Annotated in this window: 127 protein-coding genes, 5 tRNA genes, 1 other RNA gene and 1 riboswitch (1 of these 134 only partly in view); of the genes, 82 read left to right on the top strand and 51 right to left on the bottom strand. The window is 62.2% G+C overall.

The window, feature by feature from the left end:
- The 4 genes from rpmA to FQP90_RS14045 all read right to left on the bottom strand — a co-directional run.
- Positions 1-165, bottom strand: partial view of a 50S ribosomal protein L27 gene (gene rpmA, locus FQP90_RS14060; RefSeq protein ID WP_003803426.1) — the 5' portion only. It extends 99 nt beyond the left edge of the window; 165 of the gene's 264 nt are visible here — the first part of the coding sequence; its start codon is at positions 163-165; its stop codon lies beyond the left edge, outside the window.
- Positions 166-227: 62 nt separating this feature from the next.
- Positions 228-536 carry a 50S ribosomal protein L21 gene (rplU, locus tag FQP90_RS14055; RefSeq protein ID WP_018777818.1) on the bottom strand — a complete coding sequence of 103 codons (309 nt, stop codon included), beginning with the start codon at positions 534-536 and terminating at the stop codon, positions 228-230.
- A 375-nt stretch (positions 537-911) separates the two neighbouring features.
- The gene (gene thiD / locus FQP90_RS14050) at positions 912-2,429 is read right to left on the bottom strand and encodes a bifunctional hydroxymethylpyrimidine kinase/phosphomethylpyrimidine kinase (protein WP_144651508.1); all 1,518 of its coding nucleotides are present in this window, start codon (positions 2,427-2,429) and stop codon (positions 912-914) included.
- Positions 2,420-2,518: riboswitch (TPP riboswitch) on the bottom strand. Its footprint overlaps the gene before it by 10 nt.
- A gap of 151 nt (positions 2,519-2,669) precedes the next feature.
- Complete coding sequence (locus FQP90_RS14045) at positions 2,670-5,837, bottom strand: ribonuclease E/G (RefSeq protein WP_244296776.1); 3,168 nt, start codon at positions 5,835-5,837, stop codon at positions 2,670-2,672.
- Between the two features lie 472 nt (positions 5,838-6,309).
- On the opposite strand from FQP90_RS14045, the gene FQP90_RS14040 reads away from it, so the two are divergent.
- Positions 6,310-6,981 carry a vitamin K epoxide reductase family protein gene (locus tag FQP90_RS14040; protein WP_144651504.1) on the top strand — a complete coding sequence of 224 codons (672 nt, stop codon included), beginning with the start codon at positions 6,310-6,312 and terminating at the stop codon, positions 6,979-6,981.
- A 78-nt stretch (positions 6,982-7,059) separates the two neighbouring features.
- Here the strand turns inward: FQP90_RS14040 and ndk are convergent, their stop codons facing one another.
- The 4 genes from ndk to ileS are packed head-to-tail and all read right to left on the bottom strand — an operon-like array spanning position 7,060 to position 12,628.
- Positions 7,060-7,479, bottom strand: a complete 420-nt coding sequence (gene ndk, locus FQP90_RS14035; protein ID WP_144651502.1) for a nucleoside-diphosphate kinase — start codon at positions 7,477-7,479, stop codon at positions 7,060-7,062.
- A gap of 42 nt (positions 7,480-7,521) precedes the next feature.
- Positions 7,522-7,974, bottom strand: a complete 453-nt coding sequence (locus FQP90_RS14030) for a DUF4233 domain-containing protein (protein WP_144651500.1) — start codon at positions 7,972-7,974, stop codon at positions 7,522-7,524.
- Position 7,975: 1 nt separating this feature from the next.
- Positions 7,976-9,337, bottom strand: a complete 1,362-nt coding sequence (locus tag FQP90_RS14025; RefSeq protein WP_144651498.1) for a bifunctional folylpolyglutamate synthase/dihydrofolate synthase — start codon at positions 9,335-9,337, stop codon at positions 7,976-7,978.
- Between the two features lie 3 nt (positions 9,338-9,340).
- A complete protein-coding gene (gene ileS / locus FQP90_RS14020; RefSeq protein WP_144651496.1) occupies positions 9,341-12,628 on the bottom strand; it encodes an isoleucine--tRNA ligase in 3,288 nt (1,095 codons plus the stop codon).
- 331 nt (positions 12,629-12,959) lie between these two features.
- On the opposite strand from ileS, the gene FQP90_RS14015 reads away from it, so the two are divergent.
- Entirely contained in the window at positions 12,960-14,009 is a 1,050-nt protein-coding gene (locus FQP90_RS14015) for an endonuclease/exonuclease/phosphatase family protein (RefSeq protein ID WP_144651494.1), read from the top strand.
- 60 nt (positions 14,010-14,069) lie between these two features.
- Here FQP90_RS14015 and FQP90_RS14010 read toward each other — a convergent pair whose 3' ends face one another.
- The gene (locus tag FQP90_RS14010) at positions 14,070-14,849 is read right to left on the bottom strand and encodes an SDR family oxidoreductase (protein ID WP_144651492.1); all 780 of its coding nucleotides are present in this window, start codon (positions 14,847-14,849) and stop codon (positions 14,070-14,072) included.
- A 72-nt stretch (positions 14,850-14,921) separates the two neighbouring features.
- Here FQP90_RS14010 and valS point away from each other — a divergent pair, with 72 nt between their 5' ends.
- Positions 14,922-17,540 carry a valine--tRNA ligase gene (gene valS / locus FQP90_RS14005; protein ID WP_144651490.1) on the top strand — a complete coding sequence of 873 codons (2,619 nt, stop codon included), beginning with the start codon at positions 14,922-14,924 and terminating at the stop codon, positions 17,538-17,540.
- Positions 17,541-17,885: 345 nt separating this feature from the next.
- Positions 17,886-18,761, top strand: coding sequence for an Fpg/Nei family DNA glycosylase (locus FQP90_RS14000; RefSeq protein ID WP_144651488.1), 876 nt, complete (start codon positions 17,886-17,888; stop codon positions 18,759-18,761).
- 18 nt (positions 18,762-18,779) lie between these two features.
- Here FQP90_RS14000 and FQP90_RS13995 read toward each other — a convergent pair whose 3' ends face one another.
- From FQP90_RS13995 to FQP90_RS13970, 6 genes are all read right to left on the bottom strand, one after another.
- Positions 18,780-19,424, bottom strand: a complete 645-nt coding sequence (locus FQP90_RS13995; protein ID WP_144651486.1) for a mycothiol-dependent nitroreductase Rv2466c family protein — start codon at positions 19,422-19,424, stop codon at positions 18,780-18,782.
- Between the two features lie 83 nt (positions 19,425-19,507).
- Positions 19,508-20,797: an ATP-dependent Clp protease ATP-binding subunit ClpX gene (gene clpX, locus FQP90_RS13990; protein WP_144651484.1), complete on the bottom strand. Its 1,290-nt coding sequence runs from the start codon at positions 20,795-20,797 to the stop codon at positions 19,508-19,510.
- Between the two features lie 182 nt (positions 20,798-20,979).
- The gene (locus FQP90_RS13985; protein WP_011775058.1) at positions 20,980-21,639 is read right to left on the bottom strand and encodes an ATP-dependent Clp protease proteolytic subunit; all 660 of its coding nucleotides are present in this window, start codon (positions 21,637-21,639) and stop codon (positions 20,980-20,982) included.
- Between the two features lie 40 nt (positions 21,640-21,679).
- Positions 21,680-22,291, bottom strand: a complete 612-nt coding sequence (locus tag FQP90_RS13980) for an ATP-dependent Clp protease proteolytic subunit (protein ID WP_014922040.1) — start codon at positions 22,289-22,291, stop codon at positions 21,680-21,682.
- A gap of 220 nt (positions 22,292-22,511) precedes the next feature.
- Positions 22,512-23,894: a trigger factor gene (gene tig, locus FQP90_RS13975; protein ID WP_144651482.1), complete on the bottom strand. Its 1,383-nt coding sequence runs from the start codon at positions 23,892-23,894 to the stop codon at positions 22,512-22,514.
- 69 nt (positions 23,895-23,963) lie between these two features.
- A tRNA-Pro gene (locus FQP90_RS13970) sits at positions 23,964-24,038 on the bottom strand.
- 128 nt (positions 24,039-24,166) lie between these two features.
- On the opposite strand from FQP90_RS13970, the gene FQP90_RS13965 reads away from it, so the two are divergent.
- Positions 24,167-24,240: transfer RNA gene (locus FQP90_RS13965), tRNA-Gly, on the top strand.
- An 81-nt stretch (positions 24,241-24,321) separates the two neighbouring features.
- Here the strand turns inward: FQP90_RS13965 and FQP90_RS13960 are convergent.
- From FQP90_RS13960 to FQP90_RS13950, 3 genes are all read right to left on the bottom strand, one after another.
- Positions 24,322-25,209 carry an Fpg/Nei family DNA glycosylase gene (locus FQP90_RS13960; RefSeq protein ID WP_144651480.1) on the bottom strand — a complete coding sequence of 296 codons (888 nt, stop codon included), beginning with the start codon at positions 25,207-25,209 and terminating at the stop codon, positions 24,322-24,324.
- A complete protein-coding gene (locus FQP90_RS13955) occupies positions 25,209-25,691 on the bottom strand; it encodes a ribose-5-phosphate isomerase (protein WP_144651478.1) in 483 nt (160 codons plus the stop codon). The genes FQP90_RS13960 and FQP90_RS13955 overlap by 1 nt, the downstream gene beginning before the upstream one ends.
- A 97-nt stretch (positions 25,692-25,788) precedes the next feature.
- Positions 25,789-26,793 carry a hypothetical protein gene (locus tag FQP90_RS13950; RefSeq protein ID WP_144651476.1) on the bottom strand — a complete coding sequence of 335 codons (1,005 nt, stop codon included), beginning with the start codon at positions 26,791-26,793 and terminating at the stop codon, positions 25,789-25,791.
- Positions 26,794-26,923: 130 nt separating this feature from the next.
- Here FQP90_RS13950 and pepN point away from each other — a divergent pair, with 130 nt between their 5' ends.
- Entirely contained in the window at positions 26,924-29,491 is a 2,568-nt protein-coding gene (pepN, locus tag FQP90_RS13945; RefSeq protein ID WP_144651474.1) for an aminopeptidase N, read from the top strand.
- Positions 29,492-29,543: 52 nt separating this feature from the next.
- Positions 29,544-30,023: an OsmC family protein gene (locus FQP90_RS13940; protein WP_144651471.1), complete on the top strand. Its 480-nt coding sequence runs from the start codon at positions 29,544-29,546 to the stop codon at positions 30,021-30,023.
- Here FQP90_RS13940 and FQP90_RS13935 read toward each other — a convergent pair.
- Positions 30,020-31,018, bottom strand: a complete 999-nt coding sequence (locus FQP90_RS13935; RefSeq protein WP_144651469.1) for an NAD-dependent epimerase/dehydratase family protein — start codon at positions 31,016-31,018, stop codon at positions 30,020-30,022. The two genes, FQP90_RS13940 and FQP90_RS13935, sit on opposite strands and share 4 nt — an antisense overlap.
- An 87-nt stretch (positions 31,019-31,105) precedes the next feature.
- Here FQP90_RS13935 and FQP90_RS13930 point away from each other — a divergent pair, with 87 nt between their 5' ends.
- Positions 31,106-31,804 carry a mechanosensitive ion channel family protein gene (locus FQP90_RS13930; RefSeq protein WP_144651467.1) on the top strand — a complete coding sequence of 233 codons (699 nt, stop codon included), beginning with the start codon at positions 31,106-31,108 and terminating at the stop codon, positions 31,802-31,804.
- Entirely contained in the window at positions 31,797-32,279 is a 483-nt protein-coding gene (locus FQP90_RS13925) for a globin (RefSeq protein ID WP_144651465.1), read from the top strand. Before FQP90_RS13930 ends, FQP90_RS13925 begins: the two co-directional genes overlap by 8 nt.
- Before the next feature lie 3 nt (positions 32,280-32,282).
- On the opposite strand, the gene FQP90_RS13920 is transcribed toward FQP90_RS13925, so the two are convergent.
- Positions 32,283-32,954 carry a hypothetical protein gene (locus FQP90_RS13920; protein ID WP_144651463.1) on the bottom strand — a complete coding sequence of 224 codons (672 nt, stop codon included), beginning with the start codon at positions 32,952-32,954 and terminating at the stop codon, positions 32,283-32,285.
- A gap of 63 nt (positions 32,955-33,017) precedes the next feature.
- Between FQP90_RS13920 and FQP90_RS13915 the strand changes: the two genes are divergently transcribed.
- Positions 33,018-33,923 carry an acyl-CoA thioesterase gene (locus FQP90_RS13915; protein ID WP_144651461.1) on the top strand — a complete coding sequence of 302 codons (906 nt, stop codon included), beginning with the start codon at positions 33,018-33,020 and terminating at the stop codon, positions 33,921-33,923.
- Between the two features lie 92 nt (positions 33,924-34,015).
- Here FQP90_RS13915 and ettA read toward each other — a convergent pair whose 3' ends face one another.
- Positions 34,016-35,698 carry an energy-dependent translational throttle protein EttA gene (gene ettA, locus FQP90_RS13910; RefSeq protein ID WP_144651453.1) on the bottom strand — a complete coding sequence of 561 codons (1,683 nt, stop codon included), beginning with the start codon at positions 35,696-35,698 and terminating at the stop codon, positions 34,016-34,018.
- A 56-nt stretch (positions 35,699-35,754) separates the two neighbouring features.
- On the bottom strand, positions 35,755-36,243 hold the full coding sequence (locus tag FQP90_RS23665; protein ID WP_244296775.1) for a DUF6993 domain-containing protein: 489 nt from the start codon (positions 36,241-36,243) through the stop codon (positions 35,755-35,757).
- A gap of 90 nt (positions 36,244-36,333) precedes the next feature.
- On the opposite strand from FQP90_RS23665, the gene FQP90_RS13900 reads away from it, so the two are divergent.
- Positions 36,334-36,771, top strand: coding sequence for an SRPBCC domain-containing protein (locus tag FQP90_RS13900; protein ID WP_144651451.1), 438 nt, complete (start codon positions 36,334-36,336; stop codon positions 36,769-36,771).
- Between the two features lie 40 nt (positions 36,772-36,811).
- Here the strand turns inward: FQP90_RS13900 and FQP90_RS13895 are convergent.
- Positions 36,812-36,884: transfer RNA gene (locus FQP90_RS13895), tRNA-Arg, on the bottom strand.
- Between the two features lie 222 nt (positions 36,885-37,106).
- On the opposite strand from FQP90_RS13895, the gene FQP90_RS13890 reads away from it, so the two are divergent.
- Positions 37,107-37,661, top strand: a complete 555-nt coding sequence (locus FQP90_RS13890) for a single-stranded DNA-binding protein (RefSeq protein ID WP_144651449.1) — start codon at positions 37,107-37,109, stop codon at positions 37,659-37,661.
- A 62-nt stretch (positions 37,662-37,723) separates the two neighbouring features.
- A complete protein-coding gene (locus tag FQP90_RS13885) occupies positions 37,724-38,362 on the top strand; it encodes a GNAT family N-acetyltransferase (RefSeq protein WP_144651447.1) in 639 nt (212 codons plus the stop codon).
- On the opposite strand, the gene map is transcribed toward FQP90_RS13885, so the two are convergent.
- The gene (gene map / locus FQP90_RS13880) at positions 38,325-39,092 is read right to left on the bottom strand and encodes a type I methionyl aminopeptidase (RefSeq protein ID WP_144651445.1); all 768 of its coding nucleotides are present in this window, start codon (positions 39,090-39,092) and stop codon (positions 38,325-38,327) included. The two genes, FQP90_RS13885 and map, sit on opposite strands and share 38 nt — an antisense overlap.
- A gap of 162 nt (positions 39,093-39,254) precedes the next feature.
- On the opposite strand from map, the gene FQP90_RS13875 reads away from it, so the two are divergent.
- Entirely contained in the window at positions 39,255-39,941 is a 687-nt protein-coding gene (locus tag FQP90_RS13875) for a DNA alkylation repair protein (RefSeq protein ID WP_144651443.1), read from the top strand.
- A 15-nt stretch (positions 39,942-39,956) separates the two neighbouring features.
- On the opposite strand, the gene mptB is transcribed toward FQP90_RS13875, so the two are convergent.
- Entirely contained in the window at positions 39,957-41,513 is a 1,557-nt protein-coding gene (gene mptB, locus FQP90_RS13870) for a polyprenol phosphomannose-dependent alpha 1,6 mannosyltransferase MptB (protein ID WP_208760009.1), read from the bottom strand.
- A 148-nt stretch (positions 41,514-41,661) separates the two neighbouring features.
- Between mptB and orn the strand changes: the two genes are divergently transcribed.
- The 4 genes from orn to FQP90_RS13850 all read left to right on the top strand — a co-directional run bounded on the left by orn (position 41,662) and on the right by FQP90_RS13850 (position 44,042).
- Entirely contained in the window at positions 41,662-42,297 is a 636-nt protein-coding gene (gene orn, locus FQP90_RS13865; RefSeq protein ID WP_144651441.1) for an oligoribonuclease, read from the top strand.
- Positions 42,298-42,429: 132 nt separating this feature from the next.
- A tRNA-His gene (locus FQP90_RS13860) sits at positions 42,430-42,505 on the top strand.
- 127 nt (positions 42,506-42,632) lie between these two features.
- A complete protein-coding gene (gene def / locus FQP90_RS13855; RefSeq protein ID WP_144651439.1) occupies positions 42,633-43,205 on the top strand; it encodes a peptide deformylase in 573 nt (190 codons plus the stop codon).
- Between the two features lie 3 nt (positions 43,206-43,208).
- Positions 43,209-44,042 carry an acyltransferase domain-containing protein gene (locus tag FQP90_RS13850; RefSeq protein WP_144651437.1) on the top strand — a complete coding sequence of 278 codons (834 nt, stop codon included), beginning with the start codon at positions 43,209-43,211 and terminating at the stop codon, positions 44,040-44,042.
- On the opposite strand, the gene FQP90_RS13845 is transcribed toward FQP90_RS13850, so the two are convergent.
- From FQP90_RS13845 to FQP90_RS13815, 7 genes are all read right to left on the bottom strand, one after another.
- Positions 44,027-44,827, bottom strand: coding sequence for an HNH endonuclease family protein (locus FQP90_RS13845; RefSeq protein ID WP_144651435.1), 801 nt, complete (start codon positions 44,825-44,827; stop codon positions 44,027-44,029). The two genes, FQP90_RS13850 and FQP90_RS13845, sit on opposite strands and share 16 nt — an antisense overlap.
- A gap of 121 nt (positions 44,828-44,948) precedes the next feature.
- Positions 44,949-45,158, bottom strand: a complete 210-nt coding sequence (locus FQP90_RS13840) for a hypothetical protein (RefSeq protein ID WP_017200613.1) — start codon at positions 45,156-45,158, stop codon at positions 44,949-44,951.
- 72 nt (positions 45,159-45,230) lie between these two features.
- Positions 45,231-46,718, bottom strand: coding sequence for a glyceraldehyde-3-phosphate dehydrogenase (locus FQP90_RS13835; RefSeq protein WP_144651434.1), 1,488 nt, complete (start codon positions 46,716-46,718; stop codon positions 45,231-45,233).
- Between the two features lie 311 nt (positions 46,719-47,029).
- Positions 47,030-48,169, bottom strand: coding sequence for a tyrosine-type recombinase/integrase (locus FQP90_RS13830; protein WP_144651432.1), 1,140 nt, complete (start codon positions 48,167-48,169; stop codon positions 47,030-47,032).
- Positions 48,169-48,405, bottom strand: coding sequence for a DUF3263 domain-containing protein (locus FQP90_RS13825; protein ID WP_167510495.1), 237 nt, complete (start codon positions 48,403-48,405; stop codon positions 48,169-48,171). The genes FQP90_RS13830 and FQP90_RS13825 overlap by 1 nt, the downstream gene beginning before the upstream one ends.
- The gene (locus FQP90_RS13820) at positions 48,402-48,803 is read right to left on the bottom strand and encodes an ImmA/IrrE family metallo-endopeptidase (RefSeq protein WP_144651429.1); all 402 of its coding nucleotides are present in this window, start codon (positions 48,801-48,803) and stop codon (positions 48,402-48,404) included. The genes FQP90_RS13825 and FQP90_RS13820 overlap by 4 nt, the downstream gene beginning before the upstream one ends.
- A gap of 34 nt (positions 48,804-48,837) precedes the next feature.
- Positions 48,838-49,332, bottom strand: a complete 495-nt coding sequence (locus FQP90_RS13815; protein WP_144651427.1) for a hypothetical protein — start codon at positions 49,330-49,332, stop codon at positions 48,838-48,840.
- A 289-nt stretch (positions 49,333-49,621) separates the two neighbouring features.
- Between FQP90_RS13815 and FQP90_RS13810 the strand changes: the two genes are divergently transcribed.
- The 26 genes from FQP90_RS13810 to FQP90_RS13695 all read left to right on the top strand — a co-directional run bounded on the left by FQP90_RS13810 (position 49,622) and on the right by FQP90_RS13695 (position 62,110).
- Entirely contained in the window at positions 49,622-49,915 is a 294-nt protein-coding gene (locus FQP90_RS13810; protein WP_144651426.1) for a helix-turn-helix domain-containing protein, read from the top strand.
- A 28-nt stretch (positions 49,916-49,943) separates the two neighbouring features.
- Positions 49,944-50,219, top strand: coding sequence for a hypothetical protein (locus tag FQP90_RS13805; RefSeq protein WP_144651424.1), 276 nt, complete (start codon positions 49,944-49,946; stop codon positions 50,217-50,219).
- The gene (locus FQP90_RS13800) at positions 50,216-50,422 is read left to right on the top strand and encodes a helix-turn-helix domain-containing protein (protein ID WP_144651422.1); all 207 of its coding nucleotides are present in this window, start codon (positions 50,216-50,218) and stop codon (positions 50,420-50,422) included. The genes FQP90_RS13805 and FQP90_RS13800 overlap by 4 nt, the downstream gene beginning before the upstream one ends.
- Positions 50,423-50,433: 11 nt before the next feature.
- Positions 50,434-50,649, top strand: a complete 216-nt coding sequence (locus tag FQP90_RS13795; RefSeq protein ID WP_144651420.1) for a helix-turn-helix domain-containing protein — start codon at positions 50,434-50,436, stop codon at positions 50,647-50,649.
- A gap of 139 nt (positions 50,650-50,788) precedes the next feature.
- Complete coding sequence (locus tag FQP90_RS13790; RefSeq protein ID WP_144651418.1) at positions 50,789-51,151, top strand: hypothetical protein; 363 nt, start codon at positions 50,789-50,791, stop codon at positions 51,149-51,151.
- A complete protein-coding gene (locus FQP90_RS23330) occupies positions 51,148-51,306 on the top strand; it encodes a hypothetical protein (protein WP_167510494.1) in 159 nt (52 codons plus the stop codon). Before FQP90_RS13790 ends, FQP90_RS23330 begins: the two co-directional genes overlap by 4 nt.
- Positions 51,303-51,494, top strand: a complete 192-nt coding sequence (locus tag FQP90_RS13785; protein ID WP_144651416.1) for a hypothetical protein — start codon at positions 51,303-51,305, stop codon at positions 51,492-51,494. Before FQP90_RS23330 ends, FQP90_RS13785 begins: the two co-directional genes overlap by 4 nt.
- On the top strand, positions 51,491-52,342 hold the full coding sequence (locus tag FQP90_RS13780; protein WP_144651415.1) for a hypothetical protein: 852 nt from the start codon (positions 51,491-51,493) through the stop codon (positions 52,340-52,342). Before FQP90_RS13785 ends, FQP90_RS13780 begins: the two co-directional genes overlap by 4 nt.
- Positions 52,339-53,310, top strand: a complete 972-nt coding sequence (locus FQP90_RS13775) for a hypothetical protein (RefSeq protein ID WP_144651413.1) — start codon at positions 52,339-52,341, stop codon at positions 53,308-53,310. Before FQP90_RS13780 ends, FQP90_RS13775 begins: the two co-directional genes overlap by 4 nt.
- Positions 53,310-53,807, top strand: coding sequence for a single-stranded DNA-binding protein (locus tag FQP90_RS13770; protein WP_144651411.1), 498 nt, complete (start codon positions 53,310-53,312; stop codon positions 53,805-53,807). The genes FQP90_RS13775 and FQP90_RS13770 overlap by 1 nt, the downstream gene beginning before the upstream one ends.
- Before the next feature lie 116 nt (positions 53,808-53,923).
- Entirely contained in the window at positions 53,924-54,208 is a 285-nt protein-coding gene (locus tag FQP90_RS13765) for a glutaredoxin domain-containing protein (protein WP_244296780.1), read from the top strand.
- Between the two features lie 124 nt (positions 54,209-54,332).
- Entirely contained in the window at positions 54,333-54,539 is a 207-nt protein-coding gene (locus FQP90_RS13760; RefSeq protein WP_144651407.1) for a hypothetical protein, read from the top strand.
- A 57-nt stretch (positions 54,540-54,596) separates the two neighbouring features.
- Positions 54,597-56,351 carry a DNA cytosine methyltransferase gene (locus FQP90_RS13755; protein ID WP_244296774.1) on the top strand — a complete coding sequence of 585 codons (1,755 nt, stop codon included), beginning with the start codon at positions 54,597-54,599 and terminating at the stop codon, positions 56,349-56,351.
- Positions 56,348-56,665: a hypothetical protein gene (locus FQP90_RS13750; protein ID WP_144651405.1), complete on the top strand. Its 318-nt coding sequence runs from the start codon at positions 56,348-56,350 to the stop codon at positions 56,663-56,665. Before FQP90_RS13755 ends, FQP90_RS13750 begins: the two co-directional genes overlap by 4 nt.
- Before the next feature lie 332 nt (positions 56,666-56,997).
- Complete coding sequence (locus FQP90_RS13745) at positions 56,998-57,489, top strand: hypothetical protein (RefSeq protein WP_144651403.1); 492 nt, start codon at positions 56,998-57,000, stop codon at positions 57,487-57,489.
- A 257-nt stretch (positions 57,490-57,746) separates the two neighbouring features.
- A complete protein-coding gene (locus tag FQP90_RS13740) occupies positions 57,747-58,355 on the top strand; it encodes a hypothetical protein (RefSeq protein ID WP_144651401.1) in 609 nt (202 codons plus the stop codon).
- A 365-nt stretch (positions 58,356-58,720) separates the two neighbouring features.
- Positions 58,721-59,086 (top strand): putative PDDEXK endonuclease, encoded by a 366-nt coding sequence (locus tag FQP90_RS13735; RefSeq protein WP_144651399.1) that lies wholly within the window; start codon positions 58,721-58,723, stop codon positions 59,084-59,086.
- Positions 59,087-59,207: 121 nt separating this feature from the next.
- The gene (locus tag FQP90_RS13730) at positions 59,208-59,504 is read left to right on the top strand and encodes a hypothetical protein (RefSeq protein WP_144651397.1); all 297 of its coding nucleotides are present in this window, start codon (positions 59,208-59,210) and stop codon (positions 59,502-59,504) included.
- Positions 59,501-59,773, top strand: coding sequence for a hypothetical protein (locus FQP90_RS13725; RefSeq protein WP_144651396.1), 273 nt, complete (start codon positions 59,501-59,503; stop codon positions 59,771-59,773). Before FQP90_RS13730 ends, FQP90_RS13725 begins: the two co-directional genes overlap by 4 nt.
- Positions 59,770-59,988: a hypothetical protein gene (locus FQP90_RS13720; RefSeq protein ID WP_144651394.1), complete on the top strand. Its 219-nt coding sequence runs from the start codon at positions 59,770-59,772 to the stop codon at positions 59,986-59,988. Before FQP90_RS13725 ends, FQP90_RS13720 begins: the two co-directional genes overlap by 4 nt.
- A complete protein-coding gene (locus FQP90_RS23785) occupies positions 59,985-60,110 on the top strand; it encodes a hypothetical protein (protein WP_280115981.1) in 126 nt (41 codons plus the stop codon). The genes FQP90_RS13720 and FQP90_RS23785 overlap by 4 nt, the downstream gene beginning before the upstream one ends.
- The gene (locus tag FQP90_RS13715; protein ID WP_144651392.1) at positions 60,107-60,610 is read left to right on the top strand and encodes a hypothetical protein; all 504 of its coding nucleotides are present in this window, start codon (positions 60,107-60,109) and stop codon (positions 60,608-60,610) included. The genes FQP90_RS23785 and FQP90_RS13715 overlap by 4 nt, the downstream gene beginning before the upstream one ends.
- On the top strand, positions 60,607-60,987 hold the full coding sequence (locus FQP90_RS13710; RefSeq protein WP_144651390.1) for a hypothetical protein: 381 nt from the start codon (positions 60,607-60,609) through the stop codon (positions 60,985-60,987). The genes FQP90_RS13715 and FQP90_RS13710 overlap by 4 nt, the downstream gene beginning before the upstream one ends.
- 103 nt (positions 60,988-61,090) lie before the next feature.
- Positions 61,091-61,342 (top strand): hypothetical protein, encoded by a 252-nt coding sequence (locus FQP90_RS13705; protein ID WP_144651389.1) that lies wholly within the window; start codon positions 61,091-61,093, stop codon positions 61,340-61,342.
- A complete protein-coding gene (locus FQP90_RS13700) occupies positions 61,339-61,641 on the top strand; it encodes a hypothetical protein (protein ID WP_144651387.1) in 303 nt (100 codons plus the stop codon). The genes FQP90_RS13705 and FQP90_RS13700 overlap by 4 nt, the downstream gene beginning before the upstream one ends.
- Before the next feature lie 163 nt (positions 61,642-61,804).
- Complete coding sequence (locus FQP90_RS13695) at positions 61,805-62,110, top strand: hypothetical protein (protein ID WP_144651385.1); 306 nt, start codon at positions 61,805-61,807, stop codon at positions 62,108-62,110.
- Between the two features lie 671 nt (positions 62,111-62,781).
- Here the strand turns inward: FQP90_RS13695 and FQP90_RS23780 are convergent.
- Entirely contained in the window at positions 62,782-62,910 is a 129-nt protein-coding gene (locus FQP90_RS23780; protein WP_280115980.1) for a hypothetical protein, read from the bottom strand.
- Between the two features lie 430 nt (positions 62,911-63,340).
- Between FQP90_RS23780 and FQP90_RS13690 the strand changes: the two genes are divergently transcribed.
- Positions 63,341-64,096 (top strand): hypothetical protein, encoded by a 756-nt coding sequence (locus FQP90_RS13690; protein ID WP_144651384.1) that lies wholly within the window; start codon positions 63,341-63,343, stop codon positions 64,094-64,096.
- Between the two features lie 58 nt (positions 64,097-64,154).
- A complete protein-coding gene (locus tag FQP90_RS13685) occupies positions 64,155-65,003 on the top strand; it encodes a hypothetical protein (protein WP_144651381.1) in 849 nt (282 codons plus the stop codon).
- Positions 65,004-65,389: 386 nt separating this feature from the next.
- Here FQP90_RS13685 and FQP90_RS13680 read toward each other — a convergent pair whose 3' ends face one another.
- Complete coding sequence (locus tag FQP90_RS13680) at positions 65,390-65,974, bottom strand: hypothetical protein (protein ID WP_144651380.1); 585 nt, start codon at positions 65,972-65,974, stop codon at positions 65,390-65,392.
- A 25-nt stretch (positions 65,975-65,999) separates the two neighbouring features.
- Here FQP90_RS13680 and terL point away from each other — a divergent pair, with 25 nt between their 5' ends.
- From terL to FQP90_RS13590, 18 genes are all read left to right on the top strand, one after another.
- The gene (terL, locus tag FQP90_RS13675; protein WP_144651378.1) at positions 66,000-67,559 is read left to right on the top strand and encodes a phage terminase large subunit; all 1,560 of its coding nucleotides are present in this window, start codon (positions 66,000-66,002) and stop codon (positions 67,557-67,559) included.
- 12 nt (positions 67,560-67,571) lie between these two features.
- The gene (locus FQP90_RS13670; protein ID WP_144651376.1) at positions 67,572-69,140 is read left to right on the top strand and encodes a hypothetical protein; all 1,569 of its coding nucleotides are present in this window, start codon (positions 67,572-67,574) and stop codon (positions 69,138-69,140) included.
- A 93-nt stretch (positions 69,141-69,233) separates the two neighbouring features.
- A complete protein-coding gene (locus FQP90_RS13665) occupies positions 69,234-70,280 on the top strand; it encodes a phage minor head protein (RefSeq protein ID WP_144651374.1) in 1,047 nt (348 codons plus the stop codon).
- 174 nt (positions 70,281-70,454) lie between these two features.
- The gene (locus tag FQP90_RS13660; RefSeq protein ID WP_144651372.1) at positions 70,455-71,702 is read left to right on the top strand and encodes a hypothetical protein; all 1,248 of its coding nucleotides are present in this window, start codon (positions 70,455-70,457) and stop codon (positions 71,700-71,702) included.
- A gap of 3 nt (positions 71,703-71,705) precedes the next feature.
- A complete protein-coding gene (locus FQP90_RS13655) occupies positions 71,706-72,053 on the top strand; it encodes a DUF2190 family protein (RefSeq protein WP_144651370.1) in 348 nt (115 codons plus the stop codon).
- A gap of 11 nt (positions 72,054-72,064) precedes the next feature.
- Positions 72,065-73,150 carry a phage major capsid protein gene (locus FQP90_RS13650; protein ID WP_144651368.1) on the top strand — a complete coding sequence of 362 codons (1,086 nt, stop codon included), beginning with the start codon at positions 72,065-72,067 and terminating at the stop codon, positions 73,148-73,150.
- Positions 73,151-73,233: 83 nt separating this feature from the next.
- A complete protein-coding gene (locus FQP90_RS13645; protein ID WP_144651366.1) occupies positions 73,234-73,593 on the top strand; it encodes a hypothetical protein in 360 nt (119 codons plus the stop codon).
- Complete coding sequence (locus tag FQP90_RS13640) at positions 73,590-74,021, top strand: DUF6093 family protein (RefSeq protein WP_144651364.1); 432 nt, start codon at positions 73,590-73,592, stop codon at positions 74,019-74,021. The genes FQP90_RS13645 and FQP90_RS13640 overlap by 4 nt, the downstream gene beginning before the upstream one ends.
- A 9-nt stretch (positions 74,022-74,030) precedes the next feature.
- Positions 74,031-74,399, top strand: coding sequence for an HK97-gp10 family putative phage morphogenesis protein (locus tag FQP90_RS13635; protein WP_144651362.1), 369 nt, complete (start codon positions 74,031-74,033; stop codon positions 74,397-74,399).
- Complete coding sequence (locus FQP90_RS13630; RefSeq protein WP_144651360.1) at positions 74,392-74,808, top strand: hypothetical protein; 417 nt, start codon at positions 74,392-74,394, stop codon at positions 74,806-74,808. Before FQP90_RS13635 ends, FQP90_RS13630 begins: the two co-directional genes overlap by 8 nt.
- 8 nt (positions 74,809-74,816) lie before the next feature.
- Positions 74,817-75,011 (top strand): hypothetical protein, encoded by a 195-nt coding sequence (locus FQP90_RS13625; RefSeq protein ID WP_144651358.1) that lies wholly within the window; start codon positions 74,817-74,819, stop codon positions 75,009-75,011.
- Positions 75,008-75,526 (top strand): hypothetical protein, encoded by a 519-nt coding sequence (locus FQP90_RS13620; RefSeq protein ID WP_144651356.1) that lies wholly within the window; start codon positions 75,008-75,010, stop codon positions 75,524-75,526. Before FQP90_RS13625 ends, FQP90_RS13620 begins: the two co-directional genes overlap by 4 nt.
- Positions 75,527-75,626: 100 nt before the next feature.
- A complete protein-coding gene (locus FQP90_RS13615; protein WP_144651354.1) occupies positions 75,627-76,208 on the top strand; it encodes a hypothetical protein in 582 nt (193 codons plus the stop codon).
- 80 nt (positions 76,209-76,288) lie between these two features.
- Positions 76,289-76,555 carry a hypothetical protein gene (locus FQP90_RS13610; RefSeq protein ID WP_144651353.1) on the top strand — a complete coding sequence of 89 codons (267 nt, stop codon included), beginning with the start codon at positions 76,289-76,291 and terminating at the stop codon, positions 76,553-76,555.
- A gap of 9 nt (positions 76,556-76,564) precedes the next feature.
- The gene (locus FQP90_RS13605) at positions 76,565-79,693 is read left to right on the top strand and encodes a phage tail tape measure protein (RefSeq protein WP_144651350.1); all 3,129 of its coding nucleotides are present in this window, start codon (positions 76,565-76,567) and stop codon (positions 79,691-79,693) included.
- Positions 79,686-80,441, top strand: coding sequence for a hypothetical protein (locus tag FQP90_RS13600; RefSeq protein WP_144651348.1), 756 nt, complete (start codon positions 79,686-79,688; stop codon positions 80,439-80,441). The genes FQP90_RS13605 and FQP90_RS13600 overlap by 8 nt, the downstream gene beginning before the upstream one ends.
- A 10-nt stretch (positions 80,442-80,451) precedes the next feature.
- Complete coding sequence (locus FQP90_RS13595) at positions 80,452-81,522, top strand: hypothetical protein (protein ID WP_144651347.1); 1,071 nt, start codon at positions 80,452-80,454, stop codon at positions 81,520-81,522.
- Between the two features lie 3 nt (positions 81,523-81,525).
- The gene (locus FQP90_RS13590; protein ID WP_144651345.1) at positions 81,526-82,398 is read left to right on the top strand and encodes a hypothetical protein; all 873 of its coding nucleotides are present in this window, start codon (positions 81,526-81,528) and stop codon (positions 82,396-82,398) included.
- Here the strand turns inward: FQP90_RS13590 and FQP90_RS13585 are convergent.
- On the bottom strand, positions 82,395-82,691 hold the full coding sequence (locus FQP90_RS13585) for a hypothetical protein (protein ID WP_144651343.1): 297 nt from the start codon (positions 82,689-82,691) through the stop codon (positions 82,395-82,397). The two genes, FQP90_RS13590 and FQP90_RS13585, sit on opposite strands and share 4 nt — an antisense overlap.
- Positions 82,692-82,743: 52 nt before the next feature.
- Between FQP90_RS13585 and FQP90_RS13580 the strand changes: the two genes are divergently transcribed.
- The 10 genes from FQP90_RS13580 (at position 82,744) to FQP90_RS13535 (ending at position 90,583) form a co-directional block, all read left to right on the top strand.
- The gene (locus tag FQP90_RS13580) at positions 82,744-82,935 is read left to right on the top strand and encodes a hypothetical protein (protein ID WP_144651341.1); all 192 of its coding nucleotides are present in this window, start codon (positions 82,744-82,746) and stop codon (positions 82,933-82,935) included.
- A gap of 63 nt (positions 82,936-82,998) precedes the next feature.
- Positions 82,999-83,469: a hypothetical protein gene (locus tag FQP90_RS13575; RefSeq protein WP_144651339.1), complete on the top strand. Its 471-nt coding sequence runs from the start codon at positions 82,999-83,001 to the stop codon at positions 83,467-83,469.
- On the top strand, positions 83,469-84,935 hold the full coding sequence (locus FQP90_RS13570; RefSeq protein WP_167510493.1) for a polysaccharide deacetylase family protein: 1,467 nt from the start codon (positions 83,469-83,471) through the stop codon (positions 84,933-84,935). The genes FQP90_RS13575 and FQP90_RS13570 overlap by 1 nt, the downstream gene beginning before the upstream one ends.
- A gap of 72 nt (positions 84,936-85,007) precedes the next feature.
- Positions 85,008-86,435 carry a hypothetical protein gene (locus FQP90_RS13565; RefSeq protein ID WP_144651336.1) on the top strand — a complete coding sequence of 476 codons (1,428 nt, stop codon included), beginning with the start codon at positions 85,008-85,010 and terminating at the stop codon, positions 86,433-86,435.
- 11 nt (positions 86,436-86,446) lie between these two features.
- Positions 86,447-87,169 (top strand): LamG domain-containing protein, encoded by a 723-nt coding sequence (locus FQP90_RS13560; protein ID WP_144651334.1) that lies wholly within the window; start codon positions 86,447-86,449, stop codon positions 87,167-87,169.
- A gap of 39 nt (positions 87,170-87,208) precedes the next feature.
- Positions 87,209-87,496, top strand: coding sequence for a hypothetical protein (locus FQP90_RS13555; protein WP_144651332.1), 288 nt, complete (start codon positions 87,209-87,211; stop codon positions 87,494-87,496).
- Complete coding sequence (locus tag FQP90_RS13550; RefSeq protein WP_167510492.1) at positions 87,480-88,205, top strand: collagen-like protein; 726 nt, start codon at positions 87,480-87,482, stop codon at positions 88,203-88,205. Before FQP90_RS13555 ends, FQP90_RS13550 begins: the two co-directional genes overlap by 17 nt.
- Entirely contained in the window at positions 88,202-89,116 is a 915-nt protein-coding gene (locus FQP90_RS13545; RefSeq protein ID WP_144651328.1) for a hypothetical protein, read from the top strand. Before FQP90_RS13550 ends, FQP90_RS13545 begins: the two co-directional genes overlap by 4 nt.
- A gap of 3 nt (positions 89,117-89,119) precedes the next feature.
- Positions 89,120-89,455 (top strand): hypothetical protein, encoded by a 336-nt coding sequence (locus FQP90_RS13540; protein WP_144651327.1) that lies wholly within the window; start codon positions 89,120-89,122, stop codon positions 89,453-89,455.
- Between the two features lie 90 nt (positions 89,456-89,545).
- Positions 89,546-90,583, top strand: a complete 1,038-nt coding sequence (locus tag FQP90_RS13535; RefSeq protein WP_208760008.1) for a hypothetical protein — start codon at positions 89,546-89,548, stop codon at positions 90,581-90,583.
- 463 nt (positions 90,584-91,046) lie between these two features.
- Here the strand turns inward: FQP90_RS13535 and FQP90_RS13530 are convergent, their stop codons facing one another.
- Positions 91,047-91,652 carry a hypothetical protein gene (locus tag FQP90_RS13530; protein WP_144651323.1) on the bottom strand — a complete coding sequence of 202 codons (606 nt, stop codon included), beginning with the start codon at positions 91,650-91,652 and terminating at the stop codon, positions 91,047-91,049.
- Between the two features lie 72 nt (positions 91,653-91,724).
- Between FQP90_RS13530 and FQP90_RS13525 the strand changes: the two genes are divergently transcribed.
- Positions 91,725-92,090 carry a hypothetical protein gene (locus FQP90_RS13525; RefSeq protein WP_144651321.1) on the top strand — a complete coding sequence of 122 codons (366 nt, stop codon included), beginning with the start codon at positions 91,725-91,727 and terminating at the stop codon, positions 92,088-92,090.
- A 145-nt stretch (positions 92,091-92,235) separates the two neighbouring features.
- Here the strand turns inward: FQP90_RS13525 and rnpB are convergent.
- An RNA gene (rnpB, locus tag FQP90_RS13520) (RNase P RNA component class A) lies at positions 92,236-92,625 on the bottom strand.
- A 57-nt stretch (positions 92,626-92,682) separates the two neighbouring features.
- On the opposite strand from rnpB, the gene FQP90_RS13515 reads away from it, so the two are divergent.
- The gene (locus FQP90_RS13515) at positions 92,683-93,447 is read left to right on the top strand and encodes a YaaA family protein (RefSeq protein ID WP_144651320.1); all 765 of its coding nucleotides are present in this window, start codon (positions 92,683-92,685) and stop codon (positions 93,445-93,447) included.
- A 46-nt stretch (positions 93,448-93,493) separates the two neighbouring features.
- On the opposite strand, the gene FQP90_RS13510 is transcribed toward FQP90_RS13515, so the two are convergent.
- Together FQP90_RS13510 and FQP90_RS13505 are read right to left on the bottom strand one after the other, a co-directional pair.
- Positions 93,494-94,231, bottom strand: a complete 738-nt coding sequence (locus FQP90_RS13510; protein ID WP_144651318.1) for a zinc ribbon domain-containing protein — start codon at positions 94,229-94,231, stop codon at positions 93,494-93,496.
- Between the two features lie 89 nt (positions 94,232-94,320).
- Positions 94,321-95,247 carry a Nif3-like dinuclear metal center hexameric protein gene (locus FQP90_RS13505; RefSeq protein ID WP_144651316.1) on the bottom strand — a complete coding sequence of 309 codons (927 nt, stop codon included), beginning with the start codon at positions 95,245-95,247 and terminating at the stop codon, positions 94,321-94,323.
- 125 nt (positions 95,248-95,372) lie between these two features.
- Between FQP90_RS13505 and msrA the strand changes: the two genes are divergently transcribed.
- From msrA to epsC, 3 genes are all read left to right on the top strand, one after another.
- A complete protein-coding gene (gene msrA, locus FQP90_RS13500; protein ID WP_144651314.1) occupies positions 95,373-95,897 on the top strand; it encodes a peptide-methionine (S)-S-oxide reductase MsrA in 525 nt (174 codons plus the stop codon).
- A gap of 67 nt (positions 95,898-95,964) precedes the next feature.
- Positions 95,965-96,900 carry a cysteine synthase A gene (gene cysK / locus FQP90_RS13495; protein WP_144651312.1) on the top strand — a complete coding sequence of 312 codons (936 nt, stop codon included), beginning with the start codon at positions 95,965-95,967 and terminating at the stop codon, positions 96,898-96,900.
- A gap of 41 nt (positions 96,901-96,941) precedes the next feature.
- Positions 96,942-97,526, top strand: coding sequence for a serine O-acetyltransferase EpsC (epsC, locus tag FQP90_RS13490; RefSeq protein ID WP_144651310.1), 585 nt, complete (start codon positions 96,942-96,944; stop codon positions 97,524-97,526).
- Here epsC and FQP90_RS13485 read toward each other — a convergent pair.
- A complete protein-coding gene (locus tag FQP90_RS13485; protein ID WP_144651308.1) occupies positions 97,523-98,362 on the bottom strand; it encodes an oxidoreductase in 840 nt (279 codons plus the stop codon). The genes epsC and FQP90_RS13485 overlap by 4 nt on opposite strands.
- A 102-nt stretch (positions 98,363-98,464) precedes the next feature.
- Positions 98,465-99,901 carry an NADP-dependent phosphogluconate dehydrogenase gene (gene gndA, locus FQP90_RS13480; protein ID WP_014922062.1) on the bottom strand — a complete coding sequence of 479 codons (1,437 nt, stop codon included), beginning with the start codon at positions 99,899-99,901 and terminating at the stop codon, positions 98,465-98,467.
- A gap of 241 nt (positions 99,902-100,142) precedes the next feature.
- Here gndA and FQP90_RS13475 point away from each other — a divergent pair, with 241 nt between their 5' ends.
- On the top strand, positions 100,143-100,871 hold the full coding sequence (locus tag FQP90_RS13475) for a FadR/GntR family transcriptional regulator (RefSeq protein ID WP_144651306.1): 729 nt from the start codon (positions 100,143-100,145) through the stop codon (positions 100,869-100,871).
- A 10-nt stretch (positions 100,872-100,881) separates the two neighbouring features.
- On the opposite strand, the gene FQP90_RS13470 is transcribed toward FQP90_RS13475, so the two are convergent.
- From FQP90_RS13470 to FQP90_RS13460, 3 genes are read right to left on the bottom strand one after another with little or no spacing between them, the layout of a single operon-like run.
- On the bottom strand, positions 100,882-101,931 hold the full coding sequence (locus FQP90_RS13470; RefSeq protein WP_144651304.1) for an L-idonate 5-dehydrogenase: 1,050 nt from the start codon (positions 101,929-101,931) through the stop codon (positions 100,882-100,884).
- On the bottom strand, positions 101,931-102,701 hold the full coding sequence (locus FQP90_RS13465) for an SDR family oxidoreductase (RefSeq protein WP_144651302.1): 771 nt from the start codon (positions 102,699-102,701) through the stop codon (positions 101,931-101,933). The genes FQP90_RS13470 and FQP90_RS13465 overlap by 1 nt, the downstream gene beginning before the upstream one ends.
- 35 nt (positions 102,702-102,736) lie before the next feature.
- Positions 102,737-103,648, bottom strand: coding sequence for an NAD(P)-dependent oxidoreductase (locus FQP90_RS13460; RefSeq protein WP_144651300.1), 912 nt, complete (start codon positions 103,646-103,648; stop codon positions 102,737-102,739).
- Positions 103,649-103,729: 81 nt separating this feature from the next.
- On the opposite strand from FQP90_RS13460, the gene FQP90_RS13455 reads away from it, so the two are divergent.
- Positions 103,730-104,797, top strand: a complete 1,068-nt coding sequence (locus FQP90_RS13455; RefSeq protein WP_144651298.1) for a D-2-hydroxyacid dehydrogenase — start codon at positions 103,730-103,732, stop codon at positions 104,795-104,797.
- A gap of 123 nt (positions 104,798-104,920) precedes the next feature.
- A complete protein-coding gene (locus FQP90_RS13450; RefSeq protein ID WP_144651296.1) occupies positions 104,921-105,409 on the top strand; it encodes a hypothetical protein in 489 nt (162 codons plus the stop codon).
- A gap of 90 nt (positions 105,410-105,499) precedes the next feature.
- On the opposite strand, the gene FQP90_RS13445 is transcribed toward FQP90_RS13450, so the two are convergent.
- From FQP90_RS13445 to FQP90_RS13415, 7 genes are all read right to left on the bottom strand, one after another.
- Positions 105,500-106,858 (bottom strand): MFS transporter, encoded by a 1,359-nt coding sequence (locus FQP90_RS13445; RefSeq protein WP_144651294.1) that lies wholly within the window; start codon positions 106,856-106,858, stop codon positions 105,500-105,502.
- Between the two features lie 128 nt (positions 106,859-106,986).
- On the bottom strand, positions 106,987-107,781 hold the full coding sequence (locus tag FQP90_RS13440) for an IclR family transcriptional regulator (RefSeq protein WP_144651292.1): 795 nt from the start codon (positions 107,779-107,781) through the stop codon (positions 106,987-106,989).
- A gap of 255 nt (positions 107,782-108,036) precedes the next feature.
- Complete coding sequence (locus tag FQP90_RS13435) at positions 108,037-108,327, bottom strand: hypothetical protein (protein ID WP_144651290.1); 291 nt, start codon at positions 108,325-108,327, stop codon at positions 108,037-108,039.
- Positions 108,328-108,441: 114 nt separating this feature from the next.
- Positions 108,442-108,517 (bottom strand) — tRNA-Val (locus tag FQP90_RS13430).
- A 77-nt stretch (positions 108,518-108,594) separates the two neighbouring features.
- On the bottom strand, positions 108,595-109,551 hold the full coding sequence (locus tag FQP90_RS13425) for an NAD-dependent protein deacetylase (RefSeq protein WP_144651288.1): 957 nt from the start codon (positions 109,549-109,551) through the stop codon (positions 108,595-108,597).
- Positions 109,548-110,051, bottom strand: coding sequence for a peroxiredoxin (locus tag FQP90_RS13420; RefSeq protein ID WP_144651285.1), 504 nt, complete (start codon positions 110,049-110,051; stop codon positions 109,548-109,550). The genes FQP90_RS13425 and FQP90_RS13420 overlap by 4 nt, the downstream gene beginning before the upstream one ends.
- A complete protein-coding gene (locus FQP90_RS13415) occupies positions 110,048-110,467 on the bottom strand; it encodes a DUF3052 domain-containing protein (protein WP_026542347.1) in 420 nt (139 codons plus the stop codon). The genes FQP90_RS13420 and FQP90_RS13415 overlap by 4 nt, the downstream gene beginning before the upstream one ends.
- Positions 110,468-110,943: the final 476 nt, after the last annotated feature.

Here is a 110,943-nt window from a genome sequence, read left to right as displayed (position 1 = left end):
GCCACCGCGACCGACGCCTGCACCGGGGTGGAAGTGCGTTCCACGCTGGCGAACGATGATTTCGCCGGCGGAAACTACCTGACCGCCGAAGCGCTTGACGCCCAGGTACTGTGCGTTGGAGTCACGACCGTTGCGAGTGGAACTCGCGCCTTTTTTGTGTGCCATGTGAAATGCCTGCCTCTAAATTTCTGGGGAAACTGAAAAACCTGAACAGCGGGTAACGAAAGCTACGCGATGCTGGTGATCTTGATCTTGGTCAGTTCCTGACGGTGACCCTGACGCTTCCGGTAGCCGGTCTTGTTCTTGAACTTCTGGATGACGATCTTCGGACCACGGAGGTCCTCGAGGATCTCAGCCGTAACCTTGACGTTGGCCAGTTCCGCAGCTGCGGAGGTGACCTTATCGCCGTCTACCAGGAGCAAGGCGGGCAGCTCAAGCGTGCTGCCGGCTCCACCGGGGACGCGGTTAAGCGTTACGTAGTCTCCAACGGAAACTTTTTCTTGGCGGCCGCCTGCGCGGACAATCGCGTACACCACTTGGGTACTCACTTCTCTCGACGTTTATAACTAAATTTGCGTGCGGAACCTTGAACCGGAATCAGGCTTGGTTCGCGCTGTGCCTCAACGCCGTGGACTTCTGATCGAAGTCCGCGAGTCATCCCATGAACAATTCCAAGGGGCATAACCCAAGTGTTGGCGTAAGCACCGAAGATCAAGATTACGCTAGTTTGACCTTCAGCTGCAAATGAGGCCGGGTCCGGAGGCTACCACGTGACTTGCGTCACCAGTTGTAACGGACTCTCCCGGCACCGTGCCCATACAGCCTACAGGGTTTGGGCGCGATTAACGCGATTTCGCTCGCGACGCGCGGTGGCGGCCTCGAAAACGCGCTTCAGAAAGTTCCGGCGGACCTTACGCGAACAACCGCGGAGCGTCGAAAAACGCAGTTTCATAGCGGCAGGACTGCACGAACGCCTCCACCATGGCGTCCCGCTCACCGTCAGATGCTCCCACAGCGGCGCTATCCGTGAAGTTGATCGCTTTTCTGGTGGCCTCCGCAAAATCCTCGTCCGAGTACGTCCTCAACCAGTCCGCGTAGGCATGGTCGGCAGGGGCCCCGGCATCGACGTAGGCGGTGTGGAGCTGTTGGCCGACTTCCGCATACAGCCAGTAGCAAGGCAGAATCGCCGCCAGAACCACCGCGTAACTGCCGGAGGCCGAGGACGCCAGCAGGTGGTCCACATAGGACTTGGTGACGGGGCCCGTGACCGTGGACGTCTCACGGGAGCCCAGCCAGTTCCTGTGCAGTTCCGATTCAACTTCGAGGCATTGCTGGGAGGCCTTTGCCCAGAACAACTGCTCCTCCTCCGTGGGTGCGAGGGCTCCGGCGCGTGCCAGTACCCGGGAGTACCCATTGAGGTAGATGGCGTCCTGGGCGAGGTAGTAGTTGAACCACGGCTCGGGCAGCGACCCTGACTGCAACTCCTGAATGAACCTGAGGGAGTAGATCGCCTCGAGCTCCGGTGTGGCGTGGTTCCACAATGCGGCGGCGAAGGCGCCGGGCTTGAGTCCTTGCTGGTGGTGGAAGTGATGGACCGGCCCGCTCCCCTGCCCCACCTCGAGGGCGTCAGAGCTCATCAGGGCCTGGAGCAGCCACGGCTTCACCTCCCTAAGGGAGGCCTCCCAGTCACCAGTTCGGGCCTGGACAGTGGCCAGGGCCGAGGACAGGGAGCAGCCGGTGCCGTGGCTGTTCTGTGTCTCGACCCGGGGCCCAGCAATCTCGACCACATCCCGCCTCAACAGCCCGCTCGTATTCACCAGCGCGTCGGGGCATTCCGAACCCGCCAGGTGGCCGCCCTTCACCAGCACGGTGTTTCCGCACTCGGCGGCCAGTCGCTTGCCTTGGTCCAGCGCCGAGGACCAATCGGGTGCCTCGGGCTCCCCCAGCAGCATGGCCAGTTCAGGAAGGTTGGGTGTGATGAGGTCCGCCAGCGGCAAGAGCGAACGCAGGGCTTTCTCAGCAGACTCACGCAGGAGGCGGTCGCCACTGGTGGCCACCATCACCGGGTCAAGGACCACGACGGCGGGACGTACCTCTTCGAGCCACCGGCGGACCTCATCGATCACCGCCGCGTCCCCAAGCATTCCGATCTTGACGGCATCGATATCGATGTCGCTGCTGATGGCATCCAACTGCTGGCGCAGGAACTCAACCGGAGGTACGTGAACGGCATGGACCCCCATCGTGTTCTGCGCAGTCAGGGCGGTAATGGCAGCCATCCCGTACCCGCCGTGGGCTGCGATGCTCTTCAGGTCGGCCTGGATGCCGGCCCCGCCCGAGGGATCGGAGCCGGCGATGCTCAACACCCGGGGCGTTGCCCTGCTCGAGGTCACCAGAGGGTACACAGGGGAGGACAATGATGCAGTCATGAGGACATCCCTTCGCCGGTGCTAACCGGACAGGTTCAACGGGTTTGGATCTCAGCCCGGCCCTTCGCCCGGCACCCCGTGTCAGTTCCCCAGCCTAGCCGGGAAGCACCAAAGCCCGGGAACCCTGCCACTGTGAGGACTGGATATGACTGCGGTTTGCTCAGCGTGCGGACAGCAAAGGGCCCCGCACCAACCGTCTCTTGGACGGTCAGCGCAGGGCCCTCGGAGTGCTTCAGGAGGTTAGAGCTCGGAAGCCGGCACCCCGACGCCAAGGATGATGGGCTCATCCGATGGTGCCTTCTTGGCCGGTTCCACGAACGCCTTAGCCTCGTGGGCCGCTCCACCAGCCGCCGAGGCAGTCACCTCGTGGTGCTCCACGCTCGTCTCATTGGCAGCGCCCTGTGCCCTGCTGGCACTGCGGTTACGGCGGCCACGACGACCCCGTGGCGCCGAATCACCATGGGCATCCTCAGCGCCGGACGCCGGAGCAACGGCCGGCGCCTGGACGACAACCGGCGCTGTTTCTTCCTCGGGTGCCGAGGCTGCTCCAAGGTGGGAGAAAGCCTCGGCCAAGAGATCCAGGCTCATGGCAGGTTTGGCGGCTTGCGGTTCCTCGTGGTGTTCCACGAACGGAAGGGCAACCTCTTCCCCGCCAAAGCGGAGAACCGGGGTGGACCGCGCTTCACGGACAGCTGCTTCGTGGGCGGCGGCATCCTCTGCTGATCCGGTGGCACCGGACGGGGCAGCTTGTTCGTGGTGTCCGGCTGACTTGGCCTGCTCTTCAGCGCGGTGGAGTTCGTCGTCGTGCAGGTGGGCCGCATGCGCCGCAGCGGCAATCGTGGCCAGCGCCGCCCTGGTTGCCTCGGCTTTGGCCTTATGCGCCGGATCCTGGGTTTCCGTATGCGTGGAAGGTGCTGCCGGGGTGGACGCCGTCGTATGGACCGGAGCGGGTGCTTCGGCGGTGGCCTGTCCCCCGCCCTTACCGCGGCGGCGCTTGCGTTCCGTGCGGGCAGCAGGCTGCTGGGCCTCGGGGTGCGGCCGGTGGTGCTCGGCGGCCACCACGTTGGCGCGGCGGTGCTCCACGGGCTCGTCGTGCGTTACGACGCCACGGCCGGCACAGTGCTCGCACTGCTCACCGAAGACCTCCAGGAGGCCTGTGCCCATGCGCTTACGTGTCATCTGGACGAGGCCCAGCGATGTCACTTCAGCTACCTGGTGCTTGGTACGGTCGCGGCCAAGGCACTCCACCATGCGCCGAAGAACGAGGTCACGGTTGGATTCCAGGACCATGTCGATGAAGTCGATGACGATGATGCCGCCGATGTCGCGCAGGCGAAGCTGGCGAACCACTTCCTCGGCCGCTTCAAGGTTGTTCTTGGTGACCGTTTCTTCGAGGTTTCCACCGCTGCCGGTGAACTTGCCCGTGTTCACGTCCACCACAGTCATGGCTTCGGTACGGTCGATGACCAACGAACCACCGGAAGGCAGGAAGACCTTGCGATCCAACGCTTTGTGAATCTGCTCATCGATGCGCCATGCCGAGAAGATGTCTTGGTCCTTGGTCCACTTCTCAAGGCGACCCACCAGGTCAGGGGCAACGTACGTCACGTAAGCCTCGATGGTGTCCCAGGCGTCGTCACCGGAGACGATCAGCTTGGAGAAGTCCTCGTTGAAGACGTCGCGGACCACCTTGATGGTGAGGTCCGGCTCGCCGTACAACAGCTCAGGTGCCAGGACCTTGGTGGACGAGGCCTGGCCTTCGATGCCTTCCCACTGTGCGCGCAATCGGTTGATGTCGTGCGTCAGTTCTTCTTCCGACGCACCTTCAGCGGCCGTGCGGACAATGACGCCGGCGTTCTCCGGCAAACGGTCCTTCAGGATGCGCTTGAGGCGGTTACGTTCAACGTCGGGCAGCTTGCGGGAGATACCGGTCATGGACCCACCCGGTACGTATACCAGGTAGCGGCCCGGCAGGGAGATCTGGCTGGTCAGGCGGGCGCCCTTGTGACCCACGGGATCCTTGGTCACCTGCACCAGGACGGAATCGCCGGACTTCAGCGCGTTCTCGATCCGGCGCGGCTGGCCTTCAAGGTTGACGGCGTCCCAGTTCACTTCGCCGGCATACAGAACGGCGTTGCGACCACGTCCGATGTCAACAAAGGCAGCCTCCATGGACGGCAGCACGTTCTGGACCTTGCCCAGGTAGACGTTGCCGATCAGGGAGTCCTGCTGGGTCTTGGACACGAAGTGCTCTGCAAGCACACCGTCTTCCAGGACGCCGATCTGGATTCTGTCGTCGCGCTGGCGGACGATCATCTGGCGGTCCACGGACTCGCGGCGCGCCAGGAACTCGGCCTCGGTGATCACCTGGCGGCGGCGTCCGGTTTCGCGGGATTCGCGCCGACGCTGCTTCTTGGCTTCAAGCCGGGTGGAACCCTTGACGCTGGCAACCCGGTTGGAGGGTGCGGTCTCGGTAATAGGCCGGGGTGCGCGGACACGGGTAACCGTGTTGGGCGGATCATCGTCCGAGCCGCCGGTAAGTTCAAGATCCTGGTCTCCACGGCGACGACGACGCCGGCGCCGGGAGGTAACGCCTTCTTCGAGGGCTTCGGCGGCGGGGGCTTCCTCGTCCTCCGGCTCGCTTCCGTCCTCGGCTTCGTTCTCTTCACGCTCGGTTCCACGGCGGCCACGGCGGCCACGGCTCCGGCGACGACGGCGGCTGCCAGCATCCTCCAGCTCGCCGTCAGCGCCGGTTTCGGCTTCGTCTTCAGGCTCTTCGGCCTTCTCTTCCACGGGCGCAACGCGCGGAACCGTGGTGAGGTCCGGGGCTTGGAAGATCATGGACGTAATGGAGACCGGCTCAAGGAACAGGGACGTCGATCCCGCGGGCGCAGCTTCCTCGGCCGGTGTCTCTTCAGAGGCGGGCTCTTCGGCCACTACCTCAGCGGCAATGGCTTCAGGCTGGGAGGCTTCAGGCTGGGAGGGCGCATCCGGCGTCGTGGTTTCTTCCACGGTTTCCACTGCGGCGGGTGCCTCGGCAACGTCAGCCTTGGGCTTGGCAGTACGACGACGGCGGACCGGCTTTTCAGGGGCAGCGTCGGCGGCAGTTTCGGGCTGGGCCTCCCCTGCCGCGGCAACCGGACCAGCGGCGGCCTCATCACCCAGGCCTGGCAGCGGCTCGGCAGGCTCTGCCTTCTTCCGGGAACGAGTGCGACGCGCGGGAGCGACTGCGGGCTCCGAGGCTTCAGCGGCCGGGGTCTCGGACGCCGGAGATTCGACGTCCGTCACTGCAGCGGCTTCTGCCTTGGGCGCAGCCTTGCGCCGGGTCCGGGTGGTTTTCTTTGGCGCTTCCGCGGTTTCCGCGGGAGCTGCCTCGTCATTAACGGCTACAACCTGGTCATTATCCATATGTGGCAACACTCCTGCCCCAGCGACGCCGCCACATCCGGCGCCCAGTGGGGCAAATATTGTCAAAACCCGCGGGCGTTGACAGAAGTCGGTAGTATGCCTTCCGGTTCGCACCATCATTGGGGTGCGGCAGCCCTGGAAGGCCGGCGCCTTTATTCTGAAACCCGTTGTTCTGCTGCCACAACCAGGTGCCGTCCATTGTTATGGCGGGCCTACCGAAGATCTACATGATCCTGGCATGCCCAGCTCATACTGGCGGTCTTGGGAACAAGTCACCGGACTGGATTCCGAATGTGGATCGGCTTCCAGCCATGTTCATTCTCTCACACCCCCACACATTCCCAAGGCAGGCCGCTGTGTCGCGCAGTGCCAAGCAACAAGCTGGGGGCCACGTCCAGCCTCCGGCGTTACAATCCTCCCAAGAGCCCTTCCCGGCCAGCCGGGCCACTTGTCGAAAAGGATCAGATCCACGATGCCGAGCACCGCCAGGGAAAACCTGGCCAACCAACCCTCCGCCCCTGTAGAGGACGCCGTCACTCAGCCCAGTTCCCTGCCCAAGACAGTCCGTGACAAGCCTTTCGCTTGGCTGCTGCTGGTCACCGGGGTCATCGGTTGGCTGGCCTCGGGTGCTCTGGTCCTGGAAAAGCTGGAAGTGCTCAAGGACCCCAACCACATCACCGTGTGCGACGTGAACCCCTGGGTCTCCTGCGGAACTGTGATGCAGACCGCGCAAAGCTCCGTTTTCGGCTTCCCCAACATGTTCATCGGCATCGTTGCTTTCGCCGTCATCATCACCACGGCCATGGGCATCCTGGCGGGAGCGAGGTTCTCGCGCGGCTACTGGCTGGGCCTGCAGGCCGGTGTAACCCTCGGTTTCGCCTTCGTGGTGTGGCTCTGGTCCCAAGCCCTGTACGTCATCAACGTGCTCTGCCCGTTCTGCATGGTGGTATGGGCGGTCATGATCCCCATGTTCGTTTGGGTGACTATCCGCAACATCACCCACGGCGTTATCAAGGCGCCGCCGGCGCTTGCCAAGCTGCTGGGCGATTCCGGCTGGATCATCGTGGCACTGCTGTACGTCGCGGTCATCGCCACCATCTTCTTCGCCTTCATCCACGTCTTCGCGGGGACGTCCGGCTACTGAACACTCCTCGCGAGATGACAGATAAGGCCAATGTTCGTCGTGAACATTGGCCTTATCTGTAGTCTCGGTGCGGACAGATCAGCTCGCGAACCAGATCTTGATCTCACGCTCAGCCGAATCAACGGAATCTGAGCCGTGCACCAGGTTCTGCTGGACTGCCAGGCCCCAGTCGCGGCCAAAGTCGCCGCGAATGGTGCCCGGTGCGGCAGTCGTCGGATCGGTGGTTCCGGCCAGTGAACGGAAGCCCTCGATCACGCGGTGGCCTTCGAAGACGGCAGCGATGACCGGTCCGCTCAGCATGAACTCAACCAACGGCTCGTAGAACGGCTTGCCTACGTGTTCTTCGTAGTGCTGCTCCAGCAGCTCGCGGGTTGCGTTGACCTTCTTCAGCTCGGCCAGGGTGTAGCCCTTGGCTTCGATCCGGGCGAGGATGCTGCCGCTCAGGTTGCGGGCGACGCCGTCGGGCTTGACCAGGACAAGGGTCCGTTCAATGCTCACAGTTGCTCCAATGTGGTGTGGTCGGTGGTTTTCCCAGCCAGTTTACGGGGTTTGCGGGCCAGCTTGGTCACCATGGGCTGCGTCCCATTCCGCCTGCTCACGGTCACGCTGGGCAACTTCGCGGTCAATCCGCATGCCCGCCCTGATCCCGTACCACCAGCAGATGGCAAACAGGATGCCCACAACGAACATCGTCGGTTCGACCAAGCCCGTCAGGATCAACACCAGTTGCAAGGCCCAGCCAACTGCGATGCCCCACGGCTTGGACAAGACAGCGCACGCCAGCACGAGCACCACCGTCAGCGCGATGCCGACCCCCAGGATGATGGCAGGGTCCACTTGGCCACGCTTCAAACCGAAAACTGCGAGGGTGGCGAAGAAGGCCACGAAGGCTTCGAGCAGGAGCACGGTGGATGCGAACATCACCTTGGTAGAGCGGCGCTTCTTGGGCATGCCCGGACGCCATTCGCGCTGCGCCTTGGTCATTTTCGCCATGCTAGGCACTCGCCTTTCCGAGCAGGATCCGTGCCTCGGCCACCACCGTGATGGAACCCGTGACCAAGACTCCACCTGCGAGGTCGTCGTTGGATTCCGCACGCTCAACAGCCCACTCGAGGGCGTCGTCCAGCTTCTCGGCGATGTGCACGTTGTCCTCGCCAAAGCCAAGGTCGACGGCGAGTTCGGCAAGTTCCGCTGCCGGAACGGCACGGGCTGAGTTGGACTGCGTGAAACAGAACTCCTCGGCGAGTCCGCCCAGGGATTCCTTAAGGGTCTTCAGTATCTCCTCGGCGTCCTTCTCGCGCAGGACTCCAACCACCACTACCAGCTTGCTGAAGGTGAATGCCTCCTGGATTGCTTCTGCCGTGACACGAATGCCGTCCGGGTTGTGGGCTGCGTCAACCACCACTGTGGGTGCGGTCCTCACGACTTCCAGTCGGCCGGGCGACGTCACCGTGCCAAAGGCTTCCTTGAGCACCTCAGCATCCAGTTCTTTCTCTCCCCCGCCGAAGAATGCCTCAAGGGCAGCCACGGCAACGGCGGCATTCTCGGCCTGGTGGGCACCATGCAAAGGCAGCAGGAGGTCTTCGTAGCGTCCGGCGAGTCCCTGGATGGTCAGGACCTGGCCGCCCACGGCGACGCTGCGGGATTCCACGCCGAATTCCACACCCTCGAAACGGAACGGCACGTCCACTTCCCGGGCCTTTTCCAGCAGGACCTGAGCAGCGTCCACCGGCTGTGCGGCGCTTACCAGGAAGCCGCCCGGCTTAATGATGCCGGCCTTCTCGTAGGCAATGTCCTCGGTGGTGTCGCCCAGGAGGTCAGTATGGTCCAGTGAAATGGGTGTGATGACGGAGACTTGGCCGTCGCCAACGTTGGTGGCGTCGGTAATGCCACCCAAGCCAACTTCCATGACCGCAACATCAACGGGCTGGTCGGCGAACACCGCGAAGCCCAGGATGGTCAGGCACTCGAAATATGTCAGCCGTGGCTGGTTGTCGGCCACGAGTTCGTTGTCCACGATCTCCAGGTAGGGGCGGATCTCGTCCCAGATCCGCACGAAGGTCGCGTCCGGCACGGGCTCACCGTCGATGCTGATGCGCTCTGTCACCTTGGACAGGTGCGGGCTGGTGTAGCGGCCCGTGCTGAGTCCGTGGGCACGCAGGCCGGCCTCGATCATGCGGGCGGTGGACGTCTTTCCGTTGGTTCCCGTGATGTGGATGATCGGGAAGGCCTTGTTCGGCTCCCCCAGCACGTCCATGGCACGGAACAGCGGTGCCAGGCGGGGTTCCATCTTGTTTTCCGGCGCGCGGCCGAGGAGTTCGGCGTAGACGCTTTCAACCGAGAATTCATCAGTCATGGGTCAGGCCCCTGCCTTTGCAACGGTAACCTGCGGTTCATCGACGCTGGCCAGAAGAACCTCCAGTTCCAGGGTCAGTGTTTCGGTCTTGACGAGTTCAGCGTTGGCTTCCAGCGCGTCCACCACATCCTGGGCAGCCTCCACCGAAGTCCGGATGCGGTCACTTACGTTGAGTCCGGCGTCCTTGCGTGCCTGCTGGATGGCGCGGACCATGTCGCGGGCCAGGCCCTCCGCGGCGAGTTCCGGAGTAACCTCCGTGTTCAGGACCACGAATCCGCCACCCGGAAGCACCGCAACCGATGCTGAACCGCCGTCGGCCGTTTCCGCCACCACGGTTTCCAGCGTGTATTCCTGCGGCTCGAGTTCCAGGCCACCGGCCACTACCACCCCTGCGTCACTAACGGACCAATCGCCCGACTTGGAGCCCTTGATGGCCTGCTGAACATTCTTGCCCAAGCGTGGACCAGCTGCCCGGGCATTGACCACGAGCTTCTGCTCGATGCCGAATTCCTCGGGCGAGGCCGTAGCGGCGTCCAGCAGACGGACGGAACGAAGGTTAAGTTCATCCGCGACGACGGCGGCAAAGCCGTCCAAGGCATCTGCGCCGGGTGCCACGACCGTCAGCTCCTGCAACGGCAGGCGAACGCGCAAGTTCGCGGCTTTGCGCAGGCTGGAACCGGTGGAGCAGATTTGCTGGACACGGTCCATGGCCCCCACCAGGGCCGGGTTGGACGGGAACAGCGAAGCATCCGGCCAGTCAGCCAGGTGAACGGAACGGCCACCCGTCAGTCCACGCCAGATCTCTTCCGAGACGAGCGGAAGCAAGGACGCTGAAACACGGCACACGGCTTCAAGCGCCGTGTACAGGGCGTCGAAGGCGTCAACGTTCTCGTCGAAGAAGCGCTGGCGACTGCGGCGGACGTACCAGTTGGTGAGCATATCCAGGTAGCTGCGCAGTTCATCGCAGGCGCCGGAGATGTCATAGGCGTCCAGGCTGGTGGTGACGTTGCGGACCAAGTCACCGGTGTTTGCCAGGAGGTACTGGTCCAACGTGTCGGTGTAGCCGTCATAGCGCAGCGTCGCTTCATAGCCCGAGCCGCCATTGGCGGCGTTGGTGTACAGCGTGAAGAAGCTGTACACGTTCCACAGCGGCAGGATGACCTGGCGGACACCGTCCCGGATGCCTTGTTCGGTCACCACCAGGTTGCCGCCGCGGAGGATGGGGCTGGACATGAGGAACCAGCGCATGGCGTCCGAACCGTCGCGGTCCAAAACTTCGGAGACGTCCGGGTAGTTGCGCAGGCTCTTGGACATCTTCTGTCCGTCGGAGCCCAGGACGATGCCATGGCTGATGACGTTGCGGAACGCCGGACGGTCGAACAACGCCGTGGACAGGATGTGCAGCATGTAGAACCAGCCACGAGTCTGGCCGATGTACTCCACGATGAAGTCAGCGGGGTTGTGGGTGTCGAACCATTCCTGGTTTTGGAACGGGTAGTGCACCTGCCCGTAGGGCATTGAACCGGAGTCGAACCACACGTCCAACACGTCTTCAACGCGGCGCATGGTGGACTTGCCCGTGGGGTCGTCAGGGTTGGGCCGGGTCAGTTCGTCGATGAACGGACGGTGGAGATCAACCTGTCCTTCGTTGTTGACCGGCAGGCGACCGAAGTCCGCTTCCAAGTCGGCCAGCGAACCATAGACGTCCGTACGTGGGTACTCGGGATCGTCGGACTGCCACACCGGGATGGGCGAACCCCAGTAACGGTTGCGGCTGATGGACCAGTCGCGGGCGTTGTCCAGCCACTTGCCGAACTGGCCGTCCTTGACGTTGCCCGGGATCCAGTTGATCTCCTGGTTCAGCTCGGACATGCGGTCCTTGAACTTGGTGACCTCGACATACCAGGAGGACACAGCGCGGTAGATCAGCGGGTTCCGGCAGCGCCAGCAGTGCGGGTAGCTGTGCTCGTAGCTGGCTTGGCGCACCAGCCGACCGTCGGCGCGGAGTACCTGCGTGATGGGCTTGTTGGCGTCGAACACCTGCAAGCCGACGATCGATGCCAGCTCGCCGTGGGCAAAGAGCGGCAGGAACTTGGCGCCCTCGTCCACGGACAGGACCACGGGGATACCGGCCTCTTCACAGACCTTCTGGTCATCTTCACCGTAGGCAGGAGCCTGGTGGACGATGCCCGTACCGTCGGTGGTGGTCACGTAGTCGGCCACCAGGAAGCGCCAGGCGTTTTGGGTGCCGTACTTCTCGGCCTCGGCAAAGTCGTTCCACAGCGGCTCGTACTCAAGTCCTGCGAGCCCGGCCCCCGTATGGGTGGCTGTGACGGCGGCAGTCGCGGCAGCGGCGTCGTCGTAGCCCAGGTCCTTGGCATACGACCCCACCAGGTCGGCAGCCAGCAGGAAGCTGCCGCTGACAGGCGCCTCCGCGGAGGCTGCCTTGACGCCGTTGGGTCCGGCAGGCAGGACGGCGTAGGTGATGTCAGGTCCGACGGCGAGCGCCAGGTTGGTGGGCAGCGTCCAGGGCGTGGTGGTCCAGGCGAGCGCCTGCACACCTTCAAGAGCCTTGGAGAGCTCGGAGTCCCCGGGCTTGATGGGGAACGTTACCGTGACCGTCTGGTCCTGGCGGTTCTTGTAGACGTCGTCGTCCATGCGGAGTTCGTGGTTGGACAGTGGGGTCTCGTCCTTCCAGCAGTACGGGAGGACGCGGTAGCCGTTGTAGGTCAGGCCTTTTTCATGCAGCTGCTTGAAGGCCCAGAGGACCGACTCCATGTACTCGACGTTGAGGGTCTTGTAGTCGTTCTCGAAGTCCACCCAGCGGGCCTGGCGGGTGACGTAGGCCTTCCACTCGTTGGCGTACTTCATCACGGAGGCCCGGCAGGCGTCGTTGAACTTGTCGATGCCCATGGCTTCGATCTGGGTCTTGTCGGTCATGCCCAGTTGCTTCATGGCTTCGAGTTCAGCGGGCAGGCCGTGCGTGTCCCAACCGAAGCGGCGCTCCACGCGCTTGCCTCGCTGGGTTTGGTAGCGACCGACGAGGTCCTTGGCGTAGCCGGTCAGCAGGTGGCCGTAGTGCGGCAGGCCGTTGGCGAAGGGAGGGCCGTCGTAGAAGACGAATTCATTGCTGCCGTCCGTGCCCGCATCCCGCTGGTCGATGCTGGCTTGGAAGGTGCCGTCTTCGTCCCAGTATTTGAGGATGCGCTCTTCGATTTCCGGGAACTTCACGGAAGCAGACACGCCGTGCGTGCCGGACGAAGACGCTGAGGCCTTGGGGTAGTGGGTCATCTCATATCCTGTGATAGCTGGTTGACTGTCAGGATGCGAGGACGGCTACGGTTTTGACCTGCGCCAACACCGGTACCGCGGTACCACCTCACTTACCGGAATACGGGACCCCGGCCTCTCATTACTGCTGTGACGGGCTTACCCGTCCGGTTCTACTGTGCGTTGTCCGCTGGCAAAAAGCGTCCAATGCCGTTCTTCCGGAAGCTCGCCGGTGATGGCCGGGTCAAAGCTGATAACCCAAGTCTACCGGCAGCCAAGGCCCTTGCTCTACTTGGGAAGTTCATCCCTTGGATGGACTCCGGCGCTTGGTGCCATGAATAGACTCGAACCCATGGATCATCCTGCTCCCGCCCTTCCGGCAACCCGTCCGGTGCGACGCCGCGCGTCCGTGGCATGGTCAGTGCTGGCTTTGCTGGTTGCATTGCCGGTGGCGGGGATTTCGCTGTTCCGCGCTGTCCCTGCGGAGTGGCCTTTGGTGGTGGTCCAAATCCTGTCCTTCACGCCCTGGGTGGTGCTGCCGGCCGCTTTGGCGCTGCTGCTTGCCTTGGTGGGGCGCCGCCTGTGGGTCGTCATATCGACGGCGGTCCTGCTGGCCGTCCAGCTGTTCTGGCTCTTTCCGTTGGACGCCGGCACAGCCGAAGCCCTGCCTGCCGAGGCTGCGACGGTCCCCCTGAAGGTCATGAGCCTTAACTCCGAATACGGGGAGGCGGATGCCGCCAGCATCGTGAGGCTGGTCCGTGACAACGGCGTCCAACTGCTGACTCTCCAGGAACATACACAGAGGCTGGAAGACCAGCTGCGCTCCGAGGGCTTGGAAAAACTACTGCCCAACCTTGTGAGCGAACCCAATGACGACGCTTCCGGTGGTGCCGTATATTCGGCGTTCCCCCTCGAAGCCGCCGGGCTTCTGCCTGATACGCCCTTCCGCATGGACGTCACTCGGGTCCTCCTGACGGACTCCGCGTCCGGCGCCAAGTCCACGCTGCACCTCACCAACGTGCACGCACTGCCGCCGGTGGATGACCGGATTGCCCAGTGGCGGAGCGACCTCGGCAAGGTTGCACGCCAGGCCGCCCGGCCGGGGAACCACTTGCTGATGGGCGACTACAACTCCACCTACGATCACTCCGAGTTCAGGGAATTGCTGGACTCGGGGCTCAGCGGCACCTCGACGGGCGGCAGGAAGCTGGTGGATGTGGGAACGGTCTCGGGTGGCCGGTTCTCCCCCACTTGGCCGATGGAGGGCTTGCCGCTGCCGGGAATCGTCATCGACCATATGGTGACAACGCCGCGGATCAGCAGCGGGGACTACTCGGTCCATCAGGTTCCCGGTTCGGATCACGCAGCAATTGTGGCCAGCCTCGTCATCCCTGCCGGCTAAGACGTTCATTCGCCGCTAAACCGTCGAGTGCCAGCAACGGTTTAGCGGGTCGGCAACGGGTTAGCCTTCCTTGCGGATCAACTTGTGGTTGGCCGCCTGTGCGACAGGGCGAACCACAATCTGGTCCAGGTTGATGTGGTGCGGCAAGGAGACGGCGTACTTCACGACGTCGGCCACGTCCGCGGCAGTCAGGGGCTTCTCCACCCCTGCGTAGACCTTGGCGGCGGCATCCTTGTCACCCAAGCGGTTGAGGGCAAACTCCTCCGTGTGGACCAGACCCGGAGCCACTTCAATGACCCGGACGTTGTTGCCCACCTCTTCCAGGCGAAGGGCATTGGTCATGGCGTGCTGGGCAAACTTGGCGGCGTTGTAGCCGGCACCGCCCTCGTAGGCGGACAGTCCGGCCGTTGACGTGAGGTTGAGGACCGTCCCTTCGCCGTGCTGGCGCAGCATGGGCAGGAAAGCCCGGGTGATCTTCATGGTGCCCAGGACGTTCACCTGGTACATCCAGTCCCAGTCACCCGTGTCGGCATTTGCGATGGTGTCTGCGCCCCGCGCACCGCCGGCGATGTTGATAAGCGTGTCAGCACCTCCGGCTTTGGCGACCTCCGCGAGCAAGGCGGCAACGTCGTCGTCGTTGGTGATGTCTGCCGGGAACGGCACGGCGCCGGTTTCGGCCCCCAGGGCACCGAGCCTGTCGGCCCTGCGCGCCACAGCAAAAACCTTCCAGCCAGTGGAGACCAAAGCCCTCACGGTGGCCTCACCGATGCCGGTGCTGGCCCCGGTTACCACGGCCGTCTTGTTCTGTCCTGCGGGGATATTGTGCGCTGCCAAAGTCATGGCACTACCCTATCCGGGGTGCGGGGTCCCGCGGCGGCGGGTTGTAACGCCGGGCCATGAAACAATTGGTCCATGGCTGAATCAACGCAGGGTACAGACACGCCCGCCACCGCCCCCATTAACGTTCCCGACAAGCCGGCCCTTGAAGGCCTCGAGGCTGCCTTGACGCAGCGCTGGCTGGAAGAGGGAACCTACAAGTTCAATCCGGACACCACCCGGGAGCAGGTCTACTCGATCGACACTCCCCCGCCCACGGCATCCGGCTCGCTCCACGTGGGCCATATGTTCTCCTTCACGCAGACCGACGTCCAAGCACGCTACATGCGCATGACGGGCAAGAACGTCTTCTACCCCATGGGCTGGGACGACAACGGGCTGCCGACCGAGCGTCGCGTCCAGAACTACTACGGTGTGCGTTGCGATCCCGCCATCCCCTATAAGGCTGACTACACACCGCCGGCCCAGCCGGCCAAGAACCAGCGCGATTTCGACGTCGTTTCGCGCCAGAACTTCATCGAACTGTGCGAGGAACTCGCCGTTGAGGACGAGAAGGTCTTCGAGAACCTGTTCCAGACCCTGGGCCTGTCCGTGGACTGGGACCTGACCTACCGCACCATTGACGACACCTCGCGAGCAGTGTCCCAGCGCGCCTTCCTGGCCAACCTTGCTGCGGGCGACGCCTACATGGCCGAGGCACCCACCCTGTGGGACGTGACCTTCCGTACCGCTGTGGCTCAGGCCGAGCTTGAGGACCGCGAAGTCGCGGGCGCCTACTACCGCTATCCCTTCTTCACCGAAGACGGCGAAAAGATCTTCATCGAGACCACCCGCCCGGAACTGCTCGCCGCTTGCGCCGCCCTGGTAGCAAACCCCGACGACGAGCGGTACCAGCCGCTGTTCGGCAAGACCGTCAAATCCCCGCTCTTCGACGTCGAGCTTGAAGTCAAAGCCCACCCGCTCGCCAAGGCGGATAAGGGCTCCGGCATCGCCATGGTGTGTACGTTCGGTGACCTGACGGATGTCACCTGGTGGCGCGAACTGCAGCTTCCTACACGTGCCATCATGGGCCGCGACGGCCGCATCATTGCCGACACCCCGGACTGGATCACCACCGACGCCGGCAAGGAGGCCTACGCCGCGATCGCGGGCAAAACCGCCTTCTCCGCCAAGGAAGCAGTGGTTGAACTGCTCAGGGCAGCGGACCTGCTCGATGGCGAGCCGAAGAAGATCACCCACCCGGTGAACTTCTTCGAAAAGGGCGACAAGCCCCTCGAGGTTGTCACCTCCCGCCAGTGGTACATCCGTAACGGTGGCCGGGACGAGGAACGCCGCGAACGCCTGATCGGACGAGGCCAGGAAATCACCTTCCACCCTGCGTTCATGCGCTCCCGCTACGAGAACTGGATCGCCGGCCTGAATGGTGACTGGCTTGTATCCCGCCAGCGCTTCTTCGGCGTGCCGATCCCTGTCTGGTACCCGCTGGACGCCCAAGGCAACCCGGACTACGACAACCCGATCCTGCCCTCGGACGAGATGCTCCCCGTGGACCCTGCAGCAGACGCCGCTCCCGGTTTCGAGGAGTCGCAGCGTGACCAGGCCAACGGCTTTACCGGCGATGCGGACGTTCTGGACACCTGGGCCACGTCATCGCTGACACCGCAGATCGTGGGCGGCTGGAGCCGTGACGAGGACCTGTTCTCCAAGGTCTACCCGTTCGACCTCCGTCCCCAGGGCCACGACATCATCCGCACCTGGCTGTTCTCCTCAGCAGTGCGTGCCGACGCCCTGCAGAAAAGTGCACCGTGGAAGCACGCAGCCATCTCCGGCTGGATCCTGGACCCGGACAGGAAGAAAATGTCCAAGTCCAAGGGCAACGTGGTTGTCCCCACGGACGTGCTGAACGAGTACGGTTCGGATGCCGTGCGCTACTGGGCCGCTTCGGCCAAGCTCGGCGCCGACACGGCCTATGAGATCGCCCAGATGAAGATTGGTCGCCGCCTGGCCATCAAGCTGCTGAACGCCTCCAAGTTCGTCCTGAACCTCGGCGCCACGGAAAACTCGGTGGTGGCTTCCGACCTCTCGGTGCTGACCAACCCGTTGGACCGCGCGCTGCTGGCGCAACTGTCCGACGTCGTCACCCAGTCCACCAAGGCCTTCGACAACTACGACTACGCCCGGGCACTCCAGATCACGGAATCGTTCTTCTGGCAGTTCACGGACGACTACGTGGAGCTCATCAAGGACCGGGCCTACGGTGCCGCTGGAGAAACCGAGCAGGCCTCCGTCCTGGCTGCCTTGGCGACGACGCTGGATTCCCTCCTCCGCCTTTTCGCACCGTTCCTGCCGTTCGCCACTGAAGAGGTCTGGGGTTGGTGGCGCACCGGATCCGTTCACCGTGCCGAATGGCCGGCTGCTTTGGACATCACCGACGGCGACACCACCATGCTGGGTACTGTGGGCATCGCTCTCAGCGGTATCCGCAAGGCGAAGTCAGAGGCCAAGGTCAAGCAGCGCACAGAGGTGCTGTCCGCGTCCATCACAGCCTCGGAGGTCTTGGTGGCACAGTTGAAGGCCGGCCTCGGTGACTTGAAGGCTGCCGCCAACGCCCAGGAGATCACACTCCAGTCCGGCGAAGGTGAACTGACGGTCAGCGATGTTGTCCTGGCACCTGCCGAGGAGAATCCAGCCTGATCAGGCTACGGTGAGCCCGGCAGTATCCGGGCAAAGGGGAAGCCCCATCAGCGTTTTGCCGTTGGTGGGGCTTCGACTTTTCGGCTGTCTGGTGACGTCTTGACAGTCTGGCGGAATCCTTGGAATTTCAGGTCTTCCTACCTCGTCACTGGTAGCTTGCTTCCAACTTTGCCAAAGGCTGCGTTGGTTGCATATCACTGAATCTTTGGTTTCCGTGTCCCTCTTCTTTCGAAGTGGGTAAGAACCATTGTTGTCCCGCCGACAGGGATGCACAAGGCCTTGGAACGAACTACAATCCTGTAGTTTTCCTGCGCCCTTGGACCTACCTGTGGCAAAGTATTGTCCATGCCGGAACTCCCCGAAGTGCACGGCCTGTGCATGTACTTGGACACCCAACTCCATGGAGCTGTGCTGACCGAAGTCCGCATCAACTCCATCTCCGCGCTCAAGACCGCGGACCCTCCCTACACCGCCCTGGAAGGCCGGACCGTCCAAGGCGTGCAACGCATTGGGAAGTTCGTCTGCATTGACGTCGACGGCCTGTTCTTCGTGTTCCACCTGGCCAAGGCCGGCTGGGTCCGCTACACGGAGCATCCGTCATCGGCCGGCTTGCGCATGGGAAAAAGCAACATCTCAGCACGGCTCCTGCTCCACCGGCCCGCGGATGATGCCCACATCGGGGTGGACCTGACAGAGGCGGGAACCAAGAAGAGCCTGGCCATCTATGTCGTCAGGGACGCCCAGGACGTCCCGGGCATTGCTACCCTGGGGCCCGAGCCCCTCAGCCCCGACTTCGATCTTGACGCACTGGCAGTAATCCTTGGCTCCAGTTCCCAGCAGATTAAGGGATTACTCCGCAGCCAAAGCGTGATCGCCGGGATCGGGAACGCCTACAGCGATGAGATCCTCCACGCAGCGAAGATTTCACCCTTTGCCAGTGCAAAATCATTGGACAGGGAGACGGTGGCCCGGTTGTACGAGTCCATGCAGGAGGTATTGGTGGGCGCCGTCAACGCGGCCGCCGGGAAACCTTCCAGCGAGCTCAAGGACACCAAACGCAGCAACTTCCGGGTGCATGCGCGGACCGGCCAGCCATGCCCGGCGTGTGGTGACACGGTCCGTGAGGTGTCCTTCGCGGACACCTCACTTCAGTACTGCGCAACATGCCAGACCAACGGGAAGATCCTTGCTGACCGGCGGACCTCACGGTTCCTTAAGTAGCGTTTCCCTTCACGTGTGTTAGTTGAATTCAGGGCTTTCGGTGCGGCTGCGCTTCAACTCGAAGAAGTGCGGGTAGCCAGCCAGGGTGACGGTAGCGTCCCAGATACGGCCTGCTTCCTCGCCGCGCGGAATGCGGGTCAGCACAGGACCGAAGAACGCGGTTCCATTGACGGCTACAACCGGAGTACCTACGTCCTGGCCCACCAGCGAAATGCCGGCCTCATGGCTAACACGCAACTGGGCATCGTACTCATCCGAGTCCGCAAAGCGGGCCAGATCAGCCGGAAGTCCGGTCTCCGCGAGGGCCTTCTGAATCACCGAAGCGCGGTCCTTGTTGCCCTCGTGGTGAATCTGCTCCCCCATGGCGTCATAGAGAGGCTTGACGTAGCTGCTCCCGTGCAGCTCCTGGGCAGCAATGATCACACGGACGGGACCCCAGCTGTCGTCCATCATGGCCCGGTAGTCGGCGGGGAGGTCGCGGCCCTCATTGAGGACAGAGAGGCTCATGACGTGCCACTCAGTTTCGATGCCCCGCACCTGCTCCACTTCACCGATCCAGCGCGACGTGATCCAAGCGAACGGGCAGACGGGGTCAAACCAGAAATCGGCTCGGTTGGTTGTCTGTTCTGGGGCAATCGCTTCGGACACAGTCTGTTCAGGCACAGTGAACTCCTCGAAAAGGGTGGGAAGGTGGCATGAGGCTCGCGATCCCGGAGGAACCGCTCCTTGTTTAGGCCAACAGGCGGCTAGGCCGACTTATTCCGGCGCTTCGCCACGACGTCGTGGGCGATCATGGTGGGCTGGGCCTTTTTGGCTACCACGTCAGCTGTGATGACTACCGTAGCGATGTCGTCCCTGCTGGGGAGATCGAACATGACGGGAAGCAGCACTTCTTCCATGATTGCCCTGAGGCCACGTGCACCAGTGCCGCGTTCCAGGGCCTGGTCAGCGATGGAATCCAAGGCGTCGTCATCGAATTGCAGGTCCACACCGTCCAACTGGAACATCTTCTGGTACTGCTTGACCAGCGCATTCTTTGGAGTGGACAAAATCTGAATCAGGGCAGGGCGGTCGAGGTTGGACACCGTGGTGATGACCGGGAGCCGGCCAATGAATTCCGGGATAAGGCCGAACTTGAGCAGATCCTCGGGCATGACTTCGCCGTAGGTATCTACGTTGTCCCGGGCCTCGTTGAGGGGTGCACCGAACCCGATGCCCTTGCGCCCCGAACGCGACCCAATGATGTCTTCCAGGCCCGCGAATGCTCCGGCAACGATAAAGAGAACGTTGGTGGTATCGATCTGGATGAATTCCTGGTGCGGGTGCTTGCGCCCACCCTGCGGGGGCACGGAGGCCACTGTTCCCTCGAGAATCTTCAACAGCGCCTGCTGCACGCCCTCGCCGGAGACATCGCGGGTGATCGACGGGTTTTCGCTCTTACGCGAGATTTTGTCGATCTCGTCGATGTAGATGATTCCTTGCTCAGCCTTCTTGACGTCGTAGTCGGCGGCCTGGATGAGCTTGAGCAGGATGTTCTCGACATCCTCGCCTACATAGCCGGCCTCCGTCAGGGCCGTGGCATCAGCAACCGCGAAGGGAACATTGAGCCGCCGGGCCAGCGTTTGTGCCAAGTACGTCTTGCCACAACCAGTGGGCCCGATCAGGAGGATGTTGGATTTGGCGATCTCCACGTCTTCGTGGTGTGATCCCTCACCAAGGCTTCCGGTCTTGGGAGCATGCCCTGCCTGAATGCGCTTGTAATGGTTGTAGACGGCCACAGCCAGCGACCGCTTGGCGGGTTCCTGGCCGATGACGTATTCCTGCAGGAAATCGAAGATCTCACGGGGCTTGGGCAGTTCAAAACTACCCAGATCCGAGACTTCCGCGAGCTCTTCTTCGATGATCTCGTTGCAAAGCTCGATGCACTCGTCGCAGATGTACACACCGGGCCCGGCAATCAGCTTCCGCACCTGCTTTTGGCTCTTTCCGCAGAAAGAACACTTCAGCAGATCCGTGCTCTCGCCAATCCGAGCCATGTGGGAATCCCTTCGTTGCATGCGGGTGATGCGGCTCCGCGCCGTACTCAAGTGTGCGGCCAAGCCGCGGATGGCACCACCGTGACAACATCCACTCTAGGTCACAATGGGCTGCTTGCGTGGAAACAGAACGCCGGTGCGGTCCATATTTCTTGAACCGCACCGGCGTCGATTTCCGTGTGCTACCGGGCGATTGCCTGCGGCTTGATCTTCCGGGAGTCCAGAACCTGGTCGATCAGACCGTAGCTCAGGGCGTCCGCAGCAGTGAGGATCTTGTCTCGCTCGATGTCGTTGTTGACCTGCTCGGAGGTACGACCCGAGTGGTGTGCCAGCGTGTCCTCAAGCCAGGTGCGCATGCGCATGACTTCCGCTGCCTGGATCTCGAGGTCGGATGCCTGTCCGCCTTGGCCGCCGGACAGGGCGGGCTGATGGATCAGGACGCGGGCGTTCGGCAGTGCCAGGCGCTTGCCGGGTGTACCGGCGGCCAGCAGGACGGCAGCAGCACTGGCTGCCTGGCCCAGGCATACCGTCTGGATCTCCGGGCGGATGTACTGCATGGTGTCGTAAATCGCCGTCATGGCGGTAAACGAGCCACCCGGCGAGTTGATGTACAGGGTGATGTCGCGGTCCGGATCCGTCGACTCGAGCACCAGCAACTGGGCCATGATGTCGTCGGCGGATGCGTCGTCAACCTGGACGCCGAGGAAGATGATGCGGTCCTCGAACAGCTTGGTGTACGGGTCCTGGCGCTTGAAGCCATACGGCGTGCGTTCCTCGAACTGGGGCAGGACGTAACGGCTGGACGGGAGATTACCGGCAGACCATCCGAAGTTGTAGTTCATGTTCTTTACTCCTGGGGTTTCAGTGGCTTTTTGGTGCCGGTTAGTTTTCGGAGTTCGACTGGTTGGCCGTACCGCCGCCACCGGCAACGGAACCGGCGTGGGCGGAGATCTTGTCGAAGAAGCCGTACTCCAGGGCCTCGGTGGCCGTGAACCACTTGTCGCGGTCGTTGTCCTTGAGGATGGTTTCCACGCTCTGGCCAGTCTGCTCGGCCGTAAGTTCAGCCATGACCTTCTTCATGTGCAGGATCAGTTCCGCCTGGATCTTGATGTCCGACGCCGTGCCGCCGATACCGCCGGAGGGCTGGTGCATCAGGATGCGGGCGTTGGGGGTTGCGTAGCGCTTGCCCTTGGTGCCCGAGGACAAAAGGAACTGACCCATGGACGCTGCCAGGCCGGTTGCCACCGTGACTACGTCATTGGGGATGAACTGCATGGTGTCGTAAATAGCCATGCCGGCCGTGACGGATCCACCTGGCGAGTTGATGTAGAGGTAAATGTCCTTCTCAGGGTCTTCGGCCGAGAGGAGCAGGAGCTGGGAGCAGATGGCGTTGGCGTTCTCGTCACGCACCTCAGAGCCGAGCCAGATAATGCGCTCTTTCAGCAGGCGGTTGTAGATGTAGTTGTCCTGGGCTGCGGGATCGACAGTTGCCATCCGGGGAGCCTCTGATTGCTGTGACATAAGTACTTACCTCTCGCTGGTGCCAGTGACCTCACTGAACTTCACTACTTGGACACTAACCGTTTTCAAGGACGATTTGTTCGCCGAAATCGCACTGTTCGCTGACGGCGCACGTCTGCGTCCGGCACCTATGTTCAGGCTTAAAGCAAACCGACCCCGGATCCAGAGATCCGGGGTCGGTTGAAGTCGTTGACTAGAACTTCACTGCTGCGGGGTCGTCGCTGGCGACGGTCTCCGCTTCCTCCGTGGCTTCAACGGCTGCAGCCTCTTCGGCTGCTGCTTCGCCTGCAGGACGGACGAAGTCGGTGAGGTCAACCTTGTTGCCCTCGGTGTCGACAACCTCGGCCTGGCCAAGCACAACTGCCAATGCCTTGCGACGACGAACCTCGGACACCATCATGGGAACCTGGCCGCTCTGATCAATGATCTGGGCGAACTGGTTGGGGTCCATGCCGTACTGGCTTGCGGTGGTGACGATGTAGTCGATCAGCTCGTTCTGGCTGACATCAACTTCTTCCTTGTCCGCAATGGCGTCAAGGATGATTTCGTTCTGGAAAGCACGCTCGGTGTTGGCCTTGACCTCGGCGCGGTGCTCCTCGGTGTCGTGGTCACCTTCGCCGTGGGCGTTCTCCGGGTTGAAGTGTGCCTCGATCTGCTCTTCGACGACGGAGTCCGGAACCGGAACCTCAACGAGCTCAACGAGCTTGTCCAGGACCTTGTCGCGCGCCTCTACGCCCTGCTCAACAACCTTTGAGTCGGCGGCCTGCTTGGCGAGGTCCTCACGGAGCTCAGCCAAGGTGTCGAACTCGGAGGCGAGCTGAGCAAAGTCATCGTTGGCTTCAGGGAGTTCGCGCTCCTTGACGGCCTTGACCACAACCTTGACCTGGGCGGCTTCGCCGGCGTGGTCGCCACCGACCAGAGTGGTGTCGAAGATCGCTTCTTCATCGGCAGACAGGCCGGTGACGGCTTCGTCGAGGCCTTCAAGCATGGTGCCAGCGCCCACCTGGTAGGACAGGCCGGACGCGGAATCGATCTCGGCGTCATCGATCGTGGCGGTGATGTCGATGGTCAGGAAGTCATCGTTCTTCGCCGGGCGCTCAACGGACTTCAGCGTGCCGAAACGGCCGCGCAGTTCGTCCAGTGCCTTGTCGACGTCAGCTTCGGAGGACTCAGCAGCAGCAACCTCGACCTTGATGCCGGCGTACTCCGGCAGCTCGATCTCGGGGCGGACGTCGATTTCCACCTGGAACTTGAGCTCGCCGTCGGTTGCGGACGGGTCCGGAACCTCGGTGATTTCAACCTCGGGGCGGCTCAGGGGGCGAACACCGGTTTCCTGAACTGCAGCCTGGTACCAGCCATTGAGGCCATCGTTGATGGCCGTCTCCAGAACGTAGCCACGGCCAACGCGCTGGTCGATGAGCTTGGAGGGAACTTTGCCCTTGCGGAATCCGGGAACCTGGATCTGCGAAGCAACGGTCTTGTACGCGGCATCGATGCTCGGCTTCAGTTCCTCAAAGGGAACCTCAACGTTGAGCTTGACCCGCGTTGCGGTGAGGTTCTCGACAGCGCTCTTCACAGTCTAAGTACTCCTGATTTTGTGGGTATGGGGTTCTGTTGCGTCCCAGAAGCGGACACAAACACAGAGTCGGGGTGACAGGATTTGAACCTGCGACTTCCTGCTCCCAAAGCAGGCGCTCTAGCCAAGCTGAGCTACACCCCGAATGCACAGGACAGTCTACGGGTAAGCGAGCCAGGAATGCACATTTGACACTGCCGCCGGAATTAGGTTTAGTTGTACCCGGCTTCAACAGCCACCGGGAAGTTGTCCTGAAAGTGGATATTCCTCCTGGGGACGTAGCTTAATGGTAAAGCCTCAGTCTTCCAAACTGATTACGCGGGTTCGATTCCCGTCGTCCCCTCCATGTGAAACGCCCCGATCCGCGGATCGGGGCGTTTTTGTTTCGGCGAGTTTCTGCTTGGCTCGGGAGCAGAACCCGGAGGGCTCACACTTGGCAGCCCGGGCACCAATACAGTTTCCGGGCACCGATTTCCGTTACACCCACGAGCGTCCCGCAGGCCCGGCAGGGCAGGCCGTTGCGCTTGTAGACAAAGTGGGCATCGACGTCGGGCGCTGTTGCACTGCCCGAAGTCCACAGCGCGGCGGGCGTCGTAACAATCCGTCCGTCCCGGACGCCGTCGGACATGGTGTTCACGGTGTCGTCCCAGAGTCGGCCGGCGGTCTCGTGGTCAATGCTGCTGCCCGGCGTCCAGGGATCCACTGCCTGCCGGAACAGGACTTCGGCGCGGTAGATATTCCCGACGCCGGCCAGCACCGACTGGTCCATCATCAGCAGCGCCACAGCCGTTTTGCGGCGACGGAGACGACGGATGAATTCGTCGCGATCCCCTGCCCTGTTGTGCAGCGGGTCAGGACCCACGCGATCCAGCACGGTTTGCGCCTCAGCCGCGGTGATGGCTGCGCAGGTGGTGGCCCCCCGAAGATCCGCCCAGCCGTGGCGGGAGACCAACCGGACCCGTACGGCGCCGACCGGAGCGGGCGGGCCGGCATACTCGCCGTCTTCGCCGGCAGAGCCCCTTTCCCGTTCGCCAATGCGCCGAGGGGCGCCGATGCTGGAGGCACCCGTGAAGGAGCTGTCGCCGCCAAAACTCCACGCGCCGTACAGACCCAGGTGAACGTGCAGGTACAACCCATGATCGAACCTGAGGAAGAACTGCTTTCCATGTGCCGTGGCTTCCACCATGGTGTGCCCGGTCAGCAGCTCCGCACCGGAGGCAAACCGCCCCTGGGGGCTGGAGACGTCCAAGGGCTGGCCGCCAAAAACGTCCTGGAATTGGCGCGCCAGCCTATGGACCGAATGCCCTTCAGGCACTACTCGACGATTTCGCCGGTTGTTTCGTACACCGCGATCTTGCCGATGCGGCGGACGTGGCGTTCGTCATTGCTGAACGGTTCCTGCAGGAACGCTTCGATGAGTTCGGTGGCTTCCTCAACACTGTGCTGGCGGCCTCCGACGGCCACGACGTTGGCGTCGTTGTGTTCGCGGGCCAGCTTGGCGGTGGAGAGGTTCCAAGCCAGCGCAGCGCGGACGCCCTTGACTTTGTTGGCAGCAATTTGCTCGCCATTGCCGGAGCCACCCAGGACGATGCCCAGCGCGTGCACGCCGGCCTCCTGGTCCGCCACGACGGCAACGCCGGCGTTGATGCAGAAGGACGGGTAGTCATCCAGGGCGTCGTATTCCTTGGGCCCGTGATCCACCACTTCGTAGCCCTTGGCGGCGAGGTGGCTGACCAGGTGGGCACTCAGTTCCATGCCGGCGTGGTCCGTAGCGATGTGGACGCGGGGTGTAGTCACAGGAAGTCCGTTTCTTTGTGGCGCGCCGGTACGGCACTGGGCAGCGGCACAGCGCATGCCGGGCGCGGCGATAAGGGATGCGCTACCTAGGGTACCGCTACCCGGGTTGTTGGGCCTGACCTTCGTCCTGGGCCCGGTGGGCGGCCCTGTTGAGGATTCCGGCGAGTTTGTCAGCCGAGGCAAGAGTGCCGGCGCTGAGCGCCACACGCCCACCGTTAAGTTTCCTTACGACGACGGCAGGACCGCTGCTGACCAGCATCGCCGTGGCGTCATCATGGTGTCGCCAGCCCCACCCGCCGTAGTCGGCGGCCCTGACTTCTGCGGGGGCCGCCGCTGCGATCTCGACGGCGGGAACGGCCAGGACGCGCACGATGCCACCGGCGAACACCTGGAGTCCTCCCCTGTCGGCGCGCACCCTGGCAAACAGGAACCCGGCGCCGACCAGCGCTGCCGCTGCCACCAAGGCACCCAGCCACGGGACCGCCACAGCTATCAACGCAGCGGGAAACAAGGCCGAGACAATGATCATGATGAAAACCGAGCTCCGGGCGTGCACCCACAGCCTGATGGTGTCGCTGGCGAGATCGGGGTCCTCGAGCAGCTGAAGCTCAGCCTGGAGCGCCGCGTCGTCCTCGTGCGTCCAGCGAGGATCCGGTTTGAAGGCAAACATCATGACCACGCCCAGGGCCAAAGCCGCACCACTGCCCATGGCCAAAACGATCGGGTCCACATGGGATTCCCGGGCGTCAGCAGCACCGGACTGCCCCACCAGGCCAGCGGCCAGCACTGTGGTGATGAAGAGACTCACCATGAGCCCCAGGCCCATCATGACGCGCCTCATGATCACGGGCCGGGACAACGGCACCGACTGGAGGAAGGCCGCCCACCCGCAGCAGACGATGAGGGCTGCGCCGCCGGCCACATAGGCGCCAAACGGGGCGAAGGAGGTACCGCCGTCGGAATTCCACATCACCGCCACCGGGTTGGGGAGGTCGTTGCGCAGCATCTGCGCGCACACTACGAAGCCAAGGGCGAGCAGCAGAGGAAAGGCCACCGCGAACCTCAGTGCGCGGAAGTCGAGAGTGTCCCGGAACTGTCCCATGGTTCAACGCTACTCCGTGGGGGCGACACTGTGGTGATGGCTCCTTGCCTTACGGGCGCGGAGTGAAAGAATGGCTTCACACCAGCGACCGGCCTGTCCGGTCGGCCATGCCAATCCCCGGAGGCACCACTTGCCAGGCCTGAACCTCACGCGCGACGAAGCCGCGAACCGCGCCGCCCTGCTCAACGTCGAGTCCTATGACGTCGCCTTGGATCTCACCAAGGGTCCGGAATTTTTCGGATCCACCACTGTGGTGAAGTTCTCAGCTGTGCCGGGAACGTCCACGTTCATCGATGCGATCACCGAAAGGGTCCACAGCGTTACGCTCAACGGCACCGACCTGGACCCCGCCGAAATCTCCGATGGCATCCGCATCCAGCTGCCTGGGCTGGCGGAAGAGAACGAACTCACAGTCGTAGCTGACGCGCCCTACATGAATACCGGCGAAGGCCTGCACCGCTTCGTAGACCCCGTGGATGGCGAGGTGTACCTCTACACCCAGTTCGAAGTTCCGGACTCCCGGCGCATGTTCGCCGTCTTCGAGCAGCCCGACCTGAAGGCAAGCTTCACGTTCACGGTCACTGCGCCGTCGCACTGGGACGTCATCTCCAACTCCCCCACTCCGGTTCCGTCCGCAACCGCGCCCGGTGAGGACGGCGGCGCCCGCTCCGTGTGGGAATTCGCGCCCACCCCGCGTTTGTCTTCCTACGTCACGGCCTTGATCGCCGGCCCCTACCAGTCCGTTCGCTCCGAGGTTACGAGTTCCGACGGCCGGGTCATCCCACTCGGAGTCTTCGCCCGCAAGTCGCTCATGCAGTACCTCGACGCGGACAACATCTTTGAACTGACGCGCCAGGGATTCGAGTTCTTCGAGGCCCAGTTCGGCTGCGCGTACCCGTTCGAGAAGTACGACCAACTGTTTGTACCGGAATTCAATGCCGGCGCCATGGAAAATGCAGGCGCCGTCACCATCCTGGAAGGCTACGTCTTCCGCGGCAAGGTCACCGGTGCCCAGATTGAGCGCCGCGCCATCACCGTCCTGCACGAACTGGCGCACATGTGGTTCGGAGACCTCGTCACCATGCGCTGGTGGAACGACCTCTGGCTTAACGAGTCCTTCGCCGAATACATGTCGCACCTGGCTGCCGTGGAGAACACTGAGTTTGACCGGGCCTGGACCACGTTTGCTTCGGTGGAAAAGTCCTGGGCCTACAAGCAGGACCAGCTGCCCACCACACACCCGATCTTCGCCGAGATCAACAACCTTGAAGACGTGGAGGTCAACTTCGACGGCATCACCTACGCCAAGGGTGCATCCGTGCTGCGGCAATTGGTGGCCTGGGTGGGCCCGGAGCAGTTCATGGCCGGTGTCCGTACATACTTCGCCAAGCACGCCTGGAAGAACACCGAGCTCGCTGATCTCATGGTGGAACTCGAAGCCGCGTCCGGACGCGATTTGGACGCCTGGGGCAAACTCTGGCTCGAAACCGCCGGTGTGAACACCCTCGCCCCCGACCTGGAGGTGGCAGACGACGGCACCATCACCGGTTTCGCGATCCTGCAGACCGCGATCGACGAACAGCCCACCCTCCGGCCGCACCGCCTCGCCGTCGGCTTCTACTCGCTCTCCGGTGACGGCAAGCTGGAACGCACCCACCGCGAGGAACTCGACGTCGACGGACCCCGCACCGAAGTCCCCGCCTTGGTGGGCAAAGTACGCCCGGACCTGATCCTGCTCAACGACGACGACCTCGCTTACGCCAAGGTCCGCCTCGATGAACACTCCCTCGCCACTGCCAAAGCCCACCTGAAGGACTTCGCGGCCAGCCTGCCCCGCACCCTGGTCTGGGGCTCGGCATGGGACGCTGCGCGCGACGGCGAAACCCCGGCCCGCGGCTACGTGGACCTGATCCTGGCCAACATCGCCCACGAAACGGATTCTTCGGTCATCCTGGTCCAACTCCGCCAACTCGCCACAACCCTGACGTACTACGTTGCCGCGGACCACAAAGCCGACACCACCATCGCGGCCGCGGACAAGCTCTGGGAACTCGCTTCCTCCGTGGAGGCCGGCTCCGATGCCCAACTCCAATTCGCCAAGTCCTACGCGCAGCTGTCCCGCAGCAGCGACCAGTTGGACCGCATCCAAGCCCTCCTGGACGGGACAGAAACCCTCGAAGGCCTCACCGTGGACCAGGACATGCGCTGGGAGCTCCTGACCGCACTGGTGGCCGGCGGGCGCCAAGGCCAGGAACGCATCGACGCCGAACTCGCCCGCGACAACACCTCCAACGGCCAGAACGCGGCCGCCCAAGCCACAGCAGCCATCCCCACCCCGGAAGCCAAAGCAACAGCCTGGGACTCGATCGTGGTCACCGGAGAGCTGTCCAACGCATTGCAGTCCTCGGCCGTGGCCGGCTTCATGCGGGTCCCGGACACCTCCCTGCTGGAGCCCTACGCGGAAAAGTACTTCGAAGCGGTCCCTGGAATCGTCAAGGAACGCACCCACGCCTTGGCACAACAGATCGTGGTGGGTCTCTACCCCGCCCAACTCACCACCCAGGCGACGGTGGACCGTACTGATGAGTTCCTGGCCGGGCTCCCCGAAGAAAGCGCGGCCCTGCGCCGCATGATGCTCGAAAACCGCGACGCCGTAGCCCGCGCCCTGCGCGCACGGGCAGCGGACATCAACGAGTAGCACCCTGTGAGGCCCGTGCGGACAGTCGATGGTGCTTGGCTAGACTGTCCGCATGGGCCTCAACGAACATCACTACGCGCTGACCGTCCGCTGGACCGGAAACCTCGGCGAAGGCACCGCAAGCTACCGGGGATACTCGCGCGACCACGACGTCGAGATCAGCGGACTGCCAACGTTGAAGGGATCGGCCGATCCCACGTTCCATGGAGATCGGACACGCTACAACCCTGAACAACTGCTCCTGGCCGCACTCTCGCAGTGCCACATGCTGTCCTTCCTGCATGTGGCGGTCAAGCATGGCGTGGTGGTGACCGGCTACGAGGACAACGCTGAAGGGCTCATGAAACTCAACCGCGACGGCAGCGGACAATTCGAGAGCGTAACGCTCAAACCGAACGTCACCATCGCCGATCCCGCCCACACCGCCTTGATGCCGCAGCTTCACCACGAAGCGAACCAGGTGTGCTTCATTGCGCGCAGCGTCAACTTTCCGGTGCTGCACGAGCCGATGACGACGGCGGAAGCGGCCTAGGGCTGACGTTCCCGCCAAAGTGCCACGAGCTTCTGCTCGGTGTCACGGCCTAGGCCGGCTTTACGGTCCCGGTCCAAACCTCGTCGTTTTTCATCCTCAAGCGTCGCCGCGAGCGTTTCCTGCCACGGCCGCAGAACCATCCCGCGCTCCCGCGCGGCCCGATTGGACCGGGCTTGGAAACCGTCGTGTCCCGGCGGCAGCCATAAGGGCAATGAATCAGGCCCGGCCCAGTAGTCCACACCCTGCTCCACGAGCCAGGCTTCGCTGGGCCGGACGACGTCCTCCTCCACAGTTCCAGCCACCTGCTGGGATCCGTCGATGTAGTCGCCAAACCTCACCACATCCCCCAAGGCGTTGTAAGTACCCACTAGCCCTTGTTCTGCGGATCGCAGGACCCACGCGGCGAGGTCCCGGACGTCGATGATCTGAGTCGCGGCATCGGGAATGTCCGGCACCAACACCGTGACAGTGTTCGCGGCGAACCGGGCGGGCCAGTAGCCATACCTGTCAGTGCCGTCCCCTGGACCTCCGATAAGCCCTGCCCGGACGATGTGCGCTTTCTCCCCCACCAGGGCCAGCGTCATCTGCTCGATCGCTGATTTGGACTCTCCGTAGGTTTCCGGGCTGCCTGGCTGGCCCTCGGGCAACGGCTCCAGGAGAGCAGCACTTTCATCCGCGCCAGGTACGGAGTGGTCCGCGTACACCGAACAGCTGGAGACAAAAGTCCAGTGCTGCGTGCCCGGCCCCAGCACGTCCAATGCAACGCGCGCCTGCACGGGATCCCGCGACACGTCCACCACGGCGTCCCAGCGGCCAGCCACGTCCGCGAAGGCTGCGGCACCCAACGTCCGGTCGCCCCTTACCCAGGTGACGCCGTCGGGCGGGTCCGCTGAAGTACCCCGCGCGAAACACGTGACACTATGGCCGGAAGCAACGGCCTGCCGAGCGATTTCAGCCGACAGGAAGGCGGTACCGCCCAAGACCAGGATGCGCATACCGTCACGCTACGGCGCTAGGGTTGTAGGTGGACAGAGTGTTCCGCGCCCGGCGAACACGGGCCGACGACAAGGAGTTATTCAACCTTGACCTCCATCCCCCTGGCGGAAGCAATCAACATCGAACCCGAGAAGATCGACCTCATGTCAATCCTCATCACAGTAGGCGTGGGCCTGGCCGTGTGGATCGTGGCACGCTTCATCATCCTGCGCATCACCCGACGGGTCTCCGCAGGCAGCTCTTTCTTTAAGAAGCCGCATTTCAAGTGGGTACAACCTGCCATCCGCGCACTGGACCACGAACGCCGATCACAACGTGCCGAGACCATCGGTTCGCTGTTGACGAGCCTGGTGAGCGTCGTAGTGGTGGTAATCGTGATCATTTACGTCCTCAAATACATGAACGTGGATGTCGCACCGCTGTTGACGAGCGTGGGTATTTTGGGTGTCGCCATCGGTTTCGGCGCCCAGCAGTTGATCCGCGATTTCCTCGCGGGAATCTTCATTACCATTGAAGACCAATACGGGATTGGCGATGTGATCGTCACCAGCGAAGTCATTGGTACCGTTGAATCGGTAGGCCTGCGCATTACCCGTGTCCGTGCCGAAGATGGAGCCATCTGGTACCTGCGGAACGGTGAAATCCTGAGGGTCGGAAACCGTTCCCAGGGAGACTACGTGCCGCTGGAGACACCTGACACCAGCGACGAACCCGGCGCAGCAGCAGCGCCGGTGACAGCAGGCGCCCCGCGCGTCACCAAGGCCGAGGAGAAGTCCAATGAGTAGTACCGCAGGCGGGCAACCCCCGGCACCCCAAGCGGGCCCCCGACGCCAGCTGATGCAGAACGACCCGTTCAGCCAGCCGGCTTACACGGACAGCTTCTACGCAGCCGTCGGCGGGCACCAGACGTTCGTCAAGCTCATCGATGTCTTCTACGACGGAGTAGCAACTGATCCCCTCCTGCGCCCCATGTACCCGGAGGAGGACCTTGAGCCGGCAAAGCGCCGTTTCCTCATGTTCCTGGAGCAGTACTGGGGCGGCCCCACCACCTACGGCGAGGAACGCGGCCATCCGCGCCTTCGGATGCGTCACATGCCCTTCCGGGTCACCCCCGAGGCCAAGGATCGCTGGCTTTTCCACATGCGGAGCGCCGTCGATTCCCTTGAGCTGTCCCCGCTGCACGAGGGCACCCTGTGGGACTACATGGAACGAGCGGCGCTGACCATGGTCAACAGCCCATCAGCCGGACCGGACGCCTAGGGCCTAAAAACCGAGGCCCAACCCCGCGCCCGTGCGAACAAGCACGTGGCCGCGGGGACCACTCAAGCGGAACCAGCGTCCGTTGCGGAAGACCTGCTGCTCTGCGTCGCCCAGGAAACCCAGGGCAAAGGCGGCGAACGCGGCTCCTGCGGGCAGTTCACCCGCACCGGGGAGAGCCCGGCCCCAGACAGCGGCCCTGGCGCTGTTGACGACGGCGGCACCCGCCAAAGTGGGTATCACGCCAGCCACCTCCGCAATGCCGGCCTCGGCCGCGGACTTGAGGTCGGCGTCGAGCATGACGCCCTGGGCCTCCCAACCGCTGCGGGGTGCGCCGACACCGGCCCATGACTCGGAAACTGTCGACGGCGGAATGGGTAGTTCCACGTCCTCGGCACCGGAGCGGGCCAAACGGTCCATCACGGACGCGAGCGTCACCGTGACGTCCGCGTGGGCTGGCTCCGCCAAGGCCATGGTTCGCAGGCCAAGGATCGTGGGCGTGGACTCCCCCAGAATGCGGGGCCTGAGGACACACACATAGGCAGCCAGGACATTGCCTGCGGCCTGGAGGCGGATGGCGCCGTCGTCGATGCTTTTTGCCCGGGTGACGAAGGTTTTCAGGTCAGCAAGGTCACGGGGATCGGCGAAACGGAAGGACTGGGTCAAGACGTCTGTCACATGATCGACTCTACCGGCATGTCCTCGGTTGAGAGGGGTCGGGGCGGCGTCTAAAGTCGAACCATGACTGAGACGAACGCTGGCCTTGACGTGGAAGCACCCGCAGAAGACCCCATGGAAGTGCTGATAGGCCTGCTGGACCTTGGTGACTTCGATGGTGCCCGGACCAACGAGGACATCTTCCTGGGCCCGTCCCAGAAGCAACCCCGCCACCGCGTTTTTGGTGGCCAGGTTTTGGCCCAGTCGATGATGGCCGGCATGCGGACCGTAGAGCCGGACAGGGTGGCGCACTCGATGCACGGCTACTTCCTGCGGCCTGGCGACGCCAACAAGCCCATCACTTTTGGTGTTGAACGGCTGCGCGATGGCCGGTCGTTTTCCGCCCGACGCGTGCACGCCTACCAGGACGGCGTCCCGATTCTTTCCATGATCGCCTCATTCCAGGTGGAAGACACCGGACTGGACCATCAGGCCACCATGCCGCAAGGCATCCCTGATCCCGAATCTCTGCCCAGCACGGCCGAGTTGTTGTCCCACTTCGACCACCCGATGGCCCGGCATATGTCATCCGAGCGACCGTTCGATGTTCGCCACATTGACCCCGCCCTGTACGTATCGCCTCCCGCCCAGCAGGTGGCTACCAACGCAGTGTGGATGAAGACCATGGGCCCCTTGCCCGACGACCCCAACCTCCACCGGGCAGCGCTTGCCTATGCCAGCGACTACACGCTCCTGGAGCCAATCCTGCGTGCGCACGGCCTTGCCTGGATGACGCCGGGAATGAGCGTCGCCAGCCTTGACCACGCCATGTGGTGGCACCGCCCTGTACGCGTGGACGAATGGATGCTGTACGTCCAGGAGTCGCCCAGTGCACAAGGCGCGCGTGGGCTCGCCACTGGCCGGATCTTCAACCGCGACGGTGTGCATGTTGCCACGGTGGCGCAAGAGGGCATGGTCAGGATTCCGTAAGCTTCGCAAGCGTAAGCTTCGGAAGCAAACGCAGAAAGGCCGGCCCCCCAAGGGACCGGCCTTTCTACATTTGTACCCGCCGGCGACGGTAATTAGTCGCGGGTCAGGCGGCGGTGCGTAACGCGGTGCGGCTTGGCAGCATCGGGGCCAAGGCGCTCCACCTTGTTCTCCTCATAGGAGTCGAAGTTACCCTCGAACCAGTACCACTTGGACGGGTTCTCGTCGTCACCTTCGTAGGCGAGGATGTGGGTGGCCACCCGGTCGAGGAACCAGCGATCGTGCGATACCACTACGGCGCAACCCGGGAATTCGAGAAGGGCGTTCTCAAGGCTGCTCAGGGTTTCGACGTCGAGGTCGTTAGTGGGTTCGTCAAGGAGCAGGAGGTTGCCACCCTGCTTGAGCGTCAGTGCCAGGTTGAGGCGGTTGCGCTCACCACCTGAGAGGACACCGGCCTTTTTCTGCTGGTCCGGACCCTTGAAGCCAAACGCCGATACGTATGCGCGGGACGGCATCTCGACCTGGCCCACCTGGATGAAGTCGTGGCCTTCGGAGACAACCTCCCACAGCGACTTGTTGGGATCGATGCCGCCACGGGACTGGTCAACGTAGGAGATCTTCACGGACTCGCCGATCTTGAGCTCACCGTCGTCCAACGGCTCCATGCCGACGATCGTCTTGAACAGTGTGGACTTACCCACACCGTTCGGCCCGATGACGCCGACGATGCCGTTGCGCGGCAGCGAGAAAGAAAGGTCCTCGATCAGTACGCGATCGTCGAAGCCCTTCTTCAGGTTCTTGGCTTCGATGACCAAGGAGCCCAGGCGCGGTCCCGGCGGAATCTGGATCTCTTCGAAGTCCAGCTTGCGGGTGCGCTCGGCCTCCGCAGCCATTTCTTCATAGCGGGCCAGACGGGCTTTCGACTTGGTCTGGCGGCCCTTGGCGTTGGAGCGCACCCACTCAAGCTCTTCCGTCAGGCGCTTGGACAGCTTTGCGTCCTTCTTGCCCTGGACCTCGAGACGGGCTTTCTTCTTCTCCAAGTACGTGGAGTAGTTGCCTTCGTACGGGTAGAGGTGACCGCGGTCGACTTCTGCAATCCACTCAGCCACGTGGTCCAGGAAGTAACGGTCGTGGGTTACGGCAAGAACGGCACCGGGGTACTGGGAAAGGTGCTGTTCCAACCAAAGAACGCTCTCTGCGTCCAAGTGGTTGGTGGGCTCGTCAAGGAGCAGGAGGTCCGGCTTCTGGAGAAGGAGCTTGCATAGCGCAACGCGGCGGCGCTCACCACCTGACAGGACGGTGACATCCGAATCTGCCGGCGGGCAACGCAACGCGTCCATGGCCTGCTCGAGCTGGGAGTCGATGTCCCAGGCGTCGGCAGCGTCAATGGCTTCCTGCAGCTTGCCCATCTCATCCAGGAGCGTTTCGTAGTCCGCGTCCGGGTTGGCCATTTCCTCGGAGATCTCGTTGAAGCGCTGGATCTTGCCGTAGATCTCGCCCACGCCTTCCTGGACGTTGCCCAGGACGGTCTTTTCCTCGTTCAGCGGCGGTTCCTGCAGGAGGATGCCCACGGTGTAGCCGGGGCTCAGGCGGGCCTCGCCGTTGGAAGGAGTGTCCAGTCCGGCCATGATCTTCAGGATGGTGGACTTACCAGCACCGTTCGGTCCCACGACGCCGATCTTCGCGCCAGGGTAGAACGACATGCTGACATCGTCCAGAATAAGTTTGTCGCCAACGGCCTTGCGAGCCTTGGTCATCGTGTAAATGAATTCCGCCATACCCTTAAATCTAGTGGCTAGGCGTACTTAACTCACATTCGGGTGCTGGAGTGAAGCTAGCGGGCATCTCCCACGAAGCATTTTCCGGTGGCCAGCACGGGCAGCACTGTCACCACCACTCCACCATCACGGATCTGCCCCATGACACAGCTTTCACCCGTGAGGGCGGCGGCTTCCATGGCGTCGACATCGAGCCCGGTTGGTGTGCGGCTGACAGAGACTTCAAGGCTGGCTTGCGGGATGCCGGCGGCCGCCAAAGCCGCACGTACTGCTTCGCGGTCCGGTTTGGGGCTACTGGCCACAAGCTTTTTGAGGGCCGATTCCACAGCGGCGGTGGTTGCAGCGACGGCGGGGGCCACGCTTGGTGCGGTTTGGGACGTGGTGGAAGGTGCTGGCGTAACAGCAGCTTGGCCCACCGGCGAAGCCGAAGTTGCCGTGCAGGCTGTCATCGCCAAGGCCCCAGCGACAAACAGCGACAACCCTGCCAGGCGGATCCCCGCCGCTGCTTGCCAGCCATGTTCCGGTGTGCTTTCCCTGCATATCACCTAGCTATTGTGCCATTCACACATGACGCTGACCGGCGTAGCGTTGCCACCGGGAGTTTCGCAGGGACGCATGGGAGATGGAGCAATCACATGAATCAACGAGCCGCTGACGCCGTGGTCTCCTGCACCATCGCGGTGCCGCCCGAAAATGTCTGGGAGGCTCTGACTGATCCGGCCCTCATCAAGCAGTACTTCCTGGGTACCAACGTCACCACCTCCTGGCAGGTGGGCGAGCCCATCACCTACTCCGGCGAATTCAACGGCAAGTCTTATGAAGACCGGGGCACGATCCTTGTTTTCGATCCCCCCGTAGTGCTGAAAACAACTCACTTTAGTCCGGCTTCCGGGCGACCGGACGCTCCGGAGAATTACCACACCGTCGAATACAGCCTTGCGGCGGCCCCCGAAGGAACCACCGTGACTATCACGCAGGGCAACAATTCGAGTGAGGAAGAAGTTGAACAATCCACCGCGACCTGGCGGTTGGTGCTCCAGAACCTCAGGCGGTTCCTTGAGTTGAGGCCTTAACGGCGCATCCCCCTTGGACGGTTCCAAGGGGGATTAACTGTGCCCCAGGAGGGAATCGAACCCCCGACCGGCGGATTAGAAGGCCGCTGCTCTATCCCCTGAGCTACTGGGGCGCACTTGGCGCCATCACCATCGCAGGCCGCTGGCGCCACAAAGAGTTTACAGTGCGATCAGCCAGCGGTCCGCCATCCCACACCGGCTGTGTCCGCTCCTCCACAGCGAGTCGGTAGGGCTGCGTTATCCACATAGCCGGATTCATCGCTCCCTTCCCCGACTTCGTTGGACGAAGCTGAAGGAGCCGGACAGGCACTTCCCTACACCGAGAAGGACCACCCATGAACGACATGATCACCGTCCGGGGCTTCGTGGCCTCGGAGGTCAAGAGCTCCACAACTACGCGCGGCACGTCCACCGCTTCATTCCGTTTGGGCACTACCGAACGCCGCTACGACCGCGCCAGCAATACCTGGGTGGATGGGAACACAAACTGGTACACAGTGCAATCATTTCGCTACCTGGCCGGGCACGTTGGGTGCAGCGTCAAGAAGGGGCAACGGGTCATCGTCGTTGGCAAACTCCGCCTCCGGCAATGGGAGCATGAAGGCCGCGTTTACCACGTGGCGGAAATCGACGCAGAGTCCGTTGGGCACGATCTTATGTGCGGCTCCGCTAACTTCACGCGTATGAACGGCACATCAGCTCCAGCCGGGTCCGCACCACCCGTCGAGACAGTCAGCGCCCATGAGGACAGCCCGGGGTGGGAGTCGGATGACGAAGACGAACAGGTTCCCCCGGAACACGAATCCGTGACGACCGGGCTGGAAGAGGACGGCACCGGTACCCTCATGGTCGACACCACCACGGGTGAACTCGTGGGTGCCGGCGCTTGAACAGCCAGCCGGGCCGCCACCAGCTTCAAAACCAACCCCGGGGATGAGCCTATTCTGGGTTCATGGCACACCACGATGCAACGTCGAGTGTTGAGACTGCTCCCGCCTCTTGGGCAGCTGTTGAAGAATTGTTCGGAACCAAGGGCGAACCCTCCCGGTGCTGGTGCCGGTGGTTCGCCCTTTCCGGCAAAGACTGGTCCTCCACATCTCCGGATGATCGTAAACAGCTACTGAAGACAGCCTTCACAACTGGTCCGGCACCAGGAGTTCTCGCATTCCGGGACGGCCATCCAATTGGTTGGTGTGCAGTAGAACCACGGATCAATTACCCCCGGCTCAAGAGATCCCAAGTCCTGAGGGCCGAATATCCCAGGCCCGAGGATAGCGTCAACCTTTGGGCCGTGAGTTGCTTCGTGGTCGCCCCAAGCCAGAGGCGCAGAGGTGTGTCCGCCGCTTTGCTTGCTGCGGCGGTGGACCATGCTTTCGACAACGGCGCGCAGGTCATTGAGGCTTACCCGGTCGACACAGAAGTCAGGGCCAAGGCAACGGCCGCGGATTTGTACCACGGCACACTTTCGCTTTTTACTGCTGCCGGGTTTTCGCCGGCGTCCGAGTCCGTGCCGGGGAGGCCGGTTGTACGCCTTGAAAAGGCTGGAGCATCCCCTAGGGCAAGGTCAGGATCATCGGGCCTTCGGCGGTGACGGCTACCGTGTGTTCGCTATGGGCAGCCCTGCGTCCGTTCGCAGACCGCAGGGTCCACTCGTCCTCATCGTGGTAGTAATCGTCCTTGCCGCCAAGGATCAACATTGGCTCGATGGCGATGACCAGCCCTTCCTCGAGTTTGATGCCTCGACCCGGCCTCCCCATATTGGGGACAGGGGGCTCTGCGTGCATCGTCCTGCCGATACCATGCCCGCCATGATCGGCCAAGAGGCCGTATCCGGCACGCTTTGCCTCGCCGCCGATAGCGTAGGCAAGGTCGCCCATCTTGTTGCCCGTGCGGGCCGCCTCGATGCCCCGGCCCAGTGCGGCCTCCGTCGCGTCGATCAGTTCCTGGTCTACAGGGTCCGGCGTTCCTACAATGAAGCTGACTGCCGCGTCCCCGCACCAACCTTCCATGAAGGCGCCGCAGTCAACGCTGAGTAGATCGCCGTCTTCCAGGACGTACCCATTGGGGATTCCGTGCACCACGGCATCATTGACACTGGCACAGATCACACCGGGAAAAGGCACGGCGGCCCATCGAGGATGGTAGTCGAGGAAGGCGGGCTTGGCTCCGGCGTCGGACATCACCGCGGCCGCCACGTCGTCGAGTTCCTTGAGCGTGACGCCCACGGCAGCGTGTTGCCTCACGGCTGCCAGGGCATTGGCAACTACCCGGCCAGCCTCCCGCATTATCGCTATTTGATCCGGCGATTTCAGCATTGACATCGGAATTCCTCCGTAGCGGGGCATGCAATGGGAGTTGGGTCTGGCACCGGGGCATCGCTTTGCCGGCACTCCTACTCTACGGCGGCCCTTTGGCAGGCGCGAGGACAGCCAGGTGGAGGCAGCCCACACGCGTCCGTCATGGCCCAGCCCTGGAGTTAAGACGTGACTACCGAGGATCTCGTCCAATCCATCCGTGCCACGCTTCGCTCCGAAGGGAACGCTGAGCGTGCGCGCGGGGCCCAGGCCTACATGAAGTCCGATATGCCCTCCTGGGGCATCCGAGTTCCCGAGGTACGCAGAATTGTGAAAGCGGCTGCAAAAGAATTCCCGGTTTCTTCACCGGCGGATCTGAGACAGGCCGTTCTCTCCCTATGGCGCCAGGCGGAGGCCCGCGAGGAGCGGTACGCAGCCATTGACCTCACGGGCCTGCGGATGGTCAAGACAGACTTGGACATGCTGCCCGTCTATGAGGAGATCATCCGCACGGGTGCGTGGTGGGACCTCGTGGACGGGGTATCACACAGGATCTGCGCTCTGCTGCTTGCCCATCACGACAATATGGCTCCCCTGCTGTTCCAGTGGTCCACCGACCACGATATGTGGGTTCGCAGGGCGTCCATCACTGCACAGTTGGGAGCCAAGACCAAGACCGACCCCGCCTTGCTGGCAGCGGTTATTCAACCGAACCTGCCGGACAAGGAATTTTTCATCCGCAAGGCCATTGGCTGGGCCCTTCGGGAGTACGGCAAAACGGACCCGGAATGGGTCCGGGCTTACGCTGCAGACAACGCGGATGCCTTGAGCCCATTGTCCCTGCGGGAGGCTTTGCGGTTGATCCTGCCCAAGTGAACCGGTTGCCGGCGCTCAGATGATGGGCCGCAACCCTGGTTCGTCGCGGTTGCGGAACAGGCTCTTCGTTTTGGGGTCAATGAAGATCAAATAGACCGCGAAGAAGATCGCGATGACTGCCGCTGCGATGCGGGCCAGCAGCAGGGCCAGGCCCAGATCTTCACTTTGCAGATACGGGAACACGTCCAGTTGGTCCGAGATGGCGTAAACCATGAAGAACGAGACCACAAAGTAAAGTGCCTTGACCTGCCAGTCGTTGCGGATTCCGGTCACGGCAAACAACGGAATCAACCACACGACATACCAGGACTGAATCATCGGTGCCAGCAAGACAATGGCAGCGAATGCCAGCGTAAGGCGCCGCATCAGACGGTCGTAGTCACCCCGGAAAATCAGCCAGGCGAGAGCAGCCACCATCAGGACTTTACCCGCGTCATAGACCCACTTCGCGATGACCCCACCGTCAAGCCCCAGAACGTTGGAGATTGATGCGACAGCCAAGCCGATCAAGCCAACAGGCGCGTACCAGATAGCAACACTTCCGGGCGCTGACAGGCCCTTGATCCACCCAAAACCGAACCCGTTAACCAAGCTCAAGGCATAGAGGAGTCCCAGGCTCAACGCAGCCGTGAAGAACCAAAAAACAAACCTGCGGGGCCACGAAGCACCCTTGCCCGCCCACAGAAGACCGATGAAAGGCAGGAAGACCACGGTGATGGGCTTGACCGAGATGGAAAGGGTGACCAATATGATGCCGAGGATGACCCGACGGGTTGCGCAGTAGTAAAGGCCCGCCAGCGCCAAGCCAATCATCAAAGCATCGTTGTGGACGCTGGCGATGAAGTTGGTCAGGAAGAGCGGGTTGGCGGCAGTGAGCCAGAGTGCCCTGTGTGGGTTCACACCGTGGAGTTCGGCCAGCTTCGGCACGTACACGATGCACAAAACCACACCCACCGCCGCGACAAGACGGAAAAGCATAACGCTTGCTTCCGGCTGGACGTTGGTCACCCACACCACAAACTGTTCAATCCACAGGAACAGTTGCCCGTAGGGCACTGGGGCTTCGGTCCACTGCTTGTCCGCACCCAATTGGAAATAGTTGGGCAGGGCCGATATTCCGTTTTCGTAAGGGTTAATGCCCTCAACCATCAACCGGCCCTGGCCGATATATGCGTAGACGTCCCTGCTGAAGAGGGGAACCGAGAACATCATGGGCAGTCCCCAGGCCGCCACGGCCTGCAACGTAGCCTTCCGGGCCTCCGGCCCCCACACCCTGACCCTCTGTCCGAGACGGAGCCAGGCCCGGACCAAGAGCATTCCACCAATGGCCAGCAGGACAATGGACAGCGCGACGCCAACACCTTCGGTGCGCATCCAAATGAACAGCGGGAGCCGCCGCAACTCCGAGGCCGGGGCAAGCCATCCCACGCCCAGCGAACCAAACATCAGGAACATCGAACCGATGAATCCGGCGATCAACGGCGAGCGCGCGTTATCCACCTCGCTGGCAGCAGAATCCGGCGACGGCGCCGCCACCCCTGCCATCTGGGCGGCGGGTGCTGGCACCGTCATGTGGTCGTTGTCCAATCGTTCGCCCGCTCTGTTCGGGTCAGAAATTCTGAGTCATGGGGGCTTTCCACGGCAGGTGGAAACGACACTGCCGCGCTCAAAAATCGTACCATCGGAGCACTTGGAAGCGCCTGAAGGATAGGCTAGGCGCGTGCCTATTACTAATGAACGCATCGTCTGGATCGATTGCGAAATGACCGGCTTGGACCTGAAGAACGATGCCCTCATCGAGGTGGCAGCGCTGGTCACGGATTCCGAACTCAACATCCTGGGTGACGGCGTCGACGTCGTCATCAAGCCGGACGATGCCGCACTGGAACAAATGAACGACTTCGTGCGCGACATGCATACACGCTCCAAGCTCCTTGACGAACTCCCTCTCGGCAAAACCATGGCCGAGGCTGAGGCCCAAGTCCTTGAGTACATCGAGAAATGGGTTCCGGATCCTCGCAAGGCTCCCCTGGGCGGCAATTCAGTGGGAACGGACCGCATGTTCCTGGCCAGGGACATGCCAAACATCGTGGAGCACCTCCACTACCGCGTCATTGATGTGAGCACCATCAAGGAGCTCTCACGGCGCTGGTTCCCCCGCGCTTACTTCCAGTCACCGGCAAAGCACGGCGGTCACCGGGCGTTGGGTGACATCAAAGACTCCATCGATGAGCTCCGCTATTACCGGGAAGCCGTTTTCGTGGCCGCTCCCGGGCCGGACACGGCCACTGCCCAGCGCATCTCCAAGGACATCATCGCTACCGCCGAGACCTTGGGATCCAGCGAAACGGTGTGATCTGCGCCATTTTTGAAGGTTTTTTTGCCAAAACCGGCAAAAGTGGACTTTGCACCCCAAAACAGCAGGTAAGCTATTTGTCGTTGCCTTCGAGGAAAGCCGGTCAAACGGACTAGCCAAAAAAGGCACATGGTGGGCTTAGCTCAGTTGGCAGAGCGCCTGGTTGTGGTCCAGGAGGTCGCGGGTTCAACCCCCGTAGCTCACCCCACCGAGATTGGCTCCAGAGCCGGTTTCCACAAAGGCCGCACCGGTTATCCGGTGCGGCCTTTGCTTTTAACCCGGGTAGCGGTCAAGGCCGCACCGGACCGTTGCGATCAACAAAAGGAAGAACTGACATGACCGTCCTGCCAGTCACCATTTGGGGCGAACCTGTTTTGCACCGCCGGGCAAGCGAAGTCGATGTCTTCGACGACGAACTCCGCGCCCTGATCGCTGATATGTTCGAGACGAATGACGCCGCGAACGGAGTGGGCCTCGCAGCCCCGCAGATCGGCGTGGGCAAGCGGATCTTTATCTACAAGTACGCCAATGACGACGACGTTCCGGAACAGGGCGTGGTGGTCAACCCCGTGCTCACCCTCTCCAAGGTCTCGGGAGCCCTTCCGGATCCCGACGAGGATGTTGAAGGCTGCCTGTCCTTCCCCGGAGAGTACTACCCTTTGCAACGAGCTGAGTGGACGCGCGTCCAAGGCTTCGATGGCAACGGCAACCCCGTTGATTTTGAAGCGACCGGCTGGTTCGCCCGAATCCTGCAACATGAATTCGACCATTTGGATGGCAAGCTCTACGTCAACCGACTGGTGGACAAGTACGCCAAAAAGGCCCTCAAGCAGGCCAAAAGGAACGGCTGGGGCGTACCTGGACTGACCTGGATGCCCGGTGTCGATCCCGATCCCTTCGGACACTAGCCCATGGCCACTCATGCCCACAGGGCGCTTTTCGAACTTCTGGATATCACCGATGAGGACGCACTGGAATGCGCCGCCCTGCTGGACACTCCGCCAAGTGAGCCCGTACTGCGGGCAATGAGGGCCATGCGGGAGAGGCTTGGGTCCTGTTCGTCCGAAAGCCTACCCGCAGACGGCGCCAGCGAGACGGAATGGATCGAGGCACTCCTGCGGTTTGCCCCGTCCGCCCACGCCTACCATGTGGAACTCGGGATCAGTCCGGCAGTGTCAGCGGCTTCACTGGCCGATGTGGGGCTGCAGCTCCGCATTAACCGACGCGTCCACGGGCGCTTTGGGCTGGATACCTGGAGTTGGCTCACTCTGCACATGGCCGGAAACCTGTTCCGACTCGGCAGGCTGCAGTTCCACCTGGTCCGCGCTCCCCAAGAAGCCGGACAGGCTACCCACACCGCCGAAGAGTGGGTGCTGGGCGTGCACATTCCGGAGGACGGCGGTCTCTCCCCTGCCCTGGTCGATGCCAGCTTCGCAGAGGCACGCACCTTCTTCCCACGCTACTTTCCGGACAAGCCGGTTGCGGTGGCTACGTGCGACTCCTGGATGCTCGACCCGTATTTGGTGTCGCGCCTTCCGGGCAGCAACATCGCTTCCTTCGCCAAACGCTTCACCTTGGATCGTTGCACCGATGCGCCCACCGATGCCGTGTACTTCACGTTCCGCCAACGAGGGCTTCAGGATCTGAACAAACTCCCGCGTGATACCTCACTTCAGCGCGTGGTTCTGGAAAGAATCGACGACGGCGGCACTTGGCAATTGGGCCACGGTCACCTCGCGTTGTAGATCGTCTGCTGTTCCGGGCAGGCGGATAAGACGCCCTTCATGGCGTCCTTCTCCGCTTGGGTGATCCAGAGTTTGTAGGCTGCCTTTACCGAAATCTGCCGGGCTACGTAGTGGCACCGGAAGTTCTTGTTCGACGGCAGCCACGTTGCGGCGTCACCTGCGCCCTTCTTGACGTTCGCAGGACCATCAACAGCGATCAGATTCAAAGGATCGTTCGCAAGGGTCTGCCTTTGCTGCGCGCTGAGCTGCTGTGCACCCTTCTGCCAAGCGTCAGCGAGGGCCACTACGTGGTCGATTTGAACGGCGGCACTGGTGTCTTGTCCCCGTAGAAACGCCAGGTGCGCCCCGGTGTACGGTTCGTGGAATTCTCCTGCGGCCACTTTGCAGGATGAGCCCTGGGTGAACTCGACCGCTGAGAGGTCCCTGCGCAGGATGTCGTTCCTGGTATCGCAACCATTGCGATCAGCGTCCGCCCATGCCTGGCCAAACGCCGCCCGGTCGTAGTCGGTTTTCGGAGCCCTGCCCTTGACCGGGAGGTGCTCCAGGGCCTCGCTTGCCTTCTCGGCGGCAACGGGGGCTGCTCCGCTGATGGGCTTCATCCACGCGGGATTGTAGACGGGGGCTTCACTGGGGCCCGATACCCATGGCTCAGCAGCATTGAATTGTCCGGTGGTGAAGAACCATGACAGCCCCGCCACGACAGTGGCGGCCGCGAGGCCGAGAATGGCCCATGCTTGGCGCGACCTTCGCCGGGCACGTTTATAGGCAGACCAAGTGATGCTCAAGGGACTCCATCCGGTGGTGCAGGCAGTGTCCTTTGAGCGTATGGCAAGGCTCTGACAGTCAGAGCCGGTATCCACAGTGTGTAGGAAAAGTCACACTGCGGTCATGGGTGAATGCTCGGGTTTACTGCTCCCGCATCACTCGTTGCAGGTCCTCGGTTGCCAGGGCGAGGAGCCCACGCAATTGTTCGACGCGCTGGTCGGGGACGTCGCCGGCAGCGTTGGCTGCGATGGCCTGGTCCAGGAGTTTCTGCGCTTGTTTGTGGTTGGCTTTGGCTACGTCCAGAGCGTGTTCCAGCGTGGTCTCATGTTCCAACGTTGATTCGTTTTCCATGGACCCATTTTGGTCAGGTTTCCCGGCTGATACCAGTAACTCAGCCGGGAAACCCACGAATACTTCGAGCGGCTAGGCGCCGGCAGTCTCAAGGACTGCGATGGGTGCCACGACGTCGCGCGCAGGGAACGACGGCGGATTGACGCCTGCCATTTCCTCCATGACGCGGACAACCTGGCAGGAGTAGCCGAACTCGTTGTCGTACCAGACGTAGAGCACGAGGTTCTTGTCGTTGGAGATGGTCGCGAGGCCATCCACGATGCCTGCGCGGCGCGAGCCTACGAAGTCGGTGGAAACGACATCCGGCGAGTCGATGTAGTCGATCTGCTTGCGGAGATCGGAGTGCAACGACATTTCGCGGAGGAAGTCGTTGACTTCGTCACGCGTGGTCCCCTTCTCCAGGTTGAGGTTCAGGATTGCCATGGAGACATCAGGGGTAGGAACGCGGATGGCGTTACCCGTCAGCTTGCCCTGGAGTTCGGGGAGGGCCTTGGCAACAGCCTTGGCAGCACCCGTTTCCGTGATGACCATGTTCAGCGCAGCGGAACGGCCACGGCGGTCGCCCTTGTGGAAGTTGTCGATCAGGTTCTGGTCGTTGGTGAACGAGTGAACCGTTTCCACGTGGCCGTGGATGATGCCGAACTTGTCGTTGATGGCCTTCAGCACCGGCGTGATGGCGTTGGTGGTGCAGGATGCCGCGGTAACGATCTTGTCGTCGTCCGAGATGTCGCGGTGGTTGATGCCGTGAACGATGTTCTTGAGTTCGCCCTTGCCCGGTGCCGTGAGCAGGACGCGGGCAACACCCTTGCTTTGCAGGTGCTGGGCGAGGCCATCGGCATCGCGCCAGCGGCCGGTGTTGTCCACTACCAAGGCATCCTTGATGCCGTAGGCCGTGTAGTCCACGGTGGCGGGGTTGTCCGAGTAGATGACCTGGACCTGCACGCCGTTGGCGGTGATGGTGTTGGCTTCCTCGTCCACCCGGATGGTGCCTTCGAAGGATCCGTGCACGGAGTCCCTGCGCAGCAGGCTGGCGCGCTTGACGAGGTCGTTGTCAGCACCCTTGCGAACCACAATTGCACGGAGGCGCAAACCGTGACCGCCGCCGGCCTTTTCAATCAGGATGCGGGCCAGGAGGCGGCCGATACGGCCAAAGCCGTACAGCACGACGTCGGTGCTGGTGCGGTCGTCAGCGCCACGCTTTCCGACGATCTCGGCGAGCTCGGCACGCAGGTATTCGTCCAGCGAGGCTCCATTGCCTTCGGCCCGGAACTTCTCCGTCAAGCGTGCAATATCAATGGCTGCAGCGCCGAGTTCCAGCTCGGACAAGGCGTTCAGCAGGGGTGCGGTTTCTTCGAGCAGGAGCTCATGGTTGCTCATTCGGCGCGCAAAGCGGTGTGCCTTGAGGATGTTCATGGTGGACTTGTTGATCAGGCTGCGGCCGTGGATGCTGGTGACCACGTTGTTTTCCCGGTACAACCGGCCGATCACCGGAATCATGGCCTCGGCGAGAGCCTCCCGGCCCATCCACTTATCAAGACAAGAATCTGACGTCTGGCTCACAGAACTACCTTCCTTGGGTCAACCACATACGTCCTCGTATGCAGATGGCAGCGGCCGCCCGGAGTAATCCTGCGGCACATGCGCCGGCGGGCTTCGGTCCACCCACAGCGCCTTGAACGAGAGCAAAGAAAAATCCGCCGGCTGCGAACGCAGTCCCGGCGGCAGAACATCTACGTTCACTAACCATTCTAGGGCGGAAGGAAGGGGCATAGGCATCCCAGGGGCGTGAAATCACTCACACGCCAGCAAACCCGGCGGTCATAAATGGATGGGTCGACCGATACGCCGGGTTCTGTACGAACCCCGCAAACTCAGGCCACTTCGGCGCCTAGGGAGTTTTCAGGGAGTTTCTGCTCCGGCAGAATCACCAAACCGTCCGAGGCCGCGACCATCCGTTCATCGTCGTTCGGCCACAGGTGAGCGTACGTTTGCAGCGTCTCCGTGGCGTCCTTATGCCCCAGCCTGTGAGCCACGGCGACCGGTGAAAGGCCAGCCGATATGAGCAGGGACGCATGATGGTGGCGGAGCTGGTGCCAACCGTCCCCAATGAAAGGCAGAATCTTCCGCGCCTCAGTCCACACCTCGGACCGAGTGTTCCGACTCATGCCACCGCCGATAGCGTTGGTGAACACCAGTGACTCGGGATGCTGCTGACCGCGGCCTTTCAGCATCAATATGCTTGCTGAGCCGATCTTCACCGACCGGTACGACGCCTGGGTCTTTAGGGGCCCGAAGTTTGGGATGTCACCGCCAGTGATGAGTTGCCGGTCAATTGTGACGACTCCGCTTTCGAGGTCGATGCGGTCCCATGTGAGGCCGAAGAGTTCGGACGGCCGCAAACCTGTTGCTGCCGCGAAGACCACCGCTTCGCGTTGCGCCGGTCGGATCACGCCTACGAGGCGTTGGACCTGTTGCACGTCCAGCGGGCGCACAGGGGCATGCTCGACCCTTGGCAGCCGGACGCCGACCGTCGGTGATCTTTTCAGGTGGTCATCCAGCACTGCCGCTTTGAGGAGCCCGGAGAGGTACACATAGGCAAGCTTTATGGTTGACGGGGCCAGAGTGCGCCCCCAAACCGCGATAGCGGCCTGGATGTCAGCGCGGGTCAGGTCTCGCAACGGGATCTTCCCCAAAGTCGGAATGATGTTCAGGTCCAGCCGTCGGCGGATCTGATCCAGGGAGCCGGCACGTTGGTGCACCTGGGCGATGAACCAAACCTCCGCCCACTCCGCCACGGTCAGGGTCCCGGAATTAAGGGACTGATACGTGCCGTTCTGGATCTCCGCTTCCATGAGAGCAGCGTGAGTTTTTGCCGCGTCCTTGTTCGTGAAGGACTTCTTCTTTTCGCTACCATCCGGCTCCGTCCAGACAGCCCGCCACCGCTTGCCCTTGCCATACTCCGCTGAGCGTTTCTTGTCCTTGCGGATCCACCGGTCTTCGACGCGGGCCACTAGAACAACCTCCGGCGGATCGCAGTCCGGCCACGGCTCGTGCGTTGGCGGATGAGTAGCGCCGTGCCGTGCGGGTCATACGCCCGGGCGGCGGGGTTGTCGATGATCCTATTGACGGCCTGCCAGTACTGCGTGGGCGTAAGTCCGAACTGTTCGGTGGCGTCGGCTTCCCGTGCTGCAGCGTATTTGTAGGGTGCAGTGGCCAACTTGAGGATGGCCTTCTCTTCATTTGTCACGGTATCCCCCATCCGATGCGCTTCCTGAGCGCAAGCATTTCTTCGAAACTCAGTGACTTCACGAAGTTCCTTACGTCACGGGGTAGGACGAAGAGGCGGTGAGCTATGGCGATGACGTCGTCATCGATCTGCGCGGCGGCCACGAAGGCGTCAGGGCTGATCAGGTGACGGGCTGCCCACATGCTGGCTTGCGCTTCCTGCCGAGGGTTGCATCCGACGTGGCGGAAATACGCGTGGCCCAGCTCGTGCCACGTACTGGATCGGCGCTGTAAAGCGGCCAGCTCCACATGGCGGAGGATCGTGTGCGTGTCGGGGTCATAGCATGCCCACCAGCCGTTGGGCGGGTAACCATCAATGATGGTCACTCCCAACTCTTCGGCTTTTTCTTCGTACCCCATGCCGGAGGACTCTATGAGTGAGCCCTGACGTTTTTTAGTCAGGATCAACCTCTGTGTCAAAGCTCATACCCTTTTCGCCCTTGTCGGCTGCCAGGCGGTAGTCATCCCGGGTGACCGGCTTTGTCTTGGTGGTTGCCTTTGCTTCGGCTGCTGCTTCGGCGAGGCCGTTGAGCTTGAGGAGTTCTCTGGACATGGATGCGAGGACGTCCTGTGCGCTGGCGGGGAGGCGGCGGGCGTGTGCCAGGACAAGTCCGTCTTCAAGCTCGACGCCGACGCGCAGGCCGACTTCCCGTGCGCAGACGTCCACTACATCGGACTCAAGGACGTTGAGGCCACGGGCTAGGCCGCGGATGGTGTCCGGGTCCGGGAAGTTTTTGAGCTGGCGGGTGACCATTTGCTGGAGTGCCTTGTGGGTTGGTTTGCCGCCGCAGTCTTTGGAGAGTTCGACGTAGGTGCGGGCGCCTCGTCGTCTGTTGATGAGGGACGCGAGGCTGTTCGCGACGGGTCCGTCTTCGGTGTTGTTTTCCATGAGCTGAACTCTCCCAGCAGGTTTGAGATGCCGACAAACTGTAAACGCGGCTTGACGCCTACCATGCGTTTAGATCCAAACATACCCTTCACGCCTACTAAATGCCTTGAAGAAATTTCCAGTTCCCAAGCGGCAGTAGGGGCATCCGGGCATATCGGAGTTGACAGGGTGCCTACCACTACGCAACCATTGGCATATCCCAGTTGCCAGATAGGCGCCTACCATGGGACTATGGAGAGGAAGCGAAATGATCTACCAGCCCCGAACGCGGTACCCGAAAGGCACGTACATGAGACTCAAGAACAGGGACCTCCTGCGGGCCATGGTCATCGTCCAGGAAGACGTGGACACTGCACGCAAAACCGGGCGCCCCATCCCCGCATCAAAGACACCGCAACGGGCGCTGGCAGATCGAGCCGGAGTCACCGGCGGCTTCATCAACCACCTCACCTCCGGCCGCCGCAAATCCTGCGAACCACGGACCGCCGAACGCATATCGGAGGCGCTCCAAATTCCGCTCGACGTTCTCTTCGACTCCGACGAGACGCATGGCAGAAGTAAAAAAGTCAGCCCCAAGAAGTAGAGTCCGAAACACCACGAAAGGAATCACCATGGGCCAGCCCATCGCAATCGAAGAACTCGACTGGAAGAAAAAAGGCATGGAACTCATCGAAGAACTTGCCGCCACCGGCGCGCCGTTCGACGCCTACGCGCTAACAGAGCGTGGACTGGCCGACCCACCACACCCCAATAAGTGGGGTTCCCTGTTCCGTGCAGCCAGGTCACGGCGTCTCATTGAGCACGCGGGGTTCCACCGCTCCAGCCGTCCCAGCCGATCCGGCGGGGTGTGCCAGCAGTGGCGCGGACTTCCGGAGGCTGACCGATGAGCACCGCCGTCCAGACACTCCCCCGCTTGGCCCTCACGCTCGAGCAGGTTGCTGAGATGTTGCAAGAGCCCCCGGCAACAATCGCGAAGCACTGCCGCACCCAAGCACTCAAAGGCGCGTACAAGACGGGCGGCCGCACTTCACCGTGGCGGATTCCGCCGGCGGCCATCGACTACTACCAGCAGCACCAACCGAAGCAGTGAGGGCATCTTTGATGACTGAGAAGGATCCGCAGGCCGCGGCTCTCCGGAGGCTGGATGTGGCGATCACCATCGCGCACCAGGCGCAGCAGAAGGCCGCTGACGAGCGGGCGCATATTGAGGCTGCTGTGCGTGAAGCGCTGGCTTCCGGGGTGAAGGTGTCCGAGATCGCGGCCCGCCTGGGCGTGACTGTGCAGCGGGTGTATCAGATCAAGAACGCGAAATCCTAGAGGGATGTGCGGCGAGACGTTTTGTAGTTGCCAGATAGGCATTTTGAAAGTACCATTTACATATGGGCATAAAGGTGAGGCCCCGGGACTGCAATCCCAAGGCCTCGCAGCCACCGAACCCACGAAAAGGAAACATTCGATGACCGATCTTCACTTTACCAAAGCCCACGCCGCCGCGGTCCTCCGCTTCGAAATCGGCACTTTCTCCGAAGAAACCCCACTCCACGGGTACACCGAAGCCGAGTACCAAACCTTCGCCCGCCGGCTCTCGTACTTGATCGACGCCGACGTCCATTGGGTTACCATCGAAGACGCATGGCAGGCGTTTCAGGACCTTGTCGCAGTTGCCAACTGCACTCACGAGGACATCAACCTCAACCGCTCCGGCAGCATCGACAACCGCCAGGAGCTCACCGAGCGCATCGAATCGAAACTCGCCGAGGATATCCGCCACATCCTCGAACGCAGCTCCTTCCGCGCTCACTGGGAGTTGGCAGCATGAACGGCCTCGAGTACTTCAACGGCATCACCCTGCTCGGGATGGTCGTCTCCATCGGCCTGGCTGTCGCCGCCCGCTGGTCCCACACGGAAGAACGTGCCGCTCACCTGCTGCACAAGCCGGGATCCGGATGCATCGAATGCGAGGACCAGGCATGAGCCGCATCGAACCCGAAGAGTGCGACCACGACGAGATCTTCCGCGGAGTCTGCGAAGACTGCGACGCGATCATCGAACCCGACTGGGAACCGTCCGACGCTGACCTCCCGAGGCCGGACTACGGCTACACGAACCCATCCACTTCCCGCCTCGAAGCCTGGGCCAACAAGCAGGAGCTGACCTCATGAGCGTCAAGACCAAGACCGCGCCGAAGGGCCTGACCTTCACCCACAACGGCCACCGCTACAAGCTGGACGGCCTGCCCGTCACCGGTGTCACAACCATCCTGAACGGTGGGGTGCCGAAGCCGGCACTTGTGTACTGGGCTGGCAAGACGGTCGCTGAGTTCGTGGAAGCCAACCCGCTCGAGGTCGAATCGCTCCGGACCCGCGAGGGTGTGGACTTCGTGCGCGAACTGGCTGGCGTTCCTGCCAAGGTCCGCGACGACGCTGGCGTGACCGGTACCGCCGTGCACGACTTCGCCGAAGCCCTTGCCGCCACCGGCACTGTGGAAGACGTCCCGGAGGAACTGGCCGGATACGTGGAGGGTTACGCGGACTTCCTTGACCGCTTCCAGATCACCCCGCTTCTCATGGAACGGCCGTGCGCCAGCCGTAAGGACTGGTACGCGGGCAAGTTCGACATGATCGGCACCTCTCCCCTGCTCAACGACGGCCAGCCGATCATGATCGACCTCAAAACGTCGAAGTTCGTCTACGGGGAGACTGGGCTGCAGACCGCCGCTTACTCGCTGGCTGAGTTCTACATGGACGAGGACGGCAACGAACAGCCCCTTCCTGAGATCGTGGCCACCTACGTGGCGCACGTGACGCCCATGGACCGGATCGGCCAGAACGCCCGCTACGGAGAAGCGCCCCTCGGAACCACCCTCTACCCGCTGGCCAAGAACCGGGACGAGATGAAAGGCCACTACGCGATGTTCCTCGCCGCGGCCTACACACACAAGACCACAAAGCTCCGGGACTCCATCGTGGGCGAACCCGTCACCACCGAACAGAAAGCAGTAGCAGCATGACTGACGTAGCAATCCCCCAGCAGCAGGCCGCCGGCATCGCCATCGCAGGCGCGCCCATCGAAACCCAGGCCACCCTCAGCCTCGTTGGCTGGGCCTCCGAACTGGACGCCGCTTACAAGCTGGCCTCCATGGTGTGCCAGACCGCGTTCGTACCCCAGCACTTCCGGAACAAGCCGGAGGAAACCGCCGTGGCCATGCTCTACGGCCACACACTGGAAATGCCGCCCATGGTCGCGGTGAAGTCCATCTACGTCGTGCACGGCACCCCAGCCCTGTACGCCCAGGCAATGTATGCCATCGCACTGTCGAAGGGCCACGAGATTGAGCGTGTGGAAGCGACCGAGCACCGTGTTGTGTTCCGTGCCCGCCGTCGTGGTGTGCAGGCTTGGCAGAAGGTGGAGTGGACCATTGCCCGGGCCACGCAGGCCGGGTACACGTCGAACCAGAAGTACCGTGAGAACCCCATCGGCATGCTGACTGAGAAGTGCAAGGCCGAAGCTGCGAAGCTCGTAGCCCCGGACGCACTGGCTGGTATGTCCTCGGTGGAAGAGATCCAGCTCGGCGACTTCGACGAGACGAACTACAGCGACGCCCCAGCCGAGGAAGCACCGGCGCCGAAGGCTAAGCGCACGATCAATCGTGCCAAGGCCCCGGCCCCTGAGCTGCCCGAGATCGTCCACGAAGCACCCCAGGATGAGGTAGCCGAAGAGGCGCCAGCGGAGGAACTGGCCACGAAGGCGCAGCTCACAAAGATTCACGTGATCCTCGGCAAGCTTGGCGCCAGCGAACGCGAAGCAGGACTCGCGGAACTGTCCAACTTCACCGGCCGGAAAATCACCACCTCGAAGGACCTCACCAAGGCCGAGGCGTCCCGCTTCATCGAGGATGCCGAAACCCCGCCGCCGGCTGACGAGAACGGCGAACTCACTTCCGACGAAGCATGGCTGGCCGGAACGAGCACGAAGTAATGGCGGGCGAGACGACCATTACGGTCATTGCCAACCTGACGAATGATCCAGAGCTCCGGTTCACGCCGAACGGTTCAGCGGTGGCGAACTTCACCCTCGCCTCCACGCCGAGGACGTTCGACCGTCAGAGCAACGAGTGGAAGGACGGGGAAACCCTGTTCCTCCGTGCCAGCGTTTGGCGGGAGGCAGCGGAGAACGTGGCCGAGTCCCTGACCAAGGGCATGCGCGTCATCGTCACCGGCCGCCTGAAGTCCAGGTCTTACGAGACCAAGGAAGGCGAGAAGCGCACCGTCATAGAGCTGGAGGTCGACGAGATCGGCCCCAGCCTCCGGTACGCCAACGCCAAGGTCAACCGCACCCAGCGTTCCGGTAACGGTGGCGGCCAGGCACCCGCCACTACGAGCGGTAGCTGGGGTGGTGGCCAGCAGGAGGACGCCTTTGCCTCGCAGTCAAGTAGCGGCTGGGGCAGCGGGCCGGACTCCGAACCCCCGTTCTAAGCAATCCACCACCCATGAAACCCGAACCGGACGCCTGTCCTTGGCAACAAGACACAGGCGTCCGGCACGTCCCCACCAAGGAGAACACTTTGACAGTCACAGACCTCACCCCACGGATCGAGGCCCGCGACGGGGCCGCCGTCGTCCTCTACAGCAAGCCCAACTGCGTTCAATGCGACGCCACCAAACGGAAGTTCAAGAAGGAAGGGCTCGTCGAAGGCACCGATTACACCGTCGTCGATGTGAGCCAGGACGAAACCGCTTTGGCGTTCATCAAGTCCCTCGGCTACTTGCAAGCGCCTGTCGTCTACGTCTCCACTCCGAAGGGTGTCCATCACTGGTCCGGGTACGACGTCGACGAAATCGACGAGCACATCCTCCAGAATCGGGCGGCCGCGTGAAGACTATCGCTCTAGTCCCGCCGAGGCCGCCCCGGGCTGTGCAGAAGCCGGAACCCAAGGTGCCCACGTGCAGCTCCTGTGAGTGGCCGCTGAACGCCACCGGTGAATGCAAAGGCTGCACCTGATGCCCGGGCAGCTCAAGCGGCCGCCGTCACCGGAGAAGCTGAGCCAGGCGGCGACATTGCTGCAGGGCGGCGCATCGCAACGGGAAGTCACCCGCACCACGGGAATCGCCCGCGAAACCCTCCGTAAACACTTTCCCGGGCAGGGCTGGACCTACCGCGAAGGCGGGTCCTTCCGAGCCCTCACCAGACACTCCCCCATCCACTGAAAGGAACACCATGAGAGTTAGCCCCAAAGCCACTCGTGCCACGCTGGAGGTAGCACGATGAGCACCGCACTACTCGAACGCCGCACCATCCTGGACGACCTCGTCCAGCTCATGCAGGCATCCAACAACGAACTCACCGCCACGGACATGTTCTGCGGCGCCGGCGGATCGTCCACGGGAGCGCTGGAGGTCCCCGGAGTAACGATCAAGACGGCCATGAACCACTGGGCCCGCGCCATCGAAACACACAACGCCAACCACCCGGAGACCGATCACGTTTGCGCGGACATCCAGATCACCGACCCGCGCTACATTGCGACATCGGACATTCTCTGGGCATCGCCGGAGTGCACCAACCACTCAGTGGCGAAGGGCAAGAAGCGCATCACAAACCAGGCGGATCTCTTCGGGGACTCCATCGCTGACGAGGCCGCCGACCGGTCCCGCGCCACCATGTGGGACGTGCCCCGGTTCGCTGAGTGGCACAAATACAAGCTCATCATCACCGAAAATGTGGTGGACGCTGCCAAGTGGGTCATGTTCGACGCCTGGCTGATGGCCATGGACGCCCTCGGCTACAACCACCACACCGTCTACATGAACAGCATGCACGCACAGCTCGGCGGCCTGCCCGCCCCGCAGTCCCGAGACCGGATGTACGTGATGTTCTGGCTCAAGGGAAACCCGAAACCGAACTTTGACCTCCTCATGCCACTGGCGCACTGCACCACCTGCGACGAGACCATCCGGTGCATCCAGTCATGGAAGAACCCGAACTACCGATGGGGCAGGTACAAAGCCCAGTATGTCTACCGCTGCCCGAACACCCGCTGCAAGAACTCCATCGTTGAACCCGGCTGGCTGCCCGCCGCATCCGCGATCGATTGGAAGCTCCGCGGCCAGCGCATCGGAGACCGTACCAAGCCCCTCGTGCCCAAGACCATGGCCAGGATCGCTGCCGGTCTAAAGCGCTACCACGGCAAGGCGGTCAGCATCGATGCCGTACGCGGCGCCGAAATCATCAGCCCCGTCCACGCTGAACCGTTCCAGACCCAGACAACCAGCTACACCCGTTCGCTGCTGATCCCTGTCGAAGGCCGGGAAGGGAAGCAGGCAGCCCATGTCGGCGACGTCCTCCGCACCCAGACCACCCGCAACGAAACCGGGCTGCTGGTTCCTGCCGGGGGGACTTGGAACGATGACGCTAGGCCGCTCACGGATCCCATGCGTGCACTCACCACCCGGGATGCCAATGCTGTCGTCATGCCGCCGCTGGTCATGCGGAACAACTCAGCCCCCGAAGGGCAGGAAGCTTGCATGTCCACCCCCGCCACTCAGCCGCTCGGCACGCTCACCACAGCAGGACACCAGTCGCTCATCGCAGCACCCGGAGCGCACCTGCTGATGGAGTACTACGGCAACGGCCAGATGCACCCAGTGTCCAAGGCCATCCCGACAATCAGCACCACGGACCGGTTCGCCATGGTCACCACCATGCGCGGCACCTCACCGGAGCACCTGGCCGCATCCAACGCACCCACCACGGACCCCTTCGGAACGTTCAGCGCCGGCGGCCAGCACCACGCCGTCACCGAATGGACCGTCCCTGAAATTGAGGACTGCGAGTTCCGGATGCTCGAGCCTTACGAGATCAGCGCGGGCATGGCGTTCCCGAAGTCGTACATCATGACAGGGAACAAGCGGGAGCAGGTCAAACAGGCTGGAAACGCGGTCACTCCCCCGGCCGCTCGGGATCTCTTCATCGTCGCCGCGCTCTCGCTCTCCGGTGCAGGGCTGGAGCTGGCAGCATGACGGCCCGAGACGATTCGGTGGCAATCCTGCACGGCAGCGCTGACAACTCGCTGCGGTGGGTGTGGCTGTCCAAGAAGTCCGGATCGATCACCATCGCCCGGGTAGACCACACAGGGTTCTTCTTCCGGGAATTTGGCGCACCAAGCGGAACGGACATCGCAGCAGCGCTGCCTCGGCTCTGGTCCTACCAGCTTGCCGGGGTGAACCTGTCCGGGCACGCCACGCATCACCTGGCGCCGCCCAGCATGCAGAGCATCGAACCGATCCCCGTAGCTGCTGTGGTGGATGTTTGCACGACTCAGGCCATGTTCTGATGGCCGCTGTCACATGGGATGAGCCCAAGCATGTGTTGACGTGGTTGGAACAGGGCGGGAGGGGCAATTGGGAGGTTGTCGCTCGTGCTACTGCTGACACGATCATGGTCCGGTCACGGCCGTCCATTGAGATTGTGCAGTCCGTCGTGAAGGCGCATTTCCTGCTCCGGGACGACATCAACCTATCCGCCTGGGCCACCCACACACGCGGCCCACGACCACAGGACATCACCCCACTCACAGGGGTTTAGCTTTGCCCTCGTAGACGCGTGACAGACGCCAGAAAACGCCTGTCACGCGTCACGGTCTCAACGAAAGGTCACACACCAACCATGGCTGGCGACTACGCGCAGATGCGCCGAGATATCTGGGGGGACTCGGACTGGACTGACCTGTCCCCCATGGCCCAGTGGCTGTACTGGGTTATCACCACCGACCCCAAGATCGAACTCACAGGCGTCGCTGACTGGCGACCCAAACGCATGCTGAAGAAGGCCGCGGCGTTGACTGTGGACCTGTTCGAAGCGGCCGCCGAGGAACTCCAGGCGAAGGCTTTCATCGTCGTTGACGAGGACACCGAAGAGGTCATGATCCGCACCTATGTGAAGCATGACGACCTGTTGAAGTCTCCGAACATGGGTCGGGCTATTGCACGGCTCTACCCGACCATCGCATCCAAAACACTGAGGGGTGTGCTCGTTCATGAGCTACACAAGCTGAGGGATGAGCAACCGGATTTGAAGGGTTTCCCGGCCCTGGCACAGGTCATGATGAACGCCCGGATTGATGCCCGGGAACTCGTCGCGGAACGGTTCGCAGCATGAACACGAACCCATCGGTAAAGGGATCAGGAAACCCTTCCATCAACCCATCGATAAACCCATCCACAAACAGTTACCCAAACCCATGGGACAACCCATCCAACTGGCAACAGGAACCCTTTATCGACCCCTTCGGTAACCCCATCGGGGAACCCATGCCCCACACCAAGCACCTAACACCTAGCAACCATCAACCATCACCTTGGCAGCCATCAACCCAGAATCGTCACCTAAGTGACAACGAGCGCGAGGAGCGAAAGTTGAGCAGCGAAATCCACACCGAACGAACCATGCTCGATCTCCTCCTGGCTCGATACAACACCGAACGTCAAGGGACCATCGCTGACCGTTGGGTCAGGGCTGAGCATGTGCGTTCATCTCAAGGCGTTTGGGAACCGCTGAGCATCGCCGACTTCATCGCCATCGACAAGTACGCCAGCAGCCAAGCGATCCACGGCCACGAGGTCAAAGTTTCAAGATCAGACTGGCTCACCGAACTCCGCGACCCATCCAAGGCCGAACGCATCAAACGCTTCTGCCACCGCTGGTGGCTCGTCGTCCCGGATGCCAGCATCGTCAAGCCAGGCGAACTCCCCGAAGGCTGGGGCCTCATGGTCAAAGCCGGGAATGTCCTCCGAGCCAAGACCCGGGCACCGAAGCTCAACCCCCAACCACTGACGCTTGACTTCGTAGCCGGCCTCACCGCAGCAGTCCAACGAACAGCGATGCGCGAACCCCTCCACCGCGACGCCCGCACCATCGCAACCTGGAACGAACGCCTCGGAAGCCGCCAACTCTGCCAAGGCTGCGGCGAAACGGCACCGTGCCAACTCCACCAACCACGAGCAATCAAGGAGCAAGCAGCATGACCACGCAGACCCTCCCCGTAGGGGCAACCAAACACCACACAGAAGCGACCCTCAAAGCCCGCCACCAAGAGGCCTTGGACATCTTCGAGGCGTGGTGTGACAGGTGCCGGGATTGTGGTGGTTCGGACCTGCGGGCGGCTGAGTTGCAGCGTGATGAGGCGTGGGATTGGGTCGAGCGGACGAAAGCGGACCTTGACCTTTACCGGAGCGTGTTGTGTCAGCGGGGCACTGTGTGGGGTAGGACGGCTCCGCATAGGCGGTCTGGGGTGATTGGACATGGATAGTCTTTTGCGGCCCACAGAGACGCATACAGCGCGTTACGCTGGCAACCAACAAATGATTACTAAGAGCCTGGGAGGGCCGGCATGACCCGCTACCACCGCCAGAAGGGCGCCACGTTTGAGCGCATGATCGCCGACTACCTCGCGAAGTGGGTGGATGACCGGATCGACCGGCGCGTGAAGACTGGCGCGAAGGACCGCGGCGACATCGCAGGGCTCCGGCACATGGGGCAGCGCGTGGTGCTGGAGTGCAAAAACACCGCGAAGACGCTGCTGGGTCCATGGTCTGCTGAGGCTGAGGTGGAGCGCGGCAACGACGACGCCCTGGCCGGGCTGATTGTGCACAAGCGGCACGGGAAGGGCCGGCCAGAAGACCAATGGGTGACCCTGACCGTGGGCGAGTTGGTGGCGTTGTTGACAGCGTCGCGGGAGCACTACGACGCCGAGTAAAGCCGCGCTCCTGAACACGCATTACAGTTGTTGAAACGGCATTTGCTATGCGATATGCTGGGTGAACCACCCCGGCCACGCGGACTGCAATCCCCGCCGGACCACGAAAAGGACAAACACCATGACTTCAACCATCAAGATCCAGCAGGCAGAGATTGCCGGCGTACTGCCCTACCCGTACTTCATTGACGTACCAACAGGGAATGTTGGCCGCCAAGACTTTTGGCGCGGGCACCCGGCCAAGCTGATCGGCTTCGCCTCATCGGACGAGTTCGACGTCGCACTGACCCTCCCGGATTTCATTGACAGCCCGGGACGCGCACATGGTCTCCGCCCGATCTTCGAGAACAGCAACGGTGCATGGTTCACCCACCCCCAAGCCGTCGAGAGCACCACCGTCCAAGGCGCAGCAGCATGAGCGCCCGGGACGATCTGGCCCAGATCATCACAAACAACCGCACCATCTGGGTGACGAATACCGAGCACTTGGCAATGGAGCAGGCACAGGCTGACGCGATCATCGCCGCCGGCTACTCCAAGCCCACCAACGAGCAGACAGCCGCCGTCACCGCCATGGCTGGCATCTCGGAAGCCATGGACTCCATGTTCCGGGGCCAAGCCACTCAGCAGGAAACACTCAACCAGATCGCCAAGACCCTGGGCGCGTACGAGATCGAGCGCACATGAGCGGGACCACCGTCCGCCGCAAGGCACGCAAAGCCCATCGCTGCGGCTGGGGTTCCTGCCGAATGATCCAGCCAGGCGAGGCGTACCTGATCCACACCACGTTTCCCGGTGACGACAGCGGCTACGCCACCACCACTGGCCACCCGATCAAGATCGCTGAATGCTCCGACTGCGCCACCCGCTACGGGAGAGCCGAACTGCTGGCAGCGTCATGACCACCGCCCAGCGTCTCGCCCAACTCGCCGCCACGTGCCCGCACCTCGCCCGCAACCTGGGACTACTCCCACCCGAACAACTCCAAACCATCCTCACAGACCCGAAGGAACCCAAGCGATGAGCGAAGAGACCAAGCGCCGCACAAAGCGCCGCTACGCCCACGAGCTCTACCCGCACGGCGAAGAGTTCGAAGTACGCCCGCTCGAAGTCGAACTGCCATACCTCTACGCACGGGCCATCGGTTTCCAAGTGTGGGGAACAAGCTGGTTTGACGGCGAGACCGAACTTGCCAAGGAGCAGGCCCGCGCCCGCACCCTACAGATGATCGACGCCTGCCACATCGCCTTGATGGCAGACGCAATGCATCAAGGACTTACCGGCCAAGATGCATGGGCGTGGGCTGAGAGTCGCATGGATGAAAGCGGCGAGTGGATCTATCAGCGAGCTGTTCATTACGGCGTGGACCCCGCACTGATCAAGCCCTATCAGTGCGGACCTGAGCCTGACAGCCACGATCACGACGAAGCAGTTGAAGGCGTCACGTGGACACGCGTGCATCGCATCCAGGGTAAGGAAAGCGAATGCCCGGACTGCACCGAACCTGTGGAGGTGACGGCATGACCGCCACTGGTATCCCTGCCCTGCTTGAACCCATCCAGAACCGACTCAACGCCGCAACACCCGGACCATGGGAGGTTATCGACTTCCACGAAGGTTTCCGCCGAATGGAACCGCTCTACGGTGTCGTGAACATTGACCCCCGGAAGCCTGTCATGGCTGCGGACAAGCAACTGACGGTGCAGGTTGAAGAGGGCGAACGTGAGGATGCCGAGTTCATCGCTGCGGCGCCCATGGATCAGGCCCGCCTACTCGCCGCCGTACAAGCCGTGGTGGCTGAAATCGAAGACACCGACCTCGAAACCAACGAAGCCCAGCAAGGCGACCTCGCAGACCGGATCCTGTCCGCTGTTGCGGCCGCGCTCGGAGGTGAAGCATGAGGTTCCTTTGCGCCATAGGTCTGCACCTGTACCCGCGATACGTGAAGGCCTACCTGCAAGCCCCGGCGCCAGTCCGGTGCGAACGATGCGGAAAGGCAGCATCATGAGCCAGGAACGCATCGTGGCTGCAGCGAAAGCGATCGCTAAGCAGGACCGAACCGAACTCAACACATACCGGGACCAGGCCGAAGCAGCATTAACCGCTGCTGATGCGGTGATGTTCTCCGACGAAGCCATAGAACGAGCCGCACGGGCAATGCTCGACGCGATGTACGACGACAAGACTCTCCGGGTTGACGATGGGGACCGTGGAATCATCCGTGACGTGGTGGCCGCGTTGAAGGGAGAACAATGAGCGCCGTTGAAAGAATGCGTGAGGACTTGCGCTACGCGGACCATTACCGGAAGCAGGCCCGCGCCGCTGATGGGCTTGGGGTGCTGCTTGAGTGTGAGTACCCAGGCACCGTAAGCGAAGTCAAGGTGAAGAAGGGCCGCTGGTTCCGGCGCAATCCCAGCAACGACCGTCCGGAAGAGGAAATCATCCTGTCCACTGACGAGCGCCGCGAGTTCGCCCAGTGGTGTAAGGAACGCGCCACCACGCTCAACAAACAGGCCGACGAAATAGAAGCACGGTACGCAGGCGGTGAATCATGAGCGGATGCCGGCAGAAGGTAGGGCCCGTGTGGAAACTAGGCGGCGAGACTTGCACCTGCACTAAGGTCGAAGGCCACGACATGCCGCATGAGTGCAGTTGCGGGGCATGGTTCGAAGCCCCGGAGACGGAGCTTGCTGACGACTACGCCCGGAACGATCACCGATGAGTGAGCTTGATGAGGCAATGGCCGTACTGATGGATGCGAAGCCATCACCGGAGGCGGTAAGGAAACTGGCCGCTGACACGATCCACAAGCGGGACAACCCGCACACCCTTGAGAGTGTCTTCACCCCGCCAGTGAACAGCAACCCCATCCCGAGGTACCTGACATGCCTGCTGTGTGGCATCCAGATCAACAACGAAATCATCTACATGGGACGGCCACCCGCGGATATGGCAAAGCACCCCGCGAGTGTTCACGTGGCTTTCCACAACCAGATCCACCAACTCACGAACCCTGATGCCTGACATCCTCCCGGGTATGGGTGCCACTGACGCGTGGGCCCGGCGGACCAACACCTATCCCGGCTGCACATGCCCACCATGGCGCTACTCACCACAGCACCCCAAACCAACCAGCCCAGACTGCCCACAACACGGGAAGCAGGAGGCCATGTGACCTGGGTCGTGCAGAACATCTTGTCTTTGGCGAGTTCGCCTACGAGGAGATCCAGATCTCTGGAACAACCTGCGCATGGCCGCTGGGCGTAGCGGCCATGCGTTGCTCAGGCTAGAACCAGCCCCAGTCCTTCCAAATCTTCCACGCCTTCTCAGCAAGGTATCCAGCCGATGCCAGTACGGAAGCCCAGTCCTTGGGGGTCCACTTAGCCATCCCGCGCTTAGGTTGCTCATGTCTACCCATCTCACACCTCGTTTCCGAGGCCAACCGACCAGCAACACGGCAAGTTGGTTGTTGCCCCTGGGCGAACAGCCTGCGTACCATGAAGCCAGCAGCGGACCTCTATCTACTGCTCTTTGGCCGGGAACGCTCCTCGCTTCGTTTGGCGACCAAATGGGGAGCGCCCCGGCCCGGTAAGAACCACGCTATTCCTCAGCACATACATTTCAGCAACTGTTAACCGGCATGTTGATTGTCCGGTTCGTTAAATTTTGGTGAACCGGGGTCCATTCGGTGTGCGCTACCTCAAAAGCTCATGCAGGACGACAGCTACAACCGTGCGGACCAGGCACAGCACGCCTGCAATGAGCGTCGACTGGTTACGTGCGGAGCAGTTCGGGCAGTGGCTCGATGATCGGCGTGAAGCCATGGTGTTTCATCCTTCGGTAAGCGAGTCCTCAGCCCACCGGGCATGGCAAGTAAGCCCAGCGGATTGCATTGCTGCTCTCCCGGCGCCTACGATGACCATGAACGGCGAACTTCGAATTCGTTGTTCTGGTGGCCGGACCCCCTCTGTTTTCTCAGGACGAGTGGGGGTGCCGGCCTCTGTAGTTAAAAGCCTAGTTGGCTTGATGGACAATTGTTGGGTACTGGCCAGCTCCGCAGTAGATCCGCACCTACCGCCATGCTGTGATATGGAAACTTCTTGCAACATGCATTCACCCGGACGCCCCGCTGCTGTGCAGAACTCAGCAGAAAAATGTTGCATTAACTTTCCCTACAGTTGTGACGCAACTGTTATGAGGCTGTTGTCATAGGTGTGGTCAGTCAGCCCACCCAGGATCTAGGAGTGAATAGTAATGGCGAGTGATCCGAAATACGCGCCCGGCCAGATCGTGAAGGGTAGAACGATCTGCGGGGCGAAGAACAAGCAAGAAAAGCCCTGCGGACTGTCACCCGCTGAGGGTGCCACGCGTTGTGGCCGCCACGGTGGGAACTCACCACAAGCCCGGAAGGCTGCCGAACGGCGGGTCGCTGAAGCGCAGGCCCAGAAGGAACTAGAGCGCGGCGTGCGTACCCTCGGCCTGCCCATCGACATCGACCCAGGCAAAGCCTTGCTGGATGAGATCCACTGGACCGCCGGCCACGTCGCCTGGCTGCGGGAGAAAGTCCAAGATCTGGACACCGTGGATAAGCTCACGCGTGGCACTGAGGACCGGACGACATGGAACAAGGATGGCGACTCCGAGTTCCATGAAGGCTCTGATGAGTCCGGGAACCCCAACGCTCATTCCCTCGTGTGGGGTCAGACCGAGTATCGGGACAAGACCGGTGGTGAAGACGCGGGCCAGACTGTCGTTGAACAGGCTGGCATCAACATCTGGTATCAGCTCTACTTCAAAGAGCGCGACCACCTCGCGAAGGTGTGCGCTCTCGCTCTGAAGGCTGGCATTGAGGAGCGCAAGGTCAAGCTTGCTGAATCCCAGGGCGCCCTCGTGGCTGAGGCGATCCGGCGTATCCTCGCCGCCCTCAATCTGTCCCCCGCGCAGCAAGCGTTGGTGCCGGAAATCGTCCCTCAACAGCTCCGTCTTCTTGCCGGAGGAAACGCATTGTAGATGTTAAACTGGCGCTTGGTAAAGGTCTTGGGGATTGGGGAGTGTTTTGGGGGTCATCATGCACGCAAGTCAGGTCATCACGGGTGGAAGTCACAGCACCGGCTCACCCGGCACGGAATGTGGGAACTGCGAAGCACCCTTGCATGATGGGTTCACCCTCTGCCACCAATGCACCACTCCTTTGGAAGAGGACCTTCGCGCCGTGGCTGGGGTGTGGGAAGACATCATGGTGTCCGGCTCACGGCTCGACGTCGGGGCGCCCTCCGTGGGCGGCTCCGGCGGGCACGCGGGTTCGCGGGAACCCGCGAACCTGGACGCCCTCGACAAAGCTCAGACGCTCCGAGTGATCCTTGGCGGTTGGAAGTCGCAGCTCCCCACCGTCGGTCCGTTCGGGGAACCGCCGGTCATCGCGAAATGGCTGCTCACCCAGATCCCATTCATCCGGAAGATGGAATGGGCGGCCACACTGAAGGAAGAGCTGCGGGAAGCGCTCAATGACTGCCGCTACGCCACCGACCGGAGCGCGGAACGGGTCAGCCTGGGCGAATGCTGGAACGAAATCGGAGGCCTCCCCTGCGGCGGGACCATGATGTCCATCGTCGGCGGGAAGATCGCCAAGTGCAGGCTCTGCGGTGCTACGGACGGCAGCCGGGAGCGCCAGCGATGGCTGATCTCCGAGGCTTGGCACGTCCAAGCTTTCCTTCCGGACATCGCCCGATGGCTTACCACCTCAGGGCACGCGAGGATCGACATCAAGAAGGCCCGCAACTGGGTCAACGCCGGAAAGCTCGAACCCGACGCATGCGACGTGGACACCCGCCGGGAGCTCTACACTCCCGCGGCGGTCATTGCGGCATACCGGGAAACACCCACCGGCAGGCGAGAACAACTAGCAAATGCCGCATGACGCTTGACAGTTGCCAAAATAATCCATAGCCTGTTCATGATGCGATTACTGGCTTTGGGGCTAACCACCGCAACACCGTGAGAACCCGCCTTCCCCCAACGAGGCGGGTTCTTTCGCGTCCAGGGCTGAACGGGTTATGCAGGTAACCACCCCTGCCACATCAGGGTTCGATTCCCTGTCAGCCCCTCTAGCCCCGCCGAAACAACGACATGCAAGCGGGGATACAGGGTGATGACCCACCATCCGGGAAGCGCCCGTAACAGCGCTGCATCGTCCCGGCCTGTTCCGAGCCGCGCTGGGCGGCAGTCACCACGGAGCCTTATGGCTGGCACCAAAACCGGGCACGCCCACACCAGCGGAAGAAACTGGCGGGGCACACACTTTCTTTAGTCGTTGAAGATCGATTTCAAGATGACATTGCGGGGAAGCTCATGATCGTCCGGGTTCGGGGCCAGATCCTCGCGCATGGCAACAAGAGCCCGACCAAACGATTGTTTCAGCAATTCGGATTGCATGGGAGTCAAAGCGCTCCCATCGACATCGGACAGAAGCGATTGCCAGTAAGCGAGCATGTGTACTGTGCCCGAACTGGCCCACAGCGCCGCGTGGGTACGCAATTCCGCATCCGTCTTGCGATCTGCCTTCACCTCTTCGGGTGTGCGGTCAGTCGCGATGAACCGCTGAAGCATGAACGTTGCGATTTCGGAGTAGACCTTCTCTCGACGCTCAAATTCCTTTGATTCTCGGTCACGCTTCTTCTGTTCCTGCCAGCTAACAACGCCGCGGGACGCGATGTAGGCAGTCAGGGCCACTGTCATCAAGACGGCGCCGGGCGCAAATAGGTCCTTGCCCCAAGCGGTTCCCCAGACCGCTACGAACGCTACCCCAGTCACGGCGGCGCCGACTATGCCCAGCGCTGCGCAATAGGCCCCCAACGGTCGGCTTGAGAACCAGATTTTCAGTTTTTCCACCACTGAATCCTATTGGAGGCCCACCGTGACCATCGACATGTGGGAGCACGCGGCCCGCATGTTCGAGCCGGCACCGGAACCCGAAAAGATCGAGCGCCCGCACTGGGACTCCCCCGGGCAGCTTGCTAAGGCCGTGGACCCGTCGACGATCCAAACCCCCGCGCTGGACTTCATCGACCAGGCACTCATGGACGTTGAGAACGGCACCTGCGACCGCCTCATAATCTCCATGCCCCCGCAGGAGGGCAAAAGCACGAGGGTCACGAAGATCGGCCCACTCTGGTTCCTCACCCGCAACCCAGAACGCCGCATCGCCGTCGTGTCCTACTCCGCTGGGCTGGCACTCACCTTCGGCAGGGACATCCGCCGATTCATCACGGACAACCAAGGCCAAGAGGGAACTCTCGATCTCGGCCTCCGGATCAGCGCTGACAACGGCGCAGCATCCGAATGGCAGCTCGACGGGCACAAAGGTGGCGTGAAGGCTGTCGGCCTTACTGGCGGCCTAACGGGTAAGCCCGCGGACATCCTGTTCATCGATGACCCCGTGTCGAACCGTGAACAGGCAGAATCACCCACGTTCCGGGAACGGGCCAAGAACTTCTGGCGCTCAGTCGGTTCAACCCGCCTCGCACCCGGCGCACCGGTGATACTCATCCTCACCCGCTGGCACGTCGACGACATGGCAGGCTTCCTCCTGTCCCAGCCGGACAAGGCACGTTGGCGGGTCATCAACATCCCCGCACAGGCAAACCACGACCCGGACGCCGGAGAAACAGACCCCCTCGGCCGGCAACCCGGCGAATGGATGAAGTCCGCCCGAACCAACGAACGAACCGGCCAGTCCCGCACACCTGACGAGTGGGAACAGATCCGCATCCAAGCCGGACCACGGGACTTCTCTGCGCTTTACCAAGGCTCACCGAATCCAGAAACGGGCAACGTGTTCCCCAAGGAATGGGCGCGGTACACCCAGCCGCTCTGGATCGAGCACCCAGACGGTTCACGCACGGTCCCTGGTATCGGGCGCGACGATCACGAGCTGGTGCAGTCCTGGGACCTCACGTTCAAGGACAAGCCCACCTCTGACTTCGTCGTTGGGCAGGTCTGGCTGCGGGTCGGCACGTCCGCGTACCTGTTGGATCAAGTCCGCCGGCGCATGAACTTCAACGAGTCTCTGCTGGCCATCAAAGCGCTTTCCGCGAAGTGGCCGCAAGCCATCGCGAAGTTCGTAGAGGACAAGGCCAACGGCCCGGCTGCGATCAATGCGCTCAAGTCCCAACTGGTCGGCTTGATACCCATCGAGCCGGAGGGGTCCAAGTACGCGAGAGCCTCAGCAATTTCTCCGCTGGCCCACGCGCAGAACGTAGTGCTCCCCACCGAGGAACTACTTCCCAATGTGGAAGAGCTCGTCGAAGAGGGCAAAGCGTTCCCCAACGGCGCCCACGACGACACCATCGACGCCATGTCACAGGCAATCAACCGAGTCCTCCTCATGCCCCTCACTGAAGGGCTGGGCGACCAAGTTGAGGATGACGTCTACGAAGAAGCGGACCTGAGAGGGTACGCGATCACCCCGTACTGATTGGAGGGCCCAGTGCCTGGCATCATGGAAGCCCTCGGACTCAAGAAGGCCACAGAGCAGGAACCGACCGTCGAAGCGTGGCGGCTGGAGGACGCGGCCTACCGACTTGAAACGGCGAACGAGAACCTCGCCCGGTTGCAGCTCATGTACGAGGACACTGGCTGGGAATCCCTCACCGCGGCAGGGCAGCGCGAGTTCACCCGTGAAGGGCTGACCCGCAACGCTGAGCTGTGCCGGGTGATGTTCCTTGCCAATCCGCTTATGAAGCGTGGACTCGGGATCCGGGCATCGTACGTATTCGGGCAGGGCGTGGAGATCAACGCCCGCGCCACCGGCGACGACGGTGAGCAGGACGTTGACGCTGTCGTGAAGGCCTTCCTGGACGATGAAGGCAACATGGACGCCGTCACCGGCGCACAAGCTCGGATCTCACTGGAGAACGATCTTGGTACGGACGGGAACGTGTTCCTCGCTCACTTCACCAACCCGCTCACGGGCAGGGTGAAGGTCCGGCCGCTGCCGTTCGACGAAATCGTGGAGATCATCTCAGAACCGGGAGACAAGACCACCCCGTGGTTCTACCGTCGCCGTTGGGTTGAAACCACTCTCACAAACACCTTCGGTTCCCTGTCCCGCGAGTACGAGGCCCTGTACCCGGCGCTCAAGTACCAGCCGGCCACGAAGCAGAAGTCCTACAACGGTGTTGAGGTGCGGTGGGATTCCCCCATCCTGCACGTCAAGGTCAACCCTTACGGGTCCAAAGTGTGGGGTGTTGGTGACGGGTTCGCCGCGCTGCCGTGGTGCCGGTCGTACAAGGAGTTCCTTGAGGACTGGGCCACCCTCTGCCGGGCATTGTCTCGGATCGCGTTCCGCGCCTCATCCTCGAAGGCGAAAGCCTCCCAGGTGCAGCGTGCCGGGCTCGAGGCGCTCAACAAGATGGGCGCCGGATCTTCGGTGTCCCTCGGTGAAGGCCAGACGCTGGAGGCTGTACCGAAGACAGGTGCGACACTGGACTCCGAGTCCGGGCGGCCCCTCGCCGCGATGGCTGCGGCCGCTCTGGGCGTGAACGTCACGATCCTGCTGGCGGACCCCGGCGTGACCGGCGCCCGTGCTGTCGCTGAGACACTGGACCGGCCCCAGTACCTTGAGCTGATGAACCGGCAAGAGGTTTGGTCTCAGGCTTACCGGGCATCCTGCGGGTACGTCATCGAGCAAGCCGTCATCGCCCCACGAGGACCCCTGAAAGGGACCGTGACCCGGGAGGATGACCGCCTACTCGTGGATCTGGGCGACACCGACGCCACCGTAGAGGTTATCTGGCCAGAGCTCGAAGAGATCCCGCTGGACATCCTGATGGGCGCCCTTGAGAAGGCCAACGACATGGACGTCCTTCCACCGGTGGAGAAGTTCAAGCTCGTGCTGCGTGCCCTCAGAGTCCGCGACATCGACGACCTACTGGCAGCCATGGTGAACGACGCCGGGGAATTTATCCCCCCATCAGCCGCAGCGGACGCCACAGCAGGCGACCTTGCCGCCAAGGCATTCCGGGACGGCAAAGACCCAGCAGCGGCGCTGAAGTAATGGACGGCACGCAGATAATGGCCGCTGTCGTCCTTGCTGTCCTGCTGGTGCTCGCGCTCATCTACCTTCCGTAGGTGATTTTCAGGAGGTCTGATGGCGATCACTCAGGAAACACTGCGGATCGTCGCGGACCTACGGGAGCGCTTGGAGCGCACGACGGACGCCCAAACCCTCGCCCTTACCCGGGCGTGGGTGGAAGCGTGGGACGCTCTTGCCCCGGACTTCCAAGCCGCTGTTGTGGACCTCATGGCACAGGCCAGCAATGGTGTCGTGTCCCGTTCCGTGGTGGCGAGGAACATCCGCCTCCGCGACTCGCTGCAGGCCACCCGGACAATGCTGGACAGCCTCGCAGCTCAAACAAACACGATTGTGGTGAACGACGTCGGCGCCGCGGTGCTGGACGCCCTGGACACGCACTCCGCGCTCATCAGTTCGCAGCTCCCGGCGAACGCCGCCCAGGTCGGTGTCTCGTTCACCCGGATGTCCCCGGAGGCACTGGCAGCCATCGTGGAGCGCACCACGCAGCAGATCCACTCCACGACTCGGCCCCTGCCGGCGGACGTCGAGCGGATCATGAAGCGGGAACTGATCAGGGGCATCGCAGTAGGTGACAACCCTCGCCGTACAGCGTCCAAGATCATTTCCCAAGCTGAGGGCCGGTTCAACGGCGGACTCACCCGGGCACTCACCATCGCCCGCACCGAAACGCTGGACGCCCACAGGGCAGCCACGCAAGCTTCGGAGAAGGCAAACACGGACATCCTCGCAGGGTGGGAATGGCACGCAGCGCTCAGCGCCCGCACATGCCCGTCCTGCTGGTCCAAGCACGGCACCCAGTACGAGAACGACGTACCCGGCCCGCTAGACCACCAGAACGGCCGCTGCGCTCGCGTCACGCTCACGAAAACGTGGAAGGAACTGGGCTTCGACATCAAAGAGCCCGCCTCAGTCACGCCCAGTGCGCAAGATGCGTTCAACAACCTCACGCCGGACACGCAGAGAGCGATCATGGGCGCGCAACGTCTGGAGCTACTTCAGTCAGGGCAGATCAAATGGGCGGATCTGTCCACGAAGCACAGCACGGACGGTTGGCGGGACTCCTTTGGCGCGACTCCGGTCAAGGACCTGATCAGTCGCTGAGGCCAGGCTCGAACTGCACGGCCCCGCACCACTTGCACTTCACCTCAAGGGACCCTCCGGCGGCACGCAAGTGGATCACTGACGCCTTCCACTCGTGCCCGGGGCACTCCCCAGGCACCCCCGCACTGTCGTTCCGGTCATCAAGGCCCACACAACCATTCTAGGAGGCTGTCAATGGCCAAGCTCATCACCGAGGCAGGCAAGCTCAGCGCCCCCTCTTCCACCGGCAAACTGATGATTACCCTCATCACGCCTGGCTGGGGATCATCCGGCTACTACTCCGACAAAGTTCTCGAGCAGGCAGCCAAGGACAAGGTGTTCCCCGAGGGCACTCAGATGCACATCGATCACATGTCCTCCTCGGATGAGTACGAGCGGCCCGCTGGGTCACTCACGACTCTCGCTGCGGTGCTCGAGGAAGACGCAGTCTGGGATCCGAACTACCTCGACGCAGAGACCGGCAAGAAGGGGCGCCTCGCTGCGCCCGCGCTGCTTGGCTCCAAGTACCGGCCGGAAATCACCGAGTTCGCCAAGTACATCGGCACATCCGTCGCCGTTGGCGTGGACATGAAAGCCGGTGAAGCCGAAGGCCGGCGCGGTCAGATCGTCGAAGCGATGTACCCGCACAAACTCAACCGGGTCGACTTCGTCACGGTCGCGGGGCGCGGCGGAAAGATCGACAAGGTCATCGAGGCGTTCGCCATCAAGGCGCACGAGGTCACAGCAAACGATCTCCGCAGCCAGCTCCGCGAACTCGTCCGGGGTGCCTACGGCGACGACCACACCTATGTGTGGCTCGAAGACCACGACGACACCAACGTGTGGTTCAGCCTCCAAGCCGAAGCGAAAGCCACCACATACCAAGTCGGCTACACCGTCGCGGACGACGTCGCTGCCCTCTCGGGCGAATCCACGGAAGTCCGCAAGGTCACCCAGTACGTCCCCGTAACTCCCGCCCAGGAGTCCAAAGATTCCGCTCCGAACCCGGCAGCGGTAACCGAAAATCAGGAGGAAGCCACCATGGCAACCATTGATGACGCCGAGCTCAAGCAGCTCCGCGAAGCCGCCAGCCGGGCCACCGCGCTGGAAGCTGAGAACACCACCCTCAAGACGGACAACGCGAAGCTGGAAGGCGACAGCCGGAAGTCCGCCGCTGAGGCCATCGTCGCCGAGGCATTCGGCGATGTTGAGGCAAAGGTCACCCGAGCATCGCTCGTTACAGCCGCCCTGGCCGCTGAGACGTTCGACCCTGCCGCGCTCAAGGACACCGCCGTCGAGGCTGCCGCCGAGATACGCGCTGCCCGCGGCGAAGGAAACGTTCACGGCGCCGGCCAGACCAACGCTCCCGGGAACGCCCAGGAAGCAGTCGCCATGGAAGTCGGGGACGCCGACATCCTCAAAGCCCTCAAGGGAGGCAACTAAGCCATGAAGAACCAGCGCTACACCCACGGCAAGCACATCGAAGTCACGTTCCCGTACGACCGCCTGTCCGGTGAACCCGTCCGCGTCGGATCCATTTGCGGCGTCGCCGTGAAGGACACCAAGAGTGGCGAACGCGGCACCATCTGGCTCGACGGGTCCTACGACCTGACCGTCACAGGTGCTGTCGCATCCGAGGGCCTGCCTGTGTACATCACCGCAGCGGGCGCCCTGAACGTCACCGCTACCAGCAACTACCGCTTCGGTACCGCACTGGGCACCAAGTCCGCCGCCGCCGGCCCACTCGAAGTCGTACCCATCGGCTACACCGACCAGACCGCCGTCGGCGCGTAAGGAGAAACGCAATGAACGCACTGAATACTGGCGACATCCTCGCCAAGGAGGGCTTCCGCATTGCGCCCTCCGTCAAGGGCCGCATCCTCGAAGCAGCCAAGCTGTTCAACGAGGGTGTCGCGGGAAAGTCCGCAGGCGCCGAGTACCGCATGAAGGAAGCCTTCAGCACGTCGGACTTCCCCAAGCTTCTGGGCGCAGCCTTCCAGATCGAGGCCCGCGATACCTACCAGAACACCGAACCCGAGTGGCAGACATTCGTTCCGGAGAAGAAGGTCAAGGACTTCCGCCCGGCCAAGAACGTCGATGTATTCGGCGGCCGTGACGCATTCGACGACGTCGCCGAGGGTGAAGAGTACAAGGGCCGTTCCCTGAATGAGTCCGAGTTCACCTTCTCCGCAGGCAAGACGGGTAACTTCTTCGCCCTGACCTTCGAGGCACGGAAGAACAACGAGTACTACCAGCTCCTCGACTTCCCTGGCCGCTTCGGCACGGCGGCCCGCGCTACTGAAGACCGCAAGGTCTTCGAGAAGTTCGTCGGCGCAACCGGCCCCATCGCGGAGTTCTTCGGCGGATCGGTCTCCAACAAGATCCTCAACGAGGCGAACCTTCTCGCCGCGTACAAGACCATCATCGGCCGTAAGAACGCTGACGGCCTGCCCGTGAACTTCAACGGCCGCCCGATCACGCTGCTCATCCCCCAGTCGCTCCAGTTTGAAGCTGAGGCACTGATCAACGAGCCCCGCGTGGACGCCGGTGGTGGTACGTCAAAGAAGAACCCCCTGTTCGGGAAGTTCAACATCGTCGTGTCCTGGCGCTTGTCCGTCCTCGACGTCTCTGCCAACTCGGCCACGTCCTGGTACCTCTTCCCGCCCAAGGAATCCGACTTCGCCGCTCTCGGCAAGGTCACCATGGTCGGCGAAGAGACCGTGGACATCCGCGTCAAGCGCGATCAGGGCGAACGCGTGGATGGTGGCGCCATCGGCATCGAAGAGGGTTCCATCGATGACGACACCATCACCTACCGCGGCCGCCACATTACCGGCGGCGCGAAGCTCGACACCACGTTCGCGTACGCCTCCACCGGCACTACCGCGTAACAACGCACCACCAAGGTGCCGGGGTGACAAATAGGGCAAATCAACCCCACCCCGGCACCACCCAAACTTTCATAGGAGGCACCATGGCCATCGACTTCACAACGGACGTTGGCAAGGTCCGTCTCCTGATCGCTGACCTCGATGAGGACGCTTTCCTACTGCCCGCTGACGTCATCGGCGGGTACCTCGTACTCAACGACGACGCCGTCCTCCTCGCTGCCGCGGACTCTCTCGATGCCATCGCCACGTCCGAGGTGCTGCTGGCAAAGAAGATCCGCACACAGGATCTCTCCACGGATGGCCCGGCGGTGGCTGCTGAACTTCGAGCGCAAGCTGCCAAGCTCCGCGACAGGTTCGTCGATGACTCAGGCACCCAGGCGTGGTTCGACGTCGTGGGCTACTCTCCCGCCCCACATGCCGAGGGTGAGGAGTATCGCTGGTGAGCCCACTCCCCGGTTATAAGGTCATCCCGCCGCGCTGGGCTGAACACCACCGCCCGGTGGCGAACTCCACGATGGGCGCCCCATGCGTGATCAAGCGCATCAGCGACGGCCCCCCACCGTTCCCGCTCCCTGAGGACTGGTCGAACGATGAGACTATTCACTCCACCCTGTGCCGTGTGCAGGAGCTCAAGAACGAGGGTGGCGGTACCCCGGGCGAGCAGCCCACCACGGAACGCCGCTACCTCGTGCCACTCCCCCTGACCAACACGGAAGGCGTGGCCCTCCCGGAACTCCGGGCAGGTGAGCAAGGCGACGTCATCCACACCATTGGCCGGCAGCTCCGCATCGTCCAAATCATGTTCGGATCCCTCGAATGGGAACGCGACGTCATCTGCGTGGACAACCAAACCCAGCAGAACCCCGACTAGGAGGCATCCATGGGTGCTGACGCCTCGGAACTCCGCAAGCTGGCCGCCGACCTTGGAAAAGGTGCACGGGAGACCGGCCCCAGGGCGCAGATCGTCGTCCGGAAGACAGCCGTTGATGGGACCCGGATCGCGAAGAACAAAGTCCCGGTCGACACAGGCAACCTGAAGTCCACCATCGGGCACAGCGACCTCCGGAACGTGGGCCAATCCGGCACCATCGGCGCCGAGTTCGGACCCACCGCCGAATACGGCCCCTACGTCGAACTCGGTACCTCCCGTATGGCCCCGCAGCCTTTCATGGGCCCAGCCGCTGACGAGATCTCCGGACCGTTCGAACAGGCAATGGCCCAACTAGGCGCGGAGGTCCTCGGTGGTTGAAGTCACCCCCCTGGCCACGGCCATCATCACCAAACTCAAGACCGTCGCCGGGATCAGCGTCTACGACGGATTTGTTCCCAAGGCAGTTCCGGAAGCGGGCGGGTTCATCCTCCCGTACGCGGTTCTGTGGCTTGGCGCCGGTGACAACCCGGACGAACCCACGTCCTGCGGAACCCACAACACCGACACTCTGGTCCTCGACTTCCAAGTGACCGTTGTCGCGTCCAACACCCCCGCAGTGCGTGCCGTCGCCGAGGCAGTGAAGCAAGCCCTCACGAACCTCCAGGCTGGCAAGGGCCGGATCAAACCGAACCCGGACGGCTTCAACCAGCAAGCCCCCATCCTCGACACCCAAACCACCCCCGCAAGGTTCATGCTGCCCCTCCAGTGGCGGCTCATCACCAACTAGGAGACCCCATGGCTAAGGACGGATTCGTTACAGCAGCGCCCCCGAACGGCGGCGAGAAGCGGCGCGTGCCTGAGCACTACCTGCTTCCCCCGTTCAACTACAAACTCCCGCCCTCGAATCGAGTGCAGGAACCGGCCACCCCGGCCACCACCCAAGTCAAGGAACCGGCCGTGCCGGGACAGAAAAAGGAGGTCGCAGAATGAAGCGTTCTGCAGACGGAAAGAAGAAGTGGGCGCTGCTCACTGAGAAGCCCGCCGCGGCTTCCGGAATCCCCAACGAAGACGAACTGAACGCAGGGATCGACTTCTCCTGCGTCGTGCTCGAATCCGACATCTCGTGGTCCCCCACCGCGTCCGACACTTTCAACGAGAAGACCTCCTGCCAGGTCGGCAACTCGTCCGCGTTCGGCGCGTCGAACTACGACACCGCACTGACTTTCATCCGCGAATACCTCGAGGCCGGCGGCCCGGATTCGATCGCCGGCGACAAGGCTTATGAGGCTGTCCGCGTCAAGGGCTCCGAGGTGGGGATCTACATGCGCGAGTCAGACAAGTTCTCCACCGAGCCTTGGGAGGCCGGGGACATCATCGATCTCGGCGGCAAGGTCCGTTCCGACAACCCTGCACGTGTGAACAACGACGGCGACATCAAGCGCCGCGTACCGTTCGCCGCTCAGGACATGATCGTCGAAAAGGCCGTCCTCGCGGGCACGCCGTAACAAGAGCTGCCGTGGTGCGCGTGATTCAGGCTCCGCGCACCACGGCCCCCAAACCTTTCAGAGCCTGCCACCCACCCCCAACTTAGGAGCCTGAACCCCTATGACCACTGCACCCGAAACGTTCGACGTCGAAGCATTCATCAAGGGCGCGAACCTGCCCACGGAATCCGCCACCGTCTACATGCGGGCCGACGTCATCTCAGACATCACCGCGCTGAAGCACAAGATCGACGTCGCTAGGGCTACCGACAACAGCGAACGGACGTCCAGCGATAAGTCCGAACTGAAGCAACTCGAAGCAGAGTACGTGCGCCTCCTGACCGTGTTCTCCGAGTCCGCGTCCACTGTGCACGTCCGTGCTCTCACCCGGCAGGAGCTCAAGGACCTCCGCGAGACTCACGAGAAGGCAATCGAGGGCAAGGAAATCACCCCGAAGGACTCGAACGAATCCTTCGGCTATGACCTGTTGGCCCTCGCCATCGTGGCCGTGGAGCCTATCGGCAAAGAAAAGCAGTCGGCCGCTTTCACCCCGGCCCAGGTCCGGGCGCTGGAAGAGGGCATCGGCGCGGCGCAGATGCAGGCCATCCTCGAGGCCCGCCAGATCGCACAGAACAAGCTCCCCGAGGTGGACGCGGATTTTTTGCTCAGGCTCTATGGCACCAGCGCCGGTTCGCAGGGATAGTCCAAGTCCTCCGTACCGCCAGGGCCAGCGGGAAACCACCCTCACACTGGTTCACCAGCAACCGGGGTGACTGGCTGGAAATGGACTACGTCCTAACCCTCGCCCTGCAGGTGTACGAAGACGGGCTGTGCGCCTGCGGGCAACCGACCATCCTCGCGCACCACAAACAGAACGACGGCTGGTACGACGCCGAGAAGGTCCAGTGCCACTCCTGTGCCGCCCGTGAAAGAGCCACCGCCGGGAGCGGCTCCGACCGCTACGTGCCGGAGCCAGGCGAAAAGGTCTACACGATCTACACCCGCCCTGGAACCAAGCCCCTCCTGACCGTGGAGGGAAAAACTTCATAGGAGGCCTCCGTGTCCGAGCGTTCAGTTGTTGTACGGCTCGAAGCTGAAGTCTCGAAGTTCGTCCGGGGTCAGGAGCAAGCCAAGAAGGCCACCGACGAGACGACCAAAGCTCAGGAGGCCCTGGGCAAAGCTGTTGATGAGGCGGCCAGCAAGTCCGAGAAGGGTTCGGAGCGGGTAGCTAAGGGCAACCGGAAACAAGCCCAGTCCTCCGAAGACGCAGCTAAGTCTTCGAAGAAGTCCGAAGATGCCTCCAAATCGGATGCGAAGGCAAAGGAGCAGCAGGCTGACGCAGCCGAGAAGGCCGGCAAGGGCCTACTCATTTTCGGGACGACCTCTGTAGCGGCCCTCGGCGCGTCTGCCAAGGCTGCCATGGACTGGGAATCGGCCTGGGCCGGTGTCACCAAGACCGTTGACGGTTCCCCGGCGCAGATGCAGGAACTGGAGGGTGGCCTCCGGCAACTCGCCAAGACACTTCCCTCCACTCACACTGAGATCGCAGCCGTGGCTGAGGCTGCGGGACAGCTTGGTGTGAAGCGGGAGGACATCCTCAAGTTCACCAAGACAATGGTTGACCTCGGCGAGACCACCAACTTGACCGCCGAGGAAGCGGCCACCTCGATAGCCCAGATCGCAAATGTGTTCGGAACACGCGGCGAGGACATCGACAACTTTGGTGCCACCCTCGTCGCACTCGGCAACGATGGCGCGTCCACCGAAAAAGAGATCCTTTCTATGGCCCAGCGGATCGCTGGTGCAGGTAAGACCGTGGGCGCTACCGAGGGTGAAGTGCTGGCGTTGTCCAACACTCTGGCCTCCATGGGCGTCCAGGCTGAGCTGGGCGGTGGAGTATCGACCCGTGCGCTGCTGAAGATGTATGGCGCGGTGCAGGACGGCGGGCCCAAGCTAGAAGCTTTCGCCAAGGCCGCAGGCACGTCAGCGGAGGACTTTTCGAAGGCATTCCGGGACAGCCCAGTGAAAGCCCTCGACTTGGTAACCAAGGGCATGGCCCGGACTAACGCCGAGGGCGGCAACGTCGTGGCGATGCTCCGCGACATGGGCATGAAGGGCACCGAAGAAATGCAGGTCATGCTGGCACTTGCCGGCGCCGGTGACCTGCTTTCGGATTCGCTGTCTCTGCAGTCGAAGGCATGGGTGGAGAACACTGCCCTCGCCAACGAGGCAGCCAAGCGGTACGAGACGACCGAATCAAAGGTCAAGGTTGCTTGGAACAACATCAAGGACGCGGCCATCGACGCCGGGGCGGCAACTCTCCCTGTGATTCAGGGCCTCGCTGAGGGTGTTTCCGGGCTGGCTCAGGGGTTTGGTTCCCTCCCGGCCCCAGTGCAGGGTGCCGTCACTGTCCTTGCCGGAGTAACCGGCGGTGCCGCGCTACTCGCCGGCGGGCTGCTGACAGTGATTCCAAAGATCCGCGACACGGCCGAGGCATTCAAGGTTCTGGATACGAAGTCTGACGGTTCATCCCGTGGGCTCGGGAAAGCCGCCAAAGTTGCTGGGGCCGCCGCCGCAGCGTACGCGGCACTTGCTACGGCTGCGGCGCTGGCTGCGGCTGCCACGGACGGAAGCCGGTCCAAGACCAGCGTTGAGGACTTCAACAATGCCCTCTCCGGTGTCGCAACCCGGGGTGACGCTGCGAAGAAGTCCCTGGACGGGGCATTCAACGGCGTCACGAAGCCGGGGAACTCGACGTTCACCGCCGTAAATGACCTCGACTCGGCAATGAAGCGCATCTTCAACCCGCAGTTCAACGACAACATGAATGACTTCTGGTCAACTGTGACGGGCCAGAACGCGACGTCGGGCATCAACGTCACTAAGGCCGCCTTGGGCGATATGGACAAGTCACTAGCGTCCATGGCTCAGTCCGGGAACCTTGAAGACGCGGCGGCTGGGTTCAAGCTAGCTGCAGATGCTGCCGAGGCGCAGGGCAAGCCTGTATCGGCCCTTGTTGAGCTGTTCCCGGAGTACAAGGCTGCCATCCTCGCCACGAAGACCGCCAACGGTGAGACACAGGTTTCGCAGGAGGCGCTGACCGAGGCGATGCTCAAGGGAGACCCGGCTGCGGTTGGAGCTTCCAAGGCTCAGGAGGTCTTGAAGGGTTCGCTGGATGAAACTGGCGTGGGTCTGGACGCTGTCATCGAGGACATGGACAAGTTCCTTGAGCAGCTCTTCGCGTCGGGCATGATCACGATGTCCGCGAGGGACGCGAACGCAGCGTACAACGACGCGTTGCGGGGCATTCCGGAGACGTTGAAGACCATCGCTGAATCGCAGGGCAAGCTGGGCCGAACGCTTAATGACACGGCCACAGACTTCGACCTGACCACGGAGGCTGGTGCAGCAGCAAACAGCGCATTGCAGGACGTAGCCCGCAAGGGCATGGCAGAGGTCGAGGCGAAAGCCGCCGAAGGACTCGGCCAGGACGAGCTGCAAGCCAAGCTGACCACCACCTACGACGATTTGGTGAAGTCCGCCGACCAGATGGGCATCCACGGCCAGGCCGCCGTCGATCTGGCCCGGGACATCCTTGGCATACCTCCTGGTGTCAGCATCGAGTCATGGATGTCAGACAAGGCCAAAGCCACGGCTGATGAGACCAAGAAGTCCATGGATGCGATCGATGGGCGCGTGGTCAAGACATACACAGAGCACCAAGAGAAGACCATCCGGAGCATTGAGACTCAAATTTCGCAGTCTGAGTACAGGGACGACCCTTCGATGGTGGGGTTCCGCCCGGGAACCTTCGCCCCCGCAAGGGCCGGTGGCGGTGATCTTGATATTGCTCCGGGCCCGAAGGGTCAGGACTCCCAATTGTTTTGGGGCGCCAAGGGTGAGCACGTGTTCACGGACCGGGAAGTGGATCTCATGGGCGGCCAGCAGGCTGTCTACCAGTTCCGCGCTGACCTTCGGGCAGGGAACATCCCACGCCACCAGAAGGGCGGCGCCATGGGCTCTGTCGGTTCGGTGGCAGCCCCGTCTTCGTTCGGCGGCGGATCCAGTGTCTCAGTGAGCCTCGAACTCAACGTGAATGGCACCACCGCGCCGCGGGAAGTAGCTGATGAGGCCATGGGAATGATCCGCGGCGAACTGATGAAGCAGGGGGTGAAGCTCGGTGGCTGATGAGCACATCACCTGGGGTGCACGCACACTGGCCGGGGTTGACCGCTACGGTCGCTGGTTGGTCACGGACGGGTTGGAGAACTGGTGGGGTTCGCCGGACACGCGGGGCGATACAGAGGACCGCCCTGACGCGGACGGCGAACTTGACCTCCCGGTCTTCAACCAAGCCCGCCTCCTGACGCTTCAAGGTCACCTGCACACGAACGGGCATGACCTACTGCACGAGGCTGGGCACTTTCTGTCTAGCTCCATGTTTGGTCGGTTCAAGGTTCAGGGCCACGGCCCGACCCTTTGGGCGGATGGGCGGCGGAACAGTGGGTTCCTTTTCAACCCGGTCACGGACGCGTTCGCTCAGTGGCAGGTGCGCATCAAGTTCGTGGACCCCTGCAAGTACGGGGATACCCGGACGTGGTCGGCTTCGGTGGGCTCGCCTATTGGCGGGATCTTCCACCGGGGCAACTACAACGCCGTTCCGCGCTTTGTCGTGGCTGGGTCCATGCCAGGCGGCTACCGCCTGACGATCAAAGGCCAAGTCTTCACCGTGACGAGAGCACTGGTTGCAGGGCAGCCGCACAGTATCGACTACGGCACCGGGCGCCTGCGGGTGAACGGGGTCATTGTTCCCGGCGGGCTCGGCTGGGGCTTCAAGCCGCTCATCACACCGGGCCTACCAACGGCCCTGGCTATCGAGCCGGTCACCACCGGAACGGGAACCGTGACTCTGACCCTGACTGACACCTACATTTAGGAGCCGCCCCATGTGGAAGTTCTACTCAGTGAGCACATCCACATGGGGCGACAAGATCGAGCTCCCGGCCAGCACATTCACCGGCGGCCGGCGCCTGAACGGCGGTTCTCAGGGCACGGCGACGTTCAACCTCAAAGACCCGGGCGTCGCCGAGGTACTCACGAAACAGTCAGTGATGCCGTGGGAACGCATGCTTGTGGCGCAGTGGGAGGGCGAAGCGGTTTACGCCGGGTTCATCACCAACGTCCAGCAGCTCAAAGGTATCGTCACCGTCACGCACAAGGACGTCTGGGCGCTTTGGGAGCGGCGGCATATCCTCACCGTCCGGGGTGACGGGGACCAGTCCGCGGCGCCGATCACCTGGACGAACAAGACCCTTGCCACACACGCGAACCTCGTGGTGAACCGAGGAATGACCGGCTCCCCGGCGGGCCGGTATAGCCTCCCGCTGATCATGGACGCTGACGTCGTGGGCCCGGACACCCGGACATGGTACGGGTACAAGTTCACGAAGGTGTCCGAAGCTCTCAAAGAAATCATGGAGTCCGAGGGCGGCCCGAACGTTGACTTCGACCCCCAGTGGGACAACGCCACCGAGACTTTCCGGTGGGTGATGCGCTCCGGATCACTCACCCAGGGCGAGTGGGAATGGGACGCCACCGCCCCAAAGACAGACGTGAAGGACTTCGATCTGGAAACGGATGCTGACCACCTCACAAACCGTCACATCGGCACCGGCGAAGGCTCCGAACGGTCACTACTCGTGAGGGATGCTGACTCCTTCACTGGCAGCGGCCCGGCACTGGAAACAGTGGAGTCCTACGACACCCCGGACGGCGGGATCCTGCAAGGCTGGGTGAACGCCAACCTGTCCGTCGCGGACGAGTACACGCAACAGGCGAGCTTCAAAATCCCCACCACCGGCGAGGTGCCGATCAAGGACCTCCTTCCGGGCGGGACTGTCAACCTGCAAACCACGGGGCAATTGTTCCTCGACCACGGCTGGCACGAATGGCGGCTGATCGGGTTCACATTCGACAAGAAAGAGATCACGTTGCAGATGCAGCAGATAGGCGGGTAGCCCGTGGCGAAGATCAACGACCTTAGCCAAGGCAACCTGGGTAAAGTCTGGGATGCGATCCGCAAACTCCAGTACGCCACCAACCAGAACGCGATGGCCATAGGCCGCGGCGGGCTGACCGTCTACGGTGGCGGCGGGATCACTATTGAGAATGGTGGCCTGTACGTCACCGGATCTGCATCGATCACGGGGCTCCTGGAAGTTGCTGGCACGATCAACATGACTGGCACATTCACCGCCACAGGTGACGTGAATCTAAACGGTCCGGTGGACATCGCCGGCAACACGAACATCACTGGTGACGTCACCTCGGCCGGCCACTTCACCCAGACCGGCCCAACGGACCTAAATGGCGTCACCACCATTGCGGGGGACACCACCGTCACCGGCGACTTCACGGTTACTGGACCAACGGATCTGAATGGGACAACGACTATCGCTGGTGACACGACAGTCACTGGTGACTTCGACGTCAACGGGCCGATGAAGACCACTGGAACACTTTCCGTGGAGGGTGTGACCACGCTCCGGAACGATCTGAATGTGACCACAGGCGGGAAGATCACGGCGGGCAATGTGTCCATCGATCCGTCATTGCACAGTGGTGCAGTGAAGTTCTCTTCCGGCCGCGTGCTCTACGACACTGGCTCTTCGCTCATCATGGCGAACGGAACAGGGTCCGCATCCGTTAGCGTCACAAGCTCGCAGGTAGTAATTGAGGGCGGGACGGCCGACATCCACATTCTCAACAACCTGGTTGGCATCAACGCGGACTTGGAAGTCACAGGAAACACAACACTGAACCTAACCACGACCGGTAGTGCGGCGAATGTCTTCTATGACAGCTCTTCCGGCCGGTTGTACTACAAGCCCTAGGGGCAGTAGACGGCTTTGGCGTACTCCGTGATGCGCTTGGCGTTCTCTCCGCTGGCTGGAAGAGCCCCCTGGCAGGCTTGCTGACCCATCTTTACGAGCTCAGTATTGCTGGGCTTCTCCCCGATCCATCCAAGCTTCACCCCGGCGATGAAGAACTCATCAGCGGAGTAGCTCTCGTCGTAGGACGATGCCACCGCGGGGTCTGGGGTGACCGGTTCGACGCTGGCCGCCGGTGAGGCGCATGCACTCAAAGCCAAGACGGCGAGAACAGCTAGTCCCCCAATACTTCTCATGCCCTGCATCTTAGTGCCAGGGCGCTCGAATTAATACACTCGGAGGCCCCTCTTGGACGAAGCACTTCAACTTGCGCATGACAGCATCCACGCCGAGTACAGGCAGAAGCTAGCCAATGCGGACTGGGCCCTGGCCAACGCGAACGCCCAGTGCAAGGTCAAAGATGCCGTGATCGCAGTCAGGGACAGGCGGATAGCTGAACTGGAGGAGCTGCTTGACCAAGCCACCCGCACGGACGCCTGACCCCCAACTTCACAACCATCAAGGCCCCGCACTCCGGGGCCTTTTCCATGCCAGGAGGCACCTATGGCTACAGCCCCGGTGGTTGGCAACGTCACCGACGTTGCCGGGACGCACTTGAACGGGAAAATTCCGGAGCTTCACTTCACGCTCAATTCTCCCAATGCCAAGGCAGGGAAGGTGATACCGACTGAGCCGCTAACGGTGCAGCCCGCGTCTGACGGTTCCTTCACGGCAAGCCTTGAGACCACTACGGACATGATGGACGACGCCTGGTACACGGTCTCCATCCAGTGGCTTGATGCTGCAGGGAATTACGTGAAGGCCGACTTCCCGGACTGGCAGTTGCAAGTCCCATCCGGCGGGGGTTCGTTTTCGAACCTGTTCGGCAAGCCGCCAAAGAACACACGCATGGTCTACGTGTCCTTGACTCCTCCAGACAATCCTCGGCCATTCACGCTCTGGCTGAAGGCCAACCCGGCTGATGATCTCGATCCGCTGAATACGTGGGATCTGTACGAATGGAGGAACGTCTGATGGCATTCGCATGGGAATTTCTCGCGAACCTCAAGGGCCTGAAGGGTGATCTGGGTACTTGGTTGCAGGGTGTCCTGCCGGACGAGTCCAACCTGAACAGCATCAACGGCACCAACCACGTCGGGCTCTGGTACGTTCCCGTCACTGGCGTGGCGACCATGACGAACCTGCCGCCGTATGCTGGGGCTGCCAACGCCACACTGGTAGTTGAACGCGGGCCAGCCAGTTACGGGTTCACCACGCAGACGTACACGGTCATGGGAGCTATCCCGGCCAAGTGGTGGCGGCAGATGCTCACCGGGTCCACTTGGTCCGCGTGGAAGCGCCTGGACAATGCCTCGACCTTGCTGGCAGATGGCACTGACTTTGACACTCTCTCCGGCTACGACAAAACCGGAACGTACTACATCAGCAGCGGCACCTCAGCCGCCACGATGATCAACAAGCCCGCCGGATCCGCCAACGGGGCATCCTTGCTGGTGGTTCGTGGCGGACACGCTCCTGGCTTCGGGTTTACTGAGCAGGTCTTCACGGTCCTGTCCACCCCGCAGCGCTGGTGGCGGACCCTCATCTCCGCAGGCGTCTGGTCCGAATGGGACCGCATTGACGGCACTGCTGCGTTCGTCCTAAACAGCGGTCACTACGGCACCCCAAACGCGGCGCTGATTGAGGACTTCAAAGCCCGGCACCCCGTGACGTCCACGAACGGCAAGGGCGCCGTGGTGTTCCGCTTCGACCACGGCCTGACGTACTTGAAGAGCACCATCCTTCCGATGCTGAACTCAGGCGGCCGGAACTGGAAGTGCCTGATCGCAATGAACTCCCGCAACTGGGCCAAGACCGAGAACAGCGGCATGTCCCAGGCGGAAGCAACGGCCTTGATCGACGCCGGCCACGAGTTCGCCAACCACAGCGCGGACGGCAACCCGGACGGCACCACCCACAAGGAGATGGACTCCAAGGCCGCGATCTGGGATCAGATCGTTGTCGGCAAGCAGGAACTTGAAACGCAGCTTGGCCGCCCGATTGAGCGGTTCATCATCCCTGGAACGGTCAATGGCATGGGTGGTTTCACGACCGGGCCCAGCATGGACGTCTACTCGAGCACCTACGCGGGCTCAGTGATCATGGCCTTCCATGCAGTGTTCTCCGGGGCCTTCCCGAACACCCGCTTCCGGAAACTTGACGGCCGCCTCAAGCAAGGGCAGGCGTACTACAACATCGAGTCCGAAACAGTGGCCTCGATCAAGGCGCAGATCGACATCGCTGTATCCACCAAGACGGCGCTGGAGATCATGCTGCACCCCCGCAACATCGACCAGCCGGGTTTCCTGTCACTTGCCGGGCTCACGGAAGTGTTCGCGTACATCGACACCACGGTGGCCGCCAACCAGCTTGTGGTCCTCGGCAACAGCCAGGCTCTAGTGGCCACCACGGAACCAGTCGGCACGTCACTCATTCGATGAGACAGACAACAACGCCACGTCAACGGGGCGGGCTGATAACGGCCCGCCCCTCAGTTTCTAAGGAGGCCACCCATGGCTGAAGGTATTCCCGGCCTACTCCGGTGGGCACCGTCCACATCGTTCAAGGCCGGTGAGAAGCTGGCGGCCCCCAATGGCGATATCGTCACCGCCAACATCGACTTCACCACAGGTGCGACCTACAGTGCCACCAACCTGACGCCATCAAGCCAAGACACCCGCCTCGGCGGCGTCGAAGGCGGCCTCGCCCAGACACGCAAGCAGGTGCCGGATATCAACGGCGTGGCTGGTGGCTTTCTTGACCCCACTGGCCGACTTTCAGAACTGGTCATCGGCACGGATGGTCGCGTCCCAGACTGGGCGCTTGCGGCATGGAACAAGCGCCTAGGCGTCAAGTCTGCCGCATTCCCGCTGACCGGCGCCGACAGCTCAACCTCATTGGACACGCGTACGGCCGTTGGTGCGCGTATTCCGTTCAAGCTGCCGGCGGATGCCATCGCCTTCCGGGTGCATATCCATAACAACAACAACCGCTACGTGTTCAATTACGCCGGAGCCCTATCCTTCGACGGCTTAGCGTTCGGGCCCCACGACATGGGTACCACTGGCACGCACACGGGCAAGTTCCTCGGGACTCCAACCACCATTGCCACAGGGTTCACCACCTCTGCGACAGGGGCCACCGAGTGGGTATCGCCATGGGTGGAGGCGGACCTGGCTGCCAACAAGGACTACCTCCTGTCCTATGGGTACACCTGTGCAGCGCAGAACAACGCCTCCACCGTCGCTGGTTCCTGGCAATCCACCAACAACACGAGCTGGAACGCGGTCGAGGACGTAGGGGCGGTCCTTGCCAGCCACACGCCATGCGATATCTGGCTGGAGCTCAAAGTTGCCGACAGTGTCCGTTCGGTAGCTTTCCTGACTGACTCGTTGGGGCTTGGCGTCTCTACGCGGCTGCCGGTGTATGACTCCTTTCCGATGCAGCACGCCCGGGCCAACGGCTACTTGCCTCTGATGTACTCGCACAGCGGATCCACCATGGACGGCTGGGCGGCAGCGCCCACATCGCTCCGATTCACCAAGTGGGCAGCCATGGCAAAGCCTGACGCTTTGGTGTGGTCGTTGGCGCGTAACGACATCTTCGCTTCCGGTGCCGATCTGGCCACCCTCCGGTCCAGATTCGCTGCCTTGTACCCGATCATCACTGGCGTCACCTCAACGAACGTGTACCTCACGACGGTGCTTCCAAGCTTCGATGCTGCCGCTCCGGCTGAGGCTGTCCGGCAGGCGTGGAACAACGTCTTGCTGGATGAGCTTCCGGGGAACGCTGTCACGGCATTTGACCTGGGCAAAGCGGTCGAGTCTTCCACAGTTGGCGTCCTCGATTCCCGCTACTCCGCTGGACCGGGCAATATCCACCTCAACCGCCAAGGTGATGCCCTCTGCGCCAGGACGATCAACCAGCCGCTTCATCGATAGGAGCTTCCCCCATGGCTTTCCTCTACACAACCGAAGCCGCTTTCACTGGGCCAAAGATCACCAGCTTGCCGCTGGCGGTCCATGACCTACCGGTTTCCGGCTACAAGCGCCGATACCTCGCCAAGAACTTGCAACTTACAGATGGTGCCGCCGTGAACGCTTGGCCGGACATGGTGGCTGGAGGTGCCGCACTGGAAACCGTCCCCACCTATGGGGCGGCCCCGACCGCGGCCACGGTGGGCACAATCAAGGCCGTCAGTTTCAACGGGACCACGCAGGGACTCAAGACTTCCGCTGTCATGAACCAGCCCCACACGCTAGTGATCGTGGCAAAGCTGCAGGACTCGGGAGTCACCGGCATTCGGATCATTGCGGGCGGGCGTCTAGGGTCTGATACCGCCGTCGAAAACGCGGTTCTTGGAACATCCGGGACGGCCCCCAGCAAAATCCTTTTCTTGGAGGGTGGGTCTACGGTCAACGGCCCTGCGGCAGATCAGGCATGGCACGTCTTTATCGGCGTGTTCAACGGTGCTTCCTCGGTGCTGTCTGTTGATGGCACCGAGGTATCCGGCAACACAGGAACAGCCCGCCGGGACATCCTCACTCTGGGCTACCACCGCGCCGGGCAGTGGACAAACATGGCCGTCGCTGAAGTCGCTCTCTACGACAAGGCTCTTTCTGCCGGTGAACGAACATCCACAGTCAACGCACTCCGCGCACAGTACGGCCTCTAGGAGCGCCGTGGCAGGAACTCAATTCAAAGGGGCAGGCGTGTGGATCCAGCGCTCATTACCGCCATCGTCGGAGGCCTCATGGCCTTCGGCGGCGGCGCTTGGAAGCTCATCGACAGGGCGGACAAGAAGCGCGAACGGAGGGAGGTTGCCGTGGAAGCACTCCTGACAGCGCGCATCGCGGAACTTCTCAAGCGGGTCAAGTCTCTCGGACGGTACAACTCTCGAATCAAAGCGGCGGCTGGCAAGTGGCGGGAACAGTTGATCGCGAATGACATCCAACCCGACCCCGCCGAATGGCCGGAGGATGACCATGACGACAGTGAATGACCCGGAACTCGAAGCGGCGCAGGCCGAGGCTGCGAAGTCCAGACAGACTGACAAGCGGGTGAAGCTGCTACTCGCGGGCCTGTCTCTGTTACTCCTAGCTGTTGTGGTCTTCGCAGGCTGGCTGGCATTCGACAACCACCGGCTGGCCGTCGTGAACGCCCAATATGGGGCTGAGCAGGCGCAGGAGAAACAGAACCTCGCCCAAGCCGCCACGGACGCGCTCTGCCAAGCAACGGACCAGACAGCGGCTGCTTCGGAGACTTGCCGGAATCTGGAGAAGGCAGCAACCGAGCCGACCCAAGGCCCACAAGGTGTTCAAGGGGTCCAGGGTGTTCCCGGCCCCCAAGGTATCCCGGGAGTGCCTGGTGAGAAGGGCGACAAAGGCGACACGGGAACTGCTGGGGCCGCTGGCACTGATGGTTCGGACGGCGCCGCGGGCGCGGATGGCGCTGACTCCACAGTCGCAGGCCCGCCTGGGCCTCAGGGAGAGCAGGGACCTATCGGCCCGGTTGGCCCAGCAGGTCCCGCCGGAGCCACGGGCGCCGTCGGCGACAATGGTGCAGACGGTCGAGACGGCGCCTCGCCCTCGTCCATCACCTTCACGTCAGGCCCGATGGCCGGCTACACCTGCACCGCCGACCCACCCGGGTCCAGCACCTACACCTGTGCCGCGCCGGCGGCCTCACCACCACCTACGAAGGAGTCATGATGGCGTTCGAGCTCTCAAGGTTTCAGTTCTGGCTCACTTCAGTCCTCGGCGCGTACATCGATGTTGACCAGTTCGCGGGGGCTCAGTGCTGGGACCTTCATGCGCACTTCGCCAATTTCTTCGGGCTGCCTGTCATCAACACGACAGGGGGTGCCGTGAAGTGGTCTGGGTTCGCAGGAACCATGTACCGCGATTACCCACAAACCAAGGCCATCGAGGCGGCATATGTCCGAATCCCACCCACGGAACGGGCCCTGCCCGGCGATACGGCGGTGTGGGGAGATTCGTTCTGGTACTACCCCAAGACGCACGTGGCCCAAGTGATCGAGGACCCCGGCTATGAGTACGTCCGGTGCGCATCGCAAAACAGTTCCGAAAGCCGGTGGGACAACCCCTTCCCAGGGCAGTCGTCCGGCCCGGTACTTGATCAGTGGCTCCCTAAGCAGGGCCTCCTCGGCTACCTGCGCCCCCGCAATGGCCTTGTCCTGCAAGGCGAAATCATCCAACCAGAGGAGGATGTCATGGCATCACTCGAAGAAGTACGCACCGTAGTCCGAGAAGAAATTGCCGCTCTCACGCAGGAAGGTGAGGCGAAGAAACGCAACGCAGGCCCCCTGTTCGGGGTTGCGGGCAATGCCAAAGCTGCGAAGGACGCCGCCGAAGAGGCGCGAGACCTTCTCCGCCCGGGCGTTGAGAAGGTCCGTTTCGCAGGCCCGATCCCGGGCATGCTGGCATCCATCCAAGGACAGCAAGCGGGCCTGCTGGAGGCCGTGAAACAGCTCGCGTCCAAGCCAGGCTCGCCCGTTGACCTTGCCGCTGTGGAGCAAGCGGCAAAGGCTGGGGCGGAATCAGCCCTCTCCGACCTTCAGGCCACCGCAACGACCACCGTCACTCTGAGCCAGGAAGGCTAAGCCATGGAGAACACTGAACTGCTCATCACCGTCATCACGGCAGTGCTGACAATCTTCTCCCCTCTGGCCATCGCCCGCGCCAAGAACGAGTCGTGGTCCAAGACGGTCCGGGTGGCCGTGCCCATCATCGTCAGCCTGATCCTGGCCACGGTTTACCTCGTTGCCCGCGGCCAATTGGTGCTGGTCACCCCGGATGACTGGCTGCAGGCTGTCCTTGCCGTCTACGGTCTTCAGCAGCTCGCCTACACCACGATCCTGCGATGGTGGTCCACAATCCTCGAACAGCGTGGCCAGGTACCTGCGGACGATGCGCCGGAGCACCGAGCCGAACAGCAATAGGCGGCGGCACCATGACGGCCCCCACTCTCAGATTTGGGAGTGGGGGTCTCGTCGCGCTTAAGGCCACGTCCCGCTGGGTAGGATGACTGCATGCAGAACGCCGACAGTCAATCCTTGAGCAGAGAATTCCTGCCCAGCAATTATGAGCCGTGGCCGGGCGGCCATTTCCGATGGTCATCCATCAAGGACTTCCATCAGGCTGGTACGTGGGCTGATGGCATCCATACAATATCGCTGGAGTCCGGCCCAGACCTCGATCTCTTCTTCCACGGGAACCCACTCGCTGATGGCAGAAAAGTTGTGCCGGTATTCTTCAACGGTGCAGTGACTGCCCGCGAAACCAAGACGGGCCCGTTCTTTTCGGGGCGCAAGATCGCTCACACGGCTAACGTAGGGTTCATTGCAGTGTCGGACCCCTCTCACAACATCGACCATTCCTTGGGGCTGAGTTGGTACGCCGGCAACCGCTACCAGGATCTGCAAGCCAGCATCACCGAAGTACTTCGGGCAATTGCATCCGAAGGGGCGCACGAGTTGTTGTTCATTGGCGGTTCGGGCGGCGGGTTCGCGTCTCTGTACTACGGACACCAGATCGGCGAACACGCTTCGGTGCTTGTCTGGAATCCACAGACGAGCATCACGGAATACGACATCCGATTCGCTAAGAACTATTTCGCCCAGGCGTTTGGTGCAGGGGCCGAACTCGACGGCGATAACTGGAAGCCGTTCGCGAAGGACCTTGCTGCAAGTTTCGGCGTCGAGACTGAAGCCCTGCAGTCGAAGCCTCGACGGCTGCTGTACATGCAGAACGGCAGCGATTGGCACACCCCGGTCCACGCCGTGCCATTCATTCAAGCCGGCGGGTTCCAGCACCTTGGCCACGGCCTGTACGCAACGGACGAGAACCACATCGTGTGGGCAGCCAACTACGGCGTCGGGCATGCCCCGCTTCCGGAGAGCATTCTGCTCGTTGCCCTCAGCCTATTGCTCAACCCTGAGATTACAGTTTCTGCGGCCGCTGCACAGATGGTGGACACATTGGCCGAGGGTGCCACGGCGCTTGCCCCAGGATGGCCGCGGGTCGCCGGGGTGCTGCCGATTGACACCGAACTGCACAAATTGTCCTGATGCCACATACAAAAAGGGACCCCCTCGCAGAATAGCGAGAGGGTCCCTTTTTCGGCTTAGTACCAGTAAGTGTCTTTGCAATCGGGACAGAACCAGAGACCAATCTCCAGCTTCCATGAACTGCCGTTGCCGTTCACCCGTGAGTTGCAGTGGCCGCATGTTTGGTTCGCCCGCGGTAGAGGAGCAGTGTGCTCGCCTGCGTGACCTGCCGAGCCTACACACTCGGCGTCGGCGCCAAGCGGACCACCACAGAGTCCCTCTACTGGGGCTAGGTCGCCGCCCACAACCGCGGGCTCAAACGAGCGCTCGGATGGAAGATTGGCCGCGGAATCGCGAACCGTGAAGGATGTGGATTGATTGCTGTGATCAGCGCTTTGAAGTGGCCCCATAGATGCAAGATAGCCGAAGGAAAGCGTTTGGAGTAATTTGACTTGTAAATTGACAGGACTTGTCGTACGTAGGGCTAGTTAGGCTGAAGCTCCGGGACAGGCCATGTGCGCATCGCCCACTGACGTTCAGGCCAAGTTTCCAGGCGCAAGCGCCTCATGTCTCGCTCGATAATCAACCGGCCCGAGCGCTTCTGCCAAAGCCAAGTCGTGATGAAATTCACGTAGTCATTGGTCCTTTTCCGCGCCACGAGGATCTCTTCAGTGTCGTGGTCTCCATCGTCAGGGCGGGCTCCCAGGGCGATGTAATCGACTTGGAGCCGTTTCATCCATTCCATCAATTCGATCACAAAGGCTTCGTGCTCATGCATCACTTCAACAGCTAAGACTCGAATTGCGATATCGAGGTCTGACATGTGACTGCGAAACGCCACTATGTCGCGGTGGCTGGCTCGCATGGCACTGAACGCCGCACGGATCACGGCCCCCGCCATCGTGATGACCCTCTGCTTGGCCGCTTCGTCACGCTGGTGTGCGTTGCTGATGGAAGCAACGTACAGCGCGACCCCAATGGCCACAATGCTGATCAGTGCAGGCAGGAGTGCCAACGAAAATGCCAGTGGGTCGAAGGCCCTAGTACAGCTGATGCTGTTGTCAGTCAGGGTGCAGTAATCGGGCAACATTCCTCATTTCACGTCCAAATTCTATGGCGTCAGTCTATTTTGCCTGTCATACCCCAGGCGTACGCTGCCCGCATGAATGAATTCGAAACCAAGGCCCTTGCTGGCGACTGGCGGGCGGCATCCATGGTCCTCTCCCGCGCTCACGTGCGCCCTGAAGTCCTAGCGGCCCTAATGACCCCAGACGCCCACCTGGAGGTCGTCCTGGGCGTGCTTGGACGTCAGGACGTGACTCCGGAGCATTTGGCGTGGGCCGCGACCTTTGACAACGCGCTGATCCTTGGCCGTGTGGTGTCAAACCCGAAGACGCCAACTTCATTGGTCCGCGAGATCCGGGATCGGGTGGCTGATCGCGATGCACATATTTGGATCCACCTCCGGGAGTACGCTGCCAGGGTCTTGGACCGGACCGCCCGGGATTCCGGGCTGCATGGAGGCTAGGGAGTTTTTCAGGGAGTTTTTCCCGGGAGTAAGCCTTAGAAATAGGCAGAAACACGCGGAAGCAGTAAGAGGCTTCTAAGCCCGGAAACACGCAGCAAAAAGGGGCCGATCCCCGCAGAATCACGGGAGATTCGACCCCTCAGGGTGGATGGGTCGACCGATACGCCGGGTTCTGTCATCCCCTGCCGTTACCGGCAAGGGAGTGGCGGCCATCCATCTACGAACGCCGTTGCCGACGCCCTCCAGCAGCCTACCCGGACACTCGGGCGAGCAGCCCTCAAGCGTGTCCTGTCTGGCCTTGCTCCGGGTGGGGTTTACCTAGCCTCCCCGGTCACCCAGGGAGCTGGTGGTCTCTTACACCACCGTTTCACCCTTACCTGCGCCCGGTGACGCAAGCGTCACTGGTGCAGGCGGTCTGTTCTCTGTGGCACTGGCCTGCGGGTTACCCCGAGTGGGCGTTACCCACCACCCTGCTCTGCGGAGCCCGGACGTTCCTCGAGCCACTTTCGTGGCGCGCGACCGCCTGGTCGACCCATCCGTCGTCAAGTCTACCGGCGTTGGGACAGCCCAAAGACCCCGGTAATATCGACTGGTGCTGATTCTCCTGCCGCCCTCAGAAGGCAAGACCCCCGCTTCCAATGGTCCCGCCATCGAATGGGAGTCGCTGAGCTTTCCGGAGCTGAACCCCGCCAGGGCGAAGGTCCTCGAAGCTTTAGGAACGGTGAGCGCGCACGAGGACGCCCTGGCGTTGCTGGGCGTCGGCGCCTCGTTGCGGGACGACGTCGAACGTAATACCCGGCTGCACGCCGAACCGGCGGCTCCCGCGCACCAGGTCTACTCAGGGGTCCTGTATGACGCCCTGGGCTACAACAGCATGACCCCCGCGCAACGCCGCAAGGCGACCGAATCCATCCTGGTGGTGTCCGCCCTGTGGGGCGCCATCGGCTTCGGCGACCATGTGCCCGCCTACCGGCTGTCCATGGGAACTGCACTGCCCGACGTCGGACGCCTCGCCTCCTACTGGAAGCCGCAGCTCAACGCTGCCCTCACCCAACGGGCCGAGGGCGAACTGTTGGTGGACTGCCGCTCCAGCACCTACGCTGCTGCTTGGGCTCCCCCGGCGACGCAGACGGTAAACGTCAACGTGTTCAGCGAGTCGAACGGCAAGCGCACGGTGGTCAGCCACTTCGCCAAGCACACCCGGGGTGAACTGGCGCGGCACCTGCTGACGCGGCGTGGCAAGGCACCGGCTACTCCAGCTCAGCTGGCGAAGGCAGCCAGTGAAGTCTGGACGACGGAACTCGTCGAGGGCACGGCCCGCAAGCCGCACGCGCTGAACATCATCCTGCCGAAGTAGGTCCGGGCCAGCCAGATTGGTCCCGGCTCAGTTCCATTCAGCCGGCTCAGTTCCATTCAGCCGAGCGGACCAGGATGACTCCAGAGTCCGGGCAGAAAACGATCTCGTCCTCGGCTGCCGCTTTGACCTCGGCGAGGTCGCCGGGGCTGAGCATCATGCCGGACCCTTCGGATTTGCCATGGAACAACCTGGCGGCGCCGACACCCCTCTTGGCTATCGTCTTCTCGTAAACCGCCAGCAGTCCCCCTTCCAAGGTGTCCGCGAAGGCGGCCCTTTGGCCACGCACCACCGTCTCTTCGGCGGCAATCTCTGCGATTGCTTCGTCCAGTTCGGCACGGATACTGCCGAAAGATCCCTGGATATCGTCGACGATCGCCTGCTGCGCCGCCTGACGTTCCCGGAGGGTATCCAAGCGCTCCAGGATTTCCAGCTCGACATCCTCGAGGTCGGAACGCCGCTTGTTGAGTGAGGCGATGTCACTCTGCAGCGCCACCAGGTCCTTGGACAATCCGGTGCCGCTGTTCAGCCGGGTTTCGTCGCGTTCGATGCGTGAAGCAACCTGTTCCACGTCGGCTTCCGCGCGGCGCAGTTCGGCCTCGGCGTCGTGCACGGCAACCTTTGCCGCGCCCAGTTCACCATTGGCCACGCTGAGGGCATCCGTCAGGTCCGTGATGCGGGGGTCCGTTTCAAGTACCTTCCGACGGCCGGCCAGCGACTTGAGCCTGGCATCCAGTCCCTGCAGTTCAAGCAATTTCAATTGTTCTGCCGGTGCTGCTTTCGCCACGCTTACCTCCGCTTGTCGCCGCCGTTCCTGGAGATCAGGTCCGGCCGGACGGCCTGTTTCTGTTGGGGCCGCCCATATCTTTCTAGACTCTAGTCCCCGCCGGGAGTCAGTATGAAGTCCCATGGATCACTGTTGGTGCTGCTAACGCGGATCTCGACGTCGTAGCCCTGGTCTGCGAGCACGTTGCCCAGTGCTTCGGCAGCGGCCGGCAGCCACAGCCACTCGCTGGCAAAGTGCGATACGTCGATCAAGTAGGGCCGTCCGTTGGTGGCGCCTTCACGCGCTTCCGACGCCGGGTGGTGACGCATGTCTGCCGTCACATACACATCCGCATGGCTGGCCCGCACGGCGTCGAACAGGGAGTCGCCGGCGCCGCCGCAGACAGCGACTCGCCGTACCAGGCCATCCTTGTCCCCAGCGACGCGGACTCCCCCGGCAACTGCGGGCAGCATCTCAAAGACACGGGCAGCGAAGTCACCCAGAGTCATGAGTTCCCGTAGCTCGCCCACCCTTCCGATCCCTTCCTCCGGCAAGCCGTTGGCCGCCACGGTGAGGGGCGTGACATTCTCCAGCCCGAACGCATCGGCCAGGACGTCCGACACTCCCCCAACGGCCGAATCGCCATTGGTGTGCACAGTCAACAGGCCAGTGCCCGCTTCAATCAATCGGTGGACCGCGAGGCCCTTGGCCGACGTTGCGGCAACGGAGTTCACCCCTTTGAGCAACAGGGGGTGATGGGTAATAAGGAGTTCGGCGCCCCACTCGATGGCCTCATCGATCACTGCCAACGTGGGGTCCACGGCGAAAAGTACCTTGGTGACTGGGACCGTGGGACGGCCGACCACAAGGCCTACCTCGTCCCAATCCTCGGCCAGCGACTCCGGCCAGAGCTCCTCGACAGCCAGCAACACCTGACCGAGCGTGGGATCACCGCTGGCTTCAACTGTTTGGTCGTCTTCTGTTTCGTCATCTTCGACGGAATCCGCATCAGAAATGCCAGTGTTTACAGCTTCCATACCCATATTCTTCCCTACTGCGCTGGATCAGGCAGTTTTCCGTCCCCGCGACACCTGCCAGGTGCCGTAATTCTCCCGTAAGGTGAACCGGGAATCATCAGCCCCTCCGATCCATTGAAGAGAACATGAAAACTTTCGTACTTGGCGGCGGCTGCTTCTGGTGCCTGGATGCCGTTTACCAGAAGACCCGCGGCGTTAGCTCAGTTGTGTCGGGTTACACCGGCGGCCATGTCCGTAATCCCGATTATTACGAGGTCTGCTCTGGAACCACCGGGCACGCGGAGGTGGTGGCCGTAACGTTCGATGAAACCGTGGTCCCCGAAGAGGTGATCCTGGATATGTTCTTCGCCCTTCACGATCCCACCACGCTGAATCGGCAGGGCTACGACGTCGGAACCCAGTACCGCTCATCGATGTTTTACTCCACAACGGAGGAAAAAGTGCTGTTCGAAGAAGCGATCGAGCGAGCCCAAGCCCTATGGTCCGATCCGATTGTGACCGAAGTAAGCCGCCTTCCCGAGTTCCACGAAGCCGAAGAAGTCCACCAGAATTACTATGCCAAGTTCCCCTATCAGGGGTACTGCCAGGTGATCATTAATCCCAAGCTGGCGAAGGCCCGGAAATATTACTCTGCATGGCTTACTGCTTAGCAGGGTTTCGATCCGGCTCGTTAGGCTGACCTCAGCATTCCCTCTTCAGAGATAGGCGTAAATTTTCATGGCAAGGATCTACGACGACGTCACGCAGCTGGTCGGCCGCACTCCACTGGTTCGCCTGAACCGGCTTACCGAAGGCCTCGACGCCACGGTTGCAGTCAAGCTTGAGTTCTACAACCCGGCCAACAGCGTCAAGGACCGCATCGGTGTGGCCATCATTGACGCAGCTGAAAAGTCCGGCGCCTTGAAGCCAGGCGGAACCATCGTCGAGGGCACTTCCGGAAACACCGGTATCGCCCTGGCACTCGTTGGCGCAGCACGCGGTTACAAAGTCATCCTGACCATGCCTGAAACCATGTCCACCGAGCGCCGGGTCATGCTGCGTGCCTACGGCGCCGAAATCGTCCTGACCCCTGGATCCGAAGGCATGCGCGGCGCCGTGGAGAAGGCCCAGGAAATCGTGGCCAACACGGAGAACTCCATTTGGGCCCAGCAGTTCGCCAATGAGGCCAACCCGGCCATCCACCGCACCACCACGGCCGAGGAAGTCTGGGAAGACACCGACGGCGAAGTGGACATCTTCGTTGCCGGCGTGGGCACCGGTGGAACCATCACCGGCGTGGGCCAGGTCCTCAAGGAACGCAAACCGGGTGTCCAGATCGTGGCCGTCGAGCCAAAGGACTCTGCCATCCTCAACGGTGGCGCTCCCGGCCCGCACAAGATCCAGGGCATCGGCGCCAACTTTGTTCCCGAAATCCTGGACACCAACGTCTATGACGAAGTCCTGGACGCCACCCTGGAGGATTCCGTCCGCGTTGCCCGCGACCTCGGTGCCCGCGAAGGCATTTTGGGTGGCATTTCCTCCGGCGCCATCGTCTGGGGCGCCCTGGAGCTCGCCAAGCGTCCTGAGAACGCCGGCAAGCTGATCGTCGCCGTCGTCTGCGACTTTGGAGAGCGCTACATTTCCACCGTGCTGTTCGACGACATCCGCGGCTAACACCAGGCACGCACACCTTCATTTCCTGTAGAAAGGTCTTTGTGAGCTTCTTCGCAAGGCTTAAGGAAGACCTCGACGCCGCCCGGTCACATGACCCGGCGGCTCGAGGCTCTTTTGAGAACTTTTTCGCCTATTCCGGCCTGCACGCAATTTGGGCGCACCGGCTGACGCATCGGCTGTGGCAGAATCCGGCACTTCGCTTCCCTGCACGCCTGATCTCGCAGCTGGCCAGGTTCCTCACCGGCATTGAAATCCATCCGGGCGCCACCATCGGCCGCCGGTTCTTCATCGACCACGGCATGGGAGTGGTGATCGGAGAAACCTCCGAGATCGGCGAGGACGTCATGATCTACCACGGCGTGACGCTCGGCGGCCGCTCCTTGGCCAAGGTCAAGCGCCACCCGACCATCGGTGACCGCGTCACGATCGGCGCAGGTGCAAAAGTCCTGGGGCCCATCACCATCGGCGCGGACAGTGCAATCGGCGCCAACGCCGTGGTGGTCAAGGATGCGCCACCGGAGTCGATCATCACGGGAATTCCCGCCACGTGGCGGCACCGTGACGCGAAGTCGGAGAGAAAACCGGCAGTGGATCCGGCGGAGTACTACATCGAGTACCGGATCTAGCCGGCCAGCCTCTTGTAGAGATTCAAGAAGACGGCGTCGAAAATCCTGTCCGGAAGAATTCTGCGCATTGCCAGGACGCTCCAGGCTCCCCTGCCCACCGGGTAGCGGGTCCTGGGGCGTCTTGCTTTCGCAGCCCGAACAATGGTGTTGGCCACAACCCGCGCCGGCGTTGAGAGCACATGGCCCGGTCCCGAGGTGGATGCCAGTGCAGCAGCCACAATGTGTGCATGCTCTTTGTAAGGCCCGTCACCCGAGTTGGCCAGCAGGTTCCCACCAGCGATGGTTCCCCATTCGGAGTCCGTTCCCGACGGTTCAATGACCACCACGTCGATGCCGTGGGGCCTCAGCTCCAGGCGCAGGGAGTCGCTCATGCCCTCGACGGCGAACTTTGTGCCGTGGTACCAAGCGCCCAGCGGCTCGTAGATCTTCCCGCCTATGGATGAGACGTTGATGATCCGGCCCGAGCTCCTGCTGCGCATCCCGGGAATCACCAGCTGGGTCATCCTGGCCAGGCCCATCACATTAACCTCGAATTGGCGCCTGCCCTCGGCCATGGGAACCTCTTCGAGGGAGCCGTAGGAACCGTAGCCGGCATTGTTCACCAGGACATCGATCCGCCCGTAAGCCGCCTCCACCAGACCCACGGCGGACACCATGGATTCCTCCGACGTAACGTCCAACAACATGACCGTGATGCCATGCCGCTTCAGGGGCTCCATCTTGTCAACGCGGCGTGCCCCTGCGTAGACGGCGTATCCGGCGGCCCTCAAGGCGATGGCCGTTTCGAACCCGATTCCCGTGGAGGCGCCGGTGACCAGTGCGACGTGGGCTGGCATGGCATCAATCCTTCGCTGGCGGCCACCGCACCGGCACCCGGTACGGCAAAGGCCGGCTCCTCCCAGCGTAACGGGGAGGAACCGGCCTTGGGCACGGGGGTGCTAGTGGGTGTCGACTGCCGAGATCTCGGACTTGTCTTCGCCCCAGAGGGTGTGGAACGTGCCTTCGGTGTCTACGCGGCCGTAGGTGTGTGCACCGAAGAGGTCGCGCTGGCCCTGGATCAGGGCGGCGGCAACGCGCTTGCGGCGCAGGCCGTCGTAGTACGCCAGCGAGGAGGAGAACACCGGTACAGGGATACCCAGCTGCACAGCCGTGGCAACAACGCGACGCCAAGCCGGGAGTGCCTCTGCGATGGCCTTGGTGAAGGCCGGTGCGAACAGCAGGTTGGCGGGCTTCTCTTCGGCAGCGTAGGCCTTGGTGATGTCCTTGAGCAGTTCTGCACGGATGATGCAGCCTGCACGCCACAGGGACGCGATTTCGTCCAGCTTGAGGTCCCAGCCGTATTCCTTGGCAGCGGAGGTCAGCATGTCCAAGCCCTGGGCGTAGGAGACAAGCTTGGAGGCATACAGGGCCTGGCGGACATCCTCGACGAAGGTCTCCGGGATTTCCACGGAAGCTTCTTCACCTGCCAGGAGCTCCTGGCCAAGCTTGCGCTGCTCGGTCTGGGAGGACAGTGCGCGGGCGAACACGGACTCGGCGATGCCGGAGACCGGTGAGCCGAGTTCCAGGGCGGAGATGACCGTCCAGCGGCCGGTGCCCTTCTGGCCAGCGGCATCAACGACGACGTCAACGAACGGCTTGCCCGTCTTGGCGTCAACATGGCCCAGAACCTCGGCCGAGATTTCGATCAGGAAGGAGGAAAGGTCGCCCTTGTTCCACTCAGCGAAGATCTTGGACTGCTCGGCCGGCTCAATGCCCGCACCGGAGCGGAGGAGGTCGAAAGCTTCGCCGATGACCTGCATGTCGGCGTACTCGATGCCGTTGTGGACCATCTTGACGAAGTGGCCGGCGCCGTCGGTACCGATCCAAGCGCAGCAAGGCTCGCCGTCTACCTTGGCGGAGATTTTCTCCAGCAGCGGGCCGAGGGCGTCGTAGGACTCGCGGGAACCGCCGGGCATGATGGAGGGGCCGTTCAGTGCGCCTTCTTCGCCTCCGGAAACACCGACACCTACAAAGTGCAGGTCCTTCTTGGCCAGTGCAGCTTCACGACGGCGGGTGTCCTCGTAGTGGGAGTTACCGGCGTCGATGATGATGTCGCCTGCCTCGAGCAGTGGTTCGAGCTGCTCGATGACGTTGTCAACGGGAGCGCCTGCCTTGACCATAATGAGGACGCGGCGGGGCTTTTCAAGGGAGTCCACGAGCTCCTGCAGCGTTTCCGTACGGATGAAGTCGCCGTCCGTGCCGTGCTTTTCCAGCAAGGCGTCGGTCTTTTCCACGGAGCGGTTGTGGAGAGCCACGGTGAAGCCGTTGCGTGCGAGGTTGCGGGCCAGGTTGGCGCCCATCACCGCAAGGCCGGTGACACCGATGTGTGCTGACATCAAAACTCCAATTCGTTCGTGTACAAACAGTCCTGCGGGCACGCAGGAAGCGGATTCAAAAACCAGGGGCTGTAATAAACCATACGTATTTAAGTCTGGGGCGGGAAAGCGGAGCCCACGTTGTGGAACGGTTCCGCGTCATAAACAGTCTATGATGCCGGCGTGACGCCGTTGGCGCCCGAGGGCACTGCGACGCCGGTTGCTGGACGCGCGAGGTCTCCGCGCCACTATGCTTACCTCTATGTCAACCAGCCTCCACCACCGCGCCGTTGAGCATCTGGGAACCCGGATTGTCGGTGGCGCCCTTCCTACCGGCCACGTCATGCTGGCTGAGCATCTGGAAGACGAACTCAATGTCTCGCGCTCGGTGGTCCGTGAAGCTGTGCGGGTGCTCCAGTCGCTGGGGCTGGTGGAGACCATCAAGCGCGTGGGCATCCGGGTGCTTCCGGCACACCGTTGGAATCCCTTCGACCCTTTGGTGATCCGTTGGCGGCTTGCCGGCGAGGGGCGTGGCGCCCAACTGCGGTCGCTCGCCGAGCTGCGTTCCGCCGTCGAGCCCGTTGCGGCTGAGCTTGCCGCGGGCAACGCCCCGGAGAGCCTTCGGCAGGAGCTGGTGGGAATTTCGCTGGCCATGAAGGAGGCCGGCGACGCCGGGGACATGGCAACGTTCCTCGATCTCGATATCCGCTTCCATGCCTTGGTACTCTCCGGTTCGGGCAACGAAATGTTTGCCAACCTCATTGGCCAGGTCACCGAGACCCTGACCGGTCGAACAGTCCACGGCCTCATGCCCGAGCACCCCCAAAAGCAGGCGCTGCAGTGGCACATGGACGTAGCCCATGCCATCGACGCCGGTGACGGTCCCCTCGCGCGCGACGCCGCCGCCAAGATCATGCGCCAGACCATCGCGGAGCTGGCCCCCAGCTGGGACGACCAGCCCCGCGTCTTCGTTCCGGTCTCAAAGAACTAGGGCACCCACGTTACGGCTGGAAGTTCAGCAACACCTTGCCGGATTCCGCAGAGTTCTTCGCCACTTCGAAAGCTTCCAAACCATGGGCGAGGTCAAATTCGTGCGTCACCACGGGATCGACAAACAGCGAACCATCGGCAAGCGCCGCAATGACCTCATCGATCTCGTCGTTGAAGCGGAAGGAACCCAGCAGCTCCAGCTCGCGGGTGATGGCCAGGGAGATGAATACCGGCTGGGGCCCGGACGGCAGGAGGCCCACCATCACTACTTTGCCGCCGCGGGTAGCTCCCTTGATGGCCGAGGCCAGGCCGTAGTGGCTGCCTGAGGATTCAATGACGACGTCGGCGTCCACCGCTGCGATGGCCTCGGCTTCGTCACCCTTGAGGACCACATCCGCTCCGACCGCTTGGGCGATCTCCAGAGGCTTGTCATGCATATCGACGGCGACAATCCTGGCCGCGCCAGCGCGCTTCAGGACGGCGACGGTCAAGGCGCCGATAGGGCCGCTGCCGATGACAAGGGCCGTTTTCCCTTGGACGTTCCCCGCGCGGGCCACGGCATGCCAGGCGACACTGGCAGGCTCCACCAATGCGGCAGTGCGCAGGTCCAGGTTTTCCGGCAGCGGCCGGAGCATCCTGGAGGGCAGGTTTGCGTAGCGGCTGAAGGCCCCATCCGTGTGCGGATACCGCGCGGCACTTCCCAGGTAGGTGCAGCCTGGGGAAAGGTTGGGCCGGTCCTCGGGGTATCTGACATCGCCGGGCGCAGGCGTTGCCGGGTGGACGGCCACGGGCGTTCCTGCCGCCGGCCCAGTACCGTCGGCTGCTTGCTGGACAATTACACCGACGATCTCGTGACCCAGGACCAAGGGCTCTTTGAGGACGGACTCCCCCGCGGCACCGTGCAGCCAGTAGTGGAGGTCCGAACCGCAGATGCCGCCATAGGCGATCTCCACGATCGACTCATCCTCGGCAGGGGTGGCCAGCGGGATGTCTTCGATACGGAGATCGCCCTTGCCATGGGCAACAACAGCGGGACCGGAGGTGGGAAGGGTGATACTCATCAGACCACCACCGTCATTCCGCCGTCGACGAAGATCGTTTGTCCGTTGACGAAGTTGGACGCTTGGGATGCGAGCCACACAGTGGGGCCGGCGAGATCGGCAACAGTCCCCCAACGGTTGGCCGGAGTGCGGCCAAGGATCCAGGAGTTGAAGTCTTGGTCATCCACCAGGTTCTGCGTCATTTCCGTGTGGATGTAGCCCGGAGCGATCCCGTTGATCTGCAAGCCGGACGCAGCCCATTCGGCTGTCATGGCACGCGTCAGGTTGCGGAGACCACCCTTGGCAGCGACGTACGGCGCGATGGTGGGGCGGGCGAGGTCGGTTTGGACCGAGCAGATGTTGATGATCTTGCCTTGCTTCCGGGGGATCATGTGCCTGGCCGCTTCCCTGCCCACCAGGAAAGCGCTGGTGAGGTCCGTGGTGATCACCCGATCCCAGTCCTTGACGTCGAGGTCCAGCATGGGAACGCGGTGTTGGATCCCGGCGTTGTTCACCAGGATGTCCAGCGGCCCGACGTTCTGCTCAATCCATGCCACTCCATCAGCGGCGGCCGTGGCGTCCGTGACATCGAACGCAAGGCTGTGAACCCGGTCCTCGGAGTAGTCCGCGGCCATGGCCTTCCGGGCGGCGTCTAGCCGTTCGGCGTTGATGCCGTTGAGCACCACCGTTGCTCCGGCGTCGGCGAGGCCCCGGGCAAGGGCGTTGCCGATCCCCCGGCTTGAACCAGTGACCAGGGCAACGCGCCCGGTCAGATCGAAAAGTCCACTCATAGTTTGTTTTTCATTCCTTCTTCGGTTGCGCCGGCTCAGTTGCTGTTCGACGTCGCGGCTGGTGTCAGGCTCAGGTTGGCGATGGTTTGTCGGACGACGGCGAGGTCCTGGTCACCGAGTCCTTGGCGCTTGAGTTCGGCGTAGAGCTCCATCGCGGCCGTAGCGAGAGGCGCAGCTGAGCCCACCGCTTCAGCGCTGTCGAGGACGAAGCCGAGATCCTTGTGCATGAACTTGGCCGGCCCTGTGGGGGCATAGTCCTTGGCGGCCAGGCGTGGGCCGACATTGTCCAGCACCCGGCTTCCGGCCAGCCCGCCTGAGAGGACCTCAAAAAGGGCTTCCACGTCCATTCCGGAGCGTTCGGCGAGTTCGGCCGCTTCGGCAAGTGCCGCCGTCGTGGTTCCTACGATCAATTGGTTGCAGGCCTTGGCCAGTGAGCCCGCCCCAAGGGGCCCCATACGCCGGACGGTGGTCCCCATGGTCTCGAAGAGCGGCCTAAGCGCTTCAAAGCGCGATTCGGTGGTGCCGACCATAATGGCCAGCGTTCCGTTCTGAGCGCCGGTGGTACCGCCGCTGACCGGGGCGTCCACCACCACGGCATTGCCGCTGCTTGCTTGCCGGACTGTTTCGCCAAACCGCTGGACCGCGGTTGGGGAGACGCTGCTCATGATGACGACGGCGGTACCTGACGTAGGTGGCACGCTCCGCCAGGATTCGAGCAGGGCGGCGGAGGCTTCTTCGATGAATGGCAGGTCCGGGAGCATGAAGATGATGGCATCTTCATCGCGGAGGTCGGCGACCGCAGCTGCGCGACTGACGCCTGCCAAGCCGTCGAAAGCGGCATCGGAGCGGTTCCAGGCGGTGACTCCCCACCCTGCCTTGGCGATGTTGGCAGCCATGGGCGCTCCCATGAGGCCCAAGCCGACGAAACCGACTCGTTTGCTGGTCATGGTGGATTCCTCACTTCTTTGTGTTCATAGGCGGCGACGTAATTCCTCGAAATCTGTTCAATATCCTAGCCGCCATTCAGTATGATGAACACTATGACGACTGATGAACTTACCATCGCCATCGCTGTACCGCTCGAAGCAGAGCACGTAGAGCTGATTCGCGCAGTAGATCCCTCCGTAACAGTTCTCTACGATCCCGAACTGCTGCCCCCCGAGCGCTTCCCCGCCGATCACGCCGGCGACCCCCATTTCAAACGGACGCCCGAACAGGAGGAACGCTACTGGGCCATGCTGAACCGCGCGCAGGTACTGTACGGCTTTCCCAACGAAAGCCCTGCCGGACTCGCCCGGATTGCCGGCAGCAACCCGCACCTGCAGTGGATCCACGCCATGGCAGCCGGCGCAGGAGGAGCAGTCAAGGCTTCCGGATTGGACACTGAGACCCTTCAGAAGTTCCGCGTCACAACATCTGCCGGAGTTCATGCCCCGCCTTTGGCAGAGTTCTCCGCCTTCGGCATCCTCAACGGCTTCAAGCGCAGCGCGGAGATGGCACAGGATCAGGCTGCCAAGTTCTGGCCGGAACTGCGGACGCCCACCAAGCTGGTCAATGGCTCCACGCTGGTCATCACCGGCCTGGGTGAAATCGGTCTGGAAACCGCAAGGATCGCCCGAGCTTTGGGGATGAAAGTCAGCGGCACCAAGCGCAATGTCGAGGCCATCGAAGGCATCGACGAAGTGACGGACAACGACGGCCTGGCCGGTCTTTTGGCAAACGCCGACGCCGTGGTCAACACACTTCCCGGAACGCCCTACACCGAGAAGCTGTTCAACGCTGCCGTCTTCTCGGCAATGAAACCGGGAACCGTGTTCGTCAATGTGGGCCGCGGCACCGTGGTGGATGAGGAGGCCCTGCTTGAGGCTCTCGACAACGGGCAAGTCTCCTTCGCATGCCTTGACGTCTTTGCCGTTGAGCCATTGCCCCAGGACAGCCCGTTGTGGAATCACCCCAAGGTCCTGGTGTCACCTCATACCTCGGCCCTCAGCACAGCCGAGAACCGCCTGATTACCGAACGCTTCTGCAGCAACCTGCGCACCTTCCTGGACGGCGGCGAACTCCCCCACTTGGTGGATCCGGTTCACTTCTACTAAACCGGCAGACCTCCCACTTCGCACGCCCGGCAGCCGGATCACGGCTTCTGGGCGTGTTGTGGTTAAGGCATCCCAAGCGCCATTGTCGTCGCAGGTTCCCGTCCCGCGCAGTACCATCCCCCTATGGAAAAGCCTGCGATTGTGCGCATCTTTCCGGACTATGCAGACACAGTGTTGTGGCTCGACCGGCCTGTCGACTACGAGCTCGCCGGGCTCACACCATCCTTGGAACAGGAGCTCAAAGACTGGGAGCAGTTCTACTACGACTCGTTGACGCGCGATTTCGCTTGGAAAGCGCCGGACCTGCCCTCCTTCTACGCAGCTGAAGGCAACCGCTTGGCTCAACGCTTGGCCGATGAACTCGGCGACGGCTACGAAGTCCAGTTCACTCCATATGAGGAAAACGCAGTGGCACGTCGGTTCCGCGGTACGAAATCCCCCAACTCACGGGCCGTTGCTGCGTTCGATGCCCTCGTAGCCGCGGCGCGCGCAGAACAAGACAGGATCTCCCGCGCCCTTGCAGCCCACCCACCTGAAGAAGGCACAGGTTGGTTCGCTGCCTCGCCGCTTTCAGGAAACGTCTTCAAGCCGCCGCGGGCCGGCCAGGAATAGTCCGTCCGCACATGGCCACACCTCACAAAGCAGCGCGGCACCCTCCGCCGGGAGGCTGCCGCGCTGCTTTGCTGGGAAGGACCCCGAAGGCTACTTTGCGTCTTCCGTGCTGACGAGGTCGCGGCCGGCTGTCTCCGGGGTGAAGAACGTGGTCACGAAGGAGATCAGGGCCAGGACCAGGGAGTAGATGGCCAGGACCAGCCACGAGTGGTTGGTTGCAGCGAGCATGAGCGCGCCGAGCAGGGGCGCGAGGCCGCCAGCCAGGACTGCGGAGATCTCCCGACTCATGGCGACACCCGTAAAGCGGTACTGCGAGCCGAACAGCTCTGGCAGGAGCGGGCACTGAGGCCCAAGCATCGACTGGACACCGATGGCGATACCCACGGCCATCACTACCCATACCAGGGTGACGTTGCCCAAGGTGACCAAGTAGAACGCGGGGACGGCGATAATGGCCTGGAACAGGGCACCGTAGCGGTACACCGGAACGCGACCGTACTTGTCGGACAGAGCGCCGAACGTGACCACCATGACGGCAGCGAAGCCAGCGGCAATCAGCAGCCCAACCGGGCCAATGGAGTTGTTTCCAGCAAAGACGCCTGCCGGCATGCTCATGAACGACACCAGCAGCGCGGAGTAGATCGAGGAGTTGCCGTTCTCACCCATTCGGAGGCCGATGCCGATCAGGACGTTCTTCTTGGAATGCCTCCACAGCTCACCGATGGGGTTCTTGACCACATTTTTGTGCTTTTCCAACTCTTGGAACGCAGGCGTTTCCTTGAGCTTCAGCCGGATGAAGATGGCGACGGCAATCAGGATGAAGCTGGCCAGGAAGGGCACCCTCCACAGCCAGCCCTGCAGGACGGACTTGTCCGCCATGGCGATCAGCGCGAAAGTACCCGCGCCCAGAAGCGTGCCCAACTGGATGCCGACGAACGGCAAGGATGCGAAGAAACCACGACGACGGCGCGGAGCCACCTCTGAGATCAAGGTGGTGGCGCCTGCCTGCTCAGCACCTGCGCCAAGACCCTGGACGATGCGCAAAGCCACCAGCAGCACGGCTCCCAGCATTCCGGCCTGTTCAAAGGTGGGCAGCAGGCCGATGGCGAAACTTGCCGTTCCCATCAAGGCGATGGTGAGGATCAGGACCATCTTCCGGCCGAACCGGTCGCCGATGTAGCCAAAGAACAACCCACCAAACGGCCGGGCAGCGAAGCCGACGCCGTAGGTTGCGAAGGACGCAATCAGCGCCCCATCCGGGCCCAAGGGCGAGAAGAACAGTGGTCCGAAGATCAGTGCCGAAGCAAGCCCATAAATGTAGAAGTCGTAGTACTCCAGGGCTGAACCAACCGAACTGGCCAACGTTGCCCGCCGAAGCTGTTCCGGCTCAACTACAGCGTCGTCGGCCTCAGCCGCGAGCTTTGCATTAGTACGAGTTATCACAAGCACTCCCTCAAAATCACCCCGGGCCCCCGTTGGCCCAGCGAGATAGCGATGGCATCACCGCCAAGATCACTATGATGAACAGAGTACAGCTTGTTGAACTCACTGCCAAGGTTGTAATCAGATTTATTTGGTCAGCCCATTGGATTACCCAAAGAGCGGGCAAGCTCCTTGAGCTCCTTGACCATGAGGGCGCCCTGCTCCTCCGAATACGTAGCCTTCAGGGCTGTTACGGACAGGCCCAGGCTGGGGCCGTGGGCCCCGTGGGTGGGCACCGGCACGGCAAGGCATACAACACCCACCGTGGACTCTTCGTCCTCGAAGGCGAACCCCTGCTTGCGGATGGTCTTGATCTGCTCCTTGAGCGCCTCGGCTGTTCGCAAGGAGTTCGCGGTCATGACGGGCAGTTCCATGCCGTCCGGGAACATTCCATCAATGTCGTGATCGTGCAACTGCGCCAAGAGGGCCTTTCCGACGCTGCAGAGCGAGACGGGCATTTTGTCACCGATATTGGATGTCAGCCTGACCGCAGGGTGACCCTCATAGCGGGCGAGGTAAATGACATGATCGCCGTCGAGCATCGCGATCCGCACGGTTTCACCCGAAAGAGTGGGCGCCTGCTCACAGTATTTATAGAACTCCTGCACCTCATCGAGGCGACTAAGGTAGGCGGCCCCCAGTTCAACGAGCTTTCGCCCCAGCGCAAAGTCGGCGCCCTGCCTGGTGATCAGGCGTGCCTCTTCCAGCGCGAGGAGCAAGTTGGACGTGGAGGATTTTGGAATCCCGAGTTCGCGCGACAGATCGCTCAGTGTCAGACGCCCGGAAGGCGATCCTGCGAGGGCTTCGAGCACAGCGGCAGCGCGGGTGACAGCAGGTGCCGGCGACGACGCGCCCAGCCCTTCGGAGCGGGTAGTGCGGGAATCGGCCATGATTCTCCTTCGTCAGAGCAATCTGTTCGTTCAATCTGCTGAACACTACCCATCATAGTGGCACTGGGATGGGCCTGGTCGGTACTTAAGGGGGCAACTGGAGGGTGTTATGGGGCGGCACCCCGTTGTGTGGGCAACGCCAGACTGCTCCGCTTTCCAAACCCAAGAGTTCGCTGTATATTCATTTTCGAGCTCTCCACCGCGGCATCCCCCAATAGTCGTGGTGGAGAGCTCATCCATTTCCTGCGCGGATAGCTACGCCACAGCGGCTTCTTCGCCCCTCAGGCTCCAGCCCCCTCCAGAACCGTCCCGCACCAGTTGCCAAGTGACGAGGGCTGACCTCACATTGCCACCCAAACGAACCTGGACCTGCCAGACCTCTACGTCCACTCGACCCTGCCCCCGCGGCATACGCGTGGACGCTTCCCACCATGAGACGCGCTCAAACCAGCGGACTGGCTCCACTGCAATCTGCCATTCCCGGCTCCCCCTCACTACGGTGGCCGGGATTCCTTGGGCAGTTGTGCGGATGTACACGTGTTCCATGGACGAAACCATAGGGGCCAGCTCCGACATTTAAGGCGGTTCCGGAAACAGTTCACAGGCAGCAAAAAACCCCGCCCTCCAAGCCGTTTGGCTTGAATCGACGGGGTTTTTCTATGGTGGGTCCTACCGGGATCGAACCGATGACATCCACGGTGTAAACGTGGCGCTCTACCAGCTGAGCTAAAGACCCAAACAATGGTTTTGACGCTTCCCCAGTGCTTATTCACTGCTTCAGCGCTTCAACCAACGAACAATGACTCTACATGATCAATTGCCGGAAACGCCAATCGGTTCAGAAGCCTCTGGCAGATCCGGCAGAGTGCGCGACAGAAAGTCCAAGGCTCCGCTCACTCCGAGCTCCAGTTTCAGCACGGCAAATTCATCGCCACGAGTGGTGCCCCTGTTGATGATGACTACCGGCTTTCCGGCTTTTGCCGCGTGACGAACGAAACGCAAGCCGCTCTGTACCGTCAAGGATGATCCCGCCACGAGCAGGGCATCGGCCTCGTCCACCATCCGATAGGCGCGTGCTACACGCCCTTTGGGCACGTTCTCGCCGAAGTAGACAAAGTCGGGTTTGAGCGTCCCTCCGCAGACGGGACAGACAGCCATGACAAACGAGGTGATGAGTTCCGGATCCTCAACCGTTGCATCAGCATCAGGGGCCATCTCCACCACCCCCGATTCCACCGCAGCCTCCAGGAAGCCGGGATTGATTTCCTCAAGAATGGCTGCGATCAACCGCCTGCTGAAGGTATGCCCGTTGTCCAGGCAGATCACTTGGTCGAAGCGTCCGTGGAGGTCCACCACATTGATGCTTCCTGCGTCTTCGTGGAGCCGGTCCACGTTCTGGGTGATAAGCCCGGTCATCAGGCCACGACGCTCCAACAGCGCGACGGCGGCATGTCCGGCGTTGGGATCGGCGTGCCGGAGATGGGACCAGCCAATATGGTTCCGAGCCCAGTACCTGCGGCGGTTGGCCTCACTGCCGATGAACTCCTGAAAGGTCATGGGGTTGCGCGGCGCGGATCCGGGTCCTCGATAATCAGGAATACCGGAGTCGGTGCTCAGCCCGGCTCCCGTCAGCACAGCGAGGCGCCTGCCGCCCAAAATTTCCAGGGCCGGCCTCATGGCCGCCAGCTCGTCGGAATCGAGCTGCACCTCGCGAGCAGGCGGCATGCTGGCAAAACCCGTCATACCCACTCCGGGTCTGGTGCGGCTCACGGCTGGTGTTCGCCCAGCGCCAAGAGGGCTTGCCGATATTCGGCGAAGTCCCTTGCCTGGCCGCGCGGATTGACCACGACATAACGGATGATTCCCGACACGTCGATGATGAATGTACCCCTCAGTGCCATCCCACTCGCGGCGTCGAAAACTCCGTACTCCTGCGCTACCGCTCCATGCGGCCAGAAGTCGGCCAGAAGGTCGAAGTTTAAGCGTTCTTTCTCTGCGTAGGCACGTTGGGCGAATTTACTGTCCACAGATATCGCCAGCACGGTGGCGTTCGAATCCTTGAAGGCGGCGATGTTGTCGCGAATCTCACACAGTTCTCCGGTGCAAATGCCGGAGAAAGCAAAGGGGAAAAACACCACAACTACGTTGCGGCCCCGGTAGTCCGACAAACGGACGGGCTCACCGTACTGGTTCAGCAGTTCGAATTCCGGTGCAGGCTGCCCTATTCCAGGAACGAACACCGAATCAGGCGCCTGTCGGACTTCCGTCACTTGTTCTTCTTGGGCACCAGGCGCGTGGCACTCCAGTCCTTCGACACGCCGGCCGAGGTGGTGAGGTGCAGGCCGGACGTAGGCGCGGCATCCTGGATGTCGGCTGGAGAAACATAGTTGTCGCGGCCTGATTTGGGGGTCAGAACCCAGACAACTCCGCCTTCCTTCAGCGTGGTGAGCGAATCCATGAGGGCATCAACAAGATCACCATCGCCATCCCGCCACCAGAAGACGACAGCATCTACAACGTCATGATCGTCTTCATCCAACAGCTCGGAGCCCGTGACATCTTCAATATCGTCACGCAAGTCGAAGTCGACGTCGTCGTCGTAGCCGCGCTCCTGAATCAGATCCCCATCTTTGAAACCCATTCGTTCCGCCACATTTACCGATGTGGCGGCGTCGGCCTCGCTCACGTTTCCTCCTTTTGAAGTGACTTCCATTACTAACAGCCAACACCCTTTGGGCGTGTGCTTCAAGCCATTGTCCCTGCCATGAGGCACATTCCGCACCACCTAGGGCGTTTCGGGGCCGTGACAATCGAGTGCTTTCCGTCACGGAACCCTGCTGGGTGTGACATACAACGCCCTGCGGGGCTCGCGGCTACGCATCGCAGCGCCGCGAAAGCTAGAGTGGCCATGAGCGTTATGGCTGCAGGGCGATCGCCCCGCAGAATTCTACTGGGCAGCCATGCGCTCACAAGACCTGCCCGGCGCATCCGACCGGGCTGTTGAAACCGAGATGTCGCACACGACGCGTTCACGACGGGCAGTTACCCTGCCAGACCTGAGGCGCCGATGCATGCGCCTAAAGGAAGGTTGGACGTGGCTGCAGGAGAAGAGACCTCACACATCCTCAGCGGGTTGACTGCCCAGCTGCCTGATCGTGATCC

The sequence above is a fragment of the Paenarthrobacter nitroguajacolicus genome (assembly GCF_007786235.1).
GTDB classification, from domain to species: Bacteria; Actinomycetota; Actinomycetes; order Actinomycetales; family Micrococcaceae; genus Arthrobacter; species Arthrobacter nitroguajacolicus_A.
Note: the sequence above shows the minus strand (reverse complement) of the source record. Positions and strands in the feature narration are given on the sequence as shown.

Excerpts from the sequence above, each read along its gene's own strand:
- FQP90_RS13475 (WP_144651306.1), top strand. The coding sequence starts at position 100,143 with ATGTCAACCAGCCTCCACCACCGCGCCGTTGAGCATCTGGGAACCCGG.
- FQP90_RS13725 (WP_144651396.1), top strand. The coding sequence starts at position 59,501 with ATGAGCGCCCGGGACGATCTGGCCCAGATCATCACAAACAACCGCACC.
- FQP90_RS23785 (WP_280115981.1), top strand. The coding sequence starts at position 59,985 with ATGACCACCGCCCAGCGTCTCGCCCAACTCGCCGCCACGTGCCCGCAC.
- FQP90_RS13705 (WP_144651389.1), top strand. The coding sequence starts at position 61,091 with ATGAGCCAGGAACGCATCGTGGCTGCAGCGAAAGCGATCGCTAAGCAG.
- FQP90_RS13720 (WP_144651394.1), top strand. The coding sequence starts at position 59,770 with ATGAGCGGGACCACCGTCCGCCGCAAGGCACGCAAAGCCCATCGCTGC.
- FQP90_RS23330 (WP_167510494.1), top strand. The coding sequence starts at position 51,148 with ATGAACGGCCTCGAGTACTTCAACGGCATCACCCTGCTCGGGATGGTC.
- FQP90_RS13455 (WP_144651298.1), top strand. The coding sequence starts at position 103,730 with ATGATGAACACTATGACGACTGATGAACTTACCATCGCCATCGCTGTA.
- FQP90_RS13505 (WP_144651316.1), bottom strand. The coding sequence starts at position 95,247 with ATGGAAGCTGTAAACACTGGCATTTCTGATGCGGATTCCGTCGAAGAT.
- FQP90_RS13800 (WP_144651422.1), top strand. The coding sequence starts at position 50,216 with ATGAGCACCGCCGTCCAGACACTCCCCCGCTTGGCCCTCACGCTCGAG.
- FQP90_RS13565 (WP_144651336.1), top strand. The coding sequence starts at position 85,008 with ATGGCTGAAGGTATTCCCGGCCTACTCCGGTGGGCACCGTCCACATCG.
- FQP90_RS13950 (WP_144651476.1), bottom strand. The coding sequence starts at position 26,793 with ATGGGACAGTTCCGGGACACTCTCGACTTCCGCGCACTGAGGTTCGCG.
- FQP90_RS13700 (WP_144651387.1), top strand. The coding sequence starts at position 61,339 with ATGAGCGCCGTTGAAAGAATGCGTGAGGACTTGCGCTACGCGGACCAT.
- FQP90_RS13785 (WP_144651416.1), top strand. The coding sequence starts at position 51,303 with ATGAGCCGCATCGAACCCGAAGAGTGCGACCACGACGAGATCTTCCGC.
- FQP90_RS13745 (WP_144651403.1), top strand. The coding sequence starts at position 56,998 with ATGGCTGGCGACTACGCGCAGATGCGCCGAGATATCTGGGGGGACTCG.
- FQP90_RS13550 (WP_167510492.1), top strand. The coding sequence starts at position 87,480 with ATGACGACAGTGAATGACCCGGAACTCGAAGCGGCGCAGGCCGAGGCT.
- FQP90_RS13940 (WP_144651471.1), top strand. The coding sequence starts at position 29,544 with ATGGGCCTCAACGAACATCACTACGCGCTGACCGTCCGCTGGACCGGA.
- FQP90_RS13535 (WP_208760008.1), top strand. The coding sequence starts at position 89,546 with ATGCAGAACGCCGACAGTCAATCCTTGAGCAGAGAATTCCTGCCCAGC.
- clpX (WP_144651484.1), bottom strand. The coding sequence starts at position 20,797 with ATGGCTCGGATTGGCGAGAGCACGGATCTGCTGAAGTGTTCTTTCTGC.
- FQP90_RS13925 (WP_144651465.1), top strand. The coding sequence starts at position 31,797 with ATGAGTAGTACCGCAGGCGGGCAACCCCCGGCACCCCAAGCGGGCCCC.
- FQP90_RS13730 (WP_144651397.1), top strand. The coding sequence starts at position 59,208 with ATGACTTCAACCATCAAGATCCAGCAGGCAGAGATTGCCGGCGTACTG.
- FQP90_RS13575 (WP_144651339.1), top strand. The coding sequence starts at position 82,999 with ATGGCTACAGCCCCGGTGGTTGGCAACGTCACCGACGTTGCCGGGACG.
- FQP90_RS13645 (WP_144651366.1), top strand. The coding sequence starts at position 73,234 with ATGGCCATCGACTTCACAACGGACGTTGGCAAGGTCCGTCTCCTGATC.
- FQP90_RS14045 (WP_244296776.1), bottom strand. The coding sequence starts at position 5,837 with ATGGATAATGACCAGGTTGTAGCCGTTAATGACGAGGCAGCTCCCGCG.
- FQP90_RS13695 (WP_144651385.1), top strand. The coding sequence starts at position 61,805 with ATGAGTGAGCTTGATGAGGCAATGGCCGTACTGATGGATGCGAAGCCA.
- FQP90_RS13525 (WP_144651321.1), top strand. The coding sequence starts at position 91,725 with ATGAATGAATTCGAAACCAAGGCCCTTGCTGGCGACTGGCGGGCGGCA.
- FQP90_RS13770 (WP_144651411.1), top strand. The coding sequence starts at position 53,310 with ATGGCGGGCGAGACGACCATTACGGTCATTGCCAACCTGACGAATGAT.
- FQP90_RS13560 (WP_144651334.1), top strand. The coding sequence starts at position 86,447 with ATGGCTTTCCTCTACACAACCGAAGCCGCTTTCACTGGGCCAAAGATC.
- FQP90_RS13980 (WP_014922040.1), bottom strand. The coding sequence starts at position 22,291 with ATGGCAACTGTCGATCCCGCAGCCCAGGACAACTACATCTACAACCGC.
- FQP90_RS13900 (WP_144651451.1), top strand. The coding sequence starts at position 36,334 with ATGAATCAACGAGCCGCTGACGCCGTGGTCTCCTGCACCATCGCGGTG.
- FQP90_RS13715 (WP_144651392.1), top strand. The coding sequence starts at position 60,107 with ATGAGCGAAGAGACCAAGCGCCGCACAAAGCGCCGCTACGCCCACGAG.
- FQP90_RS13885 (WP_144651447.1), top strand. The coding sequence starts at position 37,724 with ATGGCACACCACGATGCAACGTCGAGTGTTGAGACTGCTCCCGCCTCT.
- map (WP_144651445.1), bottom strand. The coding sequence starts at position 39,092 with ATGTCAATGCTGAAATCGCCGGATCAAATAGCGATAATGCGGGAGGCT.
- FQP90_RS13690 (WP_144651384.1), top strand. The coding sequence starts at position 63,341 with ATGGCGAGTGATCCGAAATACGCGCCCGGCCAGATCGTGAAGGGTAGA.
- FQP90_RS13440 (WP_144651292.1), bottom strand. The coding sequence starts at position 107,781 with ATGGCCGATTCCCGCACTACCCGCTCCGAAGGGCTGGGCGCGTCGTCG.
- FQP90_RS13810 (WP_144651426.1), top strand. The coding sequence starts at position 49,622 with ATGAGACTCAAGAACAGGGACCTCCTGCGGGCCATGGTCATCGTCCAG.
- FQP90_RS13815 (WP_144651427.1), bottom strand. The coding sequence starts at position 49,332 with ATGGAAAACAACACCGAAGACGGACCCGTCGCGAACAGCCTCGCGTCC.
- FQP90_RS13450 (WP_144651296.1), top strand. The coding sequence starts at position 104,921 with ATGGAAAAGCCTGCGATTGTGCGCATCTTTCCGGACTATGCAGACACA.
- FQP90_RS13570 (WP_167510493.1), top strand. The coding sequence starts at position 83,469 with ATGGCATTCGCATGGGAATTTCTCGCGAACCTCAAGGGCCTGAAGGGT.
- FQP90_RS13840 (WP_017200613.1), bottom strand. The coding sequence starts at position 45,158 with ATGGAAAACGAATCAACGTTGGAACATGAGACCACGCTGGAACACGCT.
- FQP90_RS13985 (WP_011775058.1), bottom strand. The coding sequence starts at position 21,639 with ATGAACTACAACTTCGGATGGTCTGCCGGTAATCTCCCGTCCAGCCGT.
- FQP90_RS13435 (WP_144651290.1), bottom strand. The coding sequence starts at position 108,327 with ATGGAACACGTGTACATCCGCACAACTGCCCAAGGAATCCCGGCCACC.
- FQP90_RS13780 (WP_144651415.1), top strand. The coding sequence starts at position 51,491 with ATGAGCGTCAAGACCAAGACCGCGCCGAAGGGCCTGACCTTCACCCAC.
- FQP90_RS13530 (WP_144651323.1), bottom strand. The coding sequence starts at position 91,652 with ATGTTGCCCGATTACTGCACCCTGACTGACAACAGCATCAGCTGTACT.
- FQP90_RS13735 (WP_144651399.1), top strand. The coding sequence starts at position 58,721 with ATGACCCGCTACCACCGCCAGAAGGGCGCCACGTTTGAGCGCATGATC.
- FQP90_RS13750 (WP_144651405.1), top strand. The coding sequence starts at position 56,348 with ATGACGGCCCGAGACGATTCGGTGGCAATCCTGCACGGCAGCGCTGAC.
- FQP90_RS13805 (WP_144651424.1), top strand. The coding sequence starts at position 49,944 with ATGGGCCAGCCCATCGCAATCGAAGAACTCGACTGGAAGAAAAAAGGC.
- FQP90_RS13660 (WP_144651372.1), top strand. The coding sequence starts at position 70,455 with ATGGCCAAGCTCATCACCGAGGCAGGCAAGCTCAGCGCCCCCTCTTCC.
- FQP90_RS13540 (WP_144651327.1), top strand. The coding sequence starts at position 89,120 with ATGGAGAACACTGAACTGCTCATCACCGTCATCACGGCAGTGCTGACA.
- FQP90_RS13710 (WP_144651390.1), top strand. The coding sequence starts at position 60,607 with ATGACCGCCACTGGTATCCCTGCCCTGCTTGAACCCATCCAGAACCGA.
- FQP90_RS13585 (WP_144651343.1), bottom strand. The coding sequence starts at position 82,691 with ATGAGAAGTATTGGGGGACTAGCTGTTCTCGCCGTCTTGGCTTTGAGT.
- FQP90_RS13470 (WP_144651304.1), bottom strand. The coding sequence starts at position 101,931 with ATGAGTATCACCCTTCCCACCTCCGGTCCCGCTGTTGTTGCCCATGGC.
- ettA (WP_144651453.1), bottom strand. The coding sequence starts at position 35,698 with ATGGCGGAATTCATTTACACGATGACCAAGGCTCGCAAGGCCGTTGGC.
- ileS (WP_144651496.1), bottom strand. The coding sequence starts at position 12,628 with ATGACCCACTACCCCAAGGCCTCAGCGTCTTCGTCCGGCACGCACGGC.
- FQP90_RS13850 (WP_144651437.1), top strand. The coding sequence starts at position 43,209 with ATGGCCACTCATGCCCACAGGGCGCTTTTCGAACTTCTGGATATCACC.
- FQP90_RS13610 (WP_144651353.1), top strand. The coding sequence starts at position 76,289 with ATGGACTACGTCCTAACCCTCGCCCTGCAGGTGTACGAAGACGGGCTG.
- FQP90_RS13775 (WP_144651413.1), top strand. The coding sequence starts at position 52,339 with ATGACTGACGTAGCAATCCCCCAGCAGCAGGCCGCCGGCATCGCCATC.
- FQP90_RS13485 (WP_144651308.1), bottom strand. The coding sequence starts at position 98,362 with ATGCCAGCCCACGTCGCACTGGTCACCGGCGCCTCCACGGGAATCGGG.
- FQP90_RS13820 (WP_144651429.1), bottom strand. The coding sequence starts at position 48,803 with ATGGGGTACGAAGAAAAAGCCGAAGAGTTGGGAGTGACCATCATTGAT.
- cysK (WP_144651312.1), top strand. The coding sequence starts at position 95,965 with ATGGCAAGGATCTACGACGACGTCACGCAGCTGGTCGGCCGCACTCCA.
- thiD (WP_144651508.1), bottom strand. The coding sequence starts at position 2,429 with ATGACTGCATCATTGTCCTCCCCTGTGTACCCTCTGGTGACCTCGAGC.
- FQP90_RS13935 (WP_144651469.1), bottom strand. The coding sequence starts at position 31,018 with ATGCGCATCCTGGTCTTGGGCGGTACCGCCTTCCTGTCGGCTGAAATC.
- FQP90_RS13595 (WP_144651347.1), top strand. The coding sequence starts at position 80,452 with ATGTGGAAGTTCTACTCAGTGAGCACATCCACATGGGGCGACAAGATC.
- FQP90_RS14015 (WP_144651494.1), top strand. The coding sequence starts at position 12,960 with ATGGATCATCCTGCTCCCGCCCTTCCGGCAACCCGTCCGGTGCGACGC.
- gndA (WP_014922062.1), bottom strand. The coding sequence starts at position 99,901 with ATGTCAGCACACATCGGTGTCACCGGCCTTGCGGTGATGGGCGCCAAC.
- FQP90_RS13620 (WP_144651356.1), top strand. The coding sequence starts at position 75,008 with ATGAAGCGTTCTGCAGACGGAAAGAAGAAGTGGGCGCTGCTCACTGAG.
- FQP90_RS13625 (WP_144651358.1), top strand. The coding sequence starts at position 74,817 with ATGGCTAAGGACGGATTCGTTACAGCAGCGCCCCCGAACGGCGGCGAG.
- FQP90_RS13665 (WP_144651374.1), top strand. The coding sequence starts at position 69,234 with ATGGCGATCACTCAGGAAACACTGCGGATCGTCGCGGACCTACGGGAG.
- FQP90_RS13650 (WP_144651368.1), top strand. The coding sequence starts at position 72,065 with ATGAACGCACTGAATACTGGCGACATCCTCGCCAAGGAGGGCTTCCGC.
- FQP90_RS14030 (WP_144651500.1), bottom strand. The coding sequence starts at position 7,974 with ATGGCGAAAATGACCAAGGCGCAGCGCGAATGGCGTCCGGGCATGCCC.
- FQP90_RS13760 (WP_144651407.1), top strand. The coding sequence starts at position 54,333 with ATGCCCGGGCAGCTCAAGCGGCCGCCGTCACCGGAGAAGCTGAGCCAG.
- FQP90_RS14010 (WP_144651492.1), bottom strand. The coding sequence starts at position 14,849 with ATGACTTTGGCAGCGCACAATATCCCCGCAGGACAGAACAAGACGGCC.
- FQP90_RS13655 (WP_144651370.1), top strand. The coding sequence starts at position 71,706 with ATGAAGAACCAGCGCTACACCCACGGCAAGCACATCGAAGTCACGTTC.
- FQP90_RS14000 (WP_144651488.1), top strand. The coding sequence starts at position 17,886 with ATGCCGGAACTCCCCGAAGTGCACGGCCTGTGCATGTACTTGGACACC.
- valS (WP_144651490.1), top strand. The coding sequence starts at position 14,922 with ATGGCTGAATCAACGCAGGGTACAGACACGCCCGCCACCGCCCCCATT.
- FQP90_RS13615 (WP_144651354.1), top strand. The coding sequence starts at position 75,627 with ATGACCACTGCACCCGAAACGTTCGACGTCGAAGCATTCATCAAGGGC.
- FQP90_RS13545 (WP_144651328.1), top strand. The coding sequence starts at position 88,202 with ATGATGGCGTTCGAGCTCTCAAGGTTTCAGTTCTGGCTCACTTCAGTC.
- msrA (WP_144651314.1), top strand. The coding sequence starts at position 95,373 with ATGAAAACTTTCGTACTTGGCGGCGGCTGCTTCTGGTGCCTGGATGCC.
- FQP90_RS14040 (WP_144651504.1), top strand. The coding sequence starts at position 6,310 with ATGCCGAGCACCGCCAGGGAAAACCTGGCCAACCAACCCTCCGCCCCT.
- def (WP_144651439.1), top strand. The coding sequence starts at position 42,633 with ATGACCGTCCTGCCAGTCACCATTTGGGGCGAACCTGTTTTGCACCGC.
- FQP90_RS13465 (WP_144651302.1), bottom strand. The coding sequence starts at position 102,701 with ATGAGTGGACTTTTCGATCTGACCGGGCGCGTTGCCCTGGTCACTGGT.
- FQP90_RS13790 (WP_144651418.1), top strand. The coding sequence starts at position 50,789 with ATGACCGATCTTCACTTTACCAAAGCCCACGCCGCCGCGGTCCTCCGC.
- FQP90_RS13755 (WP_244296774.1), top strand. The coding sequence starts at position 54,597 with ATGAGCACCGCACTACTCGAACGCCGCACCATCCTGGACGACCTCGTC.
- FQP90_RS13685 (WP_144651381.1), top strand. The coding sequence starts at position 64,155 with ATGCACGCAAGTCAGGTCATCACGGGTGGAAGTCACAGCACCGGCTCA.
- FQP90_RS23780 (WP_280115980.1), bottom strand. The coding sequence starts at position 62,910 with ATGGCTTCACGCCGATCATCGAGCCACTGCCCGAACTGCTCCGCACGT.
- FQP90_RS13890 (WP_144651449.1), top strand. The coding sequence starts at position 37,107 with ATGAACGACATGATCACCGTCCGGGGCTTCGTGGCCTCGGAGGTCAAG.
- FQP90_RS13635 (WP_144651362.1), top strand. The coding sequence starts at position 74,031 with ATGGGTGCTGACGCCTCGGAACTCCGCAAGCTGGCCGCCGACCTTGGA.
- FQP90_RS13795 (WP_144651420.1), top strand. The coding sequence starts at position 50,434 with ATGACTGAGAAGGATCCGCAGGCCGCGGCTCTCCGGAGGCTGGATGTG.
- FQP90_RS13915 (WP_144651461.1), top strand. The coding sequence starts at position 33,018 with ATGACTGAGACGAACGCTGGCCTTGACGTGGAAGCACCCGCAGAAGAC.
- FQP90_RS14025 (WP_144651498.1), bottom strand. The coding sequence starts at position 9,337 with ATGACTGATGAATTCTCGGTTGAAAGCGTCTACGCCGAACTCCTCGGC.
- mptB (WP_208760009.1), bottom strand. The coding sequence starts at position 41,513 with ATGACGGTGCCAGCACCCGCCGCCCAGATGGCAGGGGTGGCGGCGCCG.
- FQP90_RS13460 (WP_144651300.1), bottom strand. The coding sequence starts at position 103,648 with ATGACCAGCAAACGAGTCGGTTTCGTCGGCTTGGGCCTCATGGGAGCG.